100 protein-coding genes (2 of these 100 running past the window's edge) are annotated in these 114344 nt (G+C 66.8%); 60 read left to right on the top strand and 40 right to left on the bottom strand.

The genetic code is table 11. The annotated features are described in order from the left end of the window. The 8 genes in view from IAG39_RS18835 to IAG39_RS18800 are tightly spaced (at most 57 nt apart) and all read right to left on the bottom strand, a layout consistent with a single transcriptional unit that may run on beyond the window. On the bottom strand, positions 1-403 hold the beginning of the coding sequence (locus IAG39_RS18835; protein ID WP_059374301.1) for a fumarate hydratase. The gene continues 1151 nt to the left of window position 1, outside the view; 403 of the gene's 1554 nt are visible here — the first part of the coding sequence; it begins with the start codon at positions 401-403; its stop codon lies off the left edge, out of view. A 38-nt stretch (positions 404-441) separates the two neighbouring features. Then, the gene (locus tag IAG39_RS18830) at positions 442-1794 is read right to left on the bottom strand and encodes an MFS transporter (protein ID WP_187524041.1); all 1353 of its coding nucleotides are present in this window, start codon (positions 1792-1794) and stop codon (positions 442-444) included. A gap of 54 nt (positions 1795-1848) precedes the next feature. Beyond that, positions 1849-2517, bottom strand: coding sequence for a maleylacetoacetate isomerase (gene maiA / locus IAG39_RS18825; RefSeq protein WP_059374302.1), 669 nt, complete (start codon positions 2515-2517; stop codon positions 1849-1851). A gap of 12 nt (positions 2518-2529) precedes the next feature. Next, the gene (locus tag IAG39_RS18820) at positions 2530-3564 is read right to left on the bottom strand and encodes a fumarylacetoacetate hydrolase family protein (protein ID WP_118934642.1); all 1035 of its coding nucleotides are present in this window, start codon (positions 3562-3564) and stop codon (positions 2530-2532) included. A 57-nt stretch (positions 3565-3621) separates the two neighbouring features. After that, positions 3622-4581: an MBL fold metallo-hydrolase gene (locus IAG39_RS18815; RefSeq protein ID WP_059374304.1), complete on the bottom strand. Its 960-nt coding sequence runs from the start codon at positions 4579-4581 to the stop codon at positions 3622-3624. Positions 4582-4613: 32 nt separating this feature from the next. Further along, positions 4614-5216 (bottom strand): VOC family protein, encoded by a 603-nt coding sequence (locus IAG39_RS18810; RefSeq protein ID WP_223283481.1) that lies wholly within the window; start codon positions 5214-5216, stop codon positions 4614-4616. Then, complete coding sequence (locus IAG39_RS18805; protein WP_054456585.1) at positions 5213-5419, bottom strand: hypothetical protein; 207 nt, start codon at positions 5417-5419, stop codon at positions 5213-5215. Before IAG39_RS18805 ends, IAG39_RS18810 begins: the two co-directional genes overlap by 4 nt. Further along, entirely contained in the window at positions 5394-7094 is a 1701-nt protein-coding gene (locus IAG39_RS18800; protein WP_118934644.1) for an FAD-dependent oxidoreductase, read from the bottom strand. The genes IAG39_RS18805 and IAG39_RS18800 overlap by 26 nt, the downstream gene beginning before the upstream one ends. A gap of 148 nt (positions 7095-7242) precedes the next feature. Here IAG39_RS18800 and IAG39_RS18795 point away from each other — a divergent pair, with 148 nt between their 5' ends. Continuing rightward, on the top strand, positions 7243-8052 hold the full coding sequence (locus IAG39_RS18795) for a helix-turn-helix transcriptional regulator (protein WP_118934660.1): 810 nt from the start codon (positions 7243-7245) through the stop codon (positions 8050-8052). Between the two features lie 85 nt (positions 8053-8137). On the opposite strand, the gene IAG39_RS18790 is transcribed toward IAG39_RS18795, so the two are convergent. Then, positions 8138-9331 (bottom strand): MFS transporter, encoded by a 1194-nt coding sequence (locus tag IAG39_RS18790; protein ID WP_118934646.1) that lies wholly within the window; start codon positions 9329-9331, stop codon positions 8138-8140. A 108-nt stretch (positions 9332-9439) separates the two neighbouring features. Here IAG39_RS18790 and IAG39_RS18785 point away from each other — a divergent pair, with 108 nt between their 5' ends. Further along, on the top strand, positions 9440-10348 hold the full coding sequence (locus IAG39_RS18785; protein ID WP_118934648.1) for a LysR family transcriptional regulator: 909 nt from the start codon (positions 9440-9442) through the stop codon (positions 10346-10348). Positions 10349-10444: 96 nt separating this feature from the next. Here the strand turns inward: IAG39_RS18785 and argH are convergent, their stop codons facing one another. Continuing rightward, positions 10445-11863, bottom strand: coding sequence for an argininosuccinate lyase (argH, locus tag IAG39_RS18780; RefSeq protein WP_118934650.1), 1419 nt, complete (start codon positions 11861-11863; stop codon positions 10445-10447). 137 nt (positions 11864-12000) lie between these two features. On the opposite strand from argH, the gene IAG39_RS18775 reads away from it, so the two are divergent. The 3 genes from IAG39_RS18775 to IAG39_RS18765 all read left to right on the top strand — a co-directional run bounded on the left by IAG39_RS18775 (position 12001) and on the right by IAG39_RS18765 (position 15963). After that, complete coding sequence (locus IAG39_RS18775) at positions 12001-13350, top strand: mechanosensitive ion channel family protein (protein WP_118934652.1); 1350 nt, start codon at positions 12001-12003, stop codon at positions 13348-13350. Between the two features lie 90 nt (positions 13351-13440). Beyond that, positions 13441-15498 carry an NAD(+) synthase gene (locus IAG39_RS18770; RefSeq protein WP_118934654.1) on the top strand — a complete coding sequence of 686 codons (2058 nt, stop codon included), beginning with the start codon at positions 13441-13443 and terminating at the stop codon, positions 15496-15498. A 126-nt stretch (positions 15499-15624) separates the two neighbouring features. Continuing rightward, the gene (locus IAG39_RS18765) at positions 15625-15963 is read left to right on the top strand and encodes a P-II family nitrogen regulator (protein ID WP_013393295.1); all 339 of its coding nucleotides are present in this window, start codon (positions 15625-15627) and stop codon (positions 15961-15963) included. A gap of 117 nt (positions 15964-16080) precedes the next feature. Here the strand turns inward: IAG39_RS18765 and gspF are convergent, their stop codons facing one another. Then, positions 16081-17286: a type II secretion system inner membrane protein GspF gene (gspF, locus tag IAG39_RS18760; RefSeq protein ID WP_059374497.1), complete on the bottom strand. Its 1206-nt coding sequence runs from the start codon at positions 17284-17286 to the stop codon at positions 16081-16083. 176 nt (positions 17287-17462) lie between these two features. Between gspF and gspD the strand changes: the two genes are divergently transcribed. Both gspD and gspE read left to right on the top strand, forming a co-directional pair. Beyond that, complete coding sequence (gspD, locus tag IAG39_RS18755; RefSeq protein WP_118935131.1) at positions 17463-19832, top strand: type II secretion system secretin GspD; 2370 nt, start codon at positions 17463-17465, stop codon at positions 19830-19832. After that, positions 19829-21256: a type II secretion system ATPase GspE gene (gspE, locus tag IAG39_RS18750; protein ID WP_118935128.1), complete on the top strand. Its 1428-nt coding sequence runs from the start codon at positions 19829-19831 to the stop codon at positions 21254-21256. Before gspD ends, gspE begins: the two co-directional genes overlap by 4 nt. Before the next feature lie 3 nt (positions 21257-21259). On the opposite strand, the gene IAG39_RS31615 is transcribed toward gspE, so the two are convergent. The 10 genes from IAG39_RS31615 to IAG39_RS18700 all read right to left on the bottom strand — a co-directional run bounded on the left by IAG39_RS31615 (position 21260) and on the right by IAG39_RS18700 (position 27327). Next, positions 21260-21508, bottom strand: a complete 249-nt coding sequence (locus tag IAG39_RS31615) for a prevent-host-death protein (RefSeq protein ID WP_240633508.1) — start codon at positions 21506-21508, stop codon at positions 21260-21262. Between the two features lie 121 nt (positions 21509-21629). Continuing rightward, on the bottom strand, positions 21630-22382 hold the full coding sequence (gene gspN, locus IAG39_RS18740; RefSeq protein ID WP_118935124.1) for a type II secretion system protein N: 753 nt from the start codon (positions 22380-22382) through the stop codon (positions 21630-21632). A 1-nt stretch (position 22383) separates the two neighbouring features. Then, entirely contained in the window at positions 22384-22971 is a 588-nt protein-coding gene (gene gspM / locus IAG39_RS18735; protein WP_118935122.1) for a type II secretion system protein GspM, read from the bottom strand. Then, positions 22968-23960: a type II secretion system protein GspL gene (gene gspL / locus IAG39_RS18730; protein ID WP_118935120.1), complete on the bottom strand. Its 993-nt coding sequence runs from the start codon at positions 23958-23960 to the stop codon at positions 22968-22970. Before gspL ends, gspM begins: the two co-directional genes overlap by 4 nt. After that, positions 23957-24901: a type II secretion system minor pseudopilin GspK gene (gene gspK / locus IAG39_RS18725; protein WP_118935118.1), complete on the bottom strand. Its 945-nt coding sequence runs from the start codon at positions 24899-24901 to the stop codon at positions 23957-23959. Before gspK ends, gspL begins: the two co-directional genes overlap by 4 nt. Beyond that, positions 24898-25503, bottom strand: a complete 606-nt coding sequence (locus tag IAG39_RS18720; RefSeq protein ID WP_059374317.1) for a type II secretion system protein J — start codon at positions 25501-25503, stop codon at positions 24898-24900. Before IAG39_RS18720 ends, gspK begins: the two co-directional genes overlap by 4 nt. A 2-nt stretch (positions 25504-25505) precedes the next feature. Continuing rightward, entirely contained in the window at positions 25506-25907 is a 402-nt protein-coding gene (gspI, locus tag IAG39_RS18715) for a type II secretion system minor pseudopilin GspI (protein WP_059374318.1), read from the bottom strand. After that, positions 25894-26382, bottom strand: coding sequence for a type II secretion system minor pseudopilin GspH (gene gspH, locus IAG39_RS18710; RefSeq protein WP_118935116.1), 489 nt, complete (start codon positions 26380-26382; stop codon positions 25894-25896). Before gspH ends, gspI begins: the two co-directional genes overlap by 14 nt. Next, complete coding sequence (gene gspG / locus IAG39_RS18705; RefSeq protein ID WP_059374320.1) at positions 26354-26782, bottom strand: type II secretion system major pseudopilin GspG; 429 nt, start codon at positions 26780-26782, stop codon at positions 26354-26356. Before gspG ends, gspH begins: the two co-directional genes overlap by 29 nt. A 110-nt stretch (positions 26783-26892) precedes the next feature. Continuing rightward, positions 26893-27327 carry a general secretion pathway protein GspC gene (locus IAG39_RS18700; RefSeq protein ID WP_187774050.1) on the bottom strand — a complete coding sequence of 145 codons (435 nt, stop codon included), beginning with the start codon at positions 27325-27327 and terminating at the stop codon, positions 26893-26895. Positions 27328-27524: 197 nt separating this feature from the next. Between IAG39_RS18700 and IAG39_RS18695 the strand changes: the two genes are divergently transcribed. The 4 genes from IAG39_RS18695 to IAG39_RS18680 all read left to right on the top strand — a co-directional run bounded on the left by IAG39_RS18695 (position 27525) and on the right by IAG39_RS18680 (position 34077). Beyond that, entirely contained in the window at positions 27525-29468 is a 1944-nt protein-coding gene (locus IAG39_RS18695) for a PhoX family protein (protein ID WP_118933539.1), read from the top strand. A 194-nt stretch (positions 29469-29662) separates the two neighbouring features. After that, positions 29663-31669, top strand: a complete 2007-nt coding sequence (locus IAG39_RS18690) for an alkaline phosphatase family protein (RefSeq protein ID WP_118933540.1) — start codon at positions 29663-29665, stop codon at positions 31667-31669. Between the two features lie 18 nt (positions 31670-31687). Next, complete coding sequence (locus tag IAG39_RS18685; RefSeq protein WP_059374323.1) at positions 31688-31870, top strand: hypothetical protein; 183 nt, start codon at positions 31688-31690, stop codon at positions 31868-31870. Between the two features lie 35 nt (positions 31871-31905). Beyond that, entirely contained in the window at positions 31906-34077 is a 2172-nt protein-coding gene (locus IAG39_RS18680) for a phosphocholine-specific phospholipase C (RefSeq protein WP_118933541.1), read from the top strand. 3 nt (positions 34078-34080) lie between these two features. Here the strand turns inward: IAG39_RS18680 and IAG39_RS18675 are convergent, their stop codons facing one another. Continuing rightward, the gene (locus IAG39_RS18675) at positions 34081-34983 is read right to left on the bottom strand and encodes a LysR family transcriptional regulator (RefSeq protein WP_118933542.1); all 903 of its coding nucleotides are present in this window, start codon (positions 34981-34983) and stop codon (positions 34081-34083) included. Between the two features lie 93 nt (positions 34984-35076). On the opposite strand from IAG39_RS18675, the gene ggt reads away from it, so the two are divergent. The 5 genes from ggt (at position 35077) to IAG39_RS18650 (ending at position 42075) form a co-directional block, all read left to right on the top strand. After that, positions 35077-36705, top strand: coding sequence for a gamma-glutamyltransferase (gene ggt, locus IAG39_RS18670; protein ID WP_059374330.1), 1629 nt, complete (start codon positions 35077-35079; stop codon positions 36703-36705). Between the two features lie 35 nt (positions 36706-36740). Then, positions 36741-38252: an ABC transporter substrate-binding protein gene (locus tag IAG39_RS18665; RefSeq protein WP_059374331.1), complete on the top strand. Its 1512-nt coding sequence runs from the start codon at positions 36741-36743 to the stop codon at positions 38250-38252. 129 nt (positions 38253-38381) lie between these two features. Continuing rightward, the gene (locus IAG39_RS18660) at positions 38382-39326 is read left to right on the top strand and encodes an ABC transporter permease (RefSeq protein ID WP_059374332.1); all 945 of its coding nucleotides are present in this window, start codon (positions 38382-38384) and stop codon (positions 39324-39326) included. Continuing rightward, entirely contained in the window at positions 39323-40201 is an 879-nt protein-coding gene (locus IAG39_RS18655; RefSeq protein ID WP_054456608.1) for an ABC transporter permease, read from the top strand. The genes IAG39_RS18660 and IAG39_RS18655 overlap by 4 nt, the downstream gene beginning before the upstream one ends. 17 nt (positions 40202-40218) lie before the next feature. Beyond that, positions 40219-42075, top strand: a complete 1857-nt coding sequence (locus IAG39_RS18650; protein ID WP_118933543.1) for a dipeptide ABC transporter ATP-binding protein — start codon at positions 40219-40221, stop codon at positions 42073-42075. Between the two features lie 63 nt (positions 42076-42138). On the opposite strand, the gene IAG39_RS18645 is transcribed toward IAG39_RS18650, so the two are convergent. After that, positions 42139-42780 (bottom strand): LysE family translocator, encoded by a 642-nt coding sequence (locus IAG39_RS18645; RefSeq protein ID WP_118933544.1) that lies wholly within the window; start codon positions 42778-42780, stop codon positions 42139-42141. A gap of 151 nt (positions 42781-42931) precedes the next feature. Here IAG39_RS18645 and IAG39_RS18640 point away from each other — a divergent pair, with 151 nt between their 5' ends. Next, positions 42932-43468, top strand: coding sequence for a YaeQ family protein (locus IAG39_RS18640; RefSeq protein WP_059374335.1), 537 nt, complete (start codon positions 42932-42934; stop codon positions 43466-43468). Positions 43469-43484: 16 nt separating this feature from the next. Here the strand turns inward: IAG39_RS18640 and IAG39_RS18635 are convergent, their stop codons facing one another. Continuing rightward, on the bottom strand, positions 43485-44465 hold the full coding sequence (locus IAG39_RS18635) for a Bug family tripartite tricarboxylate transporter substrate binding protein (protein WP_165867902.1): 981 nt from the start codon (positions 44463-44465) through the stop codon (positions 43485-43487). Positions 44466-44487: 22 nt separating this feature from the next. Further along, positions 44488-46734, bottom strand: coding sequence for an arylsulfatase (locus IAG39_RS18630; protein ID WP_165867903.1), 2247 nt, complete (start codon positions 46732-46734; stop codon positions 44488-44490). Positions 46735-46833: 99 nt separating this feature from the next. Here IAG39_RS18630 and IAG39_RS18625 point away from each other — a divergent pair, with 99 nt between their 5' ends. Further along, positions 46834-48246, top strand: a complete 1413-nt coding sequence (locus IAG39_RS18625) for a PLP-dependent aminotransferase family protein (RefSeq protein ID WP_118933547.1) — start codon at positions 46834-46836, stop codon at positions 48244-48246. Positions 48247-48268: 22 nt separating this feature from the next. Here IAG39_RS18625 and IAG39_RS18620 read toward each other — a convergent pair whose 3' ends face one another. Further along, positions 48269-49375, bottom strand: a complete 1107-nt coding sequence (locus IAG39_RS18620) for a hypothetical protein (RefSeq protein WP_118933548.1) — start codon at positions 49373-49375, stop codon at positions 48269-48271. After that, on the bottom strand, positions 49368-49997 hold the full coding sequence (locus IAG39_RS18615; RefSeq protein ID WP_118933549.1) for a hypothetical protein: 630 nt from the start codon (positions 49995-49997) through the stop codon (positions 49368-49370). Before IAG39_RS18615 ends, IAG39_RS18620 begins: the two co-directional genes overlap by 8 nt. A 117-nt stretch (positions 49998-50114) precedes the next feature. Between IAG39_RS18615 and IAG39_RS18610 the strand changes: the two genes are divergently transcribed. From IAG39_RS18610 to IAG39_RS18545, 14 genes are all read left to right on the top strand, one after another. Beyond that, the gene (locus IAG39_RS18610) at positions 50115-51821 is read left to right on the top strand and encodes a sensor domain-containing diguanylate cyclase (protein ID WP_118933550.1); all 1707 of its coding nucleotides are present in this window, start codon (positions 50115-50117) and stop codon (positions 51819-51821) included. Between the two features lie 62 nt (positions 51822-51883). Then, complete coding sequence (locus tag IAG39_RS18605; RefSeq protein WP_118933551.1) at positions 51884-52681, top strand: GntR family transcriptional regulator; 798 nt, start codon at positions 51884-51886, stop codon at positions 52679-52681. 17 nt (positions 52682-52698) lie between these two features. Next, entirely contained in the window at positions 52699-53904 is a 1206-nt protein-coding gene (locus tag IAG39_RS18600; RefSeq protein ID WP_118933552.1) for an ABC transporter substrate-binding protein, read from the top strand. Positions 53905-53906: 2 nt separating this feature from the next. After that, on the top strand, positions 53907-54779 hold the full coding sequence (locus tag IAG39_RS18595; protein ID WP_059374344.1) for a branched-chain amino acid ABC transporter permease: 873 nt from the start codon (positions 53907-53909) through the stop codon (positions 54777-54779). Positions 54780-54781: 2 nt separating this feature from the next. Further along, positions 54782-55753 carry a branched-chain amino acid ABC transporter permease gene (locus tag IAG39_RS18590; protein ID WP_118933553.1) on the top strand — a complete coding sequence of 324 codons (972 nt, stop codon included), beginning with the start codon at positions 54782-54784 and terminating at the stop codon, positions 55751-55753. After that, on the top strand, positions 55746-56501 hold the full coding sequence (locus tag IAG39_RS18585; protein WP_118933554.1) for an ABC transporter ATP-binding protein: 756 nt from the start codon (positions 55746-55748) through the stop codon (positions 56499-56501). Before IAG39_RS18590 ends, IAG39_RS18585 begins: the two co-directional genes overlap by 8 nt. Next, complete coding sequence (locus IAG39_RS18580; protein WP_118933555.1) at positions 56498-57208, top strand: ABC transporter ATP-binding protein; 711 nt, start codon at positions 56498-56500, stop codon at positions 57206-57208. Before IAG39_RS18585 ends, IAG39_RS18580 begins: the two co-directional genes overlap by 4 nt. Positions 57209-57210: 2 nt before the next feature. Then, on the top strand, positions 57211-58479 hold the full coding sequence (locus IAG39_RS18575; protein WP_118933556.1) for a 3-isopropylmalate dehydratase large subunit: 1269 nt from the start codon (positions 57211-57213) through the stop codon (positions 58477-58479). Continuing rightward, positions 58476-58976 carry a 3-isopropylmalate dehydratase gene (locus IAG39_RS18570; RefSeq protein ID WP_059374354.1) on the top strand — a complete coding sequence of 167 codons (501 nt, stop codon included), beginning with the start codon at positions 58476-58478 and terminating at the stop codon, positions 58974-58976. Before IAG39_RS18575 ends, IAG39_RS18570 begins: the two co-directional genes overlap by 4 nt. Before the next feature lie 10 nt (positions 58977-58986). After that, positions 58987-60657, top strand: coding sequence for a hydantoinase B/oxoprolinase family protein (locus IAG39_RS18565; protein WP_118933557.1), 1671 nt, complete (start codon positions 58987-58989; stop codon positions 60655-60657). Next, the gene (locus IAG39_RS18560; protein WP_118933558.1) at positions 60654-62702 is read left to right on the top strand and encodes a hydantoinase/oxoprolinase family protein; all 2049 of its coding nucleotides are present in this window, start codon (positions 60654-60656) and stop codon (positions 62700-62702) included. The genes IAG39_RS18565 and IAG39_RS18560 overlap by 4 nt, the downstream gene beginning before the upstream one ends. A gap of 11 nt (positions 62703-62713) precedes the next feature. Then, positions 62714-63322, top strand: coding sequence for a cysteine hydrolase family protein (locus IAG39_RS18555; RefSeq protein ID WP_059374360.1), 609 nt, complete (start codon positions 62714-62716; stop codon positions 63320-63322). After that, positions 63319-64716 (top strand): FAD-dependent oxidoreductase, encoded by a 1398-nt coding sequence (locus tag IAG39_RS18550; RefSeq protein ID WP_118933559.1) that lies wholly within the window; start codon positions 63319-63321, stop codon positions 64714-64716. The genes IAG39_RS18555 and IAG39_RS18550 overlap by 4 nt, the downstream gene beginning before the upstream one ends. Positions 64717-64729: 13 nt before the next feature. Next, complete coding sequence (locus tag IAG39_RS18545) at positions 64730-65593, top strand: oxaloacetate decarboxylase (RefSeq protein WP_118933560.1); 864 nt, start codon at positions 64730-64732, stop codon at positions 65591-65593. Between the two features lie 10 nt (positions 65594-65603). Here IAG39_RS18545 and IAG39_RS18540 read toward each other — a convergent pair whose 3' ends face one another. Beyond that, complete coding sequence (locus IAG39_RS18540; RefSeq protein WP_118933561.1) at positions 65604-66224, bottom strand: chorismate--pyruvate lyase family protein; 621 nt, start codon at positions 66222-66224, stop codon at positions 65604-65606. 289 nt (positions 66225-66513) lie between these two features. Between IAG39_RS18540 and IAG39_RS18535 the strand changes: the two genes are divergently transcribed. The 9 genes from IAG39_RS18535 (at position 66514) to IAG39_RS18495 (ending at position 76192) form a co-directional block, all read left to right on the top strand. Continuing rightward, a complete protein-coding gene (locus tag IAG39_RS18535) occupies positions 66514-67404 on the top strand; it encodes a nitrilase family protein (protein ID WP_059374365.1) in 891 nt (296 codons plus the stop codon). Between the two features lie 38 nt (positions 67405-67442). After that, positions 67443-68609: a substrate-binding protein gene (locus IAG39_RS18530; RefSeq protein WP_059374367.1), complete on the top strand. Its 1167-nt coding sequence runs from the start codon at positions 67443-67445 to the stop codon at positions 68607-68609. A 53-nt stretch (positions 68610-68662) separates the two neighbouring features. After that, positions 68663-69496: a branched-chain amino acid ABC transporter permease gene (locus tag IAG39_RS18525; RefSeq protein WP_059374371.1), complete on the top strand. Its 834-nt coding sequence runs from the start codon at positions 68663-68665 to the stop codon at positions 69494-69496. Then, complete coding sequence (locus IAG39_RS18520; protein WP_118933562.1) at positions 69489-71315, top strand: ABC transporter permease subunit; 1827 nt, start codon at positions 69489-69491, stop codon at positions 71313-71315. The genes IAG39_RS18525 and IAG39_RS18520 overlap by 8 nt, the downstream gene beginning before the upstream one ends. Beyond that, positions 71312-72028 carry an ABC transporter ATP-binding protein gene (locus tag IAG39_RS18515; protein WP_118933563.1) on the top strand — a complete coding sequence of 239 codons (717 nt, stop codon included), beginning with the start codon at positions 71312-71314 and terminating at the stop codon, positions 72026-72028. The genes IAG39_RS18520 and IAG39_RS18515 overlap by 4 nt, the downstream gene beginning before the upstream one ends. A 61-nt stretch (positions 72029-72089) precedes the next feature. Continuing rightward, complete coding sequence (locus IAG39_RS18510; protein ID WP_059374375.1) at positions 72090-73253, top strand: transporter substrate-binding domain-containing protein; 1164 nt, start codon at positions 72090-72092, stop codon at positions 73251-73253. A gap of 2 nt (positions 73254-73255) precedes the next feature. Beyond that, on the top strand, positions 73256-73891 hold the full coding sequence (locus IAG39_RS18505; RefSeq protein ID WP_054456633.1) for an ANTAR domain-containing response regulator: 636 nt from the start codon (positions 73256-73258) through the stop codon (positions 73889-73891). A gap of 34 nt (positions 73892-73925) precedes the next feature. Next, positions 73926-75425: a M81 family metallopeptidase gene (locus tag IAG39_RS18500; RefSeq protein WP_059374379.1), complete on the top strand. Its 1500-nt coding sequence runs from the start codon at positions 73926-73928 to the stop codon at positions 75423-75425. 35 nt (positions 75426-75460) lie between these two features. Then, entirely contained in the window at positions 75461-76192 is a 732-nt protein-coding gene (locus tag IAG39_RS18495; RefSeq protein ID WP_059374381.1) for a pseudouridine synthase, read from the top strand. 67 nt (positions 76193-76259) lie between these two features. Here IAG39_RS18495 and IAG39_RS18490 read toward each other — a convergent pair whose 3' ends face one another. Beyond that, positions 76260-77165 carry a LysR family transcriptional regulator gene (locus IAG39_RS18490; RefSeq protein WP_059374511.1) on the bottom strand — a complete coding sequence of 302 codons (906 nt, stop codon included), beginning with the start codon at positions 77163-77165 and terminating at the stop codon, positions 76260-76262. A gap of 255 nt (positions 77166-77420) precedes the next feature. Between IAG39_RS18490 and IAG39_RS18485 the strand changes: the two genes are divergently transcribed. Genes IAG39_RS18485 through adeC form a run of 3 tightly spaced genes read left to right on the top strand, consistent with a single transcriptional unit; the run spans position 77421 to position 83282 of the window. Further along, complete coding sequence (locus tag IAG39_RS18485) at positions 77421-78617, top strand: efflux RND transporter periplasmic adaptor subunit (protein WP_059374384.1); 1197 nt, start codon at positions 77421-77423, stop codon at positions 78615-78617. A 16-nt stretch (positions 78618-78633) separates the two neighbouring features. Then, positions 78634-81816 carry an efflux RND transporter permease subunit gene (locus tag IAG39_RS18480; RefSeq protein ID WP_059374387.1) on the top strand — a complete coding sequence of 1061 codons (3183 nt, stop codon included), beginning with the start codon at positions 78634-78636 and terminating at the stop codon, positions 81814-81816. Next, positions 81813-83282 carry an AdeC/AdeK/OprM family multidrug efflux complex outer membrane factor gene (gene adeC, locus IAG39_RS18475; RefSeq protein WP_059374389.1) on the top strand — a complete coding sequence of 490 codons (1470 nt, stop codon included), beginning with the start codon at positions 81813-81815 and terminating at the stop codon, positions 83280-83282. Before IAG39_RS18480 ends, adeC begins: the two co-directional genes overlap by 4 nt. 66 nt (positions 83283-83348) lie before the next feature. Here the strand turns inward: adeC and IAG39_RS18470 are convergent, their stop codons facing one another. Further along, the gene (locus tag IAG39_RS18470; RefSeq protein ID WP_013393352.1) at positions 83349-83600 is read right to left on the bottom strand and encodes a GlsB/YeaQ/YmgE family stress response membrane protein; all 252 of its coding nucleotides are present in this window, start codon (positions 83598-83600) and stop codon (positions 83349-83351) included. 122 nt (positions 83601-83722) lie between these two features. Continuing rightward, the gene (locus IAG39_RS18465; protein WP_059374390.1) at positions 83723-84337 is read right to left on the bottom strand and encodes an SCO family protein; all 615 of its coding nucleotides are present in this window, start codon (positions 84335-84337) and stop codon (positions 83723-83725) included. Positions 84338-84579: 242 nt separating this feature from the next. Here IAG39_RS18465 and IAG39_RS18460 point away from each other — a divergent pair, with 242 nt between their 5' ends. Continuing rightward, positions 84580-85335 (top strand): class I SAM-dependent methyltransferase, encoded by a 756-nt coding sequence (locus IAG39_RS18460; RefSeq protein WP_187524004.1) that lies wholly within the window; start codon positions 84580-84582, stop codon positions 85333-85335. Positions 85336-85386: 51 nt separating this feature from the next. On the opposite strand, the gene IAG39_RS18455 is transcribed toward IAG39_RS18460, so the two are convergent. The 4 genes from IAG39_RS18455 to IAG39_RS18440 form a co-directional block, all read right to left on the bottom strand. Continuing rightward, positions 85387-87453 carry a M3 family metallopeptidase gene (locus IAG39_RS18455; protein WP_118933565.1) on the bottom strand — a complete coding sequence of 689 codons (2067 nt, stop codon included), beginning with the start codon at positions 87451-87453 and terminating at the stop codon, positions 85387-85389. 126 nt (positions 87454-87579) lie between these two features. After that, complete coding sequence (gene folD / locus IAG39_RS18450; RefSeq protein ID WP_118933566.1) at positions 87580-88431, bottom strand: bifunctional methylenetetrahydrofolate dehydrogenase/methenyltetrahydrofolate cyclohydrolase FolD; 852 nt, start codon at positions 88429-88431, stop codon at positions 87580-87582. Between the two features lie 55 nt (positions 88432-88486). Further along, positions 88487-89113, bottom strand: coding sequence for a response regulator transcription factor (locus IAG39_RS18445; RefSeq protein WP_054456641.1), 627 nt, complete (start codon positions 89111-89113; stop codon positions 88487-88489). Next, a complete protein-coding gene (locus IAG39_RS18440) occupies positions 89110-90864 on the bottom strand; it encodes a PAS domain S-box protein (protein ID WP_059374396.1) in 1755 nt (584 codons plus the stop codon). The genes IAG39_RS18445 and IAG39_RS18440 overlap by 4 nt, the downstream gene beginning before the upstream one ends. Positions 90865-91214: 350 nt before the next feature. Here IAG39_RS18440 and aceE point away from each other — a divergent pair, with 350 nt between their 5' ends. The 3 genes from aceE to lpdA are packed head-to-tail and all read left to right on the top strand — an operon-like array spanning position 91215 to position 97379. Then, positions 91215-93923, top strand: a complete 2709-nt coding sequence (gene aceE / locus IAG39_RS18435; protein WP_118933567.1) for a pyruvate dehydrogenase (acetyl-transferring), homodimeric type — start codon at positions 91215-91217, stop codon at positions 93921-93923. A gap of 12 nt (positions 93924-93935) precedes the next feature. After that, on the top strand, positions 93936-95591 hold the full coding sequence (gene aceF / locus IAG39_RS18430; protein WP_187774049.1) for a dihydrolipoyllysine-residue acetyltransferase: 1656 nt from the start codon (positions 93936-93938) through the stop codon (positions 95589-95591). Positions 95592-95603: 12 nt separating this feature from the next. Continuing rightward, positions 95604-97379 carry a dihydrolipoyl dehydrogenase gene (gene lpdA / locus IAG39_RS18425; protein ID WP_118934071.1) on the top strand — a complete coding sequence of 592 codons (1776 nt, stop codon included), beginning with the start codon at positions 95604-95606 and terminating at the stop codon, positions 97377-97379. Positions 97380-97469: 90 nt separating this feature from the next. Here the strand turns inward: lpdA and IAG39_RS18420 are convergent, their stop codons facing one another. From IAG39_RS18420 to IAG39_RS18400, 5 genes are all read right to left on the bottom strand, one after another. After that, positions 97470-97664: a YjfB family protein gene (locus IAG39_RS18420; RefSeq protein ID WP_118934073.1), complete on the bottom strand. Its 195-nt coding sequence runs from the start codon at positions 97662-97664 to the stop codon at positions 97470-97472. A 220-nt stretch (positions 97665-97884) separates the two neighbouring features. Continuing rightward, positions 97885-98682, bottom strand: coding sequence for a hypothetical protein (locus IAG39_RS18415; protein WP_223283473.1), 798 nt, complete (start codon positions 98680-98682; stop codon positions 97885-97887). A gap of 412 nt (positions 98683-99094) precedes the next feature. Then, complete coding sequence (locus IAG39_RS18410) at positions 99095-100852, bottom strand: flagellin (protein ID WP_118934077.1); 1758 nt, start codon at positions 100850-100852, stop codon at positions 99095-99097. 276 nt (positions 100853-101128) lie between these two features. Continuing rightward, positions 101129-102724 (bottom strand): methyltransferase regulatory domain-containing protein, encoded by a 1596-nt coding sequence (locus tag IAG39_RS18405; RefSeq protein WP_118934079.1) that lies wholly within the window; start codon positions 102722-102724, stop codon positions 101129-101131. 215 nt (positions 102725-102939) lie between these two features. After that, positions 102940-103695 carry an RNA polymerase sigma factor FliA gene (locus tag IAG39_RS18400; protein ID WP_118934081.1) on the bottom strand — a complete coding sequence of 252 codons (756 nt, stop codon included), beginning with the start codon at positions 103693-103695 and terminating at the stop codon, positions 102940-102942. Positions 103696-104126: 431 nt separating this feature from the next. Here IAG39_RS18400 and flhD point away from each other — a divergent pair, with 431 nt between their 5' ends. The 12 genes from flhD to cheZ all read left to right on the top strand — a co-directional run. Continuing rightward, positions 104127-104450: a flagellar transcriptional regulator FlhD gene (flhD, locus tag IAG39_RS18395; protein WP_013393369.1), complete on the top strand. Its 324-nt coding sequence runs from the start codon at positions 104127-104129 to the stop codon at positions 104448-104450. 32 nt (positions 104451-104482) lie between these two features. Beyond that, positions 104483-105064: a flagellar transcriptional regulator FlhC gene (gene flhC, locus IAG39_RS18390; RefSeq protein WP_118934083.1), complete on the top strand. Its 582-nt coding sequence runs from the start codon at positions 104483-104485 to the stop codon at positions 105062-105064. Positions 105065-105182: 118 nt separating this feature from the next. After that, entirely contained in the window at positions 105183-106058 is an 876-nt protein-coding gene (gene motA / locus IAG39_RS18385) for a flagellar motor stator protein MotA (protein ID WP_059374415.1), read from the top strand. Between the two features lie 11 nt (positions 106059-106069). Next, positions 106070-107062 carry a flagellar motor protein MotB gene (motB, locus tag IAG39_RS18380; RefSeq protein ID WP_118934086.1) on the top strand — a complete coding sequence of 331 codons (993 nt, stop codon included), beginning with the start codon at positions 106070-106072 and terminating at the stop codon, positions 107060-107062. A 2-nt stretch (positions 107063-107064) separates the two neighbouring features. Further along, positions 107065-107445 carry a response regulator gene (locus tag IAG39_RS18375; RefSeq protein WP_054456659.1) on the top strand — a complete coding sequence of 127 codons (381 nt, stop codon included), beginning with the start codon at positions 107065-107067 and terminating at the stop codon, positions 107443-107445. Positions 107446-107474: 29 nt separating this feature from the next. Continuing rightward, complete coding sequence (cheA, locus tag IAG39_RS18370) at positions 107475-109595, top strand: chemotaxis protein CheA (protein WP_118934088.1); 2121 nt, start codon at positions 107475-107477, stop codon at positions 109593-109595. A 16-nt stretch (positions 109596-109611) separates the two neighbouring features. Continuing rightward, positions 109612-110112 carry a chemotaxis protein CheW gene (gene cheW, locus IAG39_RS18365; RefSeq protein ID WP_059374423.1) on the top strand — a complete coding sequence of 167 codons (501 nt, stop codon included), beginning with the start codon at positions 109612-109614 and terminating at the stop codon, positions 110110-110112. A 91-nt stretch (positions 110113-110203) separates the two neighbouring features. After that, complete coding sequence (locus IAG39_RS18360; RefSeq protein WP_118934113.1) at positions 110204-111907, top strand: methyl-accepting chemotaxis protein; 1704 nt, start codon at positions 110204-110206, stop codon at positions 111905-111907. A gap of 98 nt (positions 111908-112005) precedes the next feature. Beyond that, the gene (locus IAG39_RS18355) at positions 112006-112773 is read left to right on the top strand and encodes a CheR family methyltransferase (RefSeq protein WP_373429151.1); all 768 of its coding nucleotides are present in this window, start codon (positions 112006-112008) and stop codon (positions 112771-112773) included. 20 nt (positions 112774-112793) lie between these two features. Continuing rightward, positions 112794-113852 (top strand): chemotaxis response regulator protein-glutamate methylesterase, encoded by a 1059-nt coding sequence (locus IAG39_RS18350; RefSeq protein ID WP_059374430.1) that lies wholly within the window; start codon positions 112794-112796, stop codon positions 113850-113852. 50 nt (positions 113853-113902) lie between these two features. Further along, positions 113903-114292: a chemotaxis response regulator CheY gene (cheY, locus tag IAG39_RS18345; protein ID WP_013393379.1), complete on the top strand. Its 390-nt coding sequence runs from the start codon at positions 113903-113905 to the stop codon at positions 114290-114292. 8 nt (positions 114293-114300) lie between these two features. Then, positions 114301-114344, top strand: the 5' portion of a protein-coding gene (gene cheZ, locus IAG39_RS18340) for a protein phosphatase CheZ (RefSeq protein WP_054456663.1). Its footprint extends 589 nt past the window's final position; only the first 44 of its 633 coding nucleotides appear in the window; its start codon is at positions 114301-114303; its stop codon lies beyond the right edge, outside the window.

Here is a 114344-nt window from a genome sequence, read left to right as displayed (position 1 = left end):
TGATGACGGCGGGCGTGTTGTCGCGGGTGTTGCCGCGGCCGAACAGCGGGTCGGCCACCACCGAGGCCCGCAACGGATTGTCCGGGTCCAGGTAGGCGCGCCGCACGCCGGCGTTGACGGCGTCTTCCAGGCTGGCGGTAAAGCCCTCCCAGCGCACGTCCATGCCGACTTCCAGGAAGACGTTGACGATGCCGGTGTCCTGGCAGATCGGCCGGCGGCCGATGGCGGCCATGCGCGAGCTGGCCAGGATCTGCGCCATGGCGTCGCGCGCCGGCGCGCTGGCCTCGCATTCGTAGGCGCGGGCCAGGTGCGCGATGTAATCGGCCGGATGGTAGTGGCTGATGTACTGCAGCGCGCTGGCGATGGATTCGATCAGGTCGTCCTGGCGGATGAAGGTGCTCATGGCATGCGTGGGTAGGTGGCTTCAGCAGAGGATCAAGTTCAGTCGGCGTGCAGCGTGACGCCGGGCCGGTCCTTGACCAGGCTCACGGCCACGAAGGACACCAAGGCCATGGCGATGACGTAGACACCCACATGCCAGGACTGTCCGGTGGCGGTGATGATGGACTGCGCGATCATCGCGGCGAAGGCGCCGCCCAGGATGGAGCCCAGCGCGTAGCCCGCCGACACGCCCGAGTAGCGCACGTCGGCCGGGAACATCTCGGCGTACAGCGCGGCCTGCGGGCCATAGGTCAGGCCCAGCGGCACCGACAACACGGCCAGGGCGAAGGCGAATTGCATGACGTCGCCGGAGTCGACGAAGGACCACATCGGCACCGCCCACAGCGCCAGCAGCACGTAGCCGAGCTGGAAGGTGCGCACGCGGCCGATGCGGTCGCCGAGCCAGCCGCCCAGCAGCGTGGTGCCCAGCCAGCAGGCCGCGGCCAGCGTGCAGATCATCAGCACCTGCTGCGGCGGCATGCGCAGCGCCCGGCTGCCGTAGCTGATGAAGAAGCCGACCAGCAGGTAGCCGGCCGTGCTGTTGCCCACGAAGATCAGCGTGGTCAGCAGGATCTGGCGCGGATGCTTGCGCAACAGCGTGCCCAGCGGCGCAGAGGAATGGCTGCGGCGCGACTGCATCTCCAGGAACACGGGGGATTCCTCGACCGCGCGGCGGATGAAGACGCCGACGACGATGAGCGCGATGGACAGCAGGAAGGACACCCGCCAGCCCCAGGCCATGAAATTGTCGGGGCCGACCAACGAGGTAATGCACCACAGCACGCCGGTGGCGACGATCATGCCCAGCGGCACGCCGATCTGCGGAAAGGCGCCGAACAGCGAACGCCGGTCGCGCGGCGCGTGCTCGACCGCCATGAGGGCCGCGCCGCCCCATTCGCCGCCGGCGGAGAAGCCTTGCAGCACGCGCAGCGTCACCAGCATCACCGGCGCCCAGATGCCGATCTGCGCATAGGTGGGCAGCACGCCGATCAGCGCGGTGGACACGCCCATCAGGATCAGCGTGGCCGCCAGCACCCGCTTGCGGCCGTAGCGGTCGCCCAGATGGCCGCAGACGATGGCGCCCAGCGGCCGGAACAGGAAGGCCACGCCCACGGTCGCGAACGACAGGATCAACGACAGTTCCGGGTTCTCCTTGGCGAAAGGCGCGAAGAACAGCGAGCCCAGCACCAGGCCGGCCGCCTGGACGTAGATGAAATAGTCGTACCACTCGATGGCCGAGCCGACCAGCGTGGCGGCCAGCACCTTGCGGTCGTCGGCGCTGACCAGCGGGCCGGACGCGGAACGGCCGGGGGCTGCGACGGCGGCGCCGTCGGCGGGGATTTCTGTCTGCATGATTGTCTCCGTGGGGGGAATGCGGCGGTTCAGCTTCTTATTCGGGGGTGTTGCCTAGGCCGCCGCGCTCTGCGGCGCGTCGGGTTGGTTTTCCGGACGGGCCGCTACGAACGCGGGCAGGCCGGCGCAGGCCTGGACGATGGCGCGGATCCGCTCGAAGGGCGTCAGGTCCGCGCCGTAGCGCAAGGCGTTGTAGACCTGCGGGATCAGGTAGCACTCGACCAGCGTGGGCGCGGCGCCCAGCGCGTAGCGGCCGTCCTGCGCCGCGGGCAGCGCCGCCTCGAAGGCCTGGAAGCCTTCGGCGCACCAGTGGCGGTACCAGTCCTGGATCTGTTCGTCATCCGCGCCGAACTGGGCGCGCAGGCGCTTGAGCGCGCGCAGGTTGTTGAGCGGATGCATTTCGCAGGCGATCAATTGCGCCAGTGCGCGGGCTTGCGCGCGCAGCGCCGGATCGGCCGGCAGCAGCGGCGCGCCGGGATGGCGCTCGTCCAGGTACTCGATGATGGCCAGCGACTGCTGCAGTCGCAGGCCGTCGATTTCCAGCATGGGCACCAGGCCGAAGGGCGCCAGCGATCGGTAGGCGGGCTGCTGGTGTTCGCCCTTGACCATGTGCCAGGTGACCTGCCGGTAAGGCAGGCCCTTCAAGGCCAGGGCGATGCGGACCCGGTAGGCCGCGGAACTGCGCCAGTAGCTGTGCAGGGTGAGGGCAGGCGTATCGGCCACGGCGGTCTCCGGTCAGGCGGCGGCAGTTTCGGGCGTACCGGCCGATACGGCGCCAGGCATTGGGCGCGTGCCGGGAATGCGCACCTGCTGGTCGATGTCGCCGAACAGGCTTGCGCCCGCGTCGTCGCGCATGCCGATGCGCACCCGGTCGCCGTGCTTGAGGAAGGGCGTGCGCATTTCGCCGTCGCGCAGCTTTTCCCGCACGCGCGCCTCGACCAGGCAGCACACGCCGGCGGCGTCGCTGGCATTCGAAATGGTGCCGCTGCCCACCAGGGTGCCGGCGCCCAGGCGGCGCGTGCGGGCCGCGTGCGCGATCAGTTCGCCGAAATGGAATTGCATTTCCTCGCCCGCCTGGGGCTGGCCGATCTGCCGGCCGTTTAGCCACACTTGCATGGCGCGGTGCAGCTTGCCGCCGCGCCAGTAGGGCGCGAGCTCGTCGGGTGTGACCAGCACGGGCGACAGCGCCGAGGCCGGCTTGCCCTGCAGGAAGCCGAAGCCCTTGGACAGCTCGGGCAGCACCACGTTGCGCAGGGTCACGTCGTTGACCAGGCCCAGCAGCACGACGTGTTCGAGCGCCGCGTCCGGGTCCACGCCCAGCGGCACGTCGTCGGTCACGACCACGATCTCCGCCTCCAGGTCCACGCCCAGTTCCTCGCTGGCGGCGGTGATGTCTTCGCAAGGGCCCATGAAGTCATCCGAGGCGCCCTGGTACATCAGCGGATCGGTCAGGAACGAAGGCGGCATCTCGCCGCCGCGGGCGCGGCGCGTCAATTCCACGTGGTTCAGGTAGGCCGACGCGTCCAGCCATTGGTAGGCGCGCGGCAGGGGCGCGGCGCAGCGGGCAGGTTCGAAGGGCTGGCTGGCGCCCTCGCTGGCGTTCAGCGCTTCGTATTCGGCCTGCAGCAGCGGCGCGGCGCGGGCCCAGTCGTCCAGCGCCTGCTGCAAGGTGGCGGCGATGTGCGGCACGGTGCGCATGCGGGTCAGGTTGCGGTCGACGACGGCCAGGGCGCCGTCGCGGGCGCCGTTGGTCAGAGTGGCGAGTTTCATCTTCAGGTGCTCCGTATCGGAAAGGCAGGCCCGCGGCGGGGCCTCGTCGTGCGGGGATCAGGCGGTGAGTTCCGCCCACATGTCGCGGTCGCGCTGGGCGGTCCAGACGCGCGGATCGGCGATGCCGCTGGCCTCGTCATAAGCGCGCGAAACGTCGAAGGGAATGGCGTGTTCGTAGATGACGACGTGGCCGAACTCGGGGTCCATGACGCGGCGCGTGTCTTCATAGACCTGCTTCAGGCTCTTGCCTTGCTCCACGCCCTGGCGGGCGCAGCCGTACAGCGTTTCGACCCAGCTGCGCGTGTAGCCGATGGCCTCGCGGCAGGCGGCGGGCGTGGTCAGGGCGGGACCGCGGCCCGGCACCATCTGGCGCGGTTGCAGCGCTTGCAACGCGTCCAGCGTGGCGGGCCAGTCCGACAGGTAGGCATCGCCCGTGTACACGCCCGCGTTGAATTCCACCAGGTCGCCGGAGAAACAGATGCCCTGCGACGGAATCCAGACGATGGAATCGCCCCGGGTGTGGCCGGCGCCCAGGTGCAGCATGCGCACTTCGAGGCTGCCCAGGAACACGGTCAGCTCGCGCTCGAACACCACGGTGGGCCAGGTCAGCCCGGGGATGGTCTCGGCGGACTGGAACAGCCGCGGGAAGCGGCCGATCTCCGAGTCCATGTCGGCCTGGCCGCGTTCGACGATGAGCTCATGCGTGCCGCGGCTGGCGTACACGTTGGCCGCGCCCTCGGCCACGAAGGCGGACGCGCCCAGCACGCGCACGGCGTGGTAGTGCGTCAGCGCCACATGGCGGATGGGTTTGTCGGTGACACCGCGGATGGCTTGGATCAGCGCCTGCGCCATGGCCGGGGTGGCGGTCGCGTCGACCACCATCACGCTGTCGTCGCCGATGATCACGCCCGAGTTGGGGTCGCCGTCGGCCACGTAGGCGTAGGCGTTGTCGGACAGGCGCTCGAAGGAGATCTTCTTTTCCGCCAGGTCGGCCTGGGAGGCGAAGGGTTTGCTCATGGTGTTCCTTTGATGAATGGAAAGTGGGCGTATCAGCTGGCGTGGGCCTGGCCGCGCTGCTGGCTGCTGGTGCCGGTGGCGCCGGGCATCAGCCCGGCGGCCTTGTCGCGGGTCCAGGCGGCCAGGTCGTCATGGGCGCTGCGGCGCTTGCGAGCCACGTAGTCGTCCACGGGCAGGCGCAGGGTCAGTTCGAGCCGGATGCCGTTGGGGTCGAAGAAATAGATCGAGCGGATGAAGTGGTGGTCGGTCGGCCCCACCACGTCGACGCCGTGGGACAGCAGCCGCTGGCGCATCTGTTCCAGCTCGGCCTCGCCGCCGATTTCCATGGCGAAGTGGTTGACCCAGCGCGGCGTGGCGGGATCGGGCTGGCTCAGTCCGTTGTCGCCCAGGTCGAAGAAGGCGATGTGCGAGCCGTCGGCGAACTCGAAGAACAGGTGCACGAAGGGACAGTGTTCGCCGGTGGAGGGCACGCGTTCTTCCTTGACCACATGCACCAGCGGCAGGCCCAGGATGTCTTCGTAGAAATGCCGGGTTTCCTCCGCGTCGCGGCAGCGCCAGGCGAAGTGATGCAGGCCCTGGATGGCGGGGCAGGCGGGGGGGTGTTGCAGCGTCATGGCGCCGTCTCCGTGGTTCATGGAATGTTCAAGGCGGGCGAACCGGGTTGGCTCGCCAGCATCTCGTCGACCGCCGCCTGCACCCGGGCCGCGTCGTCCACGGCTTCGATGAGCAGCAGCGACAGCCGGGCCAGGCTGTCGCGCTGGGCAGCGGGGTCGGGCACGTTGGTCAACGCGATAAGGCGCTCGAGCAGGTCGTCAAGCTGTTGCTGGGATAGCGGCATGGCTGGCGCCTCCGGTTGAGCGGTAGAGGCCGCGGGCCTCGGATAGGGGTTCGGGACAGGCGCCGGGCGCATTCAGCGCCGCGCTGATCCAGGCCTGCACGGCCTCGGGATCGCGCGTCTCGGGCGTGGCGGCGGCCATGACATGCTGGTCGGGGCGCAGCAGCCAGGCCTGGCCGTCCAGCGTCTGGCCGAGCTGGTGCGCCAGGGCGGCGCGTCCGCGCTCATCGCAAAGCGGGCCGACGGCGATCCAGCGCAGCAGGCCGTCACCGTCCTCCGCGCCGGCGGGCAGGACATCGCCGAACACCAGCACGGTGAACCAGGGGCCGAGCAGCCCATGCAGGGTCAGGCCGTCGCTTTGCCGCAGCACCACGTTGGGCAGCGCGCGCCCGGCCAGGGCGTGCGCGCCCCGCGCCAACGCCGACGCTGGATAGACGGCCGGCATGCACAGGCGGCCGGTGTTGATCATGCGGGCGGCGGTGGCGTGGCGCGGCGCCAGGTCGATGATTGCGTCGCGCCACAGCGCGGCCGAGCGGGCCGCGCCCGGGTAGACGAAGCGCGAGGAGCGGCGCGCCTGGCGGATGTTCTCCATCGCCGCGTGCTTGCGCTCCACGCTGTAGGTGTCCAGCAGTGAGTCGCCCGCGCGGCCTTGCAGCAGCAGGGCCAGCTTCCAGCCCAGGTTGTCGGCGTCCTGGATGCCGCCGTTGCCGCCGCGCGCACCGAACGGCGCGACCAGGTGGGCCGAGTCGCCCGCGAACAGCACGCGGCCGTGGCGCAGACTGTCCAGGCATTCATGGCGGTAGGCCCAGACGCCGTGCCAGGCGATGTCGAATTCCACGCGTTCGCCCAGCAGGTCCCAGACGCGCTGGCGCATGGCCGCGTCGGTGGCCGCCTCGGCCGGGTCTTCGTCCGCGCGCAGCTGGAAATCCAGCCGCCAGGTGTCGTCGGCCATCTTGTGGCGCCAGACCGCGCGGCCATGGTTGCTGCGCGCGTCCAGCCAGGTCCAGCGTTCCTCCGGCCAGGTGGTGTCGCGCAGCACGATGTCGATGATGATCCAGCGGTCCTCGGTCTGGTCGTACACCCGCGGGCTCAGGCCCAGCATGCCGCGCACCGCGCTCTTGGCGCCGTCGCAGGCGACGACCCATTGCGCGCGGCACGGGTAGGGGCCGTCGGGCGTCTCCACCTGCAGCGTCGTCGGGCCGTCCGCTTGCGGTTCGATGCCGGCGACGCGGTTCAGCCAGCGCAGCTCGGCCAGCGGCTCGCGCATCAGCGCGTCCACCAGGAAGGCTTCCAGGTAGTACTGCTGCAGGTTGACGAAGCCGTTGTGGCGCATGTCGGGCTGGTCCTGCAGCGTGAAGGACGCCACCGCCATGTCGCGGCACAGCACGCGGCCCACGTTCCAGCGCACGCCCTTGCCGACCACGTCGCCGGCCATGCCGAGCCGGTCGAAGATGTCCAGCGTGCGCTGCGCCCAGACCATGCCGCGCGAGGCCAGGCCGCGCACGCCGACGGTGTTGTCGTCGTCCAGCACGACTACGGGGATGCCCCGCCGCACCAGGTCCAGCGCCAGCGTCAGCCCGGTCAATCCGGCCCCCACGACCGCCACCGGATGCGGATCGCGGCGCGGGCGGTCCATTTCCTCGGGCCTGACGTATGGATAGATGGGAAGCTCTTTCATCGTTTTCCCTAGTTCGATGTGGTTTGTTGCAGGCCCCACTCTAGGAGCGCCGCGCGGGCCCGTCATGTCCTCACGGAAGAGGACATCGCGGCGGCGGGGGATGACCTTAGAATCGGGAAAACACGCGCAAGCGGGGGAAAACGACACCATGGAAGAGACAAACAACCCTATGCCCGCGGGCGGGGGGCCGGACCGTTGGGCCGAGTCCGCCGTCATGGACCTGGGCGGTCCGATGTTCCATGCCGCGCTGCTGCTGGCGCTGCGCGAAACCGTGGCCGCCGACCACGTGTCGCACGTGTTCTACGGCCAGGAAGGCTCGGTGCAGTATTCGTCGGCCGCCAGCCTGCTGAACCAGTCCCTGATCGAATGGACCACCAACGTATTCGTGGACAACGAGTTCTACCGGCGCGACCCCAATTACGGCCTGCTGCGCGACATGGCCTGCCGGCCCGGCCATCATCCCGACCTGGTCGTCCAGACCGCGTCGCCCGAACGCATCGCGGATGACGAGTACCGCCGCCTGCTGTTCGAGCGCCCGGGCTTCGCCAGCAAGATCTCGCTCATCGGCTGCCGCGACGAGGGCATCAGCTACCTGAACCTGTATTTCTCGCACGCCCATTCGCCGAACGTGGCCGAGCTGATGCGCGGGCGTGCGCCCTTGCTGATCGCGCTGGCGCGGCGCCATCACCAGTTGTGCCGCGTGCAAGCGGACGCGCCGCGCGCGCCGTCCTGGTGCAGCGGACTGTCGCTGCGCGAGATCCAGGTGGCGGACCTGCTGCGCCAGGGCCATACCGCGAAGGAAGTGGGGCGCGAGCTGGGCCTGTCGCCCACCACCGTGGTCACCTACAAGAACCGCATCTTCAAGAAGAACAACGTGGCCAGCCTGAAGGAGTTCCTGATCAAGGCGCCGGCCGCATGCGCCGTGCCGGCCTGTATGCCGGAGGCGGGCAGGCGCTGAGCAACACGCCTGCGTTCGGGGTTGCAGCTGCTGCTGCCGGGTTTCCAGCCTCCGGGCGCCCGGTGGCCGCTCGTGCGATTCGGGATCAGACCTTGACGGATGGCCGCGGACGGGCGACGGCAGGAACCGCCAGGGCCGCCAGCAGCGCCACGGCCCCGGCGATATAGCCCACGCTGCCCAGCCCCCATTGCGCGATCGCCCATCCGCCCAGCATGGCGCCGGCGCCAATGCCGGCATTGGCTGCCGACACGTTCAGCGTCCCCGCCATGGCCTGGGCTTGCGGCGCGACCTGCATCACGCGCACCTGGCACACCGGATACAGCGCGGTATTGGCGATGCTCCAGGCGGCCAGCGCCGGCAGCAGCCCGGCTGGCGTCGACGCCAGCGGCACGGCGGCCATCATGCCCAGGCCCAGCAGCAGGGTGAACGCCAGGGTCGCGGCCAGCGGATTGCGGTCGGCCGCCAGTCCGCCCAGCCAGTTGCCCGCCAGGCCCGCCGCGCCAAACCCCATCAGCCACCAACCCACCTGCGCCGGCGGCACGCCGGCGATACGTTCCAGCACATCGGCGAGATAGGTGTAGGCAGTGAACATCGCGGTGAACACCGCGACGGACAGGGCGATGTGGGCCAGCATGCGAGGGTCGCGCAGTATCCGCGCCTGCTCGCGCAGGCCCGCGCGCGGTGGGCGCGGCAAGGCCGGCATGCAGGCCCACATCAAGGCGGCCAGCGCCAGGGACAGCGCTGCCAGTCCCCAGAAACTGCCGCGCCAGCCTATGGACGCGGCCGCCAGGGTGCCTAGCGGAATGCCGAACAGCAGCGCGGCGGAAATGCCCAGGTAGACGCGCGCCACCGCCTGTCCGGCACGGCGGGGGCCGGCCAGTTGCGCCGCGGCTTCGCTGGCCGTGCCCCAGAACACCGGCAGGGCCAGCGCGGGTATGAAGCGCGCCACTGCCAGCACCCAGATGTTGGGCGCGGCAGCGGCCAGCGCATTGGCGGCGGCGAAGACCAGCAGGATCGCGACGAACAGGCGCTTGCGCTCCACGTGCGATAGGGCCGCCGTCAGCAAGGGCCCCGACAGCATCACGGTGAACGCGAACAGGGTTACGAGCTGGCCCGCGGCGGATACGGAGATGGACAGGTCGCGGGCCAGTTCGGGCAGCAGTCCCACGATCAGGAACTCCGTGGAAACGATGACGAAGGCCGCGACGGCGAGGATGGCGATGGAAAGCGTGGCGGAGCGGGCGGGGACAGATGGCGATGCCAGGGAGGTTTCGAGCATGGATGGGTTCAAGAGCAAGACGGTCTTGAACGATATTGGAGATAGAATTTCTTATCTCAGGTATTTACTCCATAAATTAAGGAATCTAATTCCTTAATAATCGCCGCCATGATCCCGTCCGAACGCCTGAAAGGCATCGAAGCTTTCGTCACCACCGCGGACGCGGGCAGCTTCACCGCCGCCGCTGACCGGCTCCACCTCACCGCGTCGGCGGTGGGCAAGAGCGTCGCGCGGCTGGAAGCCCGCCTGCGCACCCGCCTGTTCGAACGCAGCACCCGCCGCCTGGCGCTGACGGATGCGGGCAGCGCCTACTACCGCACCTGCGTGCGCGTACTGGCCGAATTGCAGGACGCCGAAGCGGTGCTGGCGGCGCAGCGCCAGGAACCGGCCGGCCGCCTGCGCCTGGACCTGCCCGCGACCTTCGGCCGCAGGGTCGCGCTGCCGCTGCTGTTGCAGTTCGCCAAGCGCCATCCGTTGTTGCGGGCGCAAGTGTCGTTCACGGACCGTCATGTGGATCTGGCCGGCGAAGGCATAGACGTGGCCGTGCGCATCGGCGGGCCGCAGCAGTGGGCGCCCGGCCTGGGCCATCGTTACCTGGGTTCGGAGCGCGTGATTTTCTGCGCTTCGCCGCAATACCTGGCGCAACGCGGCACGCCGCTCACCGCCGACGACCTGGCGCAGCATGACGCGGTGGCCTACGGCCGCGCGGACGGGGAGCCCCCGGTGTGGCGCATCGCGCAGGATGCCGGACCCGCCAGCCTGCGGCCGATCGACGGCGTGATGCTGCTTGACAGCGCCGAAGCCCAGGTCGACGCCGTCGCCGCCGGCTTCGGCATCGCGCAACTGGCGACCTGGCTGGCGGCCGACGCCTTGCGCGACGGCCGGGTGGTCGAGGTGCTGCCGCAATTGGCCACCGAAGGCCTGCCGCTGTACCTGGCGTGGCCGCTGGGCAAGCAGTTGTTGCCCAAGGTGGATGCGGTGGTGGAGATGCTGGGGGAGTCGCTCAGTATCGTGTAGGGGAGCGGCCGATAGATCGCACGCATAGGTATCTGGCGCTCCAATGAAAATCGGCCCCGATAACGGGGCCGATCATCTTGCATCGGAAAGCGAGCCTTACTCCGCCGTTTCCTGCAGCACGCGCTTGGCTTCCTCGGCCACGCGCTCCGGGGCGGTGCCGCCCACGTGCTTGCGGGCCGCGACCGAGCCTTCCAGGGTCAGGACCTGGTGCACGTCGTCGCCGATGCTGGCGTGGTAGGCCTTGAGTTCGTCCAGCGACAGGTCGGCCAGATCGCAGCCGCGCTGTTCGCAGTCGCGCACCGCGTGGGCCACCACTTCGTGGGCGTCGCGGAACGGCACGCCGCGCTTGACCAGGTAGTCGGCCAGGTCGGTGGCGGTGGCGAAGCCCTGCAGGGCGGCGGCGCGCATGTTGTCGGCCTTGACCTTGATGCCGCCGGCCATGTCCGCGAAGATCGTCAGCGTGTCGCGCACGGTGTCGACGGTGTCGAACAGGCCTTCCTTGTCTTCCTGATTGTCCTTGTTGTAGGCCAGGGGCTGGCCCTTCATCAGGGTCAGCAGGGCGACCAGGTGGCCGTTGACGCGGCCGGTCTTGCCGCGGGCCAGCTCGGGCACGTCGGGGTTCTTTTTCTGCGGCATGATCGAGCTGCCGGTGCAGAAGCGGTCGGCCAGGTCGATGAAGCCCACGCGCGGGCTCATCCAGAGCACCAGCTCTTCGGACAGGCGCGAGACGTGCGTCATGATCAGCGCGCCGGCGGCGCAGAATTCGATGGCGAAGTCGCGGTCGGACACGGCGTCCAGCGAATTGCGGCACACGCCGTCAAAGCCCAGGGTCTTGGCGACGCGCTCGCGGTCGATCGGGTAGGACGTGCCGGCCAGGGCGGCGGCGCCCAGCGGCAAGCGGTTCACGCGGCGGCGGCAGTCGGCCAGGCGCTCGGCGTCGCGGCCGAACATTTCGGCATAGGCCATCAGATGATGGCCAAAGGTGACGGGCTGGGCGACTTGCAGGTGCGTGAAGCCGGGCATGATGGTGCCGGCGTTGTCCAGCGCCACCGTGGCCAGGGCGTGGCGCAGCTGGCGCAGCAGGTCCAGCAGGTTGTCGATTTCGGCGCGCAGCCACAGGCGGATGTCGGTGGCGACCTGGTCGTTACGCGAACGGCCGGTGTGCAGGCGCTTGCCCGCGTCGCCCACCAGTTCCACCAGGCGCTTTTCGATGTTCAGGTGCACGTCTTCGAGGTCGAGCAGCCATTGGAAGCTGCCGGCGTCGATTTCGGACAGGATCTGCGTCATGCCGCGCTGGATGTCGGCCAGGTCCTGGGCGCCGATGATGCCCTGGGCGGCCAGCATGTCCGCGTGCGCGAGCGAACCTTGAATGTCGTAGCGCGCCAGGCGCTTGTCGAAATCCACGGACGCCGTATAGCGCTTGACGAGTTCGGAAACCGGTTCCGAGAACCGGGCGGACCAGGCCTGCGCCTTGTTGGCGAACTGGTTTTGATCGGGGGAGGGAGTGTTTGCCATGATGGACAGAATTATAGGGCCTGGCGCGCAAGGCCGGCGGCGCCGGGCGCGGGTCCCGCGGGCGGCGAACCCTCCGGCCTGGCCTTTGTCGGATAATCCTGGATTAGTTTCAAGACCTTAGAGCAGGAAGAGAGTCTATGCCCCTGGAATGGGAAGAACTGGTCACCCAATTGGATACCCATCTGCCGCGCGAAGCCTGGGCGCAGACCTTGATCGGGATCGGCGCGCTGATCCTGGCCGCGTTGTTCGTGCAGTGGGTGGTGGCGCGGGTCGTGTTGCTGCTGGCGCACCGCGTGCTGGTGCTGAGCGGCCGCGGCGACTGGGATAAGGCCCTGCAACGCCGCCGCGCCTACCAGAACCTCTGGTATGCGGTGCCGTTCGCGGTGGTGTCGCTGGGTATAGACCTGGTGCCGCATGTCGAGCGGGCGGTGACCATCGTCGGGCGGCTGGCGCATGCCGGCGCCTGGATCTGCGTGTTCATGGCGTTTTCCGGGGTGCTGAGCGCCTGGCAGGATACCTATTCCGCCACCACCCGGGCGCAGACCCGCTCCATCAAGGGCTATATCCAGATCGGCAAGCTGATCCTGATGGCGGTATGCACCGTTTTGGTGCTTTCCATCCTGATCGACCGCTCGCCGCTCTGGATGATTTCCGGCCTGGGCGCGCTGTCCGCCGTGCTGCTGCTGGTGTTCAAGGACACGCTGCTGTCGCTGGTGGCCAGCACCCAGCTGACCAGCAACGACATGCTGCGCATCGGCGACTGGATCGAAATGCCGCAGTCCAACGCCGACGGCTTCGTCAAGGATATCGCGCTGCATACGGTCAAGGTGCAGAACTGGGACAACACCGTCACCACGGTGCCCACCTACAAGCTGTTCTCGGAGAGCTACCGCAACTACCGCCACATGTTCGAATCGGGCGGACGGCGCATCAAGCGCACCGTCCGCATCGACTCGGCCAGCGTGCGCTTCCTGACCGACGACGAGGCGCAGCGGCTGATGCGTTTTCGCCTCTTGCACGACTACCTGCAGGCCAAGACCCACGATATCGCCCAGGCCAACCAGACCATGGGCGAACTGGCCAGCGTGCCGGCCAACCGCCGCCGCCTGACCAATATCGGCACCTTGCGCGCCTATGCGCTGGCCTACCTGAAGCAGAATCCCGAGGTCCGCCAGGACATGGCGATGATGGTGCGCATGATGGAGCCCACCTCCGAGGGCATCCCGGTCGAGGTCTATTGCTTTACCGCCGTCACCGCCTGGGTCGAGTACGAGCGCATCCAGGGCGACATCTTCGACCATCTGCTGGCCATCCTGCCCGAACTGGGCCTGCGCCTGTACCAGCAGCCGTCCGGCGCCGACATCGGCGCGATGGGCGTCCACCTGCGCGAAGGCGCCTTGCAGGCTGCGCTGGCCGGTGAAGGCGGCCGTCCGGGCCTGGCCGCGCCGTCGGAACGCGGACTGACCGACGAGAAGATGCCGCGCTAGCGGACAGCGGGCGCGGCAAGGCGCCGGGGCGGGGCCGGCGGGTGGCCCCGTGAGATAATCCAGGCGTTGAAATCCCAGGCGATAGACCCGATGTCGAACCCGTTCTTCAACCTGTATTCCCACGGCTTTGCCCGGGTGGCCGTCGGCGTGCCCGAATGCAAGGTCGCGGACCCCGCGTTCAATGCCGCCCAGACCATCGCGCTGGCGCAGCAGGCCGCCCAGGGCGGCGCGGTGCTGGCGGCGTTTCCCGAGCTGGGCCTGTCCGCCTATACCTGCGACGACCTGTTCCACCAGAAGGCCTTGCTGGACGAATGCGAGGCCGCGCTGGCCCAGGTGGTGGCGGCAACCGCGGAAATGGACATCGCCGTCGTGGTCGGCGCGCCGCTGCGCGTGGCCCACCAGCTGTTCAATTGCGCCGTGGTCGCCGCCGGCGGCCGCGTGCTGGGCGTGGTGCCCAAGAGCTACCTGCCCAACTACGGCGAATTCTACGAAGCGCGCCAGTTCAGCGCCGGGGATTGCGCAGCCGTGTCCGAGATCAGCCTGCTGGGGCAGACCGTGGCGTTCGGCTCCGAGCTGGTCTTTCAGATGGAGAAGCTGCCGCTGTTCCAGTTCCACGTCGAAATCTGCGAAGACGTCTGGGTGCCGATCCCGCCGTCTTCCTACGCCGCGCTGGCGGGAGCCACCGTGTTGGTGAACCTGTCGGCCTCCAATATCGTGGTCGGCAAGTCCGAATACCGCCACCAACTGGTGGCGCAGCAGTCGGCGCGCTGCCTGTCGGCCTACATGTACACCTCCGCCGGGCGGGGCGAGTCCTCCACCGACATGGCCTGGGACGGCCAGGCGCTGATCTACGAAAACGGCGAACTGCTGGGCGAATCCGAACGTTTCCTCGGCCATTCCCATCTGCTGTTCGCGGACGTGGACCTCGAACGCCTGTCGCGCGAACGCATGCGCCAGACCACCTTCGGCCAGTCCGTGCGCCGCCATCAGGACGAAGTCCGCAAATTCCGCAGTGTGGCGGTGCCCGTGAATCCGCCGCTGGAAGACACCGAGCTGCCGCTGGAGCGGCGCGTGGCGCGCTTTCCCTATGTGCCGGCCGACCCGCAGCGCCGCGATGCGCGCTGCAAGGAGGTCTACAGCATCCAGGTGCAGGCCCTGGTCCAGCGCCTGTCGGCCAGCCGCATGTCCAAGGTCGTCATCGGCATTTCCGGCGGGCTGGATTCCACCCATGCGCTGCTGGTCTGCGCCAAGGCCATGGACGCGCTGGACCTGCCGCGCGCCAACATCCTGGCCGTCACCATGCCGGGCTTTGCCACCAGCTCGCGCACGCTGCAGCAGGCGCGCAAGCTGATGGAGGTGGTGGGGTGCACGGCTTCCGAGATCGACATCCGGCCCAGCTGCCTGCAGATGCTCAAGGACCTGGGCCATCCTTATGCCGACGGCCAGCCGGTCTATGACATCACCTTCGAGAACGTGCAGGCCGGCGAACGCACCAACCACCTGTTCCGCATCGCGAATTTCAACAACGCCATCGTCATCGGCACAGGCGACCTGAGCGAGCTGGCCCTGGGCTGGTGCACCTACGGCGTGGGCGACCACATGTCGCACTACAGCGTCAACGCCAGCGTACCCAAGACGCTCATCACCCACCTGGTGCGCTGGGTCGCCGAATCCGGCCGCCTGGGCGAGGAGGGGGCGCAGGTGCTGCTGGACGTGCTGGGCACCGACGTCAGTCCCGAACTGGTGCCGGGCGGAGCCAACGACAAGCCGGTGCAGAAGAGCGAAGACTCCATCGGCCCCTACGAACTGCAGGACTTCAACCTGTACTACACGCTGCGCTACGGCTTTGCGCCGACCAAGGTGGCTTTCCTGGCGCTGGCGGCCTGGCGCGACCGCGAGGCCGGCGCCTGGCCCGAGGGCGGCCACGTGGCCCGCAACCAGTACGATCTGGCGGCCATCAAGCGCAACCTTAAGATTTTCCTGGACCGTTTCTTCCGCCTCAGCCAGTTCAAGCGCACCTGCGTGCCCAACGCGCCCAAGGTCGGCTCCGGCGGTTCGCTGTCGCCGCGCGGCGACTGGCGCGCGCCCAGCGACTCCGAGTCGGCGGTGTGGATGCGCGACGCCGAACGCATTCCCGACGAGGCCTGACCGGGATTTCCCGCCCAAGGGGGACCCGGCGTCCGGGTCCCCGCGGGTGGTATTCTCTTATCCGATGCGCCCTGCAGCCATACCTAGCCAGGGCGCCGCAACAGATCAAAACCCAGGACGACCAACGTGAAACAAGTCACCGCCATCATCAAACCCTTCAAGCTCGACGAAGTCCGCGAAGCGCTGGCCGAAGTCGGCGTCAGCGGCCTGACCGTTACCGAAGTCAAGGGTTTCGGCCGCCAGAAAGGCCATACCGAGCTTTACCGCGGCGCCGAGTACGTGGTGGACTTCCTGCCCAAGATCCGCGTGGAAGTGGTGCTGCCCGACAGCCAGGTCGAAGCCGCCATCGAGGCCGTGGTCAAGGCTGCCCGCACCGGCAAGATCGGCGACGGCAAGATCTTTGTCACTCCGGTCGAACAGGCCATCCGCATCCGCACGGGCGAGAGCGACGAAGAGGCGCTATAAGTTCCACGGGACTTGCGGCTGGCCGGATCCGCCGGCAGCCGCAAGACCGCGGCAGGATGTTGCGGGCTTGGCGCGGCGAGGATCCTGCCGCACCAAGCCCGCAACGCATTTTCCGGCCTAGCGGATGAGCTGGTTCATCTCCAGGATCGGGCTCATCACCGCCAGCACGATCAGCAGCACGAATCCCCCCATCAGCAATATCAGCGCCGGTTCCAGCAGCGCCGTCATGGCCATCGCGCGCCGCTCCAGATCGCGCGACAGGTTCTGCGCGCCGCGGTCCAGCAGTTCAGGCAGGCGGCCAGTTTTCTCGCCGCTGGCGATCAGATGCACCAGCAGCGAAGGAAACACCTTTTGCGCGCCCAAGGATGCCGATAGCGACGCGCCTTCGCGCACGCGCGCCGAGGCTTCGTCCACGGCCTGGCGCAGCACATCGTTGCCCAGGGTGCGGCGCGCCGCCTCCAGGGCCGTCAGCAACGCCACGCCGCTGCCCGAGAGGATCGCCAGCGTGGACGCGAAGCGCGCGGCATTCACGCCCAGTACGAAGCGCCCGGCCAAGGGCAGCTTCAGCACGCGCGCATGCCAGGCGCGCCGCGCGGCGGGCGCGCGCAACGCGTAGCGCCACAGCGCGACGGCCGCCGCCAGCGCCGCGCCGGTCGCGACGCCCCATTCGCGCACGTAGTCCGACAGCGCCAACATGATGCGCGTCAGGAGCGGCAGCTCCTGCTTGGCCTGGCTGAACGCCGACACCACCTGCGGCACCACGTAGCCCAGCAGGAAGATCACGATGATCACAGACACGCAGGCCACCACCGCCGGATAGATGAACGCGGTCAGCACCTTGCTGCGCAAGGCGTTGCGCTCCTCGATGTAGTCCGCCAGCTTCTCCATCACTTGCGCGAGATCGCCCGATTCTTCGCCGGCGCCGATCAGCGCGCGGTAGATCTCCGGGAAGTCGCGCGGCCGCGCGGCCAGGGCGGTCGACAGCTTGTGGCCCGCGCGCACATCGTCGCGCACGCCGCCCAGCGTAGCGGCGATGTGTTTTTTCTCGGCCTGCTCCAGCGTGGCGCTCAGGGCCGCGTCCAGCGGCAGGCTCGCGGCCAGCAGGCTGGCGAGCTGGCGGGTGAGCCAGGCCAGATCCGCATCCGACAGGCGCGTGCGCAGCGATGCGCCGAAGCCTTCGGCGCGCGCCGCGAGGGACGTGGACAGCGGCAGCAGGCCGCGGCCGCGCAGCTGGTTGCGGGCGCCGCGTTCGCTGTCGGCGTCGATCGTGCCGCGCACGATCTTCCCCAACGCGTCGGTGGCTTCGTAACGGAAGGAAGGCATCTGGAAAGCATGGCCAGCGCGCATGAAAAAAACGCGCAAAGCCCCGAATTTAAAGGGTTTCAAGGCCGCTACGATGCCTGCGAATTATGACCGTAGTGTTGCACTGTCACCCCGTATACTCCGACGCGCTTTCACGTTTTTTCACACGATTTCACGTTTCAGGCACCTATCCCGTCATGCGTCATATTGCGCAATTCAGCCTTGCGGTACTGCTCGCCGCAAGCCAGCTCGGACCCGCGGCCAGCACAGTCCATGCTCAACAGACCGACAATCGCGTCAGTCTGAATTTCGTCGACACCGACATCCCCGCCGTGCTGCGCGCGCTGTCGCTGTTCACGCAGCGCAACTTCCTGGTGGATCCGCGCGTCAAGGGCAAGCTGACGCTGGTGTCGGACCGTCCCGTGGACAGCGCGCAGGCGTTGTCGATGCTGACGGGCGCGCTGCGCATGCAGGGCTTTGCCATCGTCGATGTGGACGGCGTGACGCGCGTGGTGCCCGAGGCCGACGGCAAGCTGCAAGGCAGCGTGGTGGCGGGCAGCGCACGTCCCGCGCAAGCCGTGGGCGGCGCGCCTGCCGGCGGCGCGGGCCGTGGTCCCGTGCCGGTGTCCGCGTTCGCCAAGGGCAGCAGTGGCGAAATGCTGACCCGCGTGTTCCCCCTGAAGTACGAGAACGCCGCCAACCTGGTGCCGGTGCTGCGCCCCATGGTGCCGCCCAATAACCCGATCAACGCCTATCCCGGCAACAACACGCTGGTGGTGACGGACTACGCCGATAACCTGGAACGGATCGCGCAGGTCATTGCGCGCATCGACGTGCCCAGCTCGATCGACACGGACGTGGTGCCGGTGCGTTCGGCCGTCGCCACCGACCTCGCCATCCTGGCCTCGCAACTGCTGGATACGCAAAGCAGCGATCCGACGCAGCGCATCGCCGTGGTGGCCGATCCGCGCAGCAACAGCGTGCTGGTGCGTTCCGGCAGCCCGGCGCGCACCCGGCTGGCGCGCGATCTCATCATGAAGCTGGACGCGCAGCAGAACCGCGCCGGCAATCTGCACGTGGTCTACATGCGCAACGCGCAGGCCACGCGCATCGCCGAGGTGCTGGGCGGGCTATTGACCGGGCAGGCGAATTCCGCGCCTGGCGCCACGGGTGGCGCCAGCGGCGGCGCGGCGGCGCAGGGCGGAGCGCGCACGCAGAACGCCGCGCCAGGCATGGCTGCCCAGGCGGCGGGCATGGCCGGCATGTCGGGTTCGAACAAAGGCGGATTGTCGGGCGAGCAGGAACGCATCTCGCGCGAAGACAACAGCACGCAGGCCGTGTCGTATTCGGCCGGCGGCGCCACCATCCAGGCCGACCCGGCCACCAACTCGCTCATCATCTCCGCGCCCGAGCCGCTGTACCGCAGCCTGCGTGAAGTCATCGACCAGCTCGACCAGCGTCGCGCGCAGGTGCTGGTGGAAAGCCTGATCGTGGAAGTCAGCGAGGCCAAGGCGGCGGAGTTCGGCATCCAGTGGATGACGGGCGCCGGCAACATCAACAGCGACGGCACCAGCTTCATCGGCGGCACCAACCTGGGCGGCAGCGGCATCACCGGCAAGGGGCCGACCACCATCGACGGCATCGGCAGCGGCCTGAGCCTGGGGGTGGTCAAGGGCACGGTCGACGTGCTGGGCAACAAGGTGATCAACCTGGGCGTGCTGGCGCGCGCCATGGAGAACACCGGCGAAGCCAACATCCTGTCCACGCCCAACCTGCTGACCCTGGACAACCAATCGGCCAGCATCCTGGTGGGCAAGACCGTGCCGTTCGTGACCGGGCAGTACGTGACGTCGGGCAGCAACGGCAGCACCAATCCGTTCCAGACCATCGAACGCGAGGACGTGGGCCTGAAGCTGAACATCCGGCCGCAGATTTCCGAGGGCGGCGCGGTAAAGCTGGACATCTACCAGGAAGTCAGCAGCATCGACGAAAGCCGCTCCAACTCCACCACTGGCATCGTGACCAACAAGCGCGCCATCGACACCAGCGTGCTGATCGACGACGGCCAGATCATCGTGCTGGGCGGCCTGTTGGAAGACAACGTCACGCTCTCCACCAACAGCGTGCCGCTGCTGGGATCCTTGCCCGTGATCGGCTCGTTGTTCCGCTACGATTCGCGCAAGCGCACCAAGACCAACCTGATGGTGTTCCTGCGTCCCTACGTGGTGCGCGACGCCAATCGCACGGCGGGCGTCACCATGGACCGCTACGACTACATGCGCCGCGCGCAGGCGGCGGTGCAGCCAGGCCAGCACTGGGCGCTGCCCGACATGCAGGCGCCGATGCTGCCGGCGCCGGGCTCCGCGCCTTCGGTGTCGAACAACGCCTATGACCTGCGCCCGGAACATCAGGCCGAAACGTTGCGCCGGCCGGCGCCGGTCACGGCCCAGTCCTTCGCGGTGCGCCAGTATCCCGGCACGGAGTCTGCGCGCGAAGCTTCGGACGCCATCCGCGTGTCGCGCACGCTGATGCACAGCGTGGCCGTGGACCCCGATACGCTGCTATGAGCGCGCATCCCTTGCCTTATGCCTGGGCCCGGGCGCAGCGCGCGATGTTGTCGCTGCGCGGCGGCCAGGCCCGCCTGACCGTCAGCCCGCGCACGCCGGAATGGGCGGTGCGCGAGATCCGCCGCTGCCACGGCGACATCGAACTGGCGCAGGTCGACGACCAGGCGCTGGAAACCCTGCTGACCGCGGCCTACAGCCACTCGGAAGACGCGGCTTCGGTCATGGGCGTGGCCGAGAACGAGATCGACCTGGACCGCCTGATGCAGGACATGCCCGAGGTGGCTGACCTGCTGGAGGCCCAGGACGACGCGCCCGTGATCCGCATGATCAATGCGCTGTTCGCGCAGGCGGCGCGCGACGGCGCCAGCGACATCCACATCGAACCCTTCGAGACCCACTCGGTGGTGCGCTACCGGGTCGACGGCACCCTGCGCGACGTGGTGTCGCCGCGCAAGGCGCTGCATGCCGCGCTGATCTCGCGCATCAAGATCATGGCGCACCTGGATATTGCCGAAAAGCGCTTGCCGCAGGACGGCCGTATTGCGCTGCGCGTGGGCGGACGGCCCATCGATGTGCGCGTGTCCACCTTGCCCACCGGACACGGCGAACGCGCGGTGCTGCGCCTGCTGGACAAGGAAGCTGGGCGCCTGCAGCTGGAAAAGCTGGGCATGGATGCGGGCGTGCTGGGCCAGCTGGACCGGTTGATCCGCCAGCCGCACGGCATCGTGCTGGTGACCGGACCCACCGGCAGCGGCAAGACCACCACGCTGTACGCGGCGCTCAGCCGCCTGGACGCCTCTACGAGCAACATCCTCACGGTCGAGGACCCGATCGAGTACGACCTGGCCGGCATCAGCCAGACGCAGGTCAACGCCAAGATCGACATGAGCTTCGCGCTGGCCCTGCGCGCGATCCTGCGGCAGGACCCCGACGTCATCATGATCGGCGAAATCCGCGACCTGGAGACCGCGCAGATCGCGGTGCAGGCCTCGCTCACCGGCCACCTGGTGCTGGCCACGCTGCACACCAACGACTCGGTGTCCGCCGTGACCCGGCTCACGGACATGGGGGTCGAACCCTTCCTGCTGGCGTCGTCGCTATTGGGCGTACTGGCCCAACGCCTGGTGCGCAAGCTGTGCCCGGCTTGCAAGAAGTCCGCCGTGCAGGACGGCGCGTGCGTGTTCCATCCGGTGGGCTGCGACGCCTGCAACCATACCGGCTACAGCGGGCGTTCCGGCATCCACGAACTCTTCACGGTGGACGACGAGGCGCGCCGGCTGATCCACGAAGGACGCGACGAGCGCGAACTGCGGCGCGCGGCGGCCGCGTCAGGCATGCGCACCATGCGCGAGGACGGACAGCGCTGGGTCGACAGCGGGCAGACTTCGCCCGAGGAAATCCTGCGGGTGACGCGGGATGCCTAGGGTCTATATCCGCCAGCGGCCCGGAAAGTCGAAGGAAAGCTGGCGGTGCTTGAGGGCCGACACCGCGCCTAGCGCGTCCTTGAGCTTGCGGGCTGCAACATCGAACAAACCCCGGCTAGCGTCGCCGATCAACAGCAGGTGGATACGTTCCTGTTCCAGCCGCTCGGCGTCGATCAGCGCGACGTAGCTTTCACCATTCTTGGTGATGATCTTCTCGGCTCCGGACTTGACCTGATCAGCGAACTGGGACAAATTGGATCGAGCTTGGGGCAACGGAATCACATCGGCGGAGGAGATGCTCTTGACAGGCTCCGTGGGCGAAATACTTGTACCTAACAACGCATAGTCTAGTGCCGAGCCTGCCTTCTCTGGTTCATGTCCCGAAGGTCGTAACATCCCCCGAACGCCGCCCCAGCGCCGACAACAGTCCATCCAGCGCCGCCCGGTCCGCTTCGCGCGCGGCGTCGGCGTAGGTCGCCTGGCCCCGGAACTTCAGGCCGCCGCGCCCGCCCGCGCTGCCTTGGCCGGTGACGTCGAGCAGGCCGCTTTCCGTGCTCAGGGCCAGCGTGGCGCCTGACTTGCCGCCTTGCACCCGCAGCAGATACGAGCCCACGGGCGCCACCGGCGTCAGCGCGGTGCTGGCGTTGCGCCAGCGCAGTTCGGCCACGGGGCCTGCGGGCAGGGCCGCGCCCAGCCGCAGCGGCTGCCAGCGGATTTCCAGCGTGCCCTGCGGGGCGATGGTGTTCCACGGCGCGCCCAGCGCGGACAGGATGGAGGCGGGCGCGCGCAGCGACTGGGCCGGCACCGACACGCCGTTCCAGGCGGGCGTCGCGCGCAAGGGACCTTGCAGCCAGGGGTGGGAGATATCCAGCGCGAGCGCGTCCCAGCGCCATTGCCACTGCACCGGTTGCGGCAACATGCGGCGCGCGCCGGGAGGTCCCAGCGCGATCCAGGCGCTGCCGCGCCACAAGGTGCCGCTGGCGTCGGCCAGCGTGACCGGCGCCTTATCCGGCAGCACGGCCAGCAGCCAGCGTGCGGGCAGCACGGTGATGGCGGCTGCGGCGGCACAGACGGTGCCGGCCAGGAGCAGCGCGGCGGAACGTTTGGAAAGTCGGACGCCAGACATCTCAGCCACGCTCCGACGCTTGCGGCGCCGCCAGGCTCACCTTGCCATTGACCAGGCCGGGCAGCGGCCGCCCGTTGACATTGGCGGCACGGGTGAGCTGCACCTCCTTGACGGCCAGGCCCCAGTCGCGCGCCGCACCGTCCAGCCAGCGCAGCAAGGCCGAAGAGGGCGCCTGCTTCAGCGTCAGCAGCACGCCCGATCCCTGCTCGGGCTGGCCCAGCGTCCATAGCTCCGCGGCGAGTCCGGCGCGTTCCAGCGAGGCGCCCAGCTCCGCGGCGCTGGGCATGGCGCCGGCGGGCGCGGCCGACTTGTGCCGCAATGCCGTGGCTTGCGCGGTCAGGTCGGCGACCGTGGCGGCCTGGCCGCGCAGCGCGGGTAATTCCGCCTGCAGCTTGCGCAGCGTGTTCAAGGGCGGTTCGATCAGGGTGACGAAGACCAGCGCGCCGCCCAGCAGCAGGCCGGCCGCGGTCACCAGCCGGCGCTCGCGCGGCGCCAGCGCCCGATAGCGTTGCCCGGCGCGCGTCAGCGCGGGCGTGAGGGTCTTGGCCAGCGACTGCCTGGCCGCATGCAGGGCTTGCGGGAGTTTCATGGTTGCGCGCGCACGATGCGCCAGGTGTTGTCGTTATCGCCGCGTTCGAGCTTCAGGCCCAGGGCGGCGGCTTGCTGGATCAGCGCGGGGGTTTCCGCGACGCGTTGCGACTGCTCGCCGGCGTCGGCCAGCTGCAGCGTCAGCGCCTGTTCGGCGTAGCCCAGGCGGGCCACCTTGTCGGCGGCGAAGGGCAGGGCCTGGGCCGCGGCGCGCGCCAGGGGCAGGAAGTCGGCGGCATTGGCCGCGCCGCGGTTCGCTTGCAGCGCGTCCAGGCCTTGCTGCGCCTGGCGCGGCGGGTCCAGGACCACCGGCAGGTCGGGGAACGCGGCCAGGACCTGCGCGTGCATGCCATTGCGCAACGCGTCGGCTTCGGCTTGCAGCTGCGAGGCGTACAGATTCAGCCCGCCTATCCAGACGACTGCCGCGGCCGCGGCCCAGCGCCAGGCGGGGCGCCAGGCTGAAACGCGGGCCGGCGCCAGCTGAGGCATGGCCAGCGACCACGAAGGCGAGGGCGCCAGCCAGCGGGGATCGGCGGGGTCGCGCAATGGTTCCGTGGTCTCGGCGCTCAGCGCTTGCGGCGCGATGAGCGCCCGCGTGCGCAAGCCCTGCGCATTCAGCAGGCTCCAGCCGCGGCGCACGGGTTCGCGCGCGGCCCAGGCCAGCGGCACCGTGCCGTCGGCCGAGCGCGGGCCGTGGCCGATGGCCAGCGCGTCCAGGTCGCTGAGCACCAGCGGCTCCAGCGCGCTGTGCACCGCGGCCGCAAAGCGGGCGCGCGCCACCGCGGGGATCTGTACGCTGGCGGCGATCACGTCGGCAGGATGCAGCACGGCTTCGCAGGCGGCGTGGGGGTAGGCGTGTCCCAGGGCTTCAAGTGTGAGCTCGCCCTGGCGGGCGCAGCGTCCGCGCCGGTCGAACCAGGCATAGGGCAGGAGAGAGCCGGAGCCGAACTCGTCCAGCGGGGGCAGCGCGATGCGCAGGATGTTCTTCAAGGAATTTCTCTGGTCCATAAGGTGTCGGGGGCGGCGGGCGGCGAGCTGCGCAGCAGCGCCTGCATGGAGATGCGCGCCCGCTCATAGGCCACGGTGCCGCTGGCCAGGAACCAGCCGCTGGTGGTGGCGACGGCCGGCGCAGGCGTCTTCACGCCCGCGCCGACCAGGCGGTTGGCGAAATCGCCGGAATTGTTGAACCAGTTGCCGCGGTCGCGTTCGCCCGCCATGGACCGGGCCTGGCTGAGCGACAGGCCGGGCACCAGCGCTGCAAGCACCTCCGCGGGCGCGGTGTTGACGTTGACACTGGTGGCGACGGGCAGCACTGTCATCGTGCGGCGCAGCTCGTTGCGCGCCGACGGCTCCAGCGCCAGCAGGGCCGCCACTTCGTCCACGCCGCGCGGCAAAGGGGCGCGGGCGTCGGGCGCGGGCCGTCCCTGCGGCGCCGAAGGCGCATCCGCCGGCGGCGCCACGGGCTGCGCGGCCGACATAATGTCCACCATGCGCGCGGCCAGGGTGTCGGGCAGCTGCAGCGTGTTCAGCAGCCTGCGCAGCACCAGTTCCTGCTCGAGCTGCGGCACGCCATTGTTCGCCAGGTTATAGAGGTTGTACTTGCCTTGCTCGTCCTGCACGCGGCCGGAGAACACGGCAACGCGTTCGTCGCCGGGCCGTTCGATGCGCGTGTCCAGCACCGGGGTGGCCCATATCTGGTCGCCGCGGGTGATCGGTTCGCGCTTACTGTGGTCGCGCACGATCAGGCGGGCCCAGTCTATGCCGCCGGCCAGCATGGCGCGCGCCTGCACCCGCGCCATCTCGTTTTCCACGCGCCGCGTGCTGGCGGTCTGGCGCTGGAACAGTCCGGTGGTCAGGGCGGCGACGATGGCGACGATGATGAGCGCGCTGATGACCGCCGCGCCGCGTTCTGCGTTGCGCGTGCGTTTCATGGCAGCTCCAGCACGCGGGTGTAGCGCTCGGGGGATCCCGGCGCGCCGCGTTCCAGCGCGATCTCCAGGCCGCTCGGGGCCGCGGCCTGACTGCCTTCGCCATTCACCCAACCGGTCCCCGGCACCCAGGCGCGCAGCGTCAAGGCCCGCGTGCCGGGCAGCAGGAGGATGCCGTTGTCCGTCGCGGGCAGCGGACTGCGCGCCGCCGACGGCCCGCTGGCGCGCCACAGGCCGTCCTTGCGCACCTGCCATTGCACGCGCTGCCACAGGCCGTTGTCGTCCGGGTCGGGGCGCAGGATCTCGAACACGGGACCGCCGCCTGCGCGGCGCAGCAGGCGCAGGCCGCTGGTGTAAGCCTGCACATCCAGGCCCGCCGGCTCGAAGCCGGGACCGGTGTAGGACAGTTCCACATCGCGCGCCATCTGGCCCAGCGTGCGGACGATGGCATCGATGTCCTCGGCCTGCGCCTCGATCCGCTCGCGCGCGCCGGATACGCTGGCCAGGCCGCGCCAGGCCATCAGGCTGACCAGCGCCATCAGCGCCAGGGCCACCAGCACTTCGATCAGCGTGAAGCCGGCTTGGGATCGGGGAGGGCGGCGCATGGCTATCGCAGGCTGGACAAGAGGCCGTCCAGCTGCAGCAGCACGGCGTCCGCCTGCGAGGCGCCGGCGTCGCGCACCTTGATCGACACCTGGCGGAAGCTGCGGTTCATCGAATTCGTAAACTCCATTTCGCACTGCAAAGCCCGGCCGCCCTGCGGACAGGGCGCGCTGCGCGTGCCCGCGCGCGGCAGCGCCTGTTCCAGCCGCAACTGGGCCAGCGCGTTCTGCGCGGCCAGCAGCGCCAGCGTCTTGTCCTGCAGGGCGCGGTTGTTCTCCGCCATGACGCCGGTCGCGCGCAGGGCGGCGCCCATGGCGACGGCGATGATGGCCAGGGCCACCAGCACTTCGATCAGCGTGAACCCGCGCTGCCGATCGGGCGGGCGGGGCGGTTCATTGAATTTCATAGCGGCCCGCGGCGTCGCGCCGCAAGGTGACGCGGGCATCGCCCGCGCTCAGCGTCAGCGTGACGGGCGCGGCGACCCATTCCGTGTTGAACACCAGCGGCCGGTCCGGATCGAGCCGCAGCGCCACCGGCGCCGTCGACCAGGATTGCGGGCGCAGCACCTCGTCGCGTTCCAGCCGGTCTGGCGGCAGCGGCCTGTCTTCCTCGGCGTTCGGGCCCGGCAGCCGCCCCTGGCGTTCGAACGACCAGCCCTGACCATTGGCGAGCCAACGGATGGGACGGCCGTCGCTGCGGGCCTCGCTCTGGGCCACGGTGAAGGCGTCGGCCAGGCGCTGGGCGTCGCCGCGCAGACGGTTGTCGCCGCGGCCGACGGACAGGCTCACCATGCTGGCCGCGATCGCCACGATCACCAGGACCACCAGGACTTCGACCAGCGTGAAGCCGCGCTCAGAGTTCCCAGGAGCCGATGTCGGCATCGCCGCTTTCTCCGCCGGGCTTGTTGTCGGCGCCGAACGAGAACACGTCGATATCGCCTTTGACGCCAGGGCTCAGGTATTGATAGGGATGGCCCCAGGGATCGTTGGGCAGCTTGTCCAGGTAGCCGCGCCAGTTGTTCGCGCCCTCGGGTTTCTGCACCAGCGCGCGCAAGCCCTGCGCGGTGCTGGGGTAGCGGCCATTGTCCAGGCGGTACAGCTTCAGCGCCTGCATGATGCCGGCGATGTCCTGGCGCGCGGCGACCTGGCGGGCCTGGTCGGGACGGTCCAGCACGCGGGGGACGATCAACGCCGCAAGTATCCCCATGATCACAATCACCACCATGATCTCGATGAGGGTGAAACCTTGCTGGCGGGCAAGCCCGCGCGGTAACTGACGCACTTGATGACTCCGGTCTTTCAGTAGGAGCGGAGGATTGTGGACATGAAATATGACAGCAATACTCACGCCGCCGCCAAATGCGCAAGGACCCGGCCCGCGCGCGGCGCGGCCTACTTTTCGCGCGATATGCCGGCGGGCGCGGGCAGGGCGGCCGGCGCTGGCAGGCGGCTTGAGCGTCCGGCCTGTTCCACCGTCACCGCGTCCGCGGCGACTGCGCGCAGCACGATGCCGGGGGCCACTTCGCCGCCCGCGCGCCAGGCCAGCGGCGGGCCGCCGTCGACGCTGAGCACGGCGGCGCCGTCGGCGCCCGCGGCGATCACGCCCAGCACGGTGATCTGCGTGCGCATGGCTTCGTCCTTGCCGAACCACAGCGCCACGGGCGTGTTGTCGGCGGCGCGCGGCGCTCCCGCCGATACCGCCGCAGGCAAGGCGCCGGCCTTGGGCGCAAGCAGGATCGACGCCCATACGCCCAGGCCCGCGGCCAGGGCCAGCACGGCAAGAACGCGGAACGCGGCGGGCAGGTTCGGGCGCAGGGAGAAGGGCATGGAACAGGCGGGCAGGGCGGGTTGCGACGGGCCGACTATAGCGTCGCTACATGACAGGCTTGCGATGACCCGCGGTATCTGCCATCGCTCCTGTTGCGCGGGGCCTTCTGTCATCGTTCGTACATGCCCCATGTCTAGCATGCGCTGAAGTCCGGATGCCGCATCCGGGCAGACCTCCTTTCCAACAGGGAACCCGCATGCAAGACCTGAACCAAGCCAATCGCCGCCGACTCCTCAAAATGCTGGGAGGCGCGCCGATGCTGCCGCTGGGCGGCGTCAGCCTGGCCGCGCTGCTGGCCGGCTGTAATTCCAGCGATGACGATGACGACAGCACGCCGCCCGTCGCGCCGGTCACCTTCAAGTCCGCCTCCTTCAGGTCCATGGCCGCGCCCTCGCTGTCCCAGCCTGAACTGATGGCGCGTACCACCGTCGCCTCGGCGCTGGAGCTGACGTTCAGCGACGGCTCCAAGCGCAGCGTCGAGCTGGGCTACGAGCCTTTCTTCATGACGGGCGACGCCGTGCCGGACGGCAAGGGCGGCACCGTGGTCGCCGGCGGCTACTACAACCTGGCCGGCGCGCCCATCGTCGACAATTCGGTGCCCGCGAAGGCGCGGCAGTTCTTCTCGAACTGTCCGGACGGCATGTCGCTGCTGTCCTTGTCGGAACCGACCAAGGTGGCGGGCGTGGCCGGCAACGCGCTGTACGCGGTGGTGCAGTTCGAGTACCAGTCCATGGACCAGGCCGGCAAGGACATGTACGGCCTGCTGCCGTCGCAGATCGCGGTGCTGACGCTGTCGCAGGACCCCAACACCGGCAAGCTCAGCCTGGTGAAGTACCACACCGTGGACACGTCGTCGGTGCATGGCCTGTGGATCACCTGTGGCGCGAGCCTCTCGCCCTGGAACACCCATCTGTCCAGCGAAGAGTACGAGCCCGACGCCACCACGGCCAAGGCGTCGTCCTCGTTCCAGGCCTACAGCCAGAATCTCTACGGCGATCCGGCCAAGGCCAATCCCTACCACTACGGCCACATGCCCGAGGTCACCGTCAACCCGGACGGCACCGGCACTATCAAGAAGCACTATTGCACGGGCCGCATTTCGCACGAGCTGGTGCAGGTCATGCCGGACCAGCGCACCGCGCTGATGGGCGACGACGCCACCAACGGCGGCCTGTTCATGTTCGTGGCCGACCGCAAGGCCGATCTGTCGGCCGGCACGCTGTATGTCGCCAAGTGGAACCAGACCTCGGGCACCGGTCCCGGCGCCGGCACGCTGACCTGGATCAAGCTGGGCCACGCGACCAGCGCGGAAGTGCAGGCGCTGGCCGACCAGCTGAGCGCCGCCGACATCATGGACGTGCGCACCGCCGACCCGCTGGATGCCGCCTTCACCAAGATCCGCTATTCCGGCAAGGACAACTGGGTCAAGCTGCAGCCCGGGCGCAACGTGGCCGCGGCCTTTCTGGAAACCCACCGTTACGCCGCCATGGTGGGCGGCACGCTGGCCTTCTCCAAGATGGAGGGCACCACCGTCAACGCCAAGGACAAGATCGCCTACAGCGCGATGTCGCGCGTGGACAGCTCGATGACCGACGGCTTGTCGCCCGGCTTCAAGGTCGAAGGCCCGGCGGCGGGCGCGGTCTACCAGCTGCACATGAAGGAAGGCCAGGTCGACACGGACGGGAAGGCTATCGACAGCGCCTGGGTGCCGGTGGACATGGCCGCGGTGCCGGAACTGGTGGGCGAAGTGCTGGCCGCGCGCGATGCGCTGGGCAATACCCACGCCGCCGACAAGATCTCCAACCCCGACAACCTCAAGTTCTCGGAGAAGCTGCGCACGCTCTTCGTGGGCGAGGACAGCGGCGGCCACGTCAACAACTTCCTGTGGGCCTACAACGTCGACACCAGGCAGTTGTCGCGCCTGCTGTCCTGCCCGGTGGCCGCGGAATCCACCGGCCTGCAGGCCGTGGACGAGATCAACGGCTGGACCTACATCACCAGCAACTTCCAGCACGCGGCCGATTGGGGCAGCGTGCACTCGGTGGTGCGGCCCACGCTGGAACCCCTGGTCAAGGCCAACTACAAGGACGGCTTTGGCGCGTCGGTGGGTTATCTGACCGGCGTCAAGATCGGCGCCTAGGCTTGCGGCAGGCGCCAGCCTGCCTCCGGCTTTGCCGCGGCTTCCTTCGGGAAGCCGTTTTTTTTGCGGATCGCGCGCAAAAGAATCCTGATCCGTCGATCAAGGTTTCTCTTCTTTGCTTCACGGGGCTTTCACCTTGGCTGGCCATCATGTAGCCCTGCATAAAACCCTGTTCATGACTAGAGAAGAGAAGCATGCAAGCATTGAATTGGAGAAGATGGTGCGCGGCCCTGCTGGCGACCAGCGCCCTGGCGGGCTGCGGAGGCAGCGACGATGACGACGACACCGAAGCGCCGCCGACCCAGCCGCCGGTGACCCAGCCGGACCCCACGCCCGCCGACAAGGTGCTGTTCATCGGCGTCGACGGCCTGACCTACGACGCGATGCGCCGCGGCGTGGCCGACAAGTTCCTGCCCAACATCGCGCAGTTCAATGCCACGCGCGCCTGGACCGGCGGCGTGACGGACGCACCCACGCAGCAGCCGACGCTGCTGGCGCCGGGCTGGGCGACGTTGCTGACCGGGCAATGGGCCGACCAGCATGGCGTGCGCTACAGCGTGCAGGGCGAAACGCTGCAATCGCCGACCCTGTTCCAGCGCGTCAAGCAGGCGCGTCCCGAAGCGCGCAGCGCCGCCGCCTTCAATTCGACGGTGCTGGCCGGGTTGATCGCGGGTCAACGCGACGCGGGCTATCTGCAGTCGCTGACCGACTGTGCAGGCGCGGACGATTGCGTCGCCGCCCAGGCGCGCGACCGCATTACCGAAGGCTATGACGTGGTGGTGGCGCAGTTCGGCGCGCCGGAACGCGTGGCGTCGGAGAACGGCTTCGGCTCGGCCTATGACAGCGCGATCCGCCAGGCCGACGCCGCCATCGGCGCGCTGGCCAAGCAGATCGCCGACCGCAAGGCGGAGCATCCGGGCGAGAAGTGGCTGGTGATCGTGGCTTCCAGCCACGGCCTGGGCAAGACTGGCGCCAGCGACGGCCGTCCCATGTCCTTGAACAAGACCATCCTGTTGGCCGCCAACCAGCCTGCGCTGCTGGGCGGCAGCGCCGACGATGCATCGTTTGACGGCCTGTGGGACAACAACTGGTACGCGCTGCCCAGCGCGGCCGATGTGACGCCGACGGTGCTGGACCATCTGAAGGCGCTGCCGGCCGCCGCCAAGTACGACATGGCGGGCACGTCGCTTGCCGGCAAGCTGGCGTTGCGCCACACCGCGGCCCGCACCTCCACCGACAACAAGAGCGTGACGCTGAGCTGGGTGCGCGTGGGCGAACCCGCCGGCGACATCGTGGTCAGCCGCGACGGCGTGGAGATCGCGCGCGTGCCCGGCACGGCCGCCGAGTACGTCGACAAGGGTTTCAAGTTCGAGACCGAGGGCGTGCACACCTTGAACTACAGCGTGGCGGTCGGCAACGCGGTCAGCGCGGCGCGCACCACCGTGGCCTACACCAAGCCGCTGCCGCTGCTGGCTTCGCTGCGCACCGGCCTGACGATGCTGTTCCCGTTCGAAGGCAACATGACCGACCTCGCCGCCGGCGGCGGAGCCATCACGCCGTTCGACGGCACGCAGGCGCCGGCCTACGCGGATGCAGGCGTGTTCGGCAAGATGTTCAAGAACGACCGCAGCGCGGCGGCCCTGGGCGGCTTCAAGCTGGACTATCCGGCCGGCATGCTGGACGCGGCCCAGGCTTTCACCATCGGCTTCTGGTATCAGTCCGATGGCACCGCCAATGACCGTTCCATCCTGGGCAACAAGGACTACAACTCCGGCGGCAACCCCGGCATCACCATCGCGCAGTGGGCCGGTCCGGTGCTGTATTTCAACCTGGCTGGCGGCGGCTCGCGGGTCGACATCAACAACGTCAAGTTCACCCCGAACAAGCCGGTCTACGTCGCGATGACCGTGAACAAGACGGCCAAGACCCTGACGGCGTCCGTCTACGACAGCGAACTGGGCTTCTCCCAGCGCACCATCGGCACGGGCTCGGTCGACCTGACCAAGATCGCCGGCGTCTACGGTCCGCACCTGGGCCTGAATGAAGACGGACGCGGCACCTATGGCGTCTGCTGCGCCGGCACCAAGGGTCCCTACACGATGTACTTCGACGACCTGGCGTACTGGTCGCGCGCGCTCACCGAAGCTGAAGTGAAGTCGCTCGCCCTCTCCGGCAAGTCCGTTTCCGAACTGTTTCCCTGATGTATCGAGGATAAAAAAATGAGCATGTCCATGATCTTGCGCGGTTTCCTGCGCCTGGGCGCGGTGCTGATGCTGAGCGCCACGCTGGCTGCCTGCGGCGGCGATGACGGCGACAGCGACGGCGGCAAAGACCCCGGCACCGGCCAACCCGAGACGCCGAAGCCCGAGCCCGTCAAACCCGAATTGCGTTGCGCGCCTTGAGCCGCGCGTCCACCCGATCCATAGGAATAGAATCCGTGACGTTCGATAAAGACCAGGTCCACGCCGGCAAGCGCCGTTTCTTGCGCAACGCGGCCGCCTCGACCGCAGGCTTGACCGCGCTGTCGATGTTCCCGCCGGCGATCCGCCGCGCGCTGGCCATCCCCGCCAACAACCGCACCGGCACCATCAACGACGTCGAGCACGTGGTCATCCTGATGCAGGAAAACCGCTCCTTCGACATGTACTTCGGCACGTTCAAGGGCGTGCGCGGCTTCGGCGACCGCATCACCATCCCGCTGCCTGAAAAGCGCTCGGTCTGGGAGCAGAGCAACGGCACGCGCGTTGTCATGCCGTATCACCTGGACAGCACGCAGGGCAACGCCCAGCGCGTGGCCGGCACGCCGCACGACTACATGGACGCGCAGATGGCCTGGGACGGCGGCCGCATGGACCACTGGCCGCGCTACAAGCAGAACCAGTCCATGGGCTACTACAAGAAGAAGGAGGTGGAGTTCCAGTTCGCGCTGGCCGAAGCCTTCACGCTGTGCGATGCCTACCATTGCTCGACCCACGGCGGCACCAACACCAACCGCCTGTTCCTCTGGACCGGCACCAACGACCCGCTGTCCCTGGGCAACGGCCCTTCGACCCGCAACCAGTGGGACAGCCTGGGCGCCTCGTCCACCGGCTGGACCTGGAAGACCTATCCCGAACGCCTGCAGGAAGCGGGCGTCACCTGGAAGGTTTACCAGAACCTGCCGGAGAACTTCGGCGACAACTCGCTGGCCGGCTTCAAGCAGTACCGCCGCGCCAACGAGCTGGCCGGCAACAGCGCCAACGGCGCGCCGTACCCGGCCTGGACCCCGTCCATGGACGCCGCCAACCCGCTCTACAAGGGCACGGCCAACACCATGCCCGACGGCGGCTTCCTGAAGGCGCTGCGCGAGGACGCCCTCAACGGCACGCTGCCGCAGGTGTCGTGGATCGTGGCGCCCGCCACGTATTCCGAGCACCCCGGTCCGTCCAGCCCGATCCAGGGCGCCTGGTACATCCAGGAAGCGCTGGACGCGCTGACGGCCAATCCCGAGGTCTGGAGCAAGACCGTGCTGCTCATCAACTTCGACGAGAACGACGGCTATTTCGACCACGTGCCGCCGCCCGCCGCGCCCTCGCTGAATCCGGACGGCTCGATGGCCGGCGCCTCCACCGTCAACACCGACCTGGAGCGTCACACCCACGCCTCGGCCCAGGATGCCGCCGACGACCGCGTCTACGGCCCCGGCCCGCGCGTCCCCATGTACGTGGTGTCGCCCTGGAGCCGTGGCGGCTGGGTCAATTCCCAGGCCTTCGACCACACCTCGGTGCTGCGCTTCCTGGAAGCCCGCTTCGGCGTGGCCGAGGACAACATCAGCCCCTGGCGCCGCGCGGTGCTGGGCGACCTGACCTCGGCCTTCAACTTCGCCACGCCCAATAACGAAAAGCTGCCCGACCTGAATCTGCTGACCCGCGCGGGTTCCGACAGTGAGCGCAGCGCGCAGGAAGCGCTGCAGGCCGTGCCGCTGCCCGACCCCAGCACCCAGGCCAAGCCGGTGCAGGAGCAGGGCGTGCGCTATTCCCGCGCCTTGCCCTACGAACTGCACACCAGCGGCCGCGCCCAGCCCGACACGGGCGCCATGCGCCTGGTGTTCTCCAATACGGGCAAGCAGGCGGCGGTGTTCCATGTCTATGACCGCCTGCACCTGGACCGCCTGCCGCGCCGCTACACGGTGGAGCCGGACAAGCAGCTCGAAGGCGGCTGGGACGCGGCGGCCGACGGCGGCAAGTACGACCTCTGGGTGCTGGGCCCCAACGGCTACCACCGCCATTTCGCGGGCGACCTGGCCTTGGCCCGCACGTCGGCGCTGGCGGCGGAAATCCGGGTCTGCTATGAAATCGCCAAGGGCGACGTCTACGTCAGCTTCATTAACGGCGGCCAGAATCCCTGCACCTTCGAAGTCGCGCCCAATGCCTATTACGCCAACCACGAGCGCTGGAAGTTCACCGTGCCCGCGGGCGGCCAGGTCGAACAGCACTGGGCGCTGGAAGGCAGCCAGGGCTGGTACGACTTCACCGTGCGCCTGGCCGAGGATCCGGCCTATCTGCGCCGCTACGCCGGCCGCGTGGAAACCGGCCGTTCGTCGGTGACGGATCCGGCGATGGGGCTGTAAGCCTCAGGCGGCGGTCTGCGGTTCGCGCGCCTGGAACGCCTGGGCGCACGCCTCGCAGATCGCCGCCGTGATGCCCTGGCGCGCATGCTCGCGCCGCTCCAGCATGCCGATGGCGCGCGCCATCGGCCCCAGGTCCTGCGGCAGGGTGAGAATCCGCAGTTCCGGACTGTGCTGCCAGTTGGAGCCGTTGATCAGCGGCAGCAGCGTCACGCCGACTTCCTGGCGCACCAGTTCGACCAGGGTCTCGATCGCGTTGAGTTCCAGGAATTCATTCAGCGGCACCGCCAGGCGGCGCAGCAGCCGGTCTATCTGCAGGCCGGTGCGCTGGGTGCGGTCAAAGCGCAGGAAGGGGTTCTGCGCCAGCACCTGGCGCGCGTCTTCGCCCGGCGCCGAGCGCGGCGCGATTACCACCAGTTGCTCTTCATATAGCGCGGTCCAGCGCGTGCTGGCCATCTTGCGCCCGGCCTCCACCAGGAAGGCCGCGTCCAGCTCGCCGTCCTCGACCTTGCCCGCCAGCTCGCTGGCCTTGCCCGACAGGATGCGCACGTCCAGCTTGGGGTGCTGCTTCTTCATGCCCGATACGACCTTGGACAGGGTGCCCATGCAGGACACGATGCTGCCCACGGCGACCGACCCGGCCAGCTCGCCAGGTACGGTGCGCGGCAGCCGCATGCGGTCGTAAAGGTCCAGCAAGTGCTTGATTTCAGGGAGTAATTCCCGGCCGGCGGCGTTCAGGATGGCGAGCCGGCCGCTGCGGTCGAAGAGTTCGCGGCCCAGTTCCGCTTCCAGGGAGCGCATCTGGAAGCTGACGGCGGCCTGCGTCAGCGCCACCTGCTCGGCCGCTTCCGAAAAGGAACCGTGGTGTGCGACCGCCAGGAAAGTGCGCAGAAAGCGGATGGTACTCACAAAAATCTCTTTTATGACGGAACAAAATTTCAAATTGATTTAATTAAACCACGGGAGTAACTTCGGCCGCTTACCCGTTATGAGACTAGCCACATGAAATCCTTCGACTGGGGCAACCCGTATCCTTCCGTCCGCATTCCGCTGTTCGCCCGCAATGTGGTGTCCACGTCGCATCCGCTGGCGGCGCAGGCAGGGTTGCGCATGCTGCTCAAGGGCGGCAATGCCGTGGACGCCGCCATCGCCGCGGCCGCCACCATCGTCCTGGTCGAACCCGTGTCCTGCGGCCTGGGCGGCGACTGTTTCGCCATCGTCTGGGACGGCAAGGAATTGCACGGCCTGAACTCCTCGGGCGTGGCACCGGCGGCCTGGAGCACCGAATACTTCAAGCGCAAGCACGGCGTGGGCGCCAACGGCCTGGCGATCCAGCCCAAGCGCGGCTGGGACGCCGTGACGGTGCCGGGCGTGGTGGCTGGCTGGGCCGCGCTGCATGAAAAGCTGGGCAAGCTGCCGTTCGAGCAACTGTTCGAACCCGCCATCGAAATCGCCGAGCGCGGCTACGCCGTGCCGCCGGTGGTGGCGCACAAGTGGGCCGCCGCGGCCGAGGAACTGAAATCGCAGCCGGGCTACGCCCAGGCCTTCCTGCCCGAAGGCCGCGCGCCCAAGGTCGGCGAACACTTCCGCTTCCCGGACGCTGCCAATACGTTGCGCCGCATCGCCGCCTCCAAGGGCCGCGACTTCTATGAAGGCGAACTGGCCGAGCGCATCGCCGCTTTCAGCCAGGAATGCGGCGGCGCCATGACCCTGGAAGACCTGCGCAACTACCGCCCGGAATGGGTCAAGCCCATTTCCAAGTCCTATCGCGGCTACGAGCTGCACGAGATCCCGCCGAACGGGCAGGGCATTGCCGCGCTGATCGCGCTGGGCATCGTCGAACGCTTCGACATGGCCGACATCCCGGTGGACTCGGTGCAGTCGCAGCACATCCAGATCGAAGCCATGAAGCTGGCTTTCGCCGACCTGTACAAGTACGTGGCGGATCCGCGTTCCATGCAGGTGACGCCGGAGCAGATGCTGTCGGACGCCTACCTGGACAGCCGCGCCAAGCTGATCCGCCTGGACCGCGCCACCCATTTCGAGGCGGGCCGTCCGCACGCCGGCGGCACCATCTACCTGACCGCCGCCGATGAAAACGGCATGATGATCTCGTTCATCCAGTCCAACTACATGGGCTTCGGCTCGGGCGTGGTGGTGCCGGGCACCGGCATCAGCATGCAGAACCGCGGCGTGGGCTTCTCGATGGACCCGAAGTCGGCCAACGTGGTCGAAGGCGGCAAGCGTCCCTTCCACACCATCATCCCGGGCTTCCTGACCCGCGGCGGCAAGCCGGTCATGAGCTTTGGCGTGATGGGCGGCGACATGCAGCCGCAAGGCCACATGCAGACCGTGGTGCGCATGCTGGACTATCACCAGAATCCGCAGGCCGCCTGCTGCGCGCCGCGCTGGAAGGTCAACCGCGATTTCACGCTGGACATCGAGACCAATATGAAGGCTTCCACCATTGCGGGCCTGAAAGACCTCGGGCATGCTTTGAAGTCGGTCGACGATCCGTACATGGATTTCGGCGCGGGCCAGTTCATCTGGCGCATGTCCGAAAACGACAACGAGCTTGGCTACGTCGCCGCCAGCGACAGCCGGCGCGATGGTCAGGCGGTCGGCTTCTAATACGCAATAGCGCAGCCACAAGGGGAATTTGAATAATGAAACGCTTGACCTTGACCTTCGGCGCCAGCCTGCTGGCGCTGGCCGCGGGCGCGGCTTCCGCCCAGAACATCCGGATCGGCCTGCAGGAAGATCCGGACGTGCTGGACCCGCACCGGGCGCGCACGTACGTGGGCCGCATCGTCTTCACCTCGCTGTGCGACAAGCTGATCGACATCGATCCCAAGCTGCACTTCGTGCCGCAGCTGGCCACCTCGTGGTCGTTCAGTCCCGACAACAAGGTGCTGACCTTCAAGCTGCGCGAAGACGCGCTGTTCCATGACGGCTCCAAGTTCGACGCCGCCGCGGCCAAGGCCAACCTGGAACGGGCCATGTCCTTGCCGGACAGCCTGCGCAAGGGCGAACTGGCCTCGGTCGAAAAGGTCGACGCGCCTGATGCCGCGACGCTGGTGCTGACGCTGAAAAAGCCCGACGCCACCTTGCTGGCGCAACTGTCCGACCGCGCCGGCATGATGCTGTCGCCCAAGACCTTCACCGACGACGTCGCCGCCGTGGGCCGCAAGCCGGTGTGCTCCGGTCCCTACAAGTTCGTCGAACGCATCCAGAACGACCGCATCGTGCTGGAAAAATTCGACCAGTACTACGACGCCAAGGATTTCGCCTTCAAGCGCGTGACCTTCCTGCCGATCCCGGACACCACCGTGCGCCTGTCCAACCTGCGCGCGGGCGACCTGGACATGCTGGAACGACTGAATCCCTCCGACGTGCCGCAGGTCAAGAGCGACGCCAGCCTGACTTTCGCGCCGGTGGCCGGCCTGGGTTTCCAGCAGTTCATGTTCAACGTCGCCAACGGCAAGCGCGCCGAGGACAATCCGTTCAAGAACAAGCTGGTGCGCCAGGCGTTCCAGTACGCCATCGACCGCAACGCCATCAGCGAAGTGGCCGGCGGCGGCATCTTCGATCCGGCGCAGCAGCCGTTCCCGCCCGCCAGCCCCTACCACAGCGACAAGTTCCCGCCGACCAAGCGCGACGTCGCCAAGGCCAAGGCGCTGCTCAAGCAGGCGGGCTTCGACCGCGTGAAGGCCGAGGTCATGTTCGGCAACAACACCACCACGTCCTCGATCGCCGAGATCGTGCAGGCCATGGCGTCCGAGGCGGGCTTCGACCTGTCGCTGCGCCCGACCGAGTACGCGGCCCTGCAGAAGGAATCGGCCGGCGGCAACTTCCAGGTCGTGATGCTGGGCTGGTCGGGCCGGGTCGATCCGGACGGCAACATCCACGCCTTCGTCACCTGCAAGGGCGCGCTGAACGACGGCCACTACTGCAACCCGGAAGTGGACAAGCTGCTGAACGAGGCCCGCACCGTGCCCGACGAAGCCAAGCGCAAGGCCATCTACGACCAGGCGCAGACCATCATCCAGGACGAATTGCCCGGGGTGTATAACTACTATCAGCCCTGGCCCTTCGCCATGGCCAAGAAGGTCAAGGGCTTTACGCCTTATCCTGACGGCATGATCCGCCTGAAAGGCGTGACGTTCGCGCAGAAGTGATCGCGGCGCGGCAGTCAAGCGCCGCGCCAGCCGGACGCGCCTCGCGCGTCCGGTTGTCGTTTGCGGCGGCAGGGCGCCGCGGTTTATCTTCCGCGCCCCGTCCGCCGTTCCTGTCTTACGGTTTCTCATATGCTTAAACTCATCTTGCGCCGCGTGCTCGTCGCGATACCGACACTGATACTGGTGTCGATGATCGTCTTCATGCTGCAGAAAATCCTGCCCGGCGACCCGGTGCTGACACTGGCCGGCGAAGAACGCGATCCGGCCGTCCTGGACTACTTGCGCGACAAGTACCGCCTCAATGATCCGCTGCCCGTGCAGTACGCCGCCTGGGCCGGACAGGTCCTGCAAGGCGACCTGGGCAAATCGCTGCGCACCGACGTTCCCGTCACCACGCTGATCGGCCAGAAGCTGCCGGTCACGCTGCAACTGGCCGCCATGGCCATGTTCTTCGCGCTGCTGATCGGCATTCCCATGGGGATCGTCGCCGCGGTGCGCAAGGGCAAGCCCATCGAAATGGGCGCCAACATCGCCGCGCTGTCGGGCATGTCCATCCCCAACTTCTGGCTCGGCATCATCCTCATCATGGTGGTGTCGGTGCAGTGGAAACTGCTGCCGGCCTCGGGCTACGTGTCGCCGTCCGAGGACTTCTGGCTGTCGATCAAGACCATGCTGATGCCGTCCCTGGTGCTGTCCACGGCCATCGCGGCCTACCTCATGCGCCATACCCGTTCGGCCATGCTGGAAGCCCTGTCGGCCGACTATGTGCGTACCGCGCGCGCCAAGGGCGTGTCGCCGCGCAGCGTGGTGCTGCGCCACGCCCTGCGCAATGCGCTCATGCCGATCGTCACGCTGGTGACGCTGCTGTTCGGCGAACTGCTGGCCGGCGCCGTGCTGACCGAGCAGGTCTTCACGATTCCGGGCTTCGGCAAGCTGGTGGTCGACGCGGTCTTTACGCGCGACTACGCGGTGGTGCAGGGCGTGGTGCTCTGCGTGGCGGTGGGTTTCATCATCATGAACCTGCTGGCCGACATCCTGTACATCCTGGTCAATCCCCGCCTGAGGCACTCATGAGCGCAATTCCTGCAACGGCCGCAGCCGTCACGCCGCCCCGCAGCCGCAACCGCGCCTGGGGCAAATTCAAGCGCAACCACATCGCCATGCTGGGCCTGGGGATCGTGCTGTTCTTTGTCGTGATCGCCATCCTGGCGCCGCTGATCGCCAGCCACGATCCCTTCCAGACCAGCTTCACCACCATCCGCAAGGCGCCCTCGGCGTCCTACTGGCTGGGCACGGACGAGCTGGGCCGCGACATCTTCAGCCGCATGGTCTATGGCGCCCGCGCGTCGCTGATGGCGGGCCTGGTGTCGGTCCTGATCGCGCTGGCGGTGGGCGTGCCCTTCGGCCTGGCCGCCGGCTACTTCGGCGGCTGGACCGACAGCATCATCTCCCGCGCCACCGAAGCGCTGCTGGCCATTCCCTTCCTGATCCTGGCCATCGCGCTGGCCGCGTTCCTTGGGCCCAGCCTGACCAACGCCATGATCGCCATCGGCGTCTCGGCCGCGCCCAAATTCATCCGCCTCACGCGCGGACAGGTGCTGGCGGTCAAGAACGAGGACTACGTGCAGAGCGCGCGCGCGCTGGGCGCGTCCGACCTGCGCATCATCGGCCGGCACGTGTTCCCCAATGTGATGCCGCCCTTGATCGTGCAGGCCACCATCACCATCGCCACGGCCATCATCGCCGAGGCCAGCCTGTCGTTCCTGGGCCTGGGGCTGCAACCGCCGAATCCGTCCTGGGGTTCGATGCTGAACACCGCCAAGAACTTCATGACCCAGGCGCCCTGGATGTCCATCTTCCCCGGATCGGCCATTTTCCTGGTGGTGCTGGGCTTCAATCTGCTGGGCGACGGCCTGCGCGACGCGCTCGATCCGCGTCAGGAAAAGTAATCACCATGGCAACAACAATGGACCCCAAGCGCGTCGTCCAGGTCAACGACCTGACCGTGCGCTTCAAGACTCCCGAGCGCACCGTGGAAGCGGTGCGCAAAGTCTCCTTCCACGTCGACCGCGGCGAAACCCTGGCCATCGTCGGCGAATCCGGCTCGGGCAAGTCGGTGACCTCGCTTGCGCTGATGCGCCTGGTCGAGTATGGCGGCGGCCGTATCGTCAATGGCGGCATGCTGCTGCGCCGGCGCAGCGGTGAAGTGCTGGACCTGCTCAACGCGCCCGACAGCACGCTGCAGCGCGTGCGCGGCGCGGACGTGGCCATGATCTTCCAGGAGCCCATGACGTCCCTGAACCCCAGCTTCACGGCCGGCAACCAGATTGCCGAAGCCCTGCAGCTGCACCAGGGGCTGGACGCCGCCGCGGCCCGCGCCGAGACGCTGCGCATGCTGGAGCGGGTGCGCATCCCCGAGGCCCGCGCCATCCTGGACCGCTATCCGCACCAGCTATCGGGCGGCATGCGCCAGCGCGTCATGATCGCCATGGCGCTGTCGTGCAAGCCCCAGCTGCTGATCGCCGACGAGCCGACCACGGCCCTGGACGTGACCATCCAGGCCCAGATCCTGCAGCTGATCCGCCAGTTGCAGGAAGAAATGGACATGGGCGTGATCTTCATCACGCACGACATGGGCGTGGTGGCGGAAGTGGCCGACCGCGTGCTGGTCATGTATCGCGGCGACAAGGTGGAAGAGGGCAGCTCGGACGAGGTCTTCGCCCGTCCGCAGCACGCCTACACGCGCGCGCTGCTGTCGGCGGTGCCGCGGCTGGGCGCCATGCAGGGCACGGACGAGCCCGCGCCGTTCCCGCTGCTGCGCGTGGACGACGCCACGGCGCGACCGCAAGCCGCCGCGCCCGTCGCGGCCGCGTCCACCGTGCGCCGCGAAAACGGCCCCGTGCTGAAGGTGCGCGACCTGACCACCAGCTTCGACATCACCGGCGGCATCCTGGGCCGGGTGCAGAAGCGCGTGCACGCGGTTGAGAAGGTCAGTTTCGACCTGTATCCGGGCGAGACGCTGTCGCTGGTGGGCGAGTCCGGCTGCGGCAAGACCACCACCGGCCGTTCGCTGCTGCAGCTGGTCAAGAGCAAGGCCGGCAGCATCGAATTCGACGGCAAGAACATCGGCGCGCTGCGCGGCAGCGCCATGCAGACCCTGCGCCAGCACATCCAGTTCATCTTCCAGGATCCGTTCGCCTCGCTGGATCCGCGCATGACGGTGGGCTACTCCATCATGGAGCCGCTGCTGATCCACGGCGTGGCGCGCGGCAAGGCGGCGCAGGACCGGGTGCGCTGGCTGATGGACAAGTGCGGCCTGTTGCCGGAAATGATCGACCGCTATCCGCACGAGTTCTCGGGCGGCCAGCGCCAGCGCATCTGCATTGCGCGCGCCCTGGCGCTGAACCCCAAGGTGGTGATCGCCGACGAATCCGTGTCGGCGCTGGACGTGTCGATCCAGGCGCAGATCGTCAATCTGTTGCTGGACCTGCAGCGTGAACTGGGCGTGTCGTTCCTGTTCATCTCGCATGACATGGCGGTGGTCGAGCGCGTCAGCCACCGGGTGGCGGTGATGTATCTGGGCCAGATCGTCGAGATCGGCCCGCGCCGGGCCATCTTCGAGAACCCGCAGCATCCCTACACCAAGAAGCTGATGGCGGCGGTGCCCATCGCCGACCCGCAGCGCCGCCACCGCGAGCGCTCGCTGCTGGTCGACGAGATCCCCAGCCCGATGCGCAAGCTGGGCGACGATCCGCTGGTCGAGCCCCTGGTCGCCGTGGGCGAAGGCCACTTCGTGGCCCGCCATTCGATCGGGGTCTATTGAGGCAGAAGGCCGCCGGCTGGCAGCCGGCGGCATCCCCCCCGCTGCGTGCAGGGGGAGCCGAAACTAGCGCTTTTCGAGCGCCAGCTTCAGACCGAAGGCGATGAAGACCGCGCCCGTCATGCGGTCCAGCCCGCGCATCACGGCAGGCCGCGACAGCCAGCGCGCCAGCGGGCGCGTCGCCGCCACCAGCACGCCAAACCATACTATCCCCAGCATCGCGTGTATGCCTGCCAGCAGCAGGCTGAAGCGCAGCACGTCCGCGCCCGCGGGGATGAACTGCGGCAGGAAGGTGATGTAGAAGATCCCGATCTTCGGATTGAGGGCATTGGTCAGGCAGCCGCGCATGAACCAGCCGCCGGCGCTGGCCGCCGCGGCGGGGGCGGGCGGCGCGGAATCGGGGGCGGCTTGCTTGCCTCGCCGGGCGCCCCACAGCAGCTTCACCCCCAGATAGAACAGGTATAGCGCGGCGCAGATGCGCAGCGCGTCGTAGGCCAGGGTCGATACCAGCAGCAGCGATCCCAGGCCGAATGCCGCCACCACGCCCCAGGCCAGGCATCCGGCGGCGATACCCAGGCCAGCCATGAGCGCGCGGCGGCCGCCCTCGACGGCGGCGGTGCGCAGCACCAGGGCGGTATCCATGCCGGGCGTGACGGTCAGGATGGCGGCGGCCAGGGTAAAGGCGAGCAGGGCGGCGGTGGCGGTCATGGGCGGGGTCCGGTAGCGGGCGTGGCAAGGCGGAGCTGGCCAGTGTAGCGCCGCCGGGCCGGCGTCCGCGGCCGTCCGTCGCCGTGGCGCAGCGCCGCAGGCGTTATCATGGCGGCCTTCAGCAATTCGCTACATTCACCGGATTTACGCCATGGCCCTGCGCGCCACCATCTACAAGGCCGAGCTCAACGTCGCCGACACCGACCGCCACTACTACGGCAGCCACTCGCTGACGGTCGCCCGCCATCCCTCGGAAACCGACGAGCGCATGATGGTGCGGCTGGTCGCCTACGCCCTGCACGCGCAGGAGGAACTGGCCTTCACCAAGGGCCTGAGCGACACCGACGAGCCCGACCTGTGGGTCAAGGACCTGACCGGCGCGGTCAAGCTCTGGATCGAAGTCGGCCAGCCCGAAGAGCGCCGCATCCTGCGCGCCTGCGGCCGCGCCGACGAAGTCATCGTCTATTGCTATGGCGGTTCCGCCAGCAAGATCTGGTGGGACGGCGTGAAGAACAAGCTGGAACGCACGCGCAACCTCAAGATCGTGAACCTGCCGTCCGACCAGACCCGCGCCTTGGCCCAGCTGGCCGAGCGCACCATGCGTCTGAACGCCAACATTTCGGACGGCGTGGTGTATTTCTCGGCCGACAAGGGCGAGGTCAGCGTCGAGCCGGAAACCTGGCGCTAGGCTCCCGGCGGGCACGCTATTCGCGCTTGATGCCGGCTTGCTTGACCAGGGCCGGCCAGCGTTGGCGTTCCATGGCTATGAGCTTGGACAGCGCCGCGCCATCGGTGAGCTCCGGTACCGTGCCCATATTCTTCAGCGCGTCCAGAAAGGCCGTGTTTCCAGACATGCCGCGGATGGCCGCGCCGATTTCCGCGACCGCCGCCGGGTCCATGGCGGCCGGTCCGAACAAGGCGAACCAGGCATCGACCTGAAAATTGTCGATGCCGGCCTCCTGCATGGTTTGCACGTCGGGCAGGATGGCCGCGCGGTGGGCGCTGGTGACGGCCAGGGCGCGCAATTTTCCAGATTGGATGAACGGCAGCGCAGACGGCAGGTTGTCGAACAGCAGGTCGACCTCGCCGCCGAGCAGCGCGGTGATGGCCGGCGCGCCTCCCTGGTAGGGCACGTGGGTCAGGTTGAGGCTGGTGCGCGCCTTGAACAGTTCGCCCGTGAGATGCGGGCCGTTACCCGTGCCGGTAGAGGCGAAAAAGCCGCCGCCCTTCTTGTTTTTCAAGTAGGCGATCAGTTCCGGCACGGTCTTGGCCGGCGTGGCGGGATTGACCACCAGCACGTTCGGCACGCTGGCCACCAGGCTCAGCGCGGTCAGGTCCTTCTGCGAGTCATAGGGGATATTGGCGTAGGTGGCGTAATTCAGCGCCAGGTTGCCCGCGCTGCCCACGCCCAGCGTATAGCCGTCAGGCTCGGCGCGGGCAACCTGGTTCGCTCCCAGCCCGCCGCCCGCGCCGGGCTTGTTTTCGACCGCGACCGGCTGTTTCAGCGCCTGCATCAATTGCTGTCCCAGCGCGCGCGCCAGCAGGTCCGTCGTGCCTCCCGGCGGATACCCCACCAGCAGTCTGATCGGTTTGGAGGGGTAATCCGGCGGCGCCGCCGTGGCGCCAGCGGCGAGGATGGACAGCGCCAGGCCCAGCAGCGTTTTTCCCAGTGGTATGCCTTTCATGGTTTGTCTCCGTGTGGCGGGGCTATTGTTGTTTGAATACGGTCCAGAGCTTGCCGTCGGCGCTGTCGCCGCCGTCGTTTTCCAGGTCCACGGCCAGGCGCAGTATGGCGGCATTGAAGCGGAAAGGGGGACGGTAGGCCTCGGTCAGCGGCACGCCCGCCAACCCGCAGGTCAGACCGGCGGTGGTGCTGTAGGTCCACCAGGTTTTCGGCAGCTCAAGTTCTCCCATCAGTTCGCCGTTGACGCGTAGCGCGATGCGTCCGGCATTCTGGCCAGTGCGCGTGAATTGCAGCGTGACGGTGGCGGTGCCTTGCGGCAGCGGGACCGCCAGGCGATGGGCGACGGTTTCCGTATAGATGTACTCGTAGACCAGTTCACCGCCCAGGGCGTACAAGGCAAAGCCGGCGAATCTGCTGCCCCAGGAAAAGACCACGCCTTCGGTGGCGCTCGACAGGTCCGCCAATTCCGCCGTGATGCAGTAGCTGCGGTCGCTGATTTCCGGAACCATGAAGCGGTCGATGCGCGCCATGTCCGGCTGGAATTCGTAGTGCGTGCGGGTTTGCGTGCCCAGGAAGTCGCGGGCGCGCTCGGCCTCGCGGTCGTCCAGCGGCAGCACGCCGAACTCGTCCGCCTGCTGCCACCACAGGTCCAGCAGTTCCCGCAGCTTGTCGGGATGGGACTGGGCCAGATCGCGCGTTTCGGTGAAATCGTCGTCCAGCTTGTAGAGTTCCCAGCGGTCCTCGGTGTCGTAGTCCTGGCCCTTGACGTGGCGCGCCACGGCTTTCCAGCCGCGATCCCAGATGGCGCGGTCGCCCAGCAGTTCGAAATACTGGGTGGTCTTGGCGGTGGGGGCATCGGGCTCGGCAAAGCTGTAGCGCATGCTCACGCCATGCAGCGGCAGCTGCTTGTAGCCCTGGTGGACGGATGGCGGCTCCACGCCCAGGCAGTCGAGCACCGTCGGGACGACGTCGATCACATGATGAAACTGGGTGCGCAGCCCGCCGGCCTGCTTGATGCGTTCCGGCCAGTGCATGATCAGCGGGGCGCGCACGCCGCCGCCATGGGTGTCCTTCTTGAACCACTTGAGCGGAGTGTTGGAAACCTGCGCCCATCCCATCGGGTAATGGCTGAATGAATGCTCGCTGCCAATCAGGTCGATATGGGGCAGGGCGGAGGCCACGGTTTCCTGTTCGTGGGTCATGTGCTTGCGCATATTGATCGCGCCCGTGGGGCCGCCCTCGGCGCTGGCGCCGTTATCCGACAGCAGCACGATCAGCGTGTTGCCCAGCTGTCCGATGGACCGCAGATAATCCACCAGGCGGCCGATCTCGGCATCGGTATGGTCCAGGAACGCCGCGTAGGTTTCCTGCAGACGGCAGCCCAGGCGCCGCATGTCTTCCGACAGATCTTCCCATGCGCCTATGCCGGGATTGCGGGGAGCCATCTCCGCATTCTGCGGAACCACGCCCATGGCCTTTTGCCGGGCGAAACGTTCGGCGCGCACGGCGTCCCAACCCTGGTCGTAACGGCCCTTGTACTTCTGGATGTAGTTGGCGGGAACCTGGTGCGGCCAGTGGCAGGCGCCAAAAGCCAGGTAGCTGAAAAATGGCCGGTTGTCGGACGAGGTCACGTGATCGCGGATCTGCGAGATGGTCTTGTCGACCAGGTCGGATGACAAGTGGTATCCCGGTTGCGGCGCGATATGAATGGGGTGGTTGTCCTCGTAGAGCTCGGGATTCCATTGGTCGATCAGGGCGCCATGAAAGCCGTACCAGCGGGAGAACCCGCGGCCCAGCGGCCAGTCGCCGTGCGGCCCCGATGCACCGTAATCGGCGAGATTGGTCAGATGCCATTTGCCGGTGGCATAGCAGCCATAGGCATAGTCGCCCAGGATCTCCGGCAAGGTGGCGGCCTGGCGGGTGATCCGCCCTTGATAAGAGGGATAGCCGTTGGCCCATTCCGAAATGATGCCCACGCCGACCGAATGCGCGTTGCGCCCGGTCATGAGGCAGGCCCGGGTGGGCGAACACATGGCGGTGACATGGAAGTTGGTATAGCGCAGCCCGCCCGCAGCCAGCCGGTCCATGTTCGGGGTGTGGATCTCGGAGCCGTAGCAGCCCAGGTCGGAGAAGCCTACGTCGTCGAGCACCAGGAAGAGGACGTTTGGCGCCTGTTCGGGAGCTGCTGGCTTGCGCGGCCAGTCCGGCGTCGAATCGCGGTAGGTCTTGCCGATGACGCCGTTGAACGAGTGGTCGTTGGGGTGAGGCATTGCGCGGTCTCCGTGGGTATCGATTCGTTGTGCCTGCATCGTAGGCCGCTGTACCGCAAAGCCAGTGGTACAGTTGGCCGCTACAGTTGGATATCCGCCATGGCCTCCCATTTCCCGCCGGACCTTCTTTCCGAGCAGATCGCCAACCAGATCAAGCTGCAGATACGGCAGGGTGATCTGGCCCCAGGCGCCAAGCTGCCCTCGCTGCGGCACTACTCGCAGATCAAGGGGGTCGCCAAGAACACGGTGGTGCAGGCCTATGAACTGCTGGTGGCGGATGGCTATGTGGAGCCTCGCCATGGTTCGGGGTTCTACGTGGTGGGCGTGCCGCAGGCGCCGGTTTCGGCGGAGCGCTGGGCGCCGGCCCTGGATCACGCGCTGGCGGGCATCGGCATAGACCGGTCGGCGTTCCATCTGGCTGGAGGCGGCCATTCGGTGGGCGAGGGCCTGCCGCCCTCGGCCTGGCTGGAGAACTGCCGGCTCGACCGCTACATGCACAAGATCGGGCGCAGCGGGCTGGGCAGCGTGTTCCGCTACGGCGACCCCTACGGCTATCTGCCGTTGCGCCAGAGCATTTCGCAAAAGCTCGGCGCCTATGGCATCGAGGCGCGTTCGGACCAGATCATCCTCACCCAGGGCGCCTACCAGGCGGTCGATATCCTGATCCGCCACATGGTCCGGCCGGGAGACACCGTGCTGGTCGACGCGCCCGGCTTCTATCCCACCTTCAACAAGCTCAGCCTGCAAGGCGCAAGAATCATTGGGGTGCCCCGAACGCCGCTAGGGCCCGATCTGGTTTTTCTGAAGCGGGCGCTGCGGGCCAGCCGGGCCAAGCTGTTCTTCACGCAATCCGTGGGCCATAACCCTACGGGCAGCGACATTTCTGCGGAAACAGCGCGCGAGCTGCTGGCGCTGGCGGCCTCGGCGGGGCTGACGATCGTCGACGATGATGCGCTGGCGGACTACAAGCCGGGGCATTGCGCGCGCCTGGCCTCGCTGGACCAGCTGGAAAACACGATATATGTGGGGAGTTTTTCCAAGTCGCTGTCCAGCGTGGTGCGCGTCGGCTTCCTGGCCTGTGCGCCGCGGCATGTCAGGGAACTGGTGTCGGTCAAGACCGTGCTGTCGCTCAACAGCTCCCCGTTCGCCGAGCGCACGGTTCATGCGGTGATCACTGAAGGACGATTCCACAAGCACGTGCTGGACCTGCAACAGCGGACCCGGCGCGCCGTGAAGGATGCGCTCAGGCAGTTTGGCAAGCATGGCGCGACCGTGTTCTGCACGCCCGAACATTCGCTCTTTCTCTGGGTCAAGCTGCCTGGCGTGGAGGACGCGGCGGCATGCACCCGTGCTCTGTTGGAACGCGGCTTCGCGCTGACGCCCGGGGCCATATTCCTGCCCGAGCCCGGAGCCGTCTCGCCGTGGTTCCGGTTCAATGTGGGCTTCATGCAGGATGCGGAGCGGATGTCCGCGTTATGGCGGGCGATCGCGACGCAGCAGCGCGGAGCGTGAGGCCCGGGCTGCGCCGCGCGCCTCAGCCGCAGGCGTCGGCGGCCTGATTCCCGGGATCGGCGCAGGCGCGCCAGCGGGCCTCGTCCATGGCGGGCAGCAGCAGCACCCGGCTCATCAGGTCCGAATACCAGAAGATCCTGCCAGGCTTGTCGCGCATGGCCTGCCAGACGCGCGCCTGCGCGTCCGCCGAGAGCGGCGCGCGGCCTTGCGCATCGGTCACGCCCTGGGCCAGGATGGTTTGCGTGTCCGGATTCCAGGACTGCATGTCCGGATCGTCCAGCGCCACCTCGTCGGCGATGCTGACGATGCGCCAGTCATTGCCCGGAACCTCGGTGGATAGCTGGTTCAACTCTGCCTGGTGCACCGGATAAGGGCGGGAGTCCGGGGAGGCGTGCGCGACGGAGGCGTAGGATTTGGCGCCATCCCCGGGGGAATAGCGGCGCACATAACGTTGTTTTGGCTGACCCTCGGCATCATAGGTCTGGACCTGGAATGCGCCGCCTTGGGCGGCGGTATCGATGGCGCGCAGCAGGCGGCCTGCGGCGTCGCGCGCGTAGAACCGGCCGGCGGCCGGCTCTTGCCTGGCGTCGCAAGCTCCATCGCTGAAGGCGGTCAGTGCGCCCCGGGCATCGCGTTTCAGGCAGGCCTGGCCGCTTGCCTCGTAGGTGGCCGGCCGGCGCACCGCGGTCTGTTCGTACTCGACCACGCGCGTCAGGGCGCCGTTGCCGTCGTATTCCAGCGTGTAACCGCCCGACAGGAAGGGGGCGGCGTCGCCGCGCCGGGGCAGGTCGTAGGACTCCGCGCGGCACAGCCGGCCATCGTCGTCGAAGTACAACCTCGTGGGCGCCCGCGAGGCGCTCTCCAGCCGGTAGGCGGACCAATCGACCTTGTCCATCCAGGTCCGGGGCAGAGGATCGCCGGTTTCGTCGACCCATACCGGCTTGTTGCGGGCGGCGACGCGTTCGCCCTGGCGGCCCAGCAGGACACGGTCGCCGCCCAGGCCGACCGAGACGGGCACCGCCTTCAGCGCCACGGGCGCGGCGAAATCGACGGCGGCCGGGCCGCAGGCCGCCAGGGCAGGGCCGGCATGCGCGATGGCCGCCAGCAGCAGGACCAGTCGCTTACGCATATTGCTGCGTATCCATGAACTTCACCAGATCCCAGAATTCCTTGGACACGCCGCCCAGCCTCAGCTTGCCCTCATGTTCCTCGAACAGCAGGAAGGGGTAGGCGTCGCGCTCCAGGGTGCCGGGCGCGGGCAGGCGGTAGGGCTTGAAGTTTTCGGGGTCGTTGAAAAAAGACTCCAGCCGGCCGCCGCCGTCCACGTGCATGTAACGCACGCGCAATACTTGTTTCTGATACTTGGCCTGCGTTTCGGGGTAGTTGCCGCCGTCGCCCGCCACCACGGCGTTGGCCAGGGCGGCCAGGAAGACGCGTTGCAAGCCTGCGTAGTGGACCTCGCCGCTGGTGGAGTCGCCGGGCGCCTCCACCAGTGTCCTGACCAGCTGGGTGCCGCGGGAAGCCGGCACGATGGTCTTCGCGAACAGGCTGTCGATGTCGGCCTTGGCCGGATCGGGCGATTGCCGCAGGCGCTGCAGGTCGGCGCGGAAGTCCTCCAGCCATTGCCGGTAACGGGCGTTTTCCGCCTGGCGGTCGAACGCCTGGGCGTGGGCCAGGCCGCCGTGGAGGGTGATCAGGATGGCCAGCAGCAGGAGCCAGGCGCGTTGCAGCAGGCGGGTAGGGTGTTCCATAGGCCGGTGATCATATCGTTCAAAATGATGCTATTTTGGTGCAGAGCGTGACAAAATGTCAGTCATGGCCACCGGCATGGCCATGTCTATGAATCTCGTGTTGAGTCAGGTCCAGACATGCCAGCAACAGGTGACGTTCCCCCTGCATGCGCGCCCGCCGGCGGCGCGGAGAATGTGCAAACCGGGCTCGACGGCCCCCTGGACCGGCTCGTCCGCTTGGCCAGGCGGCAGTTCGGCGTGGACATGGCGCTGGTCGCCTGCAGCGACGCCGACGGCGTCTGGCAGGCCCAGGCAGGCGCCTTGCCTGCCGCCGCGGCCGGCACGCTTCCTTTCTCCGTGGATTGCCCGCTGCACGCCTGCGACGGCCGCCGGCTGGGTACGTTCCGGCTGCTGCACGGCCAGCCGCGGGACTTCGGCGACGAAGACCTGGATGCCTTGCACGATTTCGCCAAACTGGCCGTCGCGGCCGTCGAGAAGCGCGAGGCCCTGGCGGCGGAACGGGCGGCGGAAGACGGCTGGCGCACCGAGGCGCGCAATCTGTCCATGGCCATTGCAGGCAGCGGCACGGGCATCTGGGACCGCAATGTCGTAACCGGCGAAATCACCTATTCGCCGGGCTGGAAGGCCCTGCTGGGCTACGCCGAATCCGAAGTCACCAACCGCATCGAGGACTCCTACAAACGCCTGCACCCCGACGACGCCGACTATGTGCGCGCCGCCATGCAGGCGCATTTCGAGGGCAAGACCGAGAGCTACGAAGTCGAGCACCGCATCCTTTGCAAGGACGGCAGCTACAAGTGGATCTGCAGCCGCGGCAAGGTCGTCAGCCGCGACGCGCAGGGGCGGGCCTTGCGCATGATGGGCACCACCACCGACATCAGCGCGATGCGCGCGATGTCGGAACGCCTGCGGCGCACGGCGGACCTGCTGGTCAACCTGACCGACGCCGTGCCGGGCATGGTGTTCCAGTGCGGCCAGCGGCCCGGGGGCGGGTCGCGCTTCCTGTATGTCAGCGCGGGCATCTGGGACATGTTCGAACTCACGCCTTACGAGGTGCGCACCAACCCCGCGGCGATCGAGCTGCGCGTCCATCCCGAGGACCTGGCCACCTATCACGCCTCGCTGCAGGCCGCGGCCGCGGCGCAGACCCCTTGGCACCTGGAGTTCCGCGTCTGCCTGCCGCAGCAGGGCCTGCGCTGGCGCCAGGGCGACGCCAGTCCGCGCAAGGCGGCCGACGGCAGCGTGGTCTGGCACGGTTTCGTGACCGACATCACCGACCGCAAGCGCGCCGACTTCGAACTGCGCGAACTCGCCGCCACCGACGCCCTGACCACGCTGCCGAACCGCCGCCATTTCATGTCGCGCATCGCCGCGGAACTGGCCCGGATCAAGCGCCAGGGCAGCGATTGCGCCGCCGTGCTGATGTGCGACCTGGACCATTTCAAGCGCATCAACGACACCTGGGGCCACGCCATCGGCGACGGCGTGCTGCAGCACTTCGCCAATACGCTGCGGGCCCAGCTGCGGGCGGTCGACCTGGTGGGGCGCATCGGCGGCGAGGAATTCGCCGTGGTGCTGCCGGATACCGACATCGAGCGCGCGCACGCCTTCGCCACGCGCGTGCAGCAGCGCATTGCGGCCGCACCATTTTCGCTGGGCGACGACCGGCATATTCCGCTGACGGTCAGCATCGGCATCTCGACCATGCACACCATGGACGCGGACGCCGAGCTGGCGCTCAGCCGCAGCGACCGCGCCCTGTATTACGCCAAGCAGCGCGGGCGCAACCGGATCGAGTCCGCGCCCTCAGTGTTTTCCCGATAGAACAACCGTCCAAGCCATTTGTTCCATTGACGGTACATTAGGACACTCCTAGAGTTCCCGTCATGGGAACCTCATTACCTCTGCCGAAGTACCACCAGATCTACCTCGTCCTGCGCGAACAGGTGCAGGAAGGGCGCTTCGATCAGGACGGCGTGCCAGGCGAGCACGCGCTGGCCCACCAGTTCGACGTGGCCCGCATCACCATCCGCAAGGCCATGGAGATGCTGGTGGCAGACGGACTGGTGTCGCGCCGGCCCGGCCTGGGCACCTGGCCGCTGCGCGCGCCGGCGAATCCGGCCAGCGCGCCCAAGGCCAATCCGCCGCAGAAGGCGCACCTCACCGGCCTGCTGGAGAACATCGTCAACATGGGCCTGCGCACCTCGGTGCAGGTGCTGGACAGCGCCCTGGTGTCGGCGCCGCCCGTGGTGGCCGAGGCGCTGGACCTGGCGCCCGGCGCGCCCGTGCACAAGAGCCTGCGCGTGCGCAGCACCGAGGCCGGGCCGCTGTCCTACATCACGACCTACGTGCCGCAGGCCGTGGCCGATTTCACGCGCGCAGACCTGGAGCGCGAACCCCTGCTGATGTTGCTGGAAGCGGCCGGCGTGGAGTTCGGCGGCGCGACCCAGACCATTTCGGCGCGGCTGGCCGATGCGCAGGTGGCGCGCCACCTGGACGTGGCCGTGGGCTCCGCGCTGCTGGCCGTGACGCGCATCGTGCGCGACGTGAACGAGCGGCCGGTGCAGCTGCTGCAAGGCCTGTACCGCCCCGACCGCTATCAGTACCAGTTGCAGCTGTCACGCGTCGGCAGCATCGACGCCAAGGTATGGGTCAGCGAAGAGCTGTCCGCCCAATTCCATTGAACTCTCGGAGATCGCCCATGAATTCGCGCCGCACTTTCCTCTATCAATCCGCCGCCGCAGCTGCCCTGGTGTCGGCGCCATGGGTGGCACGCGCCCAGGGCGCCAAACCCGTGAAGATCGGCATCCTGCATCCGGTGACGGGGGCGCTGGCCTATTCGGGCCAGCAATGCCGCTTGGGCGCGCTGCTGGCGATCGAGGACATCAACAAGGCCGGCGGCATCAAGTCGCTGGGCGGCGCGCCGCTGGAAGCCATGCTGGGCGACGCGCAGTCGCGCCCCGAGGCGGGTTCGGCCGAGGTCGAAAAAATGAACGAGGCGGGCGTGTCGGCCATCGTCGGCGCCTATGCGTCGGCGATCTGCCTGGCCACCACGCAGACCGCGGCCAAGTACAACCTGCCGCACGTGGTGGACGTGGGCGTGGCCGACCAGATCGTCGAGCGCGGCCTGAAGAACACTTTCCGTTTCGGCCCGGGCTACCGCGCCTGTAGCGAACGCGCCATCACCGACCTGGCCGCGCTCAACGACGCGGCGGGCAAGCCGGCCAAGACCGTGATGATCGTGCACGAGGATTCGCTGTTCGGCACCGGCACCGCGGCGCTGCTGTCCAAGGCCCTGCCGCAGCATGGCTTCGAGGTCAAGGACGTGGTCAAGCATCCGAACCCGACCCGCGATTTCAACAACATCGTGCTGCGCATGAAGTCCCTCAATCCGGACATCGTGATCCCGGCCAACTACTACAACGAATACGCCTTGCTGCTGCGCGCCATGAAGCAGCAGAAGGTGCAGCCCAAGGCGATCTACTCGGTGCTGGGCGGCGCGGCCTCCAGCTACAAGTTCCTGAAGGAATTCCCCGACATCGCCAACGGCATCCTCGACTGCAACCACTGGTTCAACCCCAAGGACGCGCGCGTTGCCCCGCTGAAGGCGCGCGTGGAAGAGAAGGGCGCCTACTTCAGCTACGAGGTCTTCATGACCTATACCTCGGTGCTGCTGCTGGCCGACGCGCTGGAACGCGCCAAGTCCGCCGACCGCGCGGCCATCACCGAGGCGCTGGCCTCCAGCACCTTCTCGGACCACATCATGCCCTACGGCCCGACCAAGTTCGTGGACGGCCAGAACACAGGCGCGCAGCCTCTGCTGACGCAAGTGATCGGCGGCGACATCAAGGTCGTCATCCCGGCCGACTACCGCCAGGCCGATGCCATCTTCCCGCTGAAGGCCTGAGCGTGCTCGATCCCGCCATCCTCTTTTCCTCGGTGCTCAACGGCCTGACCACGGGCGCGGTGTACGCGCTGATCGCCCTGGGTCTGACCTTGATCTACGGCGTGCTGCACATCATCAACTTCGCCCATGGGGCGGCGTTGATGGTGGCGCTGTACGCCGTGTATCTGCTGAAGGACCGCCTCGGCATCGACCCCTACGCCGCCTTGCCGCTGGTGGTGGCGGGTATGTTCGCGCTGGGCTATGCCCTGCAGCGCTACGTGATCAACCGCGCCAGCCACGGCAAGGACGAGAACATCCTGCTGGTGACGCTGGGCCTGGCCATCGTGCTGGAGAACCTGGCGCTGGTGTGGTTCAAGTCGGACACGCGCACCATCGACACGGCCTACACGCTGTCCACGGTGGAGATCGGGCCGGCCATGATCGCCTTGCCCAAGATCATCGCCTTCTGCGGCGCGCTGGCGGTGGCGGCGGTGCTGTTCTGGATCATCCGCAGCACCGACCTGGGCCGGGCGATCCGCGCGGTGGCCAAGGAAAAGCAGGGCGCCAAGCTCATGGGCATAGACGTGGAAAAGGTCTACGCGCTGTCGTTCGGCATCGGCATGGCCTGCCTGGGCGCGGCGGCCTGCTTCCTGCTGCCGGCGTACTACGTGAATCCGCAGGTCGGCGGCGGCTTCGTGCTGGTGGCCTTCACCATCGTGGTGCTGGGCGGCATGGGCAGCTTCGTGGGCGCGCTGGTCGGCGGCCTGCTGATTGGCGTGGTGGAGTCCATCGGGGGCCTGTTCCTGGGCGACTCGCTGGGCCAGATGGGCATATTCGCGATCTTCATCGCGGTGCTGCTGTTTCGCCCGCAGGGGCTGTTCGGGGCGAGGGGCTGAGCATGGGCAAGGATCTTTTGACTATCGCGCTGTTCGGCGCGGCGCTGGCGGCCGCCGCCGCGCTGACGGAGTCGGGCGTCGCCCTGACCTTCGTGATGATGTCGCTGTACGCGGCGCTGCTGTCGCAGGCCTGGAACATCCTGGGCGGCTACGGCGGCCAGCTGTCGTTCGGCCATGCGCTGTTCTTCGGCGTGGGCGCTTATGCCCAGGCGCTGGGCCAGCTCAACCTGGGCATCAACCCCTGGCTGGCGCTGCCCATGGCCATCGCGCTGGGCGCGCTGGTCGGGCTGGCGGTGGGCGGGCTGACGTTCCGCTATGGCCTGAAAGGCTCCTATTTCGCGCTGGTGACGCTGGCGTTTGCGGAAGTGTTCCGCATCCTGGCGCTGTCGGTGTCGTTCACCGGGGGCGGCGTGGGCCTGATGGTGCCGTTGCAGGAGGGCGTGGCGAACATGCAGTTCGGTTCGCGCCGCGGCTACATCTACCTGCTGTTGGGCTTCGTGCTGCTGGCGCTGGTGGTTACGGCATGGCTGCGGCATTCGCGCTTCGGCGCCTATCTGCAGGCGGTGCGCGACAACGAGGACGCGGCGCGCGCCATCGGCGTGAATCCGCTGCGGGTCAAGCTCGGCGGCATCGCGCTGTCGGCCGCCTTCATGAGCGCGGCTGGGGCCTTCTACGTGCAGGTGTTCCAGTACATCGATCCGGGCATCGCCTTCGGCTCGGCCGTGTCGGTGGAGGCGCTGGTCGGCGCCATCGTCGGCGGCCTGGGCACTCTGTGGGGACCGCTGCTGGGGGCGGTCACGCTGCATGCGCTGAGCGACCTGACGCGCAACCTGTTCGGCGAGCTGCCGGGCATCAGCATGGTCATCTACGGCGTGGTGCTCATCGTGATCGTGATGTTCCTGCCCCGCGGCATCACCGGCAGCGGTCAGGCTTTGAGCCGGCTGTTCAGTGCCAAGGAGCGCGCCCGTGTCTGAGATCCTGCTGCAAGCGCGCAATCTTTCCATCACTTTCGGCGGCCTGAAGGCAGTCCAGGACGTGAGCCTGGACGTACGCCAGGGCTCGCTGACGGCCCTGGTCGGCCCCAACGGCGCGGGCAAGACCACGCTGTTCGGCCTTTTGTCCGGTTTCCTCAAGCCCGGTTCCGGTTCGGTGCATTTCGCCGGCGCGGACATCACCGGCCGCCCGCCGCATGAGTCGGCGCGGCTCGGGCTGACCCGCACCTTCCAGATCGTGCAGCCCTTCGGCGCGCAGACGGTGCGCCAGAACATCGCCGTGGGAGCGCACTTGCGCCTGGGCAACCGCCGCGAGGCGCTGGAAGCGGCCGAAGAGGTGGCCGCCCGTGTGAACCTGCAAGCCTTGCTGGACCGGCCGGCGGCGGACCTGACCGTGGCCGGACGCAAGCGACTGGAGCTGGCGCGCGCGCTGGCCACGCGGCCGCGCCTGCTGCTGCTGGACGAAGTATTGGCGGGGCTCAACCCCAGCGAGATCGACGAGATGATACCGGTGGTGAAGAAGCTGGCCGACGACGGCGTGACCGTGTTGATGATCGAACACGTGATGCGCGCGGTGATGAGCCTGGCCGAGCACGTCTGGGTGCTGGCGCAGGGCCGCCTGATCGCCTCGGGCACGCCGGGCGAGGTCACGCGCGATCCGGCGGTGGTCGAGGCCTATCTGGGCCAGGGCGCGGCGGCCAGGCTGGCCGCGCAGGGAGCGACGGCATGAGCGCGCTGCTGGAAGTCCAGGGATTGCGCGCCGGCTACGGCCGCATGGAAGTGCTGCGCGGCGTCGACCTGCGGGTGGACCAGGGCGAGATCGTGGTGCTGTTGGGCAGCAACGGCGCCGGCAAGTCCACGCTGAACAACACGGTCTGCGGGCTGTGCCGGCCTTGGGGCGGCACGGTGCGCTTCGAAGGCCAGGACCTGACCGGCCGCCATTACCGCGACGTGGTCAAGGCCGGACTGATCCAGGTGCCCGAAGGCCGCCGCGTGTTCCCCAACCTGAGCGTGCGCGAGAACCTTGAACTGGGTTCGTTCACCCGGGCCCGCGAGCGCCGCGCCGCCAACCTGGAGAAAGTGCTGCACATCTTCCCGCGCCTGCGCGAGCGCCTGGTCCAGCTGGCCGGCACCATGTCCGGCGGTGAACAGCAGATGCTGGCCATCGGCCGCGGCCTGATGGCCGAGCCGCGCCTCCTGATCCTGGACGAGCCGTCGCTGGGCTTGTCGCCGCTGATGGTCGAAGAGCTGTTCGGCTTGATCGCGCGCCTGCATGGCGAGGGGCTGGCGATCCTGCTGGTGGAGCAGAACGTGGGCCAGTCGCTGGAAACGGGACAGCGCGCCTACGTGCTGGAAAACGGGGCGGTGCGCTATAGCGGCGCCTGCCCGGAATTGATGGCCAGCGACGACGTGCGCCGGGCCTATCTCGGGATGTAGCCATGGCCGAGCCTCAAACACTGGCGCAGAAGCTGATCGCGGCGGCCTGTGGCCGCGCTTGCGTCGCCGAGGGCGAAATCGTCACCTGCGCGGTCGACCTGGCCATGTTCCATGATTCCAGCGGCCCGCGCCGCCTGCAGCCCATGCTGCAGGAACTGGGCGCCACGCTGTGGGATCCGTCCAGGATCGTGCTGGTCATCGACCACTACGTGCCCGAATCCGACGACGAATCGCGCCGCATCGTGCGCATCGCGCGCGACTGGGCGGCCGAACAGCAGCTGCCCAACGTCTATGACTCGCTCGGCATCTGCCACGTGGTGGTGCCGCAGCACGGGCATATCCGTCCCGGCATGTTCTGCGTGGGCGGGGACTCGCATTCGCCCACGGGCGGCGCGTTCGGCGCCTACATGTTCGGCATCGGCAGCACCGAGATGCTGGGCGTGGCCGTCACCGGGCAGATCTGGGTAAAGGTGCCGCAGACCCTGATGATGCGCTGGAACGGCCGGCTGTCGGCTGGCGTGACCGCCAAGGACATGATGCTGCACATGATAGGCCGCTATGGCATGAACGGCGGCCGCTACCAGGCGGTGGAATTCTGCGGCGAGGCGGTGCGCGCCTTGTCGATGCAGGAACGCATGACCTTGTCCAACATGAGCGCGGAGCTGGGCTCGCAGGTCGGCCTGATTGCGCCGGATGCCACCACGGTTGCCTACCTGCGCGAGGCAGGCGTCACGGACGAGATCGATCTGGCGCGCTGGCGCAGCGACGAAGGCGCGCAGGCCGAGTGGCACGAATTCGACGCCGCGGCGCTGGCGCCGCAGGTTGCCGCGCCGCACAGCCCGGCCAATGCGCGCGACGTGGATCAGTATGGCGACGTGCCGCTGCAGGTGGCCTACATCGGCGCCTGCACCGGCGCCAAGCTGGAGGACCTGCGCGCCGCGGCCAGCGTGCTGCGCGGCCGCCGGCTGGCCGCCGGCATGCGCCTGATGGTGGCGCCGGCCAGCCAGCAGGACCAGCGCCAGGCCGAGGCGGAAGGGGTGATGCAGACGCTGCGCGAGGCCGGCGCCGATGTGCTGGCCACCTCTTGCGGCGCCTGTGCGGGCTATGGCGGGTCCATCCCGGACGGCGCCAGCGTCATCGCCACCACGGCGCGCAATTTCAAGGGGCGCATGGGCTCGGAGACGGCCCAGGTCTATCTGGCCTCGCCCTATACGGTGGCGGCATCGGCGGTAGCCGGCCGCATCGTCGATCCCCGGGAGTTCATGGCATGACCGAGCAGTCCGTGACGCACCGCGTCTGGCGCGTGGGCGCAGATATCGACACCGACGCGTTGGCGCCGGGCGCCTATATGAAGTTCGGCATCGACGAGATCGCGCGCCATTGCCTGCAGCGCGTGCGGCCCGAGTTCGCCGCCGGCGCGCGGCCGGGCGACGTGCTGGTGGCCGGCCCCAACTTCGGCATCGGCTCCTCGCGCGAGCAGGCGGCCGCGGCGCTGGTGCGCCTGGGCATCGCCGCGGTGGTCGCGCCATCCTTCAACGGCCTGTATTTCCGCAACGCCTTCAACGTGGGCCTGCTGCTGTTGACCTGCCCACAGGCCGAAACCCTGCAAGAGGGCGAGCGCATCGCCCTGGACCCCGCCGCCGGCCGCATCCGCCGCGCCGCGGGGCAACCCGCGGAACTGCATTGCGACACCGTGCCCGCCTTCCTGCTGGAAATGGTGCAGGCCGGCGGACTGCTGAATTTGCTGAAACAGCGCAAGACTCATTAGGAACCACATCATGCTTGATCCCGTCACACTCGCGGTCCTGAAAGGCCGCCTGGAACAGATCGCCGACGAGATGGACGCCACGCTGTACCGCAGCGCGTTCAATCCCATCATCGCCGAGGCCCATGACGCCTGCCACGGCATGTACGATGCCGCCACCGGCGCCACGCTGGTGCAGGGCAAGTCCGGCCTGCCGGTATTCGTGGGCGCGATGGCCTTTGCCGTCAAGGCCGCGGCCAAGGCGGCCGCCGAGCGCGGCGGCATGGTCGACGGCGACGTCTGGCTGTTCAACGATCCCTACGAAGGCGGCACCCACGCCAATGACTTCAAGCTGGTGCGTCCGGTGTTCCGCGACGGCAAGCTGTTCTGCTTCCTGGCCTCGGCGGCCCATTGGCATGACGTCGGCGGCGCGGTGCCGGGCAACTACAACCCCGCCGCCACCGAGTGCTGGCAGGAAGCCGTGCAGATTCCGCCGGTGCGCATCGTGCGCGCGGGCGTGCTGGACCTGGACGTGCTGGCCATCCTGAAGGCCAACACGCGCCTGCCGGACAGCCTGTGGGGCGACCTGAACGGGCAGCTGGCGGCGCTGGAACTGGGCGCGGGCCGGCTGGACGGCCTGCTCGACGAATACGGCGACGCCACCGTGCTGGAATCGCTGGACACCTTGCGGGAGCGGGCGCGCCGCCTGATGCGCGACCACATCTCGCGCCTGCCCGACGGCGAATACGCCTTCGAGGACATGCTGGACAACGACGGCGTGCGCGACCAGCCGCTGCGCATCGCGCTCAAGCTCATCGTCCGGGGCGACCGCCTGACGCTGGATTTCACCGGCACTTCGCCTGCCTGCGCCGGGCCGGTGAATATCTCTCGCGCCACGGCGATCGCGGCCTGCTATGTGGCCCTGAAGCACCTGTTCCCGGACGTGCCGGCCAATGCCGGCGTGCTGGACGCGGTGGACGTGGTGCTTCCGGACGGCCTGGTGATCTCGGCGGACCGCCCGCGACCGGTCGGAGGCTACACGGAAACCATTCTGCGCATGATCGACGTGATCTTCTGCGCCATGGCCCAGGCCGAGCCAGCGCGCGCGCTGGCGCAGGCCTACGGCACCATCAATGCCTTGTCGATCGCCGGCTACCGTAGCGACCCCGCCCGGCGCGGCCAGCGCTGGGTGATGTTCAGCTTCTTTGGCGGCGGCCATGGCGGCCACTCGGACGGCGACGGGCTCAGCCATGGCAACGCGCCCATCTCCACCGCCACCATTCCGCCGCTGGAAATCCTGGAAGCGGCCTATCCCGTGCGTTTCACGCAATGGGCGCTGCGGCCCGATTCGGCGGGCGATGGCCAGCACCGCGGCGGGCTGGGCGCCATCTATGAAATCGAACTTCTGGAAGACAGCGCCGAGGCCTTCATCTTCGGCGAACGCGGCAAGAGCGCGCCCAAGGGTATCGCCGGCGGCAGGGAAGCGGCGCTGAACGTCTTCCGCTATCAGCAGGACGGCGGCTGGCAGACGCCACCCATGCGTTCAAAGATGCTGGGCATCCAGCTCAAGCGCGGCGACCGGGTCCGCCTGGAAACACCGGGGGGAGGCGGTTACGGCGAGCCTGCCGCGCGCACGCAGGCGGCGCGCGAGCATGACCGCAAGATGGGTTACGTGAGCGGAAATCTGAAGGAGCAGTCGGCATGAGCGCGGCACAAGGTTTGGTCGTAGGCGTGGACGTGGGCGGTACGTTCACCGATATATTCGTGCTGGACGAGGCGGGCGGCAGCGCCCGCGTGGTGAAGGTGCCTTCCACTCGCGGCGAGGAAGCGCGCGGCTTCATGAACGGCATCGCCCGAGTGGCCGACGGCGCGGACGCCATCGCCACCATCGTGCACGGCACGACGGTAGGCACCAACGCGCTGCTGGAGCGCAAGGTGGCGCGCACCGGCATCATCACCACGGCCGGCTTTCGCGACGTGCTGGAAATGCGCCGGCGCGACCGGCCCCAGACCTGGGGCCTGCGCGGCAACTATGAGCCGGTGGTCCCGCGCGACCTGCGTCTGGAAGTCGAAGAGCGCGTGCTGGCCGACGGCACCTTGCATACGCCAGTGAACCTGGCCCAGGTCGAGGCCGCGGCCCGCCAATTGCTGGAGCAGGGCTGCGAGGCGGTCTGCCTCTTTTTCGTCAACGCCTATGCCAATCCGGCCAACGAGGCGCAGGCCGCGGCCTGCGTGCGCGCGCTCTGGCCCAACGGCAACGTCACCGCCGCCACCGAGGTGCTGCCCGAGATCCGCGAATTCGAGCGCTGCTCCACCGCCGTGCTCAATGCCGCGCTGCAGCCGGTGGTCGGCGGCTATCTGACCCGGCTGGAAGCGGACCTGAAGGACAACGGCTTCGGCGGCGAACTGCTGGTGGTGCAGAGCAACGGCGGCGTGATGTCGCGCCAGACGGCCTGCGACGTGCCGGTGCGCACCGCGCTGTCCGGCCCGGCCGCGGGTGTCATCGCCTGCGCCGCCATCGCGCGCGCCGCGGGCTTTCCCAACGTGGTCAGCGGCGACATGGGCGGCACTTCCTTCGACGTGTCGCTGGTGGCCGACGGCGAGGCCTCGCTGTCGGCGCAGACCGCCATCGACTTCGGCATGGTGGTGCGCGCGCCCATGATCCAGATCGAGACCATCGGCGCGGGCGGCGGCTCTATCGCCAGCGTGGACGCGGGCGGCCTGTTGCAGGTGGGTCCCGAATCCGCCGGCAGCGTGCCGGGGCCGGCCTGCTATGGCCGGGGCAATACCCGTCCCACCGTGACCGACGCCAACGTGCTGCTGGGCCGCATCGCGGCCGAACGCCCGCTGGGCGGCGGGCTGCTTGCCACCATGGACGTGGCGCTGGCGCGCGCCGCCATCGAAGAGCATGTAGCCAAGCCGCTCGGCCTGGACGTGCATGCCGCGGCCGAGGCCATCCTGACCGTGGCCAATGCCAAGATGGCGGGCGCGATCCGCGTCGTGTCCATCGAGCGCGGCCATGACCCGCGCAAGTTCGCCTACATGCCGTTTGGCGGCGGCGGCGCGCTGCACGTCTGCGCCATGATGAACGAAGTGGACGCGGCCCGCGGCATCGTGCCGCGCTATCCCGGCGTGACCTCGGCCTTGGGCTGCGTCATGGCCGACATGCGGCACGACGGCGTGCAGACCTTGAACGTGGCGCTGGCCGCGCTGGACGCCGACGACCTGCTGGCCCGCATCGACGGCCTGGCGCTGGCCTGCCAGGAGCGGCTGGATTCCGCGGGCGTGGGCTTTCAGGGCATACGCGAGAGCATCGAGCTGGACATGCTGTACGTCGGGCAGAGCCATACGGTGCGGGTGGAAGTCGGGCGTGATGAACTGAACCGTGCCGGCATCGGCGCAGCCTTCGAGCGTGCCTACCGCGCCGCCTTCGGCCGCAGCCTGGACGGCATCGCGGTGCGCATCCTGAACCTGCGTTATGCGCGCATCGGCCAGCGACCCAAGTTCGATCTGGCGCTGCTGGCGCCGACCAGCACCGCGATGCCGGACGCGCTGGGCACGCAACCCGTCTTCCACGGCGGGCAATGGCATGACGCCATGCGCTACGCGCGGCTGGATCTGCCGGTGGGCGCGGAGGTGGCGGGGCCCGCCATCCTGGAGCAGCCGGACACCACGATCTGGATCGAGCCCGGCTTTGCCGGCCAGGTCGATTCCCTGGGCAATCTGCTGATCGCCCGCCAGGTTTCCTAGGAGCAGAGCCCATGTCAGCCTTCGATCCCCGCAGCACCGCGCTGGTCGTCATCGATCTGCAGAACGATTTCCTCGCGCCCGGCGGCGCCTATGACCGCGGCGGCGCCGTCAGCCCGCAGGCGCGGGCCTTGCCCGCCCGGGTCGCGCCCGTGGCCCGCGCGCTCAAGGCGCGAGGCGGCTTCGTGGCGGCCAGCCAGTTCACGCTATGGCCGGACGCCCACGGCGAACCCATGATTTCGCCGCATCTGCGGCAGTTGCGCCCATTCCTGCGCAAGGGCGATTTCGTCGCCGGCTCCAAGGGGCAGGCCAACGTGGCCGAGCTGGATGGGCTGGTGGACGTGTCGGTCTGGAAGGTGGCGTACTCCGCCTTCTTCAATACCCAGCTGGACTGGGTGCTGCGGCGCGCGGGCATCTCCAACGTGGTGATCGCCGGCATCGTCACCAATGGCGGCGTGGCCAGCACGGCGCGCGATGCCCACATGCGGGACTATCACGTAGCGGTGCTGGCCGACGGCTGCGCCGCGCCCACGCCGGCCATGCACGATGCCGCGCTGGCGGATTTGCGCACCGTGGCCGACGTGCTGTCCTGCCAGGACTTCCTGGGCAGGCTGGCTTCGTGAGCGCGCCGCAAGTCCTGCGGGGCTTGGCTCCCGGCGCGGACGCGATGCATGTGCCGGTGGCCATCATCGGCGCCGGCGCTTGCGGCCTGACCGCCGCGCTGCGCCTGGCCGATGCCGGCATCGAGACCGTGCTGATCGAGCGCGATGCCGCGCCCAGCGGCTCCACCGCCTTGTCGTCCGGCTTCATTCCGGCGGCGGGATCGGCGGTACAGCGGGCCGCTGGCATCGAGGACGACGCGCAGCGCTTTGCCGCGGACATCCAGGCCAAGGCGGGCGGCACGGCCGCGCCGCAGCTGGTCGATGCCTACACGGGTGCGGCAGCTGCCGCAGTGGACAATCTTGCCCGCCACGGCCTGGATTTCCAGGTGCTGGACGGCTTCCTGTATCCGGGCCACAGCGCCCGCCGCATGCACACCTTGCCCGAGCGCACGGGCGCGGCCCTGGTCGCCGCGTTGGAGCGCGCCGCCACCGGGGCCGGCGCCTATCTGCTGACCCGCGCCCTGGCACGGCAGATCTGGACGGACGAGGGCGGCCGCGTCACCGCGGTGGGCTGCGAACGTCCGGACGGCTCCATCGACGTGACCGGCTGCGACGTGCTGATCCTGGCCTGCAACGGCTTTGGCGGCAATGCCGCGATGGTGGGCGCACATCTGCCGGCCATGCGGGGGGCTGTCTACGGCGGCCATGTCGGCAACGACGGCAGCGCGATCGAATGGGGAGTGCAACTGGGCGCGCGCCTGGCCGACCTGGGCGGCTACCAGGGGCACGGCTCCTGGGCCACGCCGCAGGGCGCACTGATCTCCTGGGCCGTGATGATGGACGGCGGCGTGCAGATCAATGGCGCGGGGCGGCGCTTTCATGACGAGACCCACGGCTATTCCGAGGCCGCGGTTCATGTGCTGGCGCAACCCGGCCGCGTGGCCTGGAACGTATTCGACGACCGCACGCTGGCGCTGGCGCGCGGCTTTCCGGACTTCGTCCAGGCAGAGATGGGCCAGGCGCTGAAGACTTGCGCCGATGTCGGGGCGCTGGCGGCCCTGATCGACTGCGACGAAGCCACGCTGCGCGCGACGCTGGCGGGGGTGTCGCCCGGAGCCACCGACGCCCTCGGCCGGCGCTTCGAGCGCGCGCTGCAAGCGCCGTACCACGCGATCAAAGTGACGGGCGCGCTGTTCCATACGCAGGGCGGCCTGGACATCGACGCGCATTGCCGCGTGCTGGACCAGATGGGCAACCCCTTGCCCAACCTGCTGGCGGCAGGCGGCGCGGCGCGCGGCGTGTCGGGCAACGACGTGTCCGGCTACCTGTCCGGCAACGGCCTGCTCAGCGCGGTGGCGGGCGGCCATATCGCCGCGGCGACGGCCGCATCCCTGCTGGGCCGCGAGCTTTCCTAGGACTTTCCAAACCATGCACAAACAGAATCTGCAAGCACAGCTGGCCGGCGGCGCCGTGCTGGCTCCCGGCGTCTACGACGCCTTGTCCGCGCTCATCGCCGAACAGGCGGGTTTCGGCGCGCTATACCTGTCGGGCGCGTCCATTGCCTACACGCGGCTGGGCCGCTCGGATATCGGCCTCACCACGTACAGCGAGGTCGAGGACACGCTGGCCCGCATCACCGAGCGGGTGGCCACGCCCGTCATCGTGGACGCCGACACGGGCTTCGGCAATGCCTTGAATACGCAGCGCACCGTACGCGGACTGGAACGCGCCGGCGCCGCCATGATCCAGCTGGAAGACCAGACCTTCCCCAAGCGCTGCGGCCACCTGGACGGCAAGGCCGTGATCCCGGCCGCCGAAATGTGCGGCAAGCTGCGCGCCGCGGTGGATGCGCGCGCGCAGGCGTCCACCTTGATCCTGGCGCGCACCGACGCGCTGGCCGTGGAAGGGCTGGAAGCCGCCCTGGACCGCGCCGACTCGTATCTGGAAGCGGGCGCGGACGCGCTGTTCATCGAGGCGTTGCGCACGCCGGAGCAGATGCAGGCGGCGTGCAGCCGTTTTGCGCATCGCGTGCCGCTGCTGGCCAATATGGTCGAAGGCGGCAAGACTCCGGTGCAAAGCGCCGATGCGCTGACCGCGCTGGGATTCCGCATCGTCATCTTTCCTGGCGGCACGGCGCGCGCGGTGGCGCACACGCTGCAGGGTTACTACGCCAGCCTGCGCCAGCATGGCACGACCGCGCCGTGGCGCGAGGGCATGCTGGACTTCGACGGTCTGAACGCCGTGATCGGCACGCCCGAACTGCTGGAGCGCGGGCGCCGCTACGAAGGCTGAGGCCGGGGTGTCAGCGCGGCGTGCGCTGATGCGGCACCAGCGGCGGCACGGGTTGATCAGAAACCAGCTCCCAGAACGCCGGCAGGAAGCACTCGGCCACCAGCAGCGGCTGGCCCTGGCGCCAGAACACCGAGCGGCGCGCCCAGATGCGCCCGCCATCGCGGTCGCGCTGCCCGGTCGGCAATACCCCCAGCGCGGTGGCATGAAACGGCACCGGCGAGGCCAGCCGGCGGCAGGCAAACGGCGAACGCACCACCGTGCTGTCGTGGTAAAGCATGTCCGCCAATGGCCGGGTCAGGAGGCGGCGCATGCCTTGCCAGGCGCCGTGGGACGCGCGCAGCGGCGTCAGGCTGCGGGCGGGCACGCTGTCCACGCCGTCCACCGACATCAGCACCTCGCGGATCCATACCGGCGCGCCGGGCGCGATGCCCATCGCCCGGGCTTCATCCAGCGGCGCGCCATCGGCGTATTCGGCCAGCACGCGCAGGCGCACCTGGCCAACCTGGCGCAAGCCGGCGGTCAGCGCGCCGGGGCGGAACAGCCAGTGGCGCGGGGCAGGAGGCAGGATGGGAGGCGCGCTGGCCAGCCAGCCTGCGGCAAGGGGAGGGTGGTGTGCTGCGGGTTTGCTCATGGCTGCGTATTATGCCAAGCCGGGTGGGACGACCCAATGCGTCGCAATGACGCAGCGCCGGAACGCGCGTTTTGGCGGACCGTCCTGCCGTCCGGGAAAGCACTTATTGTCCCAGGAACCCGCGTCTCCCTATCATTCGCACACGGTCAACATTGACCTGAACGGCTTGCAGTACCCCGCAGCAATGATTGCTGCCTGAACATACAGTCTTGGCTATAGAAGCCCCCGACTTGCACGCAATGCGTGGTCGGGGGCTTTTTCGTTTTCAATTTCTGAATATGGAGCTCGCATGCAAGCGTCGGAACCGCAACGTTCTCCCGCCGCCGTGACCTGGGTGGCCAGCGTGCAAATGGAGCCCGCGATCGGCGAAACCGCCGCCAACATCGCGCGTTCCATCGAACTGGTGGAGCAGGCCGCGGCCCAGGGCGCGCGGCTGGTGGTGCTGCCTGAACTGGCCAACACGGGATACATGTTCGATAGCCGTGATGAGGCCTACGCCCTGGCCGAAGCCGTGCCGGAAGGCCCCAGCTCGCAGGCCTGGATCGCGTTGGCGCAGCGCCTGGGCATCTACCTGGTGGCGGGCATTGCGGAACGCGCCGGCGGGCGCCTCTACAACTCCGCGCTGGTCGCGGGCCCGGATGGCTATCTGGGGACCTATCGCAAGCTGCACCTCTGGGGCGACGAGAACCTGTACTTCGAGGCGGGCGACCTGGGGTTGCCGGTATTCGACACCGAGCTGGGCCGCATCGGCGTGGCCATCTGCTACGACGGCTGGTTTCCCGAAGTCTACCGGCTGCTGGCGGTGCGCGGCGCGGACATCGTGGCGGTGCCGACCAATTGGGTGCCGATGCCGGGGCAGACCCGCGACGGGCCGGTCATGGCCCATGCGTTGACCATGAGCGGCGCCCACAGCAACGGCTTGACGGTGGTGTGCGCCGACCGGGTCGGCACCGAGCGCGGCCAGCCCTTCGTGGGCCGCAGCCTGATCGTGGGGTCCCAGGGTTGGACGGCGGCAGGACCCGCCAGCATCGACCAGGAGGAGGTGCTGCTGGCGCCCATAGACCTGAAGGCCTCGCGCCGCGCGCGCCAGTTGAATGATTTCAACCATGTGCTGCGCGACAGGCGCCGCGACATCTATGACGAGCAGTTGGGCGCCGCCGCAGGCCTGCGGCAACGCTGAACGACGGTCCACGGCCGTTCCCCCCAAGGAGAAAACCCATGAAGAGCCTATTGAATAGCTGCCGGATCCGCCTGTCGTTTGTCGCATTGCTGGCTGGCGCTGCCAGCGCGCATGCCGCCGAACCGTTGCGCATCGGCGTGCCCGTCGGCCTGTCCGGCGCAAACAGCGTGGTCGCGCCGGGCGTGGTGCAGGCCTCGCAACTGGCTGCCGACGAGATCAATGCGGCCGGCGGCATCCTGGGCCGCCAGATCGTGCTGGAGATCGCCGATGACGCCTCGGGCGCGGTCGGGGCGCAGAAGGCGTATGACACCCTGGTGTTCCAGAAAAAGGTGGACGCGATCATCGCCATGGAAACCAGCGCGGCGCGCAATGCCGCGCTGCCCATCGTGTCGCGCGGCAAGGTGCCCTATATCTACACGTCATTCTATGAAGGCCGTTCCTGCAACCGCTGGTTGCACGTGAATGGCTGGGTGCCGGAACAGCAGGTCGCGCCGGTGGTGGACCACTTCATGCAGGACCGCAAGGCCAAGACCTTCTTCCTGGTGGGCAGCGACTACGCCTTCGGCCGCGGCATGCTCAAGTTCACACGGGAATATATTGAAAAGCAGGGCGGACGCGTGGTGGGCGAAGAGTACCTGCCGATCGACGGTTCCGACTGGACGCCGGTGGTCTCCAAGATACGCTCGGCCAACCCGGATGCGTTGATCAGCTCGACGGCCGGCGGCGGACCCAACGTCAGCCTGGCCAAGCAGGTCAAGGCTGCTGGCCTGTCCATGCCCTACGGCAATCTGGCGATCGACGAAGGCACGGCCAAGACCATGGGCGACACGGCGGTGGGCATGTACATGTCGGCCTCGTACCTGACCAGCATCGACACGCCGCAGAACCGCAAATTCCTGGACGGCCTGAAGGCGAAGTTCGGCAACGACGCCAAGACCGCCAACGAATTCTCCGCGCCGCAGTATGAAGCCTTCTACCTGTACAAGGCGGCGGTCGAAAAGGCCGGCGGCACCGATGCGCCCAAGGTGGTGCAGGCCTTGAGCGCAGTCACGTTCGACGGCCCGCGCGGCCCGGTGACCATGGACCGCCAGCGCCACGCGGCGTTGACCATGCGCCTGGGGCAGGTGCAGCAGGACGGCTCCATCAAGATCCTGCAGACCTTCGACAAGGTCGACCCGGGCGCGCAGTGTCCGGACCTGAAGTGACGGCCATGCCATGACAAGCGCCGCCGGTCCTGCCGGCGGCGCCGGAGAGCGATATGGGTTTGCTGCTGGACATCCTGAGCACGGCCGCCATGCTGTTCATCGTGACGGCCGGGCTGATGATCATCTTCGGCGTGATGAAGATCGTCAACTTTGCGCATGGCGCGATTCTTACGCTGGGCAGCTACGCCAGCCTGGTGGTGACGCAGCTGGGGCTGAATCCCTGGCTGGCGCTGCCGTTCGCGCTGGCGGTCGGCGTGCTGGTGGGCATGGGCGTGGAACGGCTGATCGTGCAGCCGCTGTACAAGCGGCCGCTGGACGCCATCCTGGCCACCTGGGGACTGGGCATCGTGATCGGCCAGCTCATCACCATGGCATTCGGGCGCGAAGTGAAGTTCGCGGATTCGCCCATCCACGGCGCTGTGTCCTTCCTGGGCACGGAGTATTCGGCGTACCGCCTGTTCCTGGTGCCCGCGGCCTTGCTGATGTATGCCGCCATGACGCTGCTGCTCAGCGGCACGCGCTTTGGCGTGCGGACCCGGGCCGTGATCATGAACGAGGACCTGGCGCGCGGCCTGGGCATCAATGCCGAGCGCATCCGCTTCACCACCTTCGGCCTGGGAGCGGGGCTGGGCGCGCTGGCCGGCGCGCTGATCACGCCCTTGTCCAGCGTCGACCCGAACATGGGGCTGCCGTGGCTGGTCAGCGCCTTCATGCTGGTCATGGTGTCGGGCCATTCGATCACCGCGCTGCTGCTGACCTGCCTGGTCTACGGCGCCTGCCAGGTGCTGGTAAGCGTCTACGTCAGCCCGATCCTGGGCGGCGTCACCATCGCCGTCCTGGCCGCGCTGACGCTGCGTTTGCGTCCTCAAGGATTCGCCCATGACTGACCGCGCATTGACCCCTCAAACGCTGGCTGGCGCCGCTGACGACGCCTCGGCGCAAAAGGCCGCGCGCAGCCGCAGCCTGCTGGGCCTGGCCGGGCTCTGCCTGGTGCTGACCGCGGCCGGTCCCTGGCTGTTCGACACTTATCTGCTGAACGTGCTGATCAAGGCGCTGTTCTTCGCCGTGGCGGCGGTCACCGTGGATGTGCTGTGGGGCTACACCGGCTACCTGACCTTCGGCCAGTCCGCCTTTTTCGGGGTGGGCGCATATGCCGCGGGCCTGGCCTTCACGCACTACGGATTCTCGCCTGCGATAGCGGCGCTGGCCGCCTTGGCGGCAGTGGGCGCCGCGGCGTTGCTGGCGCTGGTGACCGGCTGGCTGTCGTTCTACCGTGGGGCCTCGCCATTCTTCGCCACGGTGATCTCGTTGGTGCTGCCCATCGTGCTGATGCAGCTGGTGCTGTCCGGCGGCACCTACACCGGCTCTTCGTCCGGCCTGACGGGGTACGAAACCTTCGACTTGTCGCTGGAGGCCTGGTATGTGATCGCGGCGGGAGGCCTGTCCGCGGTGGCGCTGCTGGCCTGGGTGGTGGTGCGCAGCGATGGCGGCCGCATCCTGGTGGCGCTGCGCGACAACGAGGCGCGGTGCAGCTACTTGGGGTTGAACACCGCCCATTGGCGCATCGCGCTGCTGGTGGCCTGCGGCGCGGTGGCCGGCCTGGCGGGCTTCGGCTATGGCGCGTTCAGCGGCGTGGTGGCGCCGGAACTCACGGGCTTCGTCTTCGGCACGGAACTCATCATCTGGGTGGCGCTGGGCGGGCGCGGCACCATCTGGGGGCCGGTGCTGGGAGCCATACTCATCAATGTGGCGGGCTCCTATCTCAGCGGCAACATGCCGTTCGTCTGGCAGTTGCTGCTGGGGGTGACCTTCGTCCTGGTGATCCTGCTGCTGCCGCGGGGGCTTCTGCCCCTGCTGATCGCGCCTTGGCGCGCAAGGTCGGGTAGGGCGGCCACACCCGCGCTGGGTGAGCGCGCCATCCCCGCGCGGCAAGCCGGCGGCGCGGCCCAGGCCTTGAGCCTGGCGGGCGTGTCCAAGCACTTCGGGAGTCTGAAGGTGCTGGAAGGCATAGACCTGCAAGCCCGCGGCGGCGAACTGGTCGGGCTGATCGGCCCCAACGGTGCCGGCAAGACCACGCTGATGCGCTGCATCGCGGACGGCGCCGAGCGGTCCCAGGGCAGGCTGGAACTTTATGGCCACGAAGTGCGGCGCGACGGACCGGAGCAATGCGTGCGCCATGGGCTGGGCCGCAAGTTCCAGAATGCCAACGTGTTCGATACGCTGACCGTGGCCGAAAGCCTGCGCATCGCGACCACGCTGCGCGAACGGCCGTCGTGGTGGCGCCGGTCGCCCACGCTGCATCTGCCGCCCTATGCGCTGGAGACATTGCGCGTGACCGGCCTGGACCACTGCCTGGACCACGTGGCGCGCGACCTGTCGCATGGACAGCAGCAGGCCCTGGAGCTGGCGATGGTGCTGGCGCTGGAACCGGGCATCGTGCTGCTGGACGAGCCCACCGCCGGGCTGAGCAAGGCCGAACGCCTGCAGATCGGCCACGTGCTGTCGTCCCTGGCGCACCGTTATGGCCTGTGCTGCCTGCTGGTGGAACATGACCTGGATTTCGTCAAGGAGATCGCGACGCGCATTGTGGTCCTGCACCAGGGCCGCATCGTCATGGACGGAGGATTCCGCGAGGTCGTGGAATCAGAACTGGTGCGCACCATTTACGCCGGCGGCGCGCCGGCCGCGCAAGGAGCAGGGCAATGACGAGCATCGCAGCGCCGGCGTTGAGCATGGAAGCGGTGTCCAGCGGCTACAAGCGGGCCATGGTGCTGCATGACGTGTCGCTCACGGTCGAGCGCGGCGCCTGCGTGGCGCTGCTGGGCAAGAATGGCATGGGCAAGAGCACCTTGCTCAAGACCGTCATGGGCTATCTGCCCAAGCAGCGCGGGCGGGTCAGCGTGGGCGGGGTCGACGCCACCCGGCTGCGGCCGCACGAAGTGGCGCGCTGCGGCGTGGCCTACGCCGCCCAGGAACAGCCGCTGTTTCCTGACCTGAGCATCCGCGACAACCTGCGCCTGGGACTGCCGCGCGAGCAACTCTTCGACGAACGCTTCGCCCAGATCGCCGAGCTGTTTCCGGTGTTCACGAGCCGCTTGCGCCAGCATGCCGGCACCCTGTCGGGCGGCGAGCAGAAGATGCTGCTGGTGGCGCGCGGGCTGATGCAGCGGCCCGCGCTGCTGCTGTTGGACGAGATCACGGAAGGGCTGCAGCCCTCGGTGATCGAGCGCCTGGGCCGCGCGCTGAACTGGGAACGCGAGCGGCACGGCACGACAATGTTCATCGTGGAGCAGAACGTGGCGTTCGCGCTGGACGTGGCCGATCGTTATCTGGTGCTCAAGCAGGGCAGCATCGTCGATGAAGGCGAGGCTGGCGCGCCCGAGGCGGCGGGCAATATCATTGCTCATCTGAAAGTATGAAGGCCATGCGGCCCGGATTCGCCATGACGCACACGCGCACTACACGTTCAAGGATTCCCTCATGAGTACGCCCCAGGACAAGCACGCAGAGCGGCCGGACTGGCGCATCGGCGTGCTCTATTCGCGCAGCGGCGTCACCGGAACCACGGAATCGCAGCACTTCTTCGGCACGGTACTGGCGGTGGAGGAGATCAACGAACTGGGCGGCGTGCTGGGGCGGCCATTGGCGCCGGTGGTGTATGACCCGCGCAGCGACGCCGAAGAGTACCGCCGGCTGGCGGCCCGGCTGCTGCTGGACGACGAGGTCAGCGTCATCTTTGGCGGCTGCACCTCGCACTGTCGCAAGGCCATGCTGCCGGTGGTCGAGCGCAGCAATTCCCTGCTGTGGTACGGCTCGGTCTACGAAGGCTTCGAATATTCGCCCAACGTCATCTATACCGGCGCGGCGCCGAACCAGGGCAGCATGCAGCTGGCTGCGTACCTGATCCAGAATTGCGGCTCGCGCATCTTCCTGGTGGGCGCGGACTACATCTACCCGCGCGAGACCAACCGCATCATGCGCGAGACGGTCGAGGAGCATGGCGGCGAGATCCTGGATGAAACCTATCTGCCCCTGGGATGCGACGACAGCGAGATCAACGACGTGGTTGCTGACATTCGCCGCATCCAGCCGGACGTGGTGTTTTCCACCCTGATCGGCTCCGATGCGCAGCGCTTCTACCAGCGCTACCACGAGGCCTGCCAAGCCGAAGGCGCGGCCACCGCCCACATCCCCATCGCCAGCCTGACCATGGCGGAGTCGGAGGTGGCGGAGATCGGGCCGCGGCGCTGTGTGGGCCACATCACCGCTGCGACCTATTTCAATACGGTGGATACGCCCGCCAACGCGCATTTCCTGGAACGTTGGCGCGCCCGCTTCGGCGACCATCCCGCCAGCGTCTATGCCGAAACCTGCTACAGCCAGATGCACCTGTTCGCGCGCGCCTTGCAGCGCGTGGGCAGCATGGACACCCGCAAACTGGTGCAGGCGGTGCATCAGGTGCAGTTCGACGCGCCGGACGGGCAGATGTCCGTGCTGGCGGAAAACAACCATAGCGTGCTGACGCCGCGCATAGGCGTGTGCCGCGAGGACGGACGCTTCGACATCGTCTGGGAAAGCGACGAACCCGTGAAGCCGGACCCGTACCTCACCGCGTTCGGCCTGGACGAGTTCTGGTTGAAATAGCCATGGACCATAGCCTACGCCGCCTCTACGAGGACCTGCGCAGCGTGGCCGTCGCCGTGGTGTATCCGCCGGGCGAGGACCGCGACCTGCTGGTCGAACAGCTCAAGCGCATCGGTTGCCGCATCCATCTGCACTGGCCGTTTCCGGATGGCCCGCCCGCCGGCGTGGACGTCATCTTCTTCCAGGTATCGCAATGCGGCCGCAACAGCGCCGCCTGGACGGCCAGCGAGGTCGAGGCCACCCTGATCGCCTTGTCCGAGTACGAAACCCCGACCACGCTGAAGCAATTGCTGAAGACCAACGCGCACGGCGTGCTGACGCGGCCGTTCCGCTCCGCGGGGGTGCTCAGCACGCTGGTGCTGGCGCGTTCGGCCAAGCAGTTCCAGAGTCGCCAGCAGTCCAAGATCAACAAGCTGGAAAGCACGATCAAGGCGCGGCGCGTCATCGAAAAGGCCATCCGCGTGCTGATGGACCACCAGCGCCTGGATGAGCGCGCCGCCTATGAGCACATGCGGACCCGGGCGACGGGCCTGCGCGTGAGCGTGGCGGAAGTGGCCGCGATGATCGTCGAGGCCAGCGAGGCCATGGAAAAGCTTGGCCTGGGGGCCTTGCGCCCGGGGCCGTCCCAGAACAACTGAACGAACTGAATGCGCATGCCGAAGGAGCCGGACAATGAAGGTCATGATCGCCCGCCTGAACCACGAGACCAATACGTTCTCGCCGGTGCCCACGCCGCTGTCCGCATTCGGCAATGACGGCCCCGCCTACGGCGCCCAGGCCTATGCAGAGAACAAGGGCAAGCGCACGGCCATGTCCGCCTTCATCGATATTGCCGAGGCCAACGGCGCGACCGTGGTGACGCCGGTTTCCGCCACGGCCTACCCCAGCGGCCGGGTGTCGGCAGAAGCCTATAGCCAACTGTGCGATGCAATCGTGGCCGGCGCTCAGGGCTGCGGCGCCATCCTGCTCGATCTGCATGGCGCAATGGTGGCCGAAACTACCGACGACGGCGAAGGCGACCTGCTCGAACGCCTGCGGTGCCGCACGCCCGACGTACCCATCGCCGTGGCGCTGGACCTGCACGGCAATGTCACGCCCAAGATGATGGCCAACGCCGACGTGATCATCAGCTTCAAGACCTATCCGCACGTGGACATGTACGAGACCGGCGAGCACGCGGGCCGCATCCTGTACGACTGGCTCAATGGCGGCCCGCGCCCGGTGATGGCCTGGCGCCGCCTGCCGCTGATGACGCACACCCTGCGCAGCGCCACGGCCCAGGGCGCCATGCGCCGCGCGGTACAGGCGGCGCGGGGCGCGGAAGCGGACGGCATGCTGGGCGTCTCCGTGCTGGCGGGCTTCGCCCTGGCTGACATCCCCAATCCATGCCTGAGCGTGGTCGTGGTGGGCTCCGGGCCGCGGGAGCAGGCGGAACGGGTCGCAAGCGATATGGCGCAGGCCATCTGGGCCGAGCGCGACGGCTACTTCTACGATAGCGAGCCCCTGGGCGAGTCGCTGGCCCGCGCGGCGCAACTGGCCCGCGGCGCGGACAAGCCCGTGCTCCTGCTGGACCATGGCGACAACTGCATGTCCGGCGGCACCTGCGACACCATGGAGGTGCTGACGGCCGCGGTCGACGCCGGCCTGACGGGCATCATTGCGGGCCTGTACTGCGACCCAGAGGCAGTCGCCGCGCTGGCCGCGGCGGGCGAGGGCGCGCAGGTGGAGCTGGCGGTGGGCAACAAACGGCCGATTCCGGCCATCGGCCGCCCGGCGGCGCCCGTGCTGCTGCGCGGAGTGGTCCGCGCCGTGACTGGCGGCGAGTATGTCATTACCGGTCCGACGTACACGGGGCAGACGGCATGCATGGGCCGCAGCGCGGTGTTGGACATAGGCGCCGCGCAATTGGTGATCACCGAGAGAACCCACGAGCCCTGGGATCTGGGCGTGTTCGAGAGCATGGGGCTGGATCCGCGCCGGGCCCGCTTCGTGCTGGTGAAGTCGCGCATGTATTGCCGCCCTGTGTTCGAACCTATCTCCCAGGCGCTGGTGGAATGCGCCAGCGCGGGCGTCACCAGTTCGGACTTCGCGCTGTTTCCCTATCAGCGGCGCAGCCGGCCGCTCCATCCGCTGGATCCCATGGCGCCGTCGGACTACGACCCCGCGGCCTGAAGAGGGGGGCATGGCGTCCGCATACAATACCGGCCATGGAAAAAGTACGTATCTCCAAGCTCATGTCCGAGCGTGGGCTGTGTTCGCGCCGCGAGGCCGACACCTATATCGAGCGCGGCTGGGTCCGCGTGGACGGCGTTGTGGTATCCGAACTGGGCGCCCGGGCCTACCCTGACCAGGTCATCACCCTGGAGCGCGCCGCGCAGGCGCGCCAGACCTCGCGCGTCACCATCCTGATCAACAAGCCCGTGGGCTACGTCTCGGGCCAGGCCGAAAAGGGCTATACGCCCGCCGTGGCCCTGATCGACTCCCGCTCCCGCTATGCCGGCGACCGCGCGCCGCAGCGTTTCGAGCGTGCGCACCTGGACGGGCTGGCCGTGGCCGGCCGCCTGGACATCGATTCCCAAGGCCTGCTGGTGCTGACCCAGGACGGGCGCATCGCCAAGCACCTGATCGGCGAAGATTCCAGCGTGGACAAGGAGTACCTGGTGCGGGTGCAGGGCAACCTGTCCGAAAACGGGTTGGCGCTGTTGAACCACGGCCTGTCCCTGGACGGCAAGGCGCTCAAGCCGGCGCAGGTGCGTTGGCAGAACAGCGACCAACTGCGTTTTGTGCTGCGGGAAGGCAAAAAGCGGCAGATCCGCCGCATGTGCGAACTGGTAGGCCTGAAGGTGATAGGCCTGAAACGGGTGCGCATCGGACGGGTGTCGCTGGGTGACCTGCCGCTGGGCCAATGGCGCTACCTGCGCGAAGACGAGCGCTTCTGATTGGCCGAACTGGCCGACAGGTGTTGTCGGGCAGTCCTAAATTTTTCAATCTGTTTCCGACTTCCGTTTATTTCATGAAAGCGGGAGTATTCTTCGCCTGCCCGACATCGCCCAGGCGCTCCATCAGGAATTCGATGAAGATCCGGGTCTTGGCGGGCAGCAGCCGCGTCTCCGTCACCGCGTAGACCGGAAACGGACCCAGTTGCCAGTCAGGCAGCACACGCTGCAATTGGCCGGACTGCTGTTCGGCCGACTGGTCGCCCAGCAGCACCACGATGCCCGCGCCCAGCAGGGCCAGGCGCCGGGCCATGGCGACGCCGTTGACGGAAAAGCGGTTGCCGGGAGTGAATTCGATGTGCTGCTGGCCGTCGGTCAGGGGCCAGCGGGTCACCTGTCCGGCGCCCTTGGCGCGGAACTCTATGCACTCGTGGCGGGTCAAGTCGCTGGGATGCCGCGGTTCGCCGTGCTTCTTCAGGTATTCGCGCGAGGCGTACAGATGGGCCGGCAGCATGCCCAAGAGCCTCGCAATCTGTGACGAATCGGGCAGTTCGCCGATTTCGATCGAAATATCGCAGGTCTGGAACACGCGCTGCGCGTGATCCGGATTGGCCAGGTCCAGGAAAAACGTGACGTCGGGGTAGCGGCGGGAAAATTCCATGAACGATTCAGCCAGGAAGTCCGTGCCGAAATCCGCGGGCATGTTCACCCGCAGCGGCCCGGCCGGCGTATCGACCAGCTTCTGCAGTTCCTCATGGGCGATCTGCGCCTCGGCCACGATGCGCTGGCAGCGGTCGAAGTACAGGCGGCCCGCGTCGGTCAGTTCGACCTTGCGGGTGGTGCGGCTGAGCAGGCGCAGGCCCACGGAGCGCTCCAGTTCGGCCACCTGGCGGGACAGTGTCGATTTCGGCACGCCGAGCATCGCCGCCGCGCGGCTGAAGCTGCGCGTTTTGGCGACTTCGACGAATAGTTCCATGCCTTGCAAGCGTTTCATGGCGGAATTTTGTCATATTCAACGGTGAAGCCATTGTCCCATAAATGGAATGATGTTTTCTCAACATGCCTCTTTGTTTCTGGGGCGGGATAACGCAGAATGCGAGTTCTGCAATGCAGCAATGCGACAAAGCCCAGCCTGCGTGTTCGAGGCAAATCCACCCAATCGATGCGCACGGAACGCTCATTACGCGATCCGGGGCGGGCTTTTTTTTTGTTGAAATCGGGAATGCAATCTATGGATAAGAAAAGCGCTATGTGGCGCAGCGCGGCAGTCGTCACGCTGACGGCATCGGCCCTCATGCTGGCCGCTTGCGGCAAGAAGCAAGACGCTCCCCAGGCGGGCAAGCCCCAGGTAACGGTAGTGACGCTTGCCACGCAGCCCGTTTCGCTGACGACTGAACTGCCTGGCCGCACCTCGCCGTTCCGCGTGGCCGAAGTGCGTCCCCAGGTCAATGGCATCGTCCAGAAGCGCCTCTTTACCGAAGGCGGCGAGGTCAAGGCGGGCCAGCAGCTCTACCAGATCGATCCCGCGCTCTACCAGGCCAGCCTGGACAGCCAGAAGGCCGCCCTGGCGCGCGCCCAGGCGCAGCAAAAGACGGCCGCGCTGCTGGCCGAGCGCTACAAGCCGCTGGTCGCCACCCGCGCGGTCAGCCAGCAGACCTATGACAACGCCGTCGCCTCGCGCGATCAGGCCGCCGCCGACGTGCTGTCGGCCAAGGCGGCGCTGGACACGGCGCGCATCAACCTGGTCTACACCAAGGTGCTGTCGCCCATCGACGGCATCATCGGCCGTTCGGCGGTGACCGAAGGCGCGCTGGTCACGGCCAACCAGACCACCGCCCTGGCCGCGGTGCAGCAGATCGATCCCATCTACGTCGACGTGACCCAATCCAGCGTCCAGCTGCTGCGCCTGCAGAACGCGCTGGCCAGCGGCCTGCTGAAGAAGGCCGACGGCGAGCAGGCCGCGCTGGTGACGCTGACCCTGGAAGACGGCTCGCAGTACGCCCAGCCGGGCAAGCTGCAGTTCTCCGAAGTCACGGTGGACCAGGGCACGGGCTCGGTCACCTTGCGCGCGGTGTTCCCCAATCCGGAACGCCGCCTGTTGCCGGGCATGTTCGTGCGCGCCCGCCTGGCCGACGGCGTGGCCGCCGACGGCCTGCTGGTGCCGCAGCGCGGCGTGACGCGCAACCAGCGCGGCGTCCCGACGGCGCTGGTGGTCAACGCCAAGAACCAGGTAGAACTGCGTGAACTGAAGACCGACCGCGCCATCGGCGACAAGTGGCTGGTCACCGACGGCCTGGCCGCCGGCGACAAGGTCATCGTGGAAGGTCTGCAGATGGTGCGTCCGGGGGCTGAAGTCGTCGCCACCGAAGCCAGCGCCGCGCAGCCGGCGCAGCAGCCGCAAGCAGCCGCCGCGGCGGCCAAGCAGTAGTAGTCAGGAGCCTTGCATGGCAAAGTTTTTTATCGATAGACCGGTCTTCGCATGGGTGATCGCGATCGTGCTGATGATGGCCGGCGCGCTGTCCATCCTGAAGCTGCCGGTCTCCCAATACCCCAACATCGCGCCGCCAGCCATCGGCATTGCGGTGACCTACCCGGGCGCTTCCGCGCAGACCGTGCAGGACACCGTGGTGCAGGTGATCGAGCAGCAGATGAACGGCCTGGACGGCCTGCAGTACATCTCCTCGGAAAGCAACTCCGACGGCAGCATGTCCATCACCCTGACCTTCACGCAGGGCACCAACCCTGATACCGCGCAGGTCCAGGTGCAGAACAAGCTGTCGCTGGCGCAGCCGCTTTTGCCGCAGGAAGTGCAGCAGCAGGGCATTCGCGTCACCAAGGCCACCAAGAACTTCCTGATCGTGGCGGGCTTCGTGTCCACCGACGGCTCGATGACCAAGGACGACCTGGCCGACTATGTCGCCTCCTATGTCCAGGATCCCATCAGCCGCACGCAGGGCGTGGGCGACTTCCAGCTGTTCGGCTCGCAGTACGCGATGCGCATCTGGCTGGATCCCGCCAAGCTCGTCAACTACGGCCTGACCACGGTCGACGTGGTGGCGGCGATCAAGGAACAGAACGTGCAGGTGTCGTCCGGCCAGCTGGGCGGCCTGCCGTCCGTGCGCGGCCAGCAACTGAACGCCACCATCATCGGGCCGTCGCGCCTGGAGAAGGCGGAAGACTTCGGCCGCATCCTGCTCAAGGTCAACGCCGACGGCTCGCAAGTGCGCCTGGGCGACGTGTCCACCATCGAACTGGGCGGGCAGACCTACGCCATCGACAGCTTCTACAACGGCAAGCCGGCCTCGGGTCTGGCGGTCAAGCTGGCGCCGGGCGCCAACGCGCTGGATACGGCCCAGGCGGTGCGCGACACCATCAACAACCTGAAGCCTTACTTCCCGCCGGGCATGGACGTCGTCTATCCGTACGACACCACGCCGTTCGTCAGCCTGTCGATCCACGAGGTGTTCAAGACGCTGATCGAGGCCATCATCCTGGTCTTCCTGGTGATGTACCTGTTCCTGCAGAACTTCCGCGCCACCATCATTCCCACCCTGGCGGTGCCGGTGGTGCTGTTGGGCACGTTCGGCGTGCTGGCGGCGTTCGGTTATTCCATCAATACGCTGACCATGTTCGGCATGGTGCTGGCCATCGGCCTGCTGGTGGACGACGCCATCGTGGTGGTGGAAAACGTCGAACGCGTGATGGCCGAAGAGGGCTTGTCGCCCAAGCAGGCCACCCGCAAGTCCATGTCGCAGATCACCGGCGCCCTGATCGGCATCGCCATGGTGCTGGCGGCGGTGTTCATTCCCATGGCCTTCTTCGGCGGTTCCACGGGCGTGATCTACCGCCAGTTCTCCATCACCATCGTGTCCTCCATGGTGCTGTCGGTGATCGTGGCCATCGTGTTCACGCCGGCCTTGTGCGCGACCTTGCTCAAGCCCATCCCCAAGGGCCATCATGGTTCCAAGAAGGGTTTCTTCGGCTGGTTCAACCGCGCGTTCGACCGCAGCAGCCACGGCTATGCCAATACCGTCGCACGCGGCCTGAACCGCACCAAACGCCTGATGGTGGTGTACCTGGCGCTGGTTATCGCCATGGGCTGGATGTTCACCCGCATCCCGACCGCGTTCCTGCCGGACGAGGACCAGGGCATTCTGTTCGCCCAGATCCAGACGCCTGCCGGCGCGACGGCGGAAAGCACCAAGGCCGTCATCGACGACGCCACCAAGTATCTGCTGACCGAGGAAAAGGACGCCGTCACCTCGGTGTTCGCCGTCAACGGCTTCAACTTCGGCGGCCGCGGCCAGAACGCGTCCATCCTGTTCATCAAGCTGCGCGACTGGGAAGAACGCGGCGACGCGCGTCTGAAGGCCGGCGCCGTGGCGGGACGGGCCAACGCGCACTTCCGCAAGACGGAGCGCCGTGCGCAATTGTTCGTGGTGCCGCCGCCGTCCGTGATGGAACTGGGCAACGTCACCGGCTTCGACTTCCAGTTGATGGACCGCGCGGGCGTGGGCCATGAGCGGCTGCTTGCCGCGCGCAACCAGCTGCTGGGCGAAGCCGCCAAGAGTCCGGTCCTGCAGGGCGTGCGCCCCAACGGCATCGAAGACGCGCCGCAGTATCAGCTGGACATCGACCGCGAGAAGGCGCGCGCCCTGGGCGTGGCCGTCTCGGACATCAACAGCACGCTGGCCACGGCCTGGGGTTCGTCGTACGTCAACGACTTCATCGACCGCGGCCGCGTGAAGAAGGTGTTCGCGCAGGGCGAGGCGTCGTCGCGCATGCTGCCGGAAGACCTGAACAAATGGTACGTGCGCAACAAAGAGGGCGACATGGTGCCGTTCTCGGCCTTCGCCAAGGCCACCTGGAGCTACGGCCCGCAAAAGCTGAACCGCTATAACGGCGTGCCGTCGTACAACATCCAGGGCCAGGCGGCGCCGGGCTACAGCTCGGGCGCGGCCATGGAGGAAATGGAACGCCTGGCGAGCAAGTTGCCGGTGGGCGTGGGCTTTGAATGGACCGGGCTGTCGTTCGAAGAACGCCTGTCCGGCGCCCAGGCGCCCGCGCTCTACGCGATTTCGCTGATCGTGGTGTTCCTGTGCCTGGCTGCGCTGTACGAAAGCTGGACCATCCCGTCGGCGGTGATGCTGGTGGTGCCGTTGGGCATCATCGGGGCCTTGCTCGCCACCATGATGCGGGGCTTGTCCAACGACGTGTACTTCCAGGTGGGCCTGCTCACAACCATCGGTCTCGCGGCCAAGAACGCCATCCTGATCGTGGAGTTCGCCAAGGAGCACTACGAGCATGGCGCCAGCCTGACGGAATCGGCCATCCACGCCGCGCGGCAGCGCCTGCGTCCCATCCTGATGACGTCGCTGGCGTTCATCCTGGGCGTGACGCCGCTGGCGATCTCGTCGGGGGCGGGCTCGGGCAGCCAGAACGCCATCGGCACGGGCGTGATCGGCGGCATGCTGACCGGCACCTTCCTGGCGATCTTCTTTGTTCCGGCCTTCTTCGTGATCATGCTGCGCGTCTTCAAGGTCAAGCGCATGAGCGAAAACGTCGACGAGCACGACACCAGCGCCAACGGCACGCAGGGCGTCTCGACGGAGGGCCAACCGCAATGACATTCCCGATGAGAACCTTGCTGTCTGTTTCCCTGGCGGCGGCCCTGGCGGGCTGCTCGCTGGCCCCCACCTACGAACGGCCGGACGCGCCGATCGATGCGGCCTATCCCACGGGTCCGTCCTACCAGGCGGCCCAGCCCGCGGACGCGGGCGGCCTGATGACGGCCGATATCGGCTGGCGCGATTTCTTCGGCTCGGATCCGCTGCTGCAACAGCTGATCGAACAGTCCTTGGCGAACAACCGCGACCTGCGCGTGGCGGCCCTGAACGTCGAGGCGGCGCGCGCCCAGTACCGCATCCAGCGCGCCGACCTGATGCCCAGCATCGGCATCGCCGGCCAGGAATCTGCCCAGCGCTCGCCGGCCGACTTGTCGGCCAGCGGCCGCGCCACCACCAGCCACAGCTACCAGGTCGGCGCCGCCATGTCGGCCTGGGAGCTGGATCTGTTCGGCCGCATCCGCAGCCTGAGCGACAAGGCGCTGGAATCCTATCTGGCGCTGGATGAAACCCGCACTGCGACCCAGCTGACGCTGATCGCCGAAGTGGCCAATGCCTACCTGACCCTGCGCGCCGACCAGGAACTCGTCGGCCTGACGCGCGACACGCTCAAGAGCCAGCAGGATTCCTTCAAGCTCACGCAGCAGAGCTACGACCAGGGCCTGTCCACGGCGCTGGACCTGAGCCAGGCGGAAGTGTCGCTGCGCACCGCCGAGCGCAACCTGTCGCAATACACGCGCCAGGCCGCGCAGGACCGCAATGCGCTGGTCCTGCTGGTGGGCCAGCCGCTGTCGCCCGAGCTGACGGCGGCGCTGGACAACGCCGTCCAGCTCGACGATGGCATGCTGCCGACCACCTTGCCCGCCGGCCTTCCGTCGGATCTGCTGGCCCGCCGCCCGGACATCCGCGCGGCCGAGCACCAGTTGAAGGGCGCCAACGCCAATATCGGCGCGGCGCGCGCCGCCTTCTTCCCGACCATCAGCCTGACGGGCTCGGCCGGCACCGCCAGCGCCAGCCTGGGCGGGCTGTTCGAAGGCGGCTCGGGCGCCTGGAGCTTCGTGCCCCAGATCACCGTGCCGATCTTCGCGGGCGGCTCGCTGCTTGCCGGCCTGGATCTGGCCAAGGTGCAGAAGAACATCCAGGTCGCGCAGTACGAGAAGTCGATCCAGACGGGGTTCCGCGAAGTGGCGGACGCCCTGGCCGGACGCGGCACCCTGGACGAGCAAATCCAGGCGCAGCGGCTTCTGGTAGCCGCCAACCAGCGCGCCTACGACGCGTCGGACCAGCGTTTCCGCCAGGGTATCGACGACTACCTGAGCGTGCTGGATTCGCAGCGTTCGCTGTACACCGCGCAGCAGGCGCTGGTGGATACGCGCCGGGCCAGGCTGTCCAATCTCGTCACCCTGTACAAGGTGCTGGGCGGCGGCTGGACCGAACGCACGGCGACCGCGCAGGCCCAGCAGCAGTAAGGGCAGGCGAAAAAAAACGGGCCGATCTTTCGATCGGCCCGTTTTCATTTCAGGTCCAGCAGAACGTCAGGCGCGTTTTTTGGCGATCAGGCCAACCACGAACAGCACGACGATCGCGCCGACGACCGATCCGATCCACCCAGCGGGTTCGCCCGGCGCGTACCAGCCCAGCGATTGGCCCAGGAAGCCGGCGACGACCGAACCGACGATACCCAGGATGGTGGTCATGATGATCCCCATGTTCTGGTCTCCGGGCATGATGGCGCGGGCGATCAGGCCCACGACGAACCCGACGATGATCATGATGATTATGCTCATGCGCGTACTCCTTGCTGGAAGTAAAAGGGGGCAGTGTGGCTAGATGATACTCACGCCCCGCGCACAGCGGCTGTAACAACTGGTGTATGGGGCGCGCGGGCAACATCGCGCCCTGCTGGCGCTCAGGAAGTCAGGTCGATCAACTGGCGCACGTCCTTGGTCATGGCCTCGATGCTGTCGGTATCCGAAGCCAGCAAGCGCGCCTTGCCGTCCTTGTCGAATATATACACGCCGCGGCTGTGCGTGACTTCGTACATATCGGCGTCGTCCCCGGGGCGCGGCTTCTCGATCTGGTAGGCCACGCGGTAGCGGCGCGCCAGGTCGGCGATCTGCTTTTCATCGCCGGTCACGCCGATGGCGTTGTTGTTGAAGGCGTTGACGTAGGCCTGCAGGATGTCCGGCGTGTCGCGGTGCGGGTCCACGCTGACGAACAGGATGCGCACGTCGCGGGCCTTGTCGCCCAGGTTCTGCAGCACGGCCGTCAACTGCGCCATGGTGGTGGGGCAGACGTCCGGGCAGCTGGCGTAGCCGAAGAACAGCAGCACGGTCTTGCCCTTCAAATCGTCGCTGCTGACCATCTTGCCGCCTGCGCCAGGCAGGGAGAACTTAAGGTCGGGCAGGTGCCCCTTCACGTTGTACAGGGTCCAATCGACGTTCCTGTCGCCGCAGGCAGCGAGAAACACGCACAGGGTCAGCAGCAGGCTGCGCAGGGCGCGGCCGGAAATGAGGTGTCGCATGAGTCCAAGGGCCGGTAGGGGGTAAACCTTTTGATTCTACCCGCAAGCCGCGGGCAGGGCGCAGCGGGCAAGGGACGCCAACTTGGGGGCGGCTTGTCCTGGCGCAAGCCGCGGGGCCGCCCCGTCCACTTGTAAAGCTTTGTCTAGTTATTGTTTGGAAGTGGCGAATTCTCCAGACCGGGTGCCATGGCTGCCGCTACATTCAGGGCCGTGTCAGATTTCAAGAGCTAGAGGCGCCACATATGGACATGCCGGTCAGGAATTCCTTGGGCTATCCCTACTATCCGTACTACCCCGTCGTGCTCGACATCCTGCGCAGCCGCCTGGCGGATTCGGTGCTGGACGCGCCTTGCGGATTGGGCTGGCTGGGCGACATGCTGCCCGCCGCCAGCGGCCGGCAGGTCGATATCGATGGCGTGGGTCTGTGGGAGTTTCCGCCGGCGGACGGCGGCTACCGCCAGGTGGCGGAGCACGACCTGGAAACGCCATTGACGGTTGCCGCTGCCTACGATGCCGTGGTCTGCTGCGAGGCGATCCATTTGCTGACCAACCCCGGCGTGCTGATGCAGAGCTTTTATCGCGCGCTGCGGCCGGGCGGCACGCTGATCGTCACCACGCCCAACACCTGGTACTTCCGTTCGCGCCTGCAGTTCCTGCTGCGCGGCTTTCATTCGGGGTTCCGGCCCATGGTCGGACGGCAGCGTGGCGAGGATTACGTCACGTACTTTCCGTGGAGCTTTCCGCAGCTGCATCTGCTGTTCAAGCACTACGGTTACACCGACATCACCTTGCACGACGTGGACGAGAACAAGCCCAAGCGCATGGCGGAGCATGTGCTGGCCGTGCCGTCGCGGCTCTACTACGGCCGCAGGCTCAAGCAGGCGCAGGATGAGGAAAGCCGTCGCTACTGGAAGCAGGCCGGTTCCGACCAGTCCGTGCACGGGCGCTGGCTGGTGATGTCGGCGCGCCGGCCGGTGGACGATTCCGCCGCGGCATAGAAAACGGCCCGCCAGGGCGGGCCGTCGGATTGCGCGCGGAGGCGCGGACGCTCAGGCAGGCGTCATGCCGCTATGGCGCAGCAGGGCGTCGATGCGCGGCGCGCGCCCGCGGAAGGCGGCGAAGGACTCTGCCGCCGGGCGCGATCCGCCCACGGCCAGCACCTCGCGGCGGAAGCGTGCGCCCGTTTCGGGATCCAGCGTGCCCAGCGCGTTGCCGGCCTGGCGCGCCGCCGCCTCTTCGAAGGCTTCGTAGGCGTCGGCCGATAGCACCTCCGCCCACTTGTAGCTGTAATAGCCCGCGCCGTAGCCGCCCGCGAACAGATGCGAGAAGGCGTGCGGCAGGCGGTGCCAGGCGGGCGGGAACAGCACGGCCACTTCCTGGCGCACTTCCTGCAGCAGGGCCAGCACTTCGGCAATCGACGCGCCCTGGGCGCGGTCATGCATCAGCATGTCGAACAGCGCGAACTCGATCTGGCGCACGGTCTGCATGCCGCTCTGGTAATTGCGGGCGGCGACCAGGCGGTCATACAGTGCGCGCGGCAGGGGCTCGCCCGTGTCGACGTGGGCGGACAGCTTCTGCACCACCGCCCATTCCCAGCAGAAGTTCTCCATGAACTGCGAGGGCAGTTCGATGGCGTCCCATTCGACGCTGGCGAAGGCCGCGGCGCCGGGTTCGTCCACTTCGGACAGCAGGGCGTGCAGCGCATGGCCGGTTTCATGGAACAGCGTGATGACGTCGTCATGCGTCAGGACGGCCGGCTTGTCGCCGTTGGGGCGCGAGAAATTGCAGGTCAGGTAGGCGATGGGCGTCTGCACCTTGCCAGCCACGACGCGGCGCGTGCGTTCGCTGTCGACCCAGGCGCCGCTCTGCTTGCCGGCGCGGGCGTACAGGTCCAGGTACAGATAACCAATGAGTTCGCCCTTGGGGCTTTCCACGCGCACGCCGCGCACGTCGCCATGCCAGGACGAGACGGGCGTTTCCGCCAGGCGCACGTCGAACAGGGTCTCGATGACCTCGAACAGGCCGGACAGCACGCGTGGTTCGGTGAAATACTGCTTCACCTCGTCTTCGGAATAGGCATAGCGCGATTCGCGCAGGCGCTCGGAAGCGTAGGCCACGTCCCAGGGCTGCAGGTCGTCCAGGCCCAGCTCGCCGGTGGCGTAGGCTTTCAGCTCCGCCAGGTCGCGCTGGGCGTAGGGCTTGGCGCGCGCGGCCAGGTCGCGCAGGAATACGGTGACTTCCTGCGCGTCGCGCGCCATGCGCGTTTGCAGGCGCAGCGCGGCGAAGGTGCCCAGGCCGAGCAGGCCGGCTTCTTCGGCGCGCAGGGACAGCAGCTCTTCGATGAGCGGCGAATTGTCGAACTTGCCATCGCCGTGTTCCGACGCCACGGTGCCGTAGCCGCGGTACAGCGCTTCGCGCAGCGTACGGTCCTGGGCATACTGCATCACGGGCAGGTAGCACGGCATCTTCAGCGTCAGCTTCCAGCCCGGCTTGCCGTCTTCCTCGGCCGCGGCGCGGGCGGCGGCCCGCACGTCGGCCGGAATGCCTGCCAGGCGGGCCTCGTCCTCGACCAGCAGCGACCAGGCGTCGATCGAGTCCAGCACGTTTTCGGAGAATTTCTGCGAGGCCTGGGCCTCGCGGTCGGAAATGGCGGCGTAGCGTTCGCGGTCGGCGCCTTGCAGCTCCACGCCGCTCAGGCGGAAGTCGCGCAGGGCCATTTCCACGATGCGGCGGCGCACCGGCGTCCAGGACGCGAAATCGGGGGCGGCGGCCAGGCGCTGGTACTGCTTGTACAGGCCTTCGTGCAGGCCAACCCAGGTGGAGAATTCGGTCACCAGGGGCAGGGCGGCGTTATACGCTTCGCGCAGCTCCGGGGTGTTGACCACGGCATTCAGGTGGCCCGCGACCGACCAGGCGCGCCACAGGCGTTCCGAGGCGGTATCCAGCGGTTCAACCACGGCTTCCCAGGTGGGCGCCAGCGCAGGGTCGGCGGCGCGGTCCACGGCCAGGCGGGCGATGCCCAGCAGCTCCTCGACTGCCGGCACGATGTGTCCGGGTTTGACGGCCGCATAGTCGACGAGGTCGGAAACAGGGGCGAGCAGGGGATTCTGGGACATGGCGGTAGCGGCGGGAATAGGGACAAGAATCAGTTTGGGGCGATTCCCCGGAATGCAAGTGCGATGGGCGCGGCGCGGGAGTTCTGGCAGAAGAACTCCCGCGCCGCGCCCATGACATGCAAAGTATCAGCCTGCGGCGCGTTCCGCGGCTTCGATGGTGTTGACCAGCAGCATGGCGATGGTCATGGGACCCACGCCGCCCGGAACGGGGGTGATGGCGCCCGCCACTTCCTTGGCCGAGGCGAAGTCCACGTCGCCGCACAGCTTGCCGTCAGCGCCGCGGTTGATGCCCACGTCGATGACGACTGCGCCGGGCTTGATCATCGAACCGTCGATCATGCCGGGCTTGCCGGTGGCGACCACCAGCACGTCGGCGCGGCGGGTCTGGGCCGCCAGGTCGCGCGTCTTGGAATTGCAGATGGTGATGGTGGCGCCGGCCTGCAGCAGCAGCATCGCCATGGGCTTGCCGACGATGTTGCTCGCGCCCACGATCACGGCTTCGGCGCCACGCAGCGTCACGCCTTCCGATTCCAGCATCTTCATCACGCCATAGGGCGTGCAGGGGCGGAACAGGGGCTGGCCGGTCATGAGCAGGCCGGCGTTGCTGATATGGAAGCCGTCCACGTCCTTCTCGGCCGCGATGGCTTCGATGACCTTGTGGGAGTCCATGTGCTTGGGCAGCGGCAACTGCACCAGGATGCCGTGGATGGTCGGGTCCTGGTTCAGGATGGCGATGCGGGCCAGCAGCTCGGCCTCGGTCATGTCCGCGGGGTACTGTTCCTTGACGGAATGCAGGCCGGCCTTTTCGCAGGCCGCCACCTTATTGCGGACGTACACCTGGGAAGCGGGGTCTTCACCCACCAGCACCACGGCCAGGCCGGGGCGGGTACCCTTGGCGGCCAGGGCCGCAACGCGTTGGGCAGCTTCTTCGCGAATGCGCGCCGACAGGGCCGCGCCGTCGATAATCCTTGCAGTCATTCGGCGGCCTCCGCGCTACGCGCTGCGGTATTCGCCTTGGGATCGGCCCGGCGGCTCATGCCGTCGCCTCGGGTTTGGCCAAGGCCACTTTCATCAAATCAGCTACGGTGGTCACTTCAAGTTTTTCCATGATGTTGGCGCGGTGCGCCTCTACGGTCTTGATGCTGATGCCCAGGTCGTCGGCGATCTGCTTGTTCAAGCGGCCCGCGACGATGCGCTCCAGCACCTGCTGCTCGCGCGCGGTCAGGCGCGCCAGCATGGCTTCGTGGTCTTTCTGGGCCTGGTGCTTGCTCACGCGCTGCGTGGCCTGCTCCAGCATGCGCGCCACGATCTCGCGCAAATCGGATTCATTGAACGGCTTTTCCAGGAAGTCGACCGCGCCTTTCTTCATGGTGGACACGGCCATCGGCACGTCGCCGTGGCCGGTGATGAACACGATGGGCAGCGGGGCATTGCGGGCGATCAACTGTTCCTGCAGTTCCAGGCCGCTCATGCCGGGCATGCGCACGTCGGCGATCAGCACGCCGATCTGGCTGGCGTCGTAGTCTTCCAGGAAGGACTCGCCGCTGGCGTAGGCGCGAACGCGATAGCCATTGGCCTCCAATAGCCAGCGCAGCGAATCGCGGACCGCTTCGTCGTCGTCAACAATGAAAACCGTGCTCGACAGGTGGGGCGTGTTCATGCGTGCAACTCCTCGGACTGATCGTTCTGGGCCTGCGACTGGGGTGCAGCGCAGGGCAGGGTAAAGCGGAAAATGGTGCCGCCGGCGGGATTGGGATCCGCCCACAAGCGGCCATGGTGCGATTCAATAATGGTACGGCAGATGTTCAGCCCCATGCCCAGGCCCTGGGTCTTGGTGCTGAAGAAGGGTTCGAACAGGCGTTCGGGTTCGGCCAGGCCGTGGCCGCGGTCCACGACCGCGACCTCGATGTGCTGTTCGTGCAGGATCACGGCGACCTTGAGTTCGTCGGATTCGCTGTTTTCCATGGCCTCCAGCCCGTTCTTCAGCAGGTTCAACAGCACCTGCTCGATCAGGATGGGGTCGGCCAGCACGTCCGGCGCGTTCGACGGCACAAAGCGGTCGATGCGGATGCGGCGCTTGCGGGCGTCGATCTCGGCGAAGCCGATGGCATTGTCGACGATCCGGCTGATGGTCACGCGCTGGCGGCGGGGCTCGCTGCGCTTCACGAATTCGCGGATGCGGCTGATGATCTTGCCGGCGCGCTCGGCCTGCGAGGCGGCCTTTTCCAGGGCCGGCAGCAGCATGTTGGGGCTGGTGTGGCCGGCCTTGACCAGGGCGACCGCGCCCATGCTGTAGTTGGCGATGGCGGTCAGCGGCTGGTTCAGTTCATGCGCCAGCGAGGAGGCCATTTCGCCCATGGTGGTCAGGCGGCTGGTGAGCTGGATCTTTTCCTGCTGCACGCGCGAGGCTTCCTCGTGCACGCGGCGCTCGGTGATGTCGCGCGCCACCTGCATGCGCACGCGGCGGCCGTCGGTCCAGGCCAGCATGCGGTGGTGCACTTCGAACCAGCGCTGAACCGAGGGCGCGAAGACTTCGACGGATTCGTCGGTGAAGCGGCCGCGGCGGCCGGCCAGCAGCTCGTCGTGGCCGCCGGTCTGCGCGCCGAACACGCGGCGGTAGGTGCGGTTGGCGAACAGCAGCTCCAGGCCGTCGTGGGTGTCGGCGGTGACCGAGATGGCGTCGTCCAGGCCTTCCAGCACCGTCATGAAGCGTTCGTGCGCGGCGGTCAGGGCCTCGCGGATGCGCTTGGGCTCGGTGATGTCGGTCATGGAGGTCATCCAGCCGATCTGGTTGCCGTTCGGGTCCAGCAGCGGGGACACGTACATCCGCGCCGTGAAACGCGAACCGTCGCGGCGCTGCGCCTCGACCTCCAGGCCGCTGCTGGGCGTCTTGCCGGACATCAGCACGTCCAGGGTGTGCTGATGCTGTTCGTGGCGACCCGGCACCCAATAAGGGAAGGGCGGGCTGCGGCCGATCAGGTCGGCCTCGTTCCAACCGATCATGCGGCAGAAGGCCGGATTCACGTAGGCGATGCGGCCTTCCATGTCCAGCACCCGCATGCCGGTGGACATGGAGTTCTCCATGGCGCGGCGGAAGCCCGTCTCGGCGATCAGGGCGGCTTCGGCCGCCGAGCGGAAACGGGTATAGCGCCACAGCATCAGCAGGCTGATGACGATCACACAGGACAGGGCCAGCACCACCCAGATCAGGCGCTGCTGGCGCATTTCCTGGTCGATGGTGACAAACATGACGCTGTCGTCATGGATGCGTTGCAGCCAGAAGAACACCGCCATCACACAGATATAGAGGATCAGCACCATGGCTGGCGTGACCCAGTACACCCCGCGTCGGCGAGTGCGGGCGTGATCGTGGAATGGCGTAGGAATATTGGACTTGGGCGCGCTGGACATGGAATTCGGGCCGGATAGACCGCGCATTTTAGTGCGTGTTGGCAGGGATTTGCCGGGAATCGACTCGTCCTTTTGGAGTCCCTGGGTAAAAGTATGACGCCAAAGCGTTCAGCTTGCTTTAAATTTTTCGTATTATGAAATGCCGTACCGCAACATGAAATTTTGCTTGCGACCGGTTAACCTTCTTTCTTAGAATGCCCGCTGATAGGGAACCGACCCAGTAGCAGGTCTCTAGAACAACCCGACCCCATGCCTTGCATGGTAGCCCGGATGATCCCGGCTACCATGCAAGGTCCGCGAGTAGATAAGTAAGCGGGTGCGGTCACGAACAATCCAACAGGAGACACACGATGTCCTCTTACGCCCAGGCTGGCGCCGTACAGGCTGCCAACGACGAAGACACCCTTGAAACCCAGGAGTGGCTCGAAGCCCTGGCGGCTGTCCTTGATCGTGAAGGACCGCAGCGCGCCCACTATCTGCTCGAACGCCTGATCGACGAAGCCCGCCGTTCCGGCGCGCATATCCCGTTCTCGCCCAACACCGCCTACGTCAACACGATTCCCCCCGGCCTGGAGCCGGCCCACCCGGGCAACCTGGAGCTGGAATCGCGCATCCGCTCGTACGTGCGCTGGAACGCCATGGCCATGGTGGTCAAGGCCAACAAGCACAACCCGCCGGACGGCGGCGACCTGGGCGGCCACATCGCCTCCTTCGCCTCGCTGGCCACCATGATCGGCTGCGGCCAGAACCACTTCTGGCACGCCGAAGACGAAAACCACGGCGGCGACCTGGTCTACTTCCAGGGCCACACCTCGCCCGGCATGTACGGCCGCGCCTACCTCGAAGGCCGCCTGACCGAAGACCAGCTGAACCACTTCCGCCAGGAAGTGGACGGCAAGGGTCTGTCCTCGTACCCGCATCCGAAGCTGATGCCGGAGTTCTGGCAGTTCCCGACGGTGTCGATGGGCCTGGGCCCGCTGATGGCCATCTACCAGGCCCGCTTCCTGAAGTACCTGCACGCCCGCGGCATCGCCGACACCAGCAAGCGCAAGGTCTGGGTGTTCTGCGGCGACGGCGAAATGGACGAACCCGAATCGCTGGGCGCCATTGCCCTGGCTGCCCGCGAAAAGCTGGACAACCTGATCTTCGTCATCAACTGCAACCTGCAGCGCCTGGACGGTCCGGTGCGCGGCAACGGCAAGATCATCCAGGAACTCGAAGGCGACTTCCGCGGCTCGGGCTGGAACGTGATCAAGCTGATCTGGGGCGGCTACTGGGATCCGCTGCTGGCGCACGACAAGGAAGGCATCCTGCGCAAGATCATGGAAGACACCGTCGACGGCGAGTACCAGGCGTACAAGGCCAACGACGGCAAGTTCGTGCGCGAACACTTCTTCGGCAAGCATCCGAAGCTGCTGGAAGCCGTGTCGCGCATGAGCGACGAAGACATCTGGCGCCTGAACCGCGGCGGCCATGACCCGCACAAGGTGTACGCCGCGTTCAACGCCGCCGCCACCCACGAGGGCCAGCCCACCGTCATCCTGGCCAAGACCATCAAGGGCTACGGCATGGGCCACGTCGGCCAGGCCAAGAACCCGACCCACCAGCAGAAGAAGCTGGAGCTGGACTCGATCCGCGAATTCCGCGACCGTTTCGGCATCCCCATTCCGGACGACCAGCTGGCCGACCTGCCGTACTTCAAGCCGGCCGAAGACTCGCCCGAAATGAAGTACCTGCACGAGCGCCGCGCCGCGCTGGGCGGCTATCTGCCGCGCCGCCGCGCCAAGGCCGACGAACATCTCAAGGCCCCGGCCCTGGACGCCTTCAAGGCCGTGCTGGAACCCACCGCCGAAGGCCGTGAAATCTCCACCACCCAAGCCTTCGTGCGTATCCTGAACCAGGTGCTGCGCGACAAGGAACTGGGTCCGCGCGTCGTGCCGATCCTGGCCGACGAATCGCGTACCTTCGGCATGGAAGGCCTGTTCCGCCAGATCGGCATCTACGCGCCGGAAGGCCAGAAGTACACCCCGGTCGACAAGGACCAGGTCATGTATTACAAGGAAGCGGCCGACGGCCAGCTCCTGCAGGAAGGCATCAACGAAGCGGGCGCGATGAGCTCCTGGATTGCGGCGGCCACGTCGTACTCCTCGAACAACCGCATCATGATCCCGTTCTTCATCTACTACTCGATGTTCGGGTTCCAGCGCATCGGCGACCTGGCCTGGGCGGCCGGCGACATGCAGGCGCGCGGCTTCCTCCTGGGCGGCACCGCCGGGCGCACCACGCTCAACGGCGAAGGCCTGCAGCACGAAGACGGCCACAGCCACATCCTGGCGTCCACCATCCCGAACTGCGTCTCGTACGACCCGACCTTCGGCCACGAACTGGCCGTGATCATCCAGCATGGCTTGAAGCGCATGGTGGAAGACCAGGAAAACGTCTACTACTACCTGACGGTGATGAACGAAAACTACCCGCAGCCCGGTCTGACCCAGGGCGACGAGGAAGGCATCATCAAGGGCATGTACAAGCTCAAGTCGCACGGCAAGGGCAAGAACCGCGTGCAGCTGATGGGCTCGGGCACCATCCTGCGCGAAGTCATGGCCGCGCAAGAACTGCTGGAAGCCGACTGGGGCGTGGCTTCGGACCTCTGGAGCGTCACCAGCTTCACGGAACTGCGCCGCAACGGCCTGGACGCCGAACGCCACAACATGCTGCACCCCGACGAAAAGAAGCCGCAGGTGGCTTACGTCACGGAACAGCTGGCCAAGACGGAAGGCCCGATCATCGCGTCGACCGACTACATGAAGCTCTTCGCCGACCAGATCCGCCCGTTCGTGCCCAAGGGCCGCGAATACAAGGTGCTGGGCACCGACGGTTTCGGCCGCTCGGATTTCCGCTCGAAGCTGCGCGAGCACTTCGAGGTGGACCGCCACTTCGTCGTGGTCGCCGCGCTGCGCGCGCTGGCCGACGAAGGCAAGGTGCCGGTTGCCAAGGTGGCTGAAGCCATCAAGAAGTACGGCATCAATCCGAACAAAGCCAACCCGCAATACGCCTGAGGGTAAAGAGACATGAGCAACATCGTGCAAATCAAGGTTCCCGACATCGGCGACTTCAAGGAAGTGGAAGTCATCGAAGTGCTGGTGGCGGTGGGCGACACGATCAAGGCCGAACAAAGCCTGATCACCGTCGAATCCGACAAGGCCTCGATGGAGATCCCCGCGTCGCAAGGCGGCGTGGTGAAGTCGATCAGCGTCAAGGTGGGCGACAAGGTTGCCGAAGGCACGGTCGTGCTGGAAGTGGAAGCGTCGGGCGCGGGCGAAGCTGCGGCCCCCGCGGCCGCGCCGGCCAAGGAAGAGGCTCCCAAGGCCGAAGCCAAGGCTGCCGCGCAGCCGGCCGCTGCCGCCGCTGCGCCGGCCGCCTCCAGCGGTCCGGTGAACATCGAAGTGCCCGACATCGGCGACTTCAAGGAAGTCGAAGTCATCGAAGTCATGGTCGCCGTGGGCGACACCATCAAGGCCGAGCAAAGCCTGATCACCGTCGAGTCCGACAAGGCCTCGATGGAAATCCCCGCCTCGCAAGGCGGCGTGGTCAAGGAAGTGAAGGTCAAGGTCGGCGACAAGGTCGCCAAGGGCTCGGTCGTGGTCGTGGTGGAGGGCGCCGCGCCCGCCGCCGCTGCCGCCGCGGCCCCGGCTCCTGCCGCCAAGGCGGAAGCCGCTGCCGCGCCCGCCGCCAAGACCGAAGCGCCGGCGCCTGCCGCGCAGCGTCCGGCTCCGGCCGCCGCGCTCGAAGACGCCAACCTCAAGCCGGGCCAGCTGCCGCACGCGTCGCCCTCGGTGCGCAAGTTCGCGCGCGAACTGGGCGTCAACCTGAGCAAGGTCAAGGGCTCCGGTCCCAAGGACCGCATCACCGCCGACGACGTGCGCGGCTTCGTCAAGCAGGCGCTCGCCGCCGGTCCGGTGGCCGCCACGGGCGGTTCGGCCGATGGCGCCGCGCTGGGCCTGTTGCCGTGGCCCAAGGTCGACTTCACCAAGTTCGGCCCGATCGAAGCCAAGCCGCTGTCGCGCATCAAGAAGATCTCCGGCGCGAACCTGCACCGCAACTGGGTCATGATCCCGCACGTCACCAACAACGACGAAGCGGACATCACCGACCTGGAAGCGCTGCGCGTCACGCTGAACAAGGAAAACGAGAAGTCGGGCATCAAGGTCACGATGCTGGCCTTCCTGATCAAGGCCGTGGTCGCGGCCCTGAAGAAGTTCCCCGAGTTCAACGCCTCGCTGGACGGCGACAACCTGGTGCTCAAGCAGTACTACCACATCGGCTTCGCCGCCGACACGCCCAACGGGCTGGTAGTGCCGGTGATCCGCGATGCCGACAAGAAGGGCATCCTGCAGATCGCCCAGGAAATGACCGACCTGTCCAAGAAGGCGCGCGACGGCAAGATCTCGCCCGCCGAAATGCAGGGCGGCTGCTTCTCGATCTCGTCCCTGGGCGGCATCGGCGGCACCTCGTTCACGCCCATCATCAACGCCCCTGAAGTGGCGATCCTGGGCGTGTCGCGCTCCGCGCACAAGCCCGTGTGGGACGGCAAGCAGTTCGTGCCGCGCCTGATCGTGCCGCTGTCGCTGTCGTACGACCACCGCGTCATCGACGGCGCCTCCGCCGCGCGCTTCAACGCCTATCTGGGCGCCTTGCTGGCCGACTTCCGCCGCATCGCGCTGTAAACGGGGAGCCCCATGAGCAATACCGTTCAAATCAAAGTGCCGGACATCGGCGACTTCAAGGAAGTGGAAGTCATCGAAGTGCTGGTGGCGGTGGGCGACACGATCAAGGCTGAACAAAGCCTGATCACCGTCGAGTCCGACAAGGCCTCCATGGAAATCCCCGCGTCGCAGGGCGGCGTGGTGAAGTCCATCAACGTGAAGGTCGGCGACAAGGTCGCCGAAGGCACGGTCGTGCTGGAAGTGGAAGCTGCAGCGGGTGCCGCAGCCGCCGCCGCGCCTGCCGCCAAGGAAGCCCCCAAGGCCGCCGAGGCGCCCAAGCAGGCTGCCGCGGCGCCTGCCGCCGCGCCCGCCGCGGCCAGCTTCAAGGGCTCGGCCGACGGCGAGTACGACATGCTGGTGCTGGGCGCCGGCCCCGGCGGCTACTCCGCCGCCTTCCGCGCCGCCGACCTGGGCCTGTCCGTGGTCCTGGTGGAACGCTACGACACGCTGGGCGGCGTCTGCCTGAACGTCGGCTGCATTCCGTCCAAGGCGCTGCTGCACAACGCCGCCGTCATCGACGAAGCCCGCGAACTGGCCGCCCACGGCATCAGCTTCGGCGAGCCCAAGATCGACCTGGACAAGCTGCGCGGCTACAAGGACAGCGTGGTCGCCAAGCTGACCGGTGGCCTGGCCGGCATGGCCAAGGCGCGCAAGGTCACCGTGGTGCATGGCGTGGGCGAGTTCGCCGACGCCAACCACCTGATCGTCAAGGCCGCCGACGGCAAGACCCAGACCCTGCGCTTCAAGCAGGCCATCATCGCCGCCGGCAGCCAGTCGGTGAAGCTGCCGTTCCTGCCCCAGGACGACCGCATCGTCGACTCCACCGGCGCCTTGCTGCTGCGTGAAGTCCCCAAGAAGATGCTCATCATCGGCGGCGGCATCATCGGCCTGGAAATGGGCACGGTGTACTCCACGCTGGGTGCGCGCCTGGACGTGGTCGAAATGCTGGACGGCCTGATGCAGGGCGCCGACCGCGACCTGGTCAAGGTATGGCAGAAGAAGAACGCCTACCGCTTCGACAACATCATGTTGAAGACCAAGACCGTGGGCGCCGAAGCCAAGAAGGATGGCATCTACGTCAGCTTCGAGGGCGAAGGCGCGCCCAAGGAGCCGCAGCGCTACGACCTGGTTCTCCAGGCAGTGGGCCGCAGCCCCAACGGCAAGAAAATCGGCGCTGACAAGGCTGGCATTGCCGTGACCGACCGCGGCTTCATCGAGGTCGATCGCCAGATGCGCACCAACGTGCCGCACATCTACGCCATCGGCGACATCGTCGGCCAGCCCATGCTGGCGCACAAGGCCGTGCACGAAGGCCACGTCGCCGCCGAAGCCGCCGCAGGCCAGAAGTCCTTCTTCGACGCCCGCGTCATTCCGTCGGTGGCCTACACCGATCCGGAAGTGGCCTGGGTCGGCTTGACCGAAGACGAGGCCAAGAAGCAGGGCATCAAGATCGAGAAGGGCGTGTTCCCCTGGGCCGCCTCCGGCCGCGCCATCGCCAATGGCCGCGACGAAGGCTTCACCAAGCTCATCTTTGACGCTGAAACGCATCGCATCCTGGGCGGCAGCATCGTCGGCACCCACGCCGGCGACCTGATCAGCGAACTGGCCCTGGCCGTGGAGATGGGCGCCGACGTCGTCGACATCGCCAAGACCATCCACCCGCACCCGACCCTGGGTGAATCGGTGGGCATGGCTGCCGAAGTCGCCGAAGGCGTCTGCACCGACTTGCCGCCGATGAAGAAGAAGTAAGAGGCGCGGCGGCCATGCCGCCCGTGCAAAGCAAAAGCGCCGGCCCTGGACAGGGACCGGCGCTTTTTCTTGTGCGCTTGGGTGTGACGTTCAGGCGTGCGTATCGATGCGCGAACCCAGTGTCGCGTCCACGGCCAGCGCGGGCAGGGATTGCATCAGCGTCAGGGCGGTATCCGCTTGCGCATTGATGGCTTTCTTCAGCACGCGGGCCTGCACTTCCTGCATGACATTCGCGTCCTGCAAAGCCAGGGCGTTATTGACGGTGTTGCTGATCGATGCGTCCATGCTCGGGGTGTCCTAGTGTGTGGATGGTGATTCAGGCCGACAGTGGATTATCGCGTGGACGGCGGCGCAATGCACGGAATTCGTGGCTGCGTAACCTGATATTCATGCAGCGACGGCGATACCCGGATCCAGCAACACGTTAGCCCTGCCTGGGGGATGTTCCTTGTCATTGCGTGCTTCTGCCGGACTCGTACTGGCCCAATATGCAAGCCCTGGCGCCTCACGGCCGGGTAGGACATTCCTTGACGGTGCCCCAGGCGCGATTAGGCTCGCAGAATTGCGTGCGCGCGGCCCAGGAACAGTCGGGGCGTTCAAAGAAACCGAGCGTTGCACAACGCGCCAGCTCGCTCTTCAGCTCGTCGACCCAGGCCATGGGGTCTTCTGCGGGTATCTCGGTTACACGCAGGGTGGACCTGGGAGTGGCGTCCGCCTCGTCCGTCGTGCTTGCTGCCGCGCGCGGCGCCGTTGCGTGCTCGGGCTGCGCAGGGGGGGCAGATTGAGATTCGGCAGACGTGGGCTCTGAGGCGGAGTGGGATCTAGACTGGGGTTCTGCCGAGTCCGAACCCGAATTCGAACCTGGACCGGGATCGGAACCCGGAACGGGTACTGGCGCCGCCGCAGGCGTCAGTTGTTGCTGACTGAGCGCGGGTTCTGTGTGCGGAGGTGGAGCGGGCGTCAGGGGGACTCGTACCGGACCGGCAGCCGTGGCGCCGGAAACGGTCGTGTTCGGTGAACTCCACGAAACCACCAACAGCACCAGCGCGCCGTAGATCGCCAGCGTGTAGAGCACGGTCAATGTGGCATAGCCGACACGTTTGCCGGTAATCGGCCGCGCGTCTTCGCGTCCCACCAGGGCGCGCCAGCTGACCAGCGCGGCGCCAGGCGCGGAAATCAGCCACCAGAACAGCCGCCGCAGCGGACCGGGTTCCTGTGGTGGGGGAGTGGCCTGCGCCTGCGCAACTAGCAATTCACGCAGAGCGCGGTTCTCTTCGCGCAGACGCAAGGTCTGCTCGTCCATCGGCGCCTGGGTATCGGGATCCGTGGTGCTGCCGTGCTGCGTAGCGAGTGGATCGGGAGGCGTCGCGGTCATCTTGTGAAAAATATAGATACAAAAACGTGCAAGCGCGAGTATGAGGCAATCGGAAGAAGTGAAAAAGGGGAATAGTCTGAAAAAAATGGGCTTGATTGGGACTCGGACGACGAGAGGGTCAGCGACACGCCCGCAACCGCCTTGCGCGGCTGCGCCGCCATGCCGGTAAGGGACGGCGGGGCTGGCGGGAGGAGTAAGTCACGCATCCCCCGAAAAGAAACAAGCCGGCGTATGCCGGCTTGTTGGTCTCGACGAGGGCGTGAGGGCCCTCGGTCGGTATCGGGAGGGCAGGGCCTTGCGGGGCCCTGCGTCTGCCCGACCGTCAGGCGTTGCGGCGTGATTAACGCAGCAGCGACAGAACGGTTTGCGGCACTTGGTTGGCTTGCGCCAGAACCGAGGTACCAGCTTGCTGGAGGATCTGAGCCTTCGACATGTTCGACACTTCCGTGGCGTAGTCCGCGTCTTGAATACGCGAGCGAGCCGACGACAGGTTGTTCACGACGTTGTTCAGGTTGGCGATCGTCGATTCCAGACGGTTCTGCACGGCACCCAGTTCACCCGTCAGCTTGTCCAGCTTGGTGAAGGCAGCGTCCAGGGTCTTCATCGGGTCGGTAGTCTTGTCGCCTGCGGAAGTCTTTTCCAGCGTCAGGTTGCCCTTGGCATCGGTGTAAGCCTGCTTGCCGATTTGGTCGGCAGCCAGCGTTTCCTGTCCGTTGCGCGCACCGCCGGTGATGGTACCGCCAGCAATTGCCGTGACCACACCAGTGGTTTGATCCACCTGGTAGCGGGTCTTGTAGGACGCGACGTCGGTCAGTTCGCCCTTCGAGTCCACATACAATTGCGCGGTGGCGGTGCCGCCCTTGATCGTGCCGGCGTTGACATCGATCGTGACGTTGGCCGTAGCCACGCCGGAACCCATTTGAACCGTGGTCGAGTCACCTGCGGCTCCAGCGGCAGCGATAGCCGACAGCACTTGAGCACGGCTGGCGGTATCTTGCCAGGACACGGTGCTGGCCGTGCCGGTCGACTTGTAGCTCTTGCCGCCCAGGTCGATGGTGACATCATTGGCAGCGCCCGCGCCGGCGGTAGCGAACAGGTCACCCACCGAAGCTTGTGCAGCAGCGGCAACCTTGTTGGTCGTCAGTGCTCCGCCCTCAACGTAGGCAGCCTTTCCGCCGATCGTGATATTGCCAGCCGAGTCCATTTCGAAGTCGACCGAAGCGCCACCCTTGTTCGAGAAGGTACCGGTTACGGTGCCGTTGCTCGGAACGAGGCCCTGGGCTTTGGCGAAGGTCAAGCCGGTGGCCTTGTCGGCAACCGTGGCGTCCTTGTTCGTGAAAGTGAACTTGTCGCTGGCAGCGTCGTAGGTGTAGGTGGTCGTGACGCCTGCATTCTTGACGGCGACGGTGTTGCCGTTGGTGACCTTGCCCAGCACGTCAGCAGCGGTGGCCTGCGTGTTCTTCGTCTGAACGTCGTAGGTCGGCGGGTTGTTGCTGATGTTGGTCGAGTTGCCGGGGTTGCTGATGTCGTTGATGGTGGCGGTGCGGTTTTGCACAACACCCTTGCCATTCACATTGAAGCCATCCAGACCCAGCGTCTTGACGCTGATTTCCGACAGGTTGACCGTGATCGTTTCGCCGTCATTGGCGCCGACTTGCAGCGTCAGAGGCTTGGCCGAACCCGACAGAACCTTCACGCCGTTGAAGTCGGTTTGTTGCGAGATGCGGTCGATGTCCGACAGACGCTGGTTGATTTCGTCTTGCATCGAGTTCAGCTGTTCTTGCGAGTAGCTGCCGTTCGAGGCTTGCACCGACAGTTCGCGTACGCGCTGCAGGTGGGTGTTGATTTCGCCAGCGGCGCCTTCGGTCGTCTGGGCCAGCGAGATGCCGTCGTTGGCATTGCGGGCGGCTTGGGTCAGACCCTTGACGTTTGCGGTGAAGCGGTTGGCAATGGCCATACCGGCGGCGTCGTCCTTGGCGCTGTTGATGCGCAGGCCCGACGACAGGCGCTCAATGGCGGTACCCAGGGCGGATTGGGACTTGTTCAGGTTGTTCTGAGCAACGAGCGACAAGTAGTTGGTATTGATGACTGCAGCCATGTTTAGGCTCCCAAGGAGAGAAAGGCTTCTTCAAACCGGGCAGCTAGGCCGCCCAACTGTAACGGGTGGAGAGGCTGGCGTAGTTGCCATATCTCTTCCGTTGCCAGGATTACGGCATGGGCCAGATATTCTTTAGGCGGCGAAGATCAAAAAAATGAAAAGAGCCTTTTGGAGGTGCTTGGCTGTGAACCGGCCAGTTGTTGCTCGAGGCTGACGGATACGGGCAGTGACGGCTGCCTGGAACTTTCGCAGCCGGCACCAACTTCCGGAGGCTGTTCAGCGCAGCATCAGCCCACTGTTCTTGAGTGAGGCTAACATCGCCTGTAGTAGCTCTTGAGCCACAGGTTCGAGATTCCGCACGCCTTTGACCGGCCTGCCCTGCGGATGTTCAACATGGCCGGCGTGCAGCGCATCGCGCAGTTCGGTGCGTAGCTCCAGCATGCTGCGGGTTCCGTCCAGGCGCGGCGTTACAAATCGCGCAAGGCTGTCGGTGCCTGGATTGACAGTCTGGTGCCACAAATTGTGCATACCGACTTGGGAAGTTCTGGCCTCGATCGCAGTCAGGATTGCTAAGGCCCCCGGTATCAGCTGGGGCTTGGTGCCGTTGGCCGAGTATGGGACCGGGGCAAGTCGATAGTGCAGGGCGCTAGCGCCGATAAGCAGTATCAGACTATTCAGTAGGGCAGAGTCCCTGGCTTCGTCACTCATGTCTGGCGTGTTGATGGCCACTACCTCGGCAAGCCGCGCATATGGGACGGATGCGGGCCAGGCCTCGCGGAATGTCTCGAGGATGGCAATCAACGCCGGACTCTCGGTGGTGATTGTGCCGCCGCCGGAGGCCTGGTATGCCCGTTCTGACGGCTTTGATGAGGGTTGCGACTGGAGCTTCGCGGCGAAGTGCATGTCCGCGAACTTAGTGCCTTCGGGATTCTCCAGCGCGGCGGCGGCACGATCGGCATGAACCAGCAGACTTTTGCGGAACTGCCTGCCCATGGCGAAATCCAGATATTGCTCGCGCATCTCACGGGTGGTCTCGACTGAGAGCACTGCCAAGTGATTGGCGACATTCTCGCCAAAAGTGGAAGGGAACGTGGCTTGCGGCTCGGCGTCAGTCAGGTAGGCCAGGCCCGCTTGCTGGATGGCTGCGACGAACTCCAGGAAGTAGCAGGGGGAGTTGATGGCTTCCAGATACTCATGCGTTAGGTAGTAGTCGGTTTGTTTGGACAGTTGCTGGGCGGCATAGCTCAGCGCCCCTTTCATGGAGTTGCCTGCCCACAAGCCATTTTCGAGCAGGCTCAGCATTTCCTTGGCGCGCGTCAATTTTTCCTGGGGAGTGTTGGCGGCAAAACTGTTGAGCAGCATAGCGTCGCGTACCACATCGGACGCCTTCCAACCCGGATAGGTGTTGTAACTGACATAAGCGATGCCGTCTGCGGACAGATTTTCACGGCAGACGCGGAGAATCGCTTCCCGGACTTCGGGCGGTACCCAACTGAAGACGCCGTGACAGATGATGTAGTCGAACTTGCCGAAGCTTGCGTCGATGTCGGTAATACTCATCGCGCGCAGTTCCAGATTGTCCAGACCCATTGCATCTACCATAGCCTTGCCCGCGGCGATTTGCTGCGGGGATAGGTCGACGCCGACCGCTCGGGCTCCAGGGTTGGCCAGGACAAAGGGCAACAGATTTCCGCCAGCCGCACAGCCCAGCTCCAGCACGCGTGCCGTCTCTGGGGCGGGAGCATTCAGACCGTAAAGGTGCGCAACCGCGTGCAGATGCCCGGGGGCGCAGATGGGAAACGCATTCGACGTATACGGCGTTTCATCGTAAGCGTCGGAAATGGCTTGATTGAGCGAGTCGGGGGAAGTCATCTTGGTTCCTGCGGTGGCGAGCGGCGTTCGCGCGGCATGTTCACAAATGGGCCACTAGACTATCAACCGTAAGCCTGCGGCGATGGGTGGAATAAGGGAGAGAATTCGGGGCATTCCGGTTCGGGCACCCCGAAAGAACTACGGTAAAACTGGCGAGAGTTAGCGGAAACCAGCGCCTGGCCTGCTTGATGGTTCGGCCATTCTTCGGTGTTCGCTCAAATCATCTGCGCGATCTGCCCCTCCTGGGGCAACTCCTGCCACGCCTGTTCCTTCAGCTTCGCGCGTATCCGCGCCGTCGCCTGCGACCTCAGCTGACACACCCGCGCCTCGGTCACATTCAGGATCGCGCCAATTTCCTTCAGGTTCAGTCCCTGCTCGTAACACAGCGACAGCAGCAATTTTTCGCGCTCGGGTAGGGCGTCAATGGCGTGGATCAATGCCTGACGGAAGTCGCCGGCCAGGAGCGAATCCAGCGGATTGCCGCCGGCCGCCCCATGGTTCAGGGTGGCGGCCCAGTCCGATTGGCCGCCGGCGGAGTCGGGCTCGGTGGCGAAATCTTCGTAATGCACGATCTGCACGCCCTGGGCGTCGTGCAGCAGCGTCTGGTATTCGTCCAGCGGCATGGCCAATTGTTGCGCGATCTCGGCTTCGCTCGGGGCGCGCATCAAACGTTGTTCGAGCTGCTGGATGGCCTGTTCGATCTTGCGCGCCTTGGCGCGGACGCTGCGCGGCAGCCAATCCTGGCCGCGGAGTTCGTCCAGCATCGCGCCGCGGATGCGGGTGGTGGCGTAGGTCTCGAATTGGGCGTCGGCCGTTTCCTGGTAGCGGCGCACGGCATCGAGCAGGCCGATCATGCCGGCCTGAATCAGGTCGTCGAGTTCTACGCTGGCGGGTAGCCGGGCGAGCAATTGCAGGGCCAGCTTCCGCACTAGCGGGGCATATTCGACCAGGCTGTCATCTGCGTGAGGCATTGCGGGAGTGTCGGGCGGTGTCCATCGTGGCGCGCTGTCTGTTGTTGTCAATTTGCGACATTGTCGACAAACGCGCGGCGGCGCTAAAGCTAGGTGGATTTAGTGATCTGCAAGTTGCCATTGTCGGCAAACAACACCGTTTCATTCCTCAAAGTACGCAATGTTTTGAATGCTTATTTGCCAAATTGACGTAAAGTTGGCTGAAATTTATATGTCAAGGTGTATCGGAAAAGGTAAGTTGCGCAACATCAACAAAGTTTTGTCATATAAGTCATAGAAAATGACATTAGCTGTGGTAAATTTTACTTAAATTGCGAACAAATGATACATTTCGCATCAAAGCGGAATGCATCGAACGCAATGGCAACGGAATTCCGGTGCTTTTGCTTACACAAGCCCCCGTCGGCGGGATAGGGAATAGGGAGTTGGGCGTGCAACAAGTCGAAAATTCATTGCTGACAGACATTCGCGAAGTGAATCTGTCATATTTGTTACTGGCGCAACGTATGTTGCGGGACGATTACGCAGCATCGATGTTCCGCCTTGGATTCAGCAACGAAGTTGCCGATATCCTGATGCGTCTTTCGCCTGCTCAGCTGGTCAAGCTGGCCAGCTCCAGCTCGCTGCTGTGCCGGTTCCGCTTTGACGATTACAGCCTGCTGTCCGCGCTGACCCATGACGTTCTGGGCGGTGCGTTGCAGCAAGCGCACGCCACCATCCTGCTGGCCAAGCAGCCTGTCGAAGAATTGGCCTGACGGCCTGATCATTCCATCCGGAAGCACGTGTAATGGCCACCAAGAGCGTTTCGCAGGAAGCGGATGACATTCTGCTAGCCAGCTCCATGATCACTTTGGGAGCCCGGCTGCAGGTGCTGGAGGCTGAAACCAGCCTCAGCCACGACCGCCTGGCACGCCTGTACCGCGAAATCCGCGGCTGCTCGCCACCCAAGGGCATGCTGCCCTTTTCGGTTGACTGGTTCATGACCTGGCTGCCGAACATCCATTCCTCGCTCTTCTACAACGTGTATTCGTTCCTGAATACGCGTACCAGCAGCAAAGGCATACGCGCCACCATCGACGCCTATCGCCTCTATCTCGAAAACGCCGGCACCGATGCCGCTGAAGGCGCAGAGCCCGTCCTGAGCTTCACGCGCGCCTGGATGCTGGTGCGTTTTTTCGATAGCGGCATGCTGCAAATGTCCGCCTGCCGCCAGTGCGGGGGGCATTTCATCGCCCATGCGCACGATCCCCAGTCGGATTTCGTGTGCGCGATCTGCCGGCCGCCACCCCGCGCCGGCAAGACGCGCGCTGCGGCCAAGGCGCGCTCCGGCACCCGCCCCGCACCCGTTGCGAATGCCGCCCGGCTCTGACCGGCGGTATTCAAATACATCAAAAGCCCTGGAAAACCCCCCGTAACCCGCCTTTTTGGGTCGAGGGGAACAGGGGATCATTGACGCCAGTTTTAGACTTCGTTGGCAGGGGCCTGATGTGTTGATTGTTATCGGTTTTCTCGTGGTGGCCGTGTCGGTCGTCGGCAGCTTCATAGCGCTGGGCGGCCATTTGGGCGCGCTATACCAGCCGTTCGAGCTCACGCTGATTTTTGGGGCGGCTTTCGGCGCCTTCCTCGCCAGCAACAGCAAAAAGTCGCTGATGCTGGTCAAGGCCGCCTTGCCCGACGCCTTGAAAAGCTCGCGCTACGGCAAGGACGTGTACATGGAGCTGATGGCGCTCCTGTATGTGTTGCTGAACAAGGCGCGCCGCGAGGGCCTCATGGCCATCGAATCGCATATCGAAGACCCGGAATCCAGTCCGATCTTCAGCGAATATCCCCGTATCGCCAAAGACGCCAAACTGATGGAGTTCATCACGGACTACCTGCGCATCATGATCAGCGGCAACATGAGCTCGTTTGAAATCGAGACGCTCATGGACGAGGAAATCGAAACCTACCGCCATGAGCGCGAAGTTCCCGTGCGCGCCCTGCAGCAAATGGCCGACGGCCTGCCGGCCTTCGGTATCGTGGCCGCCGTGCTGGGCGTGATCAAGGCGCTCGCCGCCGTGGACCAACCTCCGGCGATCCTGGGTGACCTGATTTCCAAGGCCATGGTGGGCACGTTCCTGGGTATTCTGCTGGCTTACGGCTTTGTCGGTCCTCTGGCCTCGCGCATCGATCGCCGAAGCGACGAAGCCACCAAGGTCCTGGAGTGCATCAAGACCACGCTGTTGGCCAGCATGAATGGCTACCCGCCCCAGTTGGCGGTGGAATTCGGCCGCAAGGTGCTGTTCTCGGCTGTGCGCCCGACCTTTGGTGAGCTGGAAGAGCACGTTCGGCAAGCCAAGTCCGCCACGACCGGCAAGGCCTGACGGAGCGGGCCATGAGTACGGTAAACAATCACCGCGTGGTGATCCGCCGCAAGAAGGGGGGGCATGGCGGGGGGCACCACGGGGGCAGCTGGAAGATCGCGTACGCCGACTTCATCACCGCGATGATGGCGTTCTTCCTGGTGATGTGGCTGATCAGCATCGTGCCGCGCGAGGAACTCAAGGGCATCGCGGAGTATTTCCGCATGCCGCTGCGCGTTGCCATCGCGGGCGGGCCCAGCAGCTCGGCCGAGACCAGCGCGGTGCCTGGCGGCGGCCGCGACCCGCTGCGCAGCGAGGGCGATGTGCGCCGCGCGCAGGGCAATCGCGTGGAGGCCCAGCCCATGGGCGACGCCGAGCGTCGCGAACAGCATCGCTTGGAAAACCTGAAGAAGCGCATCGAAAACGTCATAGAGACCAGTCCGGTGCTGAAAACGTTCAGGCCGCAACTGCTGATCGACCTGACCACCGAAGGCCTGCGTATCCAGATCATTGACAACCAGAACCGTCCGATGTTCGCCACCGGCCGCGCGGAAGTGCAGCCCTACATGCGCGACATCCTCAGGGAACTGGGCCCGGTCCTGAATGAATTGCCCAACAAGGTCAGCATCTCCGGTCACACCGACGCCTCGCAGTACGCCCGCGGAGAGCGCGCCTACAGCAACTGGGAGCTGTCGGCCGACCGCGCCAACGCGTCGCGCCAGGAGCTGGTGGCGGGCGGCATGAACGAAAGCAAGGTCCTGCGCATCCAGGGGCTGTCGTCCAGCATGAGTCTGGTTAAAGATGACCCGTATGCGGCCGTTAATAGACGTATCAGCCTTGTGGTGCTCAATCAGAGCACCCAGCGGCGCATCGAAAGCGAGAACGCCGCGGCTGCGGACGTCAGCGCCAAGGATGCCCGCGAGGTAGGAACGGCAGTGGAAGCGGCGCAAGCCGCGGCCCAGGCCACGACGGCAACCAAACCAGGCGAGGCGGAGAGCAACCCGCCCGCGGAAGGGGTTCGATAGCAATGGCTGCAACGATTCTTGTGGCGGACGACTCGGCGACGATGCGGATGATCGTCCAGGCGACGTTGACGGGCGCGGGATGGAAAGTCCTGACGGCCGGCAATGGCCAGGAAGCGCTGGAATTGGCCAAGAGCCACCCGGTGGACCTGGTGGTCAGCGACTGGAACATGCCGGTCATGGGCGGCCTGGAGCTGATCCAGGGACTGCGCCAGGAAGACGAGTACCTGGACGTGCCGGTGCTGGTGTTGACCACCGAGGACGACGTGGACAGCAAGATGGCCGCCCGGGATCTAGGGGTCTGTGGCTGGCTCTCCAAGCCGGTCGATCCTGATGTGCTGGTGGAATTGGCGTCTGAACTGCTCGACGAGCAGGCCGGCGCGTAAGCAAGTTCATTTTTGAAGGCGTACGGGTCATGAGTTCTGGTTTGGACCTCAGTCAGTTTTACGAGACCTTTTTCGACGAGGCGGACGAGCTGCTCGCGCAAATGGAGCAGCTGCTGCTCGAGCTGGATGTGGGCGCGCCCGACATCGAACAGCTCAACGCGATCTTCCGCGCCGCCCATTCGATCAAGGGCGGGGCGGCCACGTTCGGCTGTTTCACGCAGCTGGCGGGCACGACCCATTTGCTGGAAAACCTCCTGGATGCGATCCGTCGCGGCGAAATGGCGCTGCGCACGGACATGATCGATATTTTCTTGGAAACAAAAGACGTGCTCAAAAGCCAACTGGATGCCTATCGGGCCTCCGAAGAGCCCGATGAAGCCGTGTTTGAGCGTATCTGCGCCGTACTGAGGCAGCTTGCGCTGGAGCATAAGGATCCCGCCGCGGCAGCCGCGCCGGCCGAGGCCCCTGCAGCCGTGGCAGCGCCGGCTCCGGCCCCCGCACCGGTGGTTGCCCCGGCGCCTGCCCCCGAGCCCGCAGCGCAAGCGCCGGCCGCGGAAGCGGGCAGCCTGCCTCTGCGTGTGCGGATCACCAAGGTTTCGGACAAGGACGCCGCCTCCCTGCTCGAGGAAATGGGCAATCTCGGCAACGTCAAGGCCAGCGAACGCGCCGACGGCACCTTGACCGTATGGATGGACAGCACCTGCACGCCGGACGATATCGAGGCCGTATGCTGCTTCATCGTCGACGGCGACCAGCTGGAAATCAGCCGCGAAGCCGCTCCGGCGGGCGTGACGCAGGCTGCAGCGCCGGTTGCGGCCGCGACGCCTGCGCCGGCCCCCGCGCCTAAGGTAGCCGAAGCGCCCGCCGTGGCCGAGTCGGCCGCGGCCGCCGAGGCCATCACACAATCCGCCCGCGTGGCGCGGCCTGCCGCGGCGGCTCCGGCGCACGCGGACAAGGAATCCACCTCGATCCGCGTCGGCGTCGAGAAGGTCGACCAGGTCATCAACCTGGTGGGCGAACTGGTCATTACCCAAGCCATGCTGGCGCAGACCGCTTCCACCCTGGATCCGGTGCTGCACGACCGCCTGCTCAATGGCATGGAACAGCTTGAACGCAATGCCCGCGACCTGCAGGAAGCGGTCATGTCCATCCGGATGATGCCGATGGACTACGTGTTCAGCCGCTTCCCGCGCCTGGTGCGCGACATCGCCAGCAAGATGGGCAAGCAGATCGAACTGCAGACCCACGGCCGCGCGACGGAACTGGACAAGAGCCTGATCGAACGCATCATCGATCCGCTGACTCACCTGGTGCGCAACAGCCTGGACCATGGCATCGAGACGCCCGAAAAGCGCGTTGCCGCTGGCAAGGACCCCGTCGGGCAACTGGTGCTGTCCGCCCAGCATAACGGCGGCAACATCGTCATTGAAGTCAGCGACGACGGCGGCGGGCTGAACCGCGACAAGATCCTGAAAAAGGCAATCGCCCAGGGCCTGCCGGTCAACGAGAATTCGCCGGACGACGAAATCTGGCAACTGATCTTCGCGCCGGGCTTCTCCACCGCCGAAAAGGTGACGGATATCTCCGGCCGCGGCGTGGGCATGGACGTGGTGCGCCGGAACATCCAGGACATGGGCGGCCACGTGCAGCTGTCGTGCGAGCCGGGCAACGGCACCACGACGCGCATCGTCCTGCCGCTGACGCTGGCCATTCTGGACGGCATGTCGGTGCGCGTCGGCGAGGAGACCTTCATCCTGCCGCTGAATCACGTAACCGAATCGCTGCAGCCCACCAATGACCAGATCTACTCGGTGGCGGGCAATGAGCGCGTGATGCACGTGCGCGGCGAGTATCTGCCGCTGGTCGAGATGCACCGGGTGTTTTCTGTCGGTGACGCCCAGACCGATCCCACGCAGGCCATCGCGGTCATCATGCAGGCCGAAGACCGCCGTTTTGCGCTGCTGGTGGATCACCTGATCGGCCAGCACCAGGTCGTGGTGAAGAATCTGGAATCGAATTACCGCAAGGTGCCGGGCATTTCCGCCGCCACCATCCTGGGCGATGGCAGCGTGGCCTTGATTGTCGACGTATTTGCGCTTGCGCGCGCCAACCGCGAGCGTTGGTCGCAGCCCGAAGCCATTCTGAATTGACGGAGAAATAAACCTCATGGCAGCTAACCCGCAAACGCAAGCCCGACGCAAGGAAGATGTCGGCAGCGAGTTCCTGGTCTTTACGCTGGGCGACGAAGAGTACGGCATCGACATCCTGAAGGTGCAGGAGATCCGCGGCTACGACGCCGATTCGGTCACGCGCATCGCGAATGTGCCGCCGTTCATCAAGGGCGTGACAAATCTGCGCGGCATCATCGTGCCTATCGTCGACCTGCGCATCAAGTTCAACCTGGGGCGCGTCGAGTACAACGAACAGACCGTGGTCATCATTCTCAACCTCGATCGCCGCGTCGTCGGCATCGTGGTGGATGGCGTGTCTGACGTGTTGATGCTCAATTTGGGGCAGATCCGCCCGGCGCCGGAGTTTGGCGCAACCCTGTCCACCGAGTACCTGACGGGTCTGGGCACGGTGGACGAGCGCATGCTGATCCTGGTGGATATTGAAAAAATGATGACCAGCGACGAAATGGCGCTGGTGGAGAAGGCCGCGTCCTGATCGGAACGGCCTGCTTGGGAGGTAGAAGCGCCATATTGAACCCAATGTGGCGCTTTCCTTTAACGACTTCAATCTGGGAGTGGTTCTTGTGATGCGCAAGTTCTTCGCAAACATGACGATACGCAGCAGCCTGTTGTGGGTGCTGGCGTTTTTCTCATTCATGTTGGTGATAGGGGCCGCGCTGGGCGTGCTGTCCCTGCGCATCAGCAATGGCACTCTGGCGCAGATCAAGCAATCGCAAGAGCTGGATGACGCGGTCGGCCGTGTGGTTTCCAGCTACAAGGACTCCATGACCGGCCTGGGCCGCGCGGCCGCGGCCAACTATGCTGACATCGTGAAGAGCGTGGGGCAGCCGACCTTGCTGACCCAGGGCCTGTCATCCGAGGCGGCCGGCTTGTTGGAGCGCGCCAAGGCCTCCATGAACAAGGGGCAGGCCGAGTACGAGTATTACAAGAGCCTGGCCCGGCCGGCCGAAGCGGCCGATGCCCTAAAGGAAATCGACGAATCCTATGACGCGCTGGTCCGGCAAGGACTGGCGCCGCTGGTGGCCGCCCTGGAAAAGGCGGACATGCCCGCCTACCAGAAGCAGGTCCAGACGGTACAGGACGCGCTCGAGGGACGCTACGCGCGAGCCATCGAAGGCTTTGACTTCTGGCGCGCCAGCAAGACGCTGGATGCCCACGAGGTGGCGCAGGTGCGTTACCAGTTCGTCTTGATGGCGGTAGCGGCTGGCGGCGTGATCGCCGCGTTGCTGGTGTTTGCCACCTACGTGTTCCTGCGCCGCCGCGTGCTGCTGCCTCTGAAGGAAGCCGGTCATCATTTCGACCGCATCGCCGGTGGCGACCTCACCGCCCGCGTGGACGTGCGCAATACCAACGAAATCGGCCAGTTGTTCGCCGCGTTGAAGCGCATGCAGGAAAGCCTGACGCGCACCGTGGCGTCGGTGCGCCGCGGGGTGGATGAGATCAACGTCGGCTCGCACGAGATCGCGGCGGGTAATACGGACCTGTCCAGCCGCACCGAGCAGCAGGCTGCCTCGCTGGAGGAAACCGCTGCCTCGATGGAAGAGTTGGCCTCGACCGTCAAGCAGAACGCGGACAATGCGCGCCAGGCCAACCAGCTGGCGGCCAGCGCGTCCGACGTGGCTGAGCGCGGCGGTTCGGCGGTGTCGGAAGTGGTCAGCACCATGCAGGAAATCTCGGCCAGCTCGCGCAAGATCTCCGAGATCGTATCGGTGATCGACGGCATCGCCTTCCAGACCAATATCCTGGCGCTGAACGCGGCGGTGGAAGCGGCGCGCGCCGGTGAGCAAGGCAAGGGTTTCGCAGTGGTGGCGGGCGAAGTGCGCTCGCTGGCGCAACGCAGCGCCCAGGCAGCCAAGGAAATCAAGGGTTTGATCGAGGACTCCGTGACCAAGGTCGGCGCGGGTTCGCAGCAGGTGGAGCGCGCTGGCTCGACGATGCAGGAAATCGTGGCTTCGGTGAAGCGTGTGACGGACATCATGGGCGAGATCTCGGCGGCGTCGGAAGAACAGTCTAGCGGCATCGATCAGGTGAACCGCGCCGTGTCGCAGATGGACGAGGTAACCCAGCAGAACGCGGCGCTGGTGGAAGAGGCGGCGGCTGCCGCGGGTTCCCTGCAGGAACAGGCGCAGCGTCTGGCCGAAGCGGTATCCGTGTTCAAGATCAATGCGGGCGAGGTCATCGAAGTTCCGGCCCAGCGCCTGTCGTCCGCGCGTTCTTCCGGCGACGATACACGTTTGCAGGCGCCTGACGCGCTTGCGCTTGGGCACTGAGGATAGCAGTGGCTACAGCAGCGGCAACCCAGGCGCCGTCCATTTCGGTGGAACGCCAATTCGATTTTCGCGATGCGGACTTTTCGCGCGTGCGCAAGATGATTCACGCCTACGCGGGCATTTCGTTGGGCACGCACAAGCGCGAAATGGTCTACAGCCGCTTGGCCCGGCGCCTGCGTGCGCTGGGCATGCAGGATTTCGGCAGCTATCTGGACCAGCTGGAAAATGAGCCGAATGCGGCCGAGTGGGAAGATTTCGTCAACGCATTGACGACCAACCTGACCGCTTTCTTCCGCGAAGCCCATCACTTTCCCATCCTGGCCGACTTCGCCAAGCGGCGTGGCGGTCCGGTGTCGGTGTGGTGCTGTGCGGCCTCCACCGGGGAAGAGCCGTATTCGATCGCCATGACGCTGGTGGAAGCGCTGGGCCCGAGGGCCAGCGCAAGTTCGGTGCTGGCCACCGATATCGACACCAATGTGCTCAACCGCGCGCGGGCAGGAGTCTATCCGGCCGAGCGCGTGGACAAAATGGACGGCGAGCGCCTGCGGCGTTTCTTCCTGAAGGGCCGCGGCGCCAACGAAGGGCAGGTGCGGGTGCGTCCGGAAATCGCTGACATGGTCCGCTACGAGACCCTGAATCTCTTGGCGCCGGCTTGGCAGATCAATGAGCAGTTCGATGTGATCTTCTGCCGCAACGTCATGATCTATTTCGACAAACCCACCCAGGCCAGGATCCTGGAGCGGTTTGTGCCGCTGCTCAAGCCGGGTGGCTTGCTGTTTGCCGGCCATTCCGAAAACTTCACCTACATCAGCCGGGATTTTCGTCTGCGCGGGCAGACCGTCTATGAATGCGCGGGCAGGTCCTGAGCGGGACGAGGCAGCAAAAAATGAAGAAAATTAGCGTTTTGTGTGTGGACGATTCGGCATTGGTGCGTGGCCTGATGACCGAGATCATCAACAGCCAGCCGGACATGGAGGTGGTCGCAACCGCGCCCGATCCACTGGTGGCGCGCGAACTCATCAAGCGCCACAACCCCGATGTGCTGACGCTGGACGTGGAAATGCCCCGCATGGACGGGCTGGATTTCCTTGAAAAACTGATGCGCCTGCGTCCCATGCCGGTGGTGATGGTGTCGTCGCTGACCGAACGCGGCGGCGAAATCACGCTGCGGGCCTTGGAACTGGGCGCGATCGACTTCGTCACCAAACCCAAGCTGGGCATCCGCGACGGCCTGCTCGAATACACCGAGATCATCGCCGACAAGATACGCGCCGCCTCGCGCGCCAAGCTGCGCGCGCCCACGGCGCATGCCGCGCCCGCCGCACCCGCACCCATGTTGCGCCGCCCGCTGGCCAGCTCGGAAAAACTGGTGATCGTCGGCGCGTCCACGGGGGGCACGGAGGCGATCCGCGAGGTTCTGCAGCCGCTGCCGCCCGACAGCCCGGCCATCCTGATTACGCAACACATGCCGGCGGGTTTCACGCGTTCCTTCGCGCAGCGCCTGGACGCCCTGTGCGCCGTGACCGTCCGCGAAGCCGTGCATGGCGACCGCGTACTGCCCGGACACGTGTATCTGGCGCCGGGCGGCGACATGCACATGCGTTTGGGCCGCAGCGGCGCCAACTACGTGATCGAACTTGAAGCCAGCGAACCCGTCAACCGCCACCGTCCGTCGGTCGACGTGCTGTTCAATTCGGCCGCCGTCGCCGCCGGCAAGAACGCCATCGGCGTCATCCTGACCGGCATGGGCAAGGACGGCGCGGCTGGCATGTTGGCCATGCACCGCGCGGGCGCCCACACGATTGCGCAGGACGAGGCCAGTTGCGTCGTCTTCGGCATGCCCCGCGAAGCGATCGCCTTGGGCGCCGCGGATGAAGTGGTTTCGTTGTCGGCGATAAGCGAACGCATTCTGACTCGCCTGGGCGATCGCGGGCACCGCGTCTGACGCGCAAGGCTCCCCGATCGGTCCAAGCTAAATTTTTTCTGGAGTAGAAGATGGTAGACAAGGGCCTGAAGATTCTGGTGGTGGATGACTTCCCCACCATGCGGCGGATCATCCGCAACCTGCTCAAGGAGCTGGGTTTCGAGAACGTGGATGAAGCCGAAGACGGCGCCATCGGCCTGGAAAAGCTGCGCAACGGCGGTTTCCAGTTCGTGGTGTCCGACTGGAACATGCCCAATCTCGACGGCCTGGAGATGCTCAAGCAGATCCGCGCCGACGCGGCGCTGGCTTCGCTGCCCGTGCTGATGGTGACGGCCGAGGCCAAGAAGGAAAACATCGTTGCCGCGGCCCAGGCCGGCGCCAACGGTTATGTGGTCAAGCCTTTCACGGCGGCGACGCTGGAAGAGAAGCTCAACAAGATCTTCGAGAAAATCGCCGGTTGAGGTGAGCCATGAGCACGACGGAACATGAGAGCCCGGGCGAATCCCCCGACCT

Origin of the sequence: Achromobacter xylosoxidans (assembly GCF_014490035.1) — a bacterium.
Lineage (GTDB): Bacteria > Pseudomonadota > Gammaproteobacteria > Burkholderiales > Burkholderiaceae_B > Achromobacter > Achromobacter bronchisepticus_A.
This window is presented reverse-complemented; position numbering and strand designations above follow the sequence as displayed.

What these genes read in the sequence shown, in the direction of transcription:
- IAG39_RS18830 (WP_187524041.1), bottom strand. Translation starts at nt 1,794, where the DNA reads ATGCAGACAGAAATCCCCGCCGACGGCGCCGCCGTCGCAGCCCCCGGC.
- IAG39_RS18820 (WP_118934642.1), bottom strand. Translation starts at nt 3,564, where the DNA reads ATGAAACTCGCCACTCTGACCAACGGCGCCCGCGACGGCGCCCTGGCC.
- IAG39_RS18815 (WP_059374304.1), bottom strand. Translation starts at nt 4,581, where the DNA reads ATGAGCAAACCCTTCGCCTCCCAGGCCGACCTGGCGGAAAAGAAGATC.
- IAG39_RS18810 (WP_223283481.1), bottom strand. Translation starts at nt 5,216, where the DNA reads ATGAACCACGGAGACGGCGCCATGACGCTGCAACACCCCCCCGCCTGC.
- IAG39_RS18805 (WP_054456585.1), bottom strand. Translation starts at nt 5,419, where the DNA reads ATGCCGCTATCCCAGCAACAGCTTGACGACCTGCTCGAGCGCCTTATC.
- IAG39_RS18800 (WP_118934644.1), bottom strand. Translation starts at nt 7,094, where the DNA reads ATGAAAGAGCTTCCCATCTATCCATACGTCAGGCCCGAGGAAATGGAC.
- IAG39_RS18795 (WP_118934660.1), top strand. Translation starts at nt 7,243, where the DNA reads ATGGAAGAGACAAACAACCCTATGCCCGCGGGCGGGGGGCCGGACCGT.
- IAG39_RS18790 (WP_118934646.1), bottom strand. Translation starts at nt 9,331, where the DNA reads ATGCTCGAAACCTCCCTGGCATCGCCATCTGTCCCCGCCCGCTCCGCC.
- IAG39_RS18785 (WP_118934648.1), top strand. Translation starts at nt 9,440, where the DNA reads ATGATCCCGTCCGAACGCCTGAAAGGCATCGAAGCTTTCGTCACCACC.
- argH (WP_118934650.1), bottom strand. Translation starts at nt 11,863, where the DNA reads ATGGCAAACACTCCCTCCCCCGATCAAAACCAGTTCGCCAACAAGGCG.
- IAG39_RS18775 (WP_118934652.1), top strand. Translation starts at nt 12,001, where the DNA reads ATGCCCCTGGAATGGGAAGAACTGGTCACCCAATTGGATACCCATCTG.
- IAG39_RS18770 (WP_118934654.1), top strand. Translation starts at nt 13,441, where the DNA reads ATGTCGAACCCGTTCTTCAACCTGTATTCCCACGGCTTTGCCCGGGTG.
- gspF (WP_059374497.1), bottom strand. Translation starts at nt 17,286, where the DNA reads ATGCCTTCCTTCCGTTACGAAGCCACCGACGCGTTGGGGAAGATCGTG.
- gspD (WP_118935131.1), top strand. Translation starts at nt 17,463, where the DNA reads ATGCGTCATATTGCGCAATTCAGCCTTGCGGTACTGCTCGCCGCAAGC.
- gspE (WP_118935128.1), top strand. Translation starts at nt 19,829, where the DNA reads ATGAGCGCGCATCCCTTGCCTTATGCCTGGGCCCGGGCGCAGCGCGCG.
- gspN (WP_118935124.1), bottom strand. Translation starts at nt 22,382, where the DNA reads ATGTCTGGCGTCCGACTTTCCAAACGTTCCGCCGCGCTGCTCCTGGCC.
- gspM (WP_118935122.1), bottom strand. Translation starts at nt 22,971, where the DNA reads ATGAAACTCCCGCAAGCCCTGCATGCGGCCAGGCAGTCGCTGGCCAAG.
- gspK (WP_118935118.1), bottom strand. Translation starts at nt 24,901, where the DNA reads ATGAAACGCACGCGCAACGCAGAACGCGGCGCGGCGGTCATCAGCGCG.
- IAG39_RS18720 (WP_059374317.1), bottom strand. Translation starts at nt 25,503, where the DNA reads ATGCGCCGCCCTCCCCGATCCCAAGCCGGCTTCACGCTGATCGAAGTG.
- gspI (WP_059374318.1), bottom strand. Translation starts at nt 25,907, where the DNA reads ATGAAATTCAATGAACCGCCCCGCCCGCCCGATCGGCAGCGCGGGTTC.
- gspH (WP_118935116.1), bottom strand. Translation starts at nt 26,382, where the DNA reads ATGCCGACATCGGCTCCTGGGAACTCTGAGCGCGGCTTCACGCTGGTC.
- IAG39_RS18700 (WP_187774050.1), bottom strand. Translation starts at nt 27,327, where the DNA reads ATGCCCTTCTCCCTGCGCCCGAACCTGCCCGCCGCGTTCCGCGTTCTT.
- IAG39_RS18695 (WP_118933539.1), top strand. Translation starts at nt 27,525, where the DNA reads ATGCAAGACCTGAACCAAGCCAATCGCCGCCGACTCCTCAAAATGCTG.
- IAG39_RS18690 (WP_118933540.1), top strand. Translation starts at nt 29,663, where the DNA reads ATGCAAGCATTGAATTGGAGAAGATGGTGCGCGGCCCTGCTGGCGACC.
- IAG39_RS18685 (WP_059374323.1), top strand. Translation starts at nt 31,688, where the DNA reads ATGAGCATGTCCATGATCTTGCGCGGTTTCCTGCGCCTGGGCGCGGTG.
- ggt (WP_059374330.1), top strand. Translation starts at nt 35,077, where the DNA reads ATGAAATCCTTCGACTGGGGCAACCCGTATCCTTCCGTCCGCATTCCG.
- IAG39_RS18665 (WP_059374331.1), top strand. Translation starts at nt 36,741, where the DNA reads ATGAAACGCTTGACCTTGACCTTCGGCGCCAGCCTGCTGGCGCTGGCC.
- IAG39_RS18660 (WP_059374332.1), top strand. Translation starts at nt 38,382, where the DNA reads ATGCTTAAACTCATCTTGCGCCGCGTGCTCGTCGCGATACCGACACTG.
- IAG39_RS18655 (WP_054456608.1), top strand. Translation starts at nt 39,323, where the DNA reads ATGAGCGCAATTCCTGCAACGGCCGCAGCCGTCACGCCGCCCCGCAGC.
- IAG39_RS18650 (WP_118933543.1), top strand. Translation starts at nt 40,219, where the DNA reads ATGGACCCCAAGCGCGTCGTCCAGGTCAACGACCTGACCGTGCGCTTC.
- IAG39_RS18645 (WP_118933544.1), bottom strand. Translation starts at nt 42,780, where the DNA reads ATGACCGCCACCGCCGCCCTGCTCGCCTTTACCCTGGCCGCCGCCATC.
- IAG39_RS18640 (WP_059374335.1), top strand. Translation starts at nt 42,932, where the DNA reads ATGGCCCTGCGCGCCACCATCTACAAGGCCGAGCTCAACGTCGCCGAC.
- IAG39_RS18635 (WP_165867902.1), bottom strand. Translation starts at nt 44,465, where the DNA reads ATGAAAGGCATACCACTGGGAAAAACGCTGCTGGGCCTGGCGCTGTCC.
- IAG39_RS18630 (WP_165867903.1), bottom strand. Translation starts at nt 46,734, where the DNA reads ATGCCTCACCCCAACGACCACTCGTTCAACGGCGTCATCGGCAAGACC.
- IAG39_RS18625 (WP_118933547.1), top strand. Translation starts at nt 46,834, where the DNA reads ATGGCCTCCCATTTCCCGCCGGACCTTCTTTCCGAGCAGATCGCCAAC.
- IAG39_RS18620 (WP_118933548.1), bottom strand. Translation starts at nt 49,375, where the DNA reads ATGCGTAAGCGACTGGTCCTGCTGCTGGCGGCCATCGCGCATGCCGGC.
- IAG39_RS18615 (WP_118933549.1), bottom strand. Translation starts at nt 49,997, where the DNA reads ATGGAACACCCTACCCGCCTGCTGCAACGCGCCTGGCTCCTGCTGCTG.
- IAG39_RS18610 (WP_118933550.1), top strand. Translation starts at nt 50,115, where the DNA reads ATGCCAGCAACAGGTGACGTTCCCCCTGCATGCGCGCCCGCCGGCGGC.
- IAG39_RS18605 (WP_118933551.1), top strand. Translation starts at nt 51,884, where the DNA reads ATGGGAACCTCATTACCTCTGCCGAAGTACCACCAGATCTACCTCGTC.
- IAG39_RS18600 (WP_118933552.1), top strand. Translation starts at nt 52,699, where the DNA reads ATGAATTCGCGCCGCACTTTCCTCTATCAATCCGCCGCCGCAGCTGCC.
- IAG39_RS18590 (WP_118933553.1), top strand. Translation starts at nt 54,782, where the DNA reads ATGGGCAAGGATCTTTTGACTATCGCGCTGTTCGGCGCGGCGCTGGCG.
- IAG39_RS18580 (WP_118933555.1), top strand. Translation starts at nt 56,498, where the DNA reads ATGAGCGCGCTGCTGGAAGTCCAGGGATTGCGCGCCGGCTACGGCCGC.
- IAG39_RS18575 (WP_118933556.1), top strand. Translation starts at nt 57,211, where the DNA reads ATGGCCGAGCCTCAAACACTGGCGCAGAAGCTGATCGCGGCGGCCTGT.
- IAG39_RS18570 (WP_059374354.1), top strand. Translation starts at nt 58,476, where the DNA reads ATGACCGAGCAGTCCGTGACGCACCGCGTCTGGCGCGTGGGCGCAGAT.
- IAG39_RS18565 (WP_118933557.1), top strand. Translation starts at nt 58,987, where the DNA reads ATGCTTGATCCCGTCACACTCGCGGTCCTGAAAGGCCGCCTGGAACAG.
- IAG39_RS18560 (WP_118933558.1), top strand. Translation starts at nt 60,654, where the DNA reads ATGAGCGCGGCACAAGGTTTGGTCGTAGGCGTGGACGTGGGCGGTACG.
- IAG39_RS18555 (WP_059374360.1), top strand. Translation starts at nt 62,714, where the DNA reads ATGTCAGCCTTCGATCCCCGCAGCACCGCGCTGGTCGTCATCGATCTG.
- IAG39_RS18545 (WP_118933560.1), top strand. Translation starts at nt 64,730, where the DNA reads ATGCACAAACAGAATCTGCAAGCACAGCTGGCCGGCGGCGCCGTGCTG.
- IAG39_RS18540 (WP_118933561.1), bottom strand. Translation starts at nt 66,224, where the DNA reads ATGAGCAAACCCGCAGCACACCACCCTCCCCTTGCCGCAGGCTGGCTG.
- IAG39_RS18535 (WP_059374365.1), top strand. Translation starts at nt 66,514, where the DNA reads ATGCAAGCGTCGGAACCGCAACGTTCTCCCGCCGCCGTGACCTGGGTG.
- IAG39_RS18530 (WP_059374367.1), top strand. Translation starts at nt 67,443, where the DNA reads ATGAAGAGCCTATTGAATAGCTGCCGGATCCGCCTGTCGTTTGTCGCA.
- IAG39_RS18525 (WP_059374371.1), top strand. Translation starts at nt 68,663, where the DNA reads ATGGGTTTGCTGCTGGACATCCTGAGCACGGCCGCCATGCTGTTCATC.
- IAG39_RS18520 (WP_118933562.1), top strand. Translation starts at nt 69,489, where the DNA reads ATGACTGACCGCGCATTGACCCCTCAAACGCTGGCTGGCGCCGCTGAC.
- IAG39_RS18515 (WP_118933563.1), top strand. Translation starts at nt 71,312, where the DNA reads ATGACGAGCATCGCAGCGCCGGCGTTGAGCATGGAAGCGGTGTCCAGC.
- IAG39_RS18510 (WP_059374375.1), top strand. Translation starts at nt 72,090, where the DNA reads ATGAGTACGCCCCAGGACAAGCACGCAGAGCGGCCGGACTGGCGCATC.
- IAG39_RS18505 (WP_054456633.1), top strand. Translation starts at nt 73,256, where the DNA reads ATGGACCATAGCCTACGCCGCCTCTACGAGGACCTGCGCAGCGTGGCC.
- IAG39_RS18500 (WP_059374379.1), top strand. Translation starts at nt 73,926, where the DNA reads ATGAAGGTCATGATCGCCCGCCTGAACCACGAGACCAATACGTTCTCG.
- IAG39_RS18495 (WP_059374381.1), top strand. Translation starts at nt 75,461, where the DNA reads ATGGAAAAAGTACGTATCTCCAAGCTCATGTCCGAGCGTGGGCTGTGT.
- IAG39_RS18490 (WP_059374511.1), bottom strand. Translation starts at nt 77,165, where the DNA reads ATGGAACTATTCGTCGAAGTCGCCAAAACGCGCAGCTTCAGCCGCGCG.
- IAG39_RS18485 (WP_059374384.1), top strand. Translation starts at nt 77,421, where the DNA reads ATGGATAAGAAAAGCGCTATGTGGCGCAGCGCGGCAGTCGTCACGCTG.
- IAG39_RS18480 (WP_059374387.1), top strand. Translation starts at nt 78,634, where the DNA reads ATGGCAAAGTTTTTTATCGATAGACCGGTCTTCGCATGGGTGATCGCG.
- adeC (WP_059374389.1), top strand. Translation starts at nt 81,813, where the DNA reads ATGACATTCCCGATGAGAACCTTGCTGTCTGTTTCCCTGGCGGCGGCC.
- IAG39_RS18470 (WP_013393352.1), bottom strand. Translation starts at nt 83,600, where the DNA reads ATGAGCATAATCATCATGATCATCGTCGGGTTCGTCGTGGGCCTGATC.
- IAG39_RS18465 (WP_059374390.1), bottom strand. Translation starts at nt 84,337, where the DNA reads ATGCGACACCTCATTTCCGGCCGCGCCCTGCGCAGCCTGCTGCTGACC.
- IAG39_RS18460 (WP_187524004.1), top strand. Translation starts at nt 84,580, where the DNA reads ATGGACATGCCGGTCAGGAATTCCTTGGGCTATCCCTACTATCCGTAC.
- IAG39_RS18455 (WP_118933565.1), bottom strand. Translation starts at nt 87,453, where the DNA reads ATGTCCCAGAATCCCCTGCTCGCCCCTGTTTCCGACCTCGTCGACTAT.
- folD (WP_118933566.1), bottom strand. Translation starts at nt 88,431, where the DNA reads ATGACTGCAAGGATTATCGACGGCGCGGCCCTGTCGGCGCGCATTCGC.
- IAG39_RS18445 (WP_054456641.1), bottom strand. Translation starts at nt 89,113, where the DNA reads ATGAACACGCCCCACCTGTCGAGCACGGTTTTCATTGTTGACGACGAC.
- IAG39_RS18440 (WP_059374396.1), bottom strand. Translation starts at nt 90,864, where the DNA reads ATGTCCAGCGCGCCCAAGTCCAATATTCCTACGCCATTCCACGATCAC.
- aceE (WP_118933567.1), top strand. Translation starts at nt 91,215, where the DNA reads ATGTCCTCTTACGCCCAGGCTGGCGCCGTACAGGCTGCCAACGACGAA.
- aceF (WP_187774049.1), top strand. Translation starts at nt 93,936, where the DNA reads ATGAGCAACATCGTGCAAATCAAGGTTCCCGACATCGGCGACTTCAAG.
- lpdA (WP_118934071.1), top strand. Translation starts at nt 95,604, where the DNA reads ATGAGCAATACCGTTCAAATCAAAGTGCCGGACATCGGCGACTTCAAG.
- IAG39_RS18420 (WP_118934073.1), bottom strand. Translation starts at nt 97,664, where the DNA reads ATGGACGCATCGATCAGCAACACCGTCAATAACGCCCTGGCTTTGCAG.
- IAG39_RS18415 (WP_223283473.1), bottom strand. Translation starts at nt 98,682, where the DNA reads ATGGACGAGCAGACCTTGCGTCTGCGCGAAGAGAACCGCGCTCTGCGT.
- IAG39_RS18410 (WP_118934077.1), bottom strand. Translation starts at nt 100,852, where the DNA reads ATGGCTGCAGTCATCAATACCAACTACTTGTCGCTCGTTGCTCAGAAC.
- IAG39_RS18405 (WP_118934079.1), bottom strand. Translation starts at nt 102,724, where the DNA reads ATGACTTCCCCCGACTCGCTCAATCAAGCCATTTCCGACGCTTACGAT.
- IAG39_RS18400 (WP_118934081.1), bottom strand. Translation starts at nt 103,695, where the DNA reads ATGCCTCACGCAGATGACAGCCTGGTCGAATATGCCCCGCTAGTGCGG.
- flhC (WP_118934083.1), top strand. Translation starts at nt 104,483, where the DNA reads ATGGCCACCAAGAGCGTTTCGCAGGAAGCGGATGACATTCTGCTAGCC.
- motB (WP_118934086.1), top strand. Translation starts at nt 106,070, where the DNA reads ATGAGTACGGTAAACAATCACCGCGTGGTGATCCGCCGCAAGAAGGGG.
- IAG39_RS18375 (WP_054456659.1), top strand. Translation starts at nt 107,065, where the DNA reads ATGGCTGCAACGATTCTTGTGGCGGACGACTCGGCGACGATGCGGATG.
- cheA (WP_118934088.1), top strand. Translation starts at nt 107,475, where the DNA reads ATGAGTTCTGGTTTGGACCTCAGTCAGTTTTACGAGACCTTTTTCGAC.
- cheW (WP_059374423.1), top strand. Translation starts at nt 109,612, where the DNA reads ATGGCAGCTAACCCGCAAACGCAAGCCCGACGCAAGGAAGATGTCGGC.
- IAG39_RS18360 (WP_118934113.1), top strand. Translation starts at nt 110,204, where the DNA reads ATGCGCAAGTTCTTCGCAAACATGACGATACGCAGCAGCCTGTTGTGG.
- IAG39_RS18355 (WP_373429151.1), top strand. Translation starts at nt 112,006, where the DNA reads ATGATTCACGCCTACGCGGGCATTTCGTTGGGCACGCACAAGCGCGAA.
- IAG39_RS18350 (WP_059374430.1), top strand. Translation starts at nt 112,794, where the DNA reads ATGAAGAAAATTAGCGTTTTGTGTGTGGACGATTCGGCATTGGTGCGT.
- cheY (WP_013393379.1), top strand. Translation starts at nt 113,903, where the DNA reads ATGGTAGACAAGGGCCTGAAGATTCTGGTGGTGGATGACTTCCCCACC.